Annotated in this window: 83 protein-coding genes, 3 tRNA genes and 1 pseudogene (1 of these 87 running past the window's edge); 33 read left to right on the forward strand and 54 right to left on the reverse strand. The window is 69.9% G+C overall.

Going from position 1 to position 87,561, the window contains the following annotated elements; genetic code table 11:
- The 14 genes from ABEA33_RS11865 to ABEA33_RS11930 form a co-directional block, all read left to right on the forward strand.
- A protein-coding gene (locus ABEA33_RS11865; protein ID WP_345526987.1) for a flagellar hook-basal body complex protein crosses the window boundary here: on the forward strand, nucleotides 1-546 show its 3' portion. It extends 303 nt beyond the left edge of the window; only the last 546 of its 849 coding nucleotides appear in the window; the start codon falls outside the window, past its left edge; it ends in the stop codon at nucleotides 544-546.
- Between the two features lie 162 nt (nucleotides 547-708).
- Entirely contained in the window at nucleotides 709-1,011 is a 303-nt protein-coding gene (locus ABEA33_RS11870; RefSeq protein ID WP_345526988.1) for a flagellar FlbD family protein, read from the forward strand.
- Entirely contained in the window at nucleotides 1,011-1,778 is a 768-nt protein-coding gene (locus ABEA33_RS11875) for a motility protein A (protein WP_345526989.1), read from the forward strand. The genes ABEA33_RS11870 and ABEA33_RS11875 overlap by 1 nt, the downstream gene beginning before the upstream one ends.
- On the forward strand, nucleotides 1,778-2,797 hold the full coding sequence (locus tag ABEA33_RS11880) for a flagellar motor protein MotB (RefSeq protein WP_345526990.1): 1,020 nt from the start codon (nucleotides 1,778-1,780) through the stop codon (nucleotides 2,795-2,797). The genes ABEA33_RS11875 and ABEA33_RS11880 overlap by 1 nt, the downstream gene beginning before the upstream one ends.
- On the forward strand, nucleotides 2,778-3,215 hold the full coding sequence (locus ABEA33_RS11885) for a flagellar basal body-associated FliL family protein (protein ID WP_345526991.1): 438 nt from the start codon (nucleotides 2,778-2,780) through the stop codon (nucleotides 3,213-3,215). The genes ABEA33_RS11880 and ABEA33_RS11885 overlap by 20 nt, the downstream gene beginning before the upstream one ends.
- A gap of 82 nt (nucleotides 3,216-3,297) precedes the next feature.
- Nucleotides 3,298-4,254, forward strand: coding sequence for a flagellar motor switch protein FliM (locus ABEA33_RS11890; RefSeq protein WP_345526992.1), 957 nt, complete (start codon nucleotides 3,298-3,300; stop codon nucleotides 4,252-4,254).
- Between the two features lie 5 nt (nucleotides 4,255-4,259).
- Nucleotides 4,260-5,033 (forward strand): flagellar motor switch protein FliN, encoded by a 774-nt coding sequence (gene fliN, locus ABEA33_RS11895; protein ID WP_345527106.1) that lies wholly within the window; start codon nucleotides 4,260-4,262, stop codon nucleotides 5,031-5,033.
- A gap of 9 nt (nucleotides 5,034-5,042) precedes the next feature.
- Nucleotides 5,043-5,468 carry a flagellar biosynthetic protein FliO gene (locus ABEA33_RS11900; protein WP_345526993.1) on the forward strand — a complete coding sequence of 142 codons (426 nt, stop codon included), beginning with the start codon at nucleotides 5,043-5,045 and terminating at the stop codon, nucleotides 5,466-5,468.
- A complete protein-coding gene (gene fliP / locus ABEA33_RS11905; RefSeq protein WP_345526994.1) occupies nucleotides 5,465-6,274 on the forward strand; it encodes a flagellar type III secretion system pore protein FliP in 810 nt (269 codons plus the stop codon). Before ABEA33_RS11900 ends, fliP begins: the two co-directional genes overlap by 4 nt.
- A 5-nt stretch (nucleotides 6,275-6,279) precedes the next feature.
- A complete protein-coding gene (gene fliQ, locus ABEA33_RS11910) occupies nucleotides 6,280-6,549 on the forward strand; it encodes a flagellar biosynthesis protein FliQ (protein ID WP_345526995.1) in 270 nt (89 codons plus the stop codon).
- 19 nt (nucleotides 6,550-6,568) lie between these two features.
- Nucleotides 6,569-7,330 carry a flagellar biosynthetic protein FliR gene (locus ABEA33_RS11915; RefSeq protein WP_345526996.1) on the forward strand — a complete coding sequence of 254 codons (762 nt, stop codon included), beginning with the start codon at nucleotides 6,569-6,571 and terminating at the stop codon, nucleotides 7,328-7,330.
- An 89-nt stretch (nucleotides 7,331-7,419) separates the two neighbouring features.
- Nucleotides 7,420-8,565: an EscU/YscU/HrcU family type III secretion system export apparatus switch protein gene (locus tag ABEA33_RS11920; RefSeq protein ID WP_345526997.1), complete on the forward strand. Its 1,146-nt coding sequence runs from the start codon at nucleotides 7,420-7,422 to the stop codon at nucleotides 8,563-8,565.
- Between the two features lie 101 nt (nucleotides 8,566-8,666).
- Complete coding sequence (flhA, locus tag ABEA33_RS11925; protein WP_345527107.1) at nucleotides 8,667-10,703, forward strand: flagellar biosynthesis protein FlhA; 2,037 nt, start codon at nucleotides 8,667-8,669, stop codon at nucleotides 10,701-10,703.
- 23 nt (nucleotides 10,704-10,726) lie between these two features.
- Nucleotides 10,727-11,047 carry a hypothetical protein gene (locus ABEA33_RS11930; protein ID WP_345526998.1) on the forward strand — a complete coding sequence of 107 codons (321 nt, stop codon included), beginning with the start codon at nucleotides 10,727-10,729 and terminating at the stop codon, nucleotides 11,045-11,047.
- Between the two features lie 273 nt (nucleotides 11,048-11,320).
- On the opposite strand, the gene ABEA33_RS11935 is transcribed toward ABEA33_RS11930, so the two are convergent.
- The 4 genes from ABEA33_RS11935 to pdxH all read right to left on the reverse strand — a co-directional run bounded on the left by ABEA33_RS11935 (nucleotide 11,321) and on the right by pdxH (nucleotide 16,316).
- Entirely contained in the window at nucleotides 11,321-13,273 is a 1,953-nt protein-coding gene (locus ABEA33_RS11935) for an ABC transporter ATP-binding protein (RefSeq protein ID WP_345526999.1), read from the reverse strand.
- The gene (locus ABEA33_RS11940; RefSeq protein ID WP_345527000.1) at nucleotides 13,270-15,006 is read right to left on the reverse strand and encodes an ABC transporter ATP-binding protein; all 1,737 of its coding nucleotides are present in this window, start codon (nucleotides 15,004-15,006) and stop codon (nucleotides 13,270-13,272) included. The genes ABEA33_RS11935 and ABEA33_RS11940 overlap by 4 nt, the downstream gene beginning before the upstream one ends.
- On the reverse strand, nucleotides 15,006-15,596 hold the full coding sequence (locus tag ABEA33_RS11945; protein ID WP_345527001.1) for a TetR/AcrR family transcriptional regulator: 591 nt from the start codon (nucleotides 15,594-15,596) through the stop codon (nucleotides 15,006-15,008). The genes ABEA33_RS11940 and ABEA33_RS11945 overlap by 1 nt, the downstream gene beginning before the upstream one ends.
- A 78-nt stretch (nucleotides 15,597-15,674) precedes the next feature.
- The gene (gene pdxH, locus ABEA33_RS11950; protein ID WP_345527002.1) at nucleotides 15,675-16,316 is read right to left on the reverse strand and encodes a pyridoxamine 5'-phosphate oxidase; all 642 of its coding nucleotides are present in this window, start codon (nucleotides 16,314-16,316) and stop codon (nucleotides 15,675-15,677) included.
- Between the two features lie 80 nt (nucleotides 16,317-16,396).
- Between pdxH and ABEA33_RS11955 the strand changes: the two genes are divergently transcribed.
- Nucleotides 16,397-17,503, forward strand: coding sequence for a citrate synthase 2 (locus ABEA33_RS11955; protein WP_345527003.1), 1,107 nt, complete (start codon nucleotides 16,397-16,399; stop codon nucleotides 17,501-17,503).
- 103 nt (nucleotides 17,504-17,606) lie between these two features.
- Here the strand turns inward: ABEA33_RS11955 and ABEA33_RS11960 are convergent, their stop codons facing one another.
- Together ABEA33_RS11960 and ABEA33_RS11965 are read right to left on the reverse strand one after the other, a co-directional pair.
- Nucleotides 17,607-18,197: a hypothetical protein gene (locus ABEA33_RS11960; RefSeq protein WP_345527004.1), complete on the reverse strand. Its 591-nt coding sequence runs from the start codon at nucleotides 18,195-18,197 to the stop codon at nucleotides 17,607-17,609.
- Between the two features lie 10 nt (nucleotides 18,198-18,207).
- Nucleotides 18,208-18,687, reverse strand: a complete 480-nt coding sequence (locus ABEA33_RS11965; protein WP_345527005.1) for a GNAT family N-acetyltransferase — start codon at nucleotides 18,685-18,687, stop codon at nucleotides 18,208-18,210.
- 51 nt (nucleotides 18,688-18,738) lie between these two features.
- On the opposite strand from ABEA33_RS11965, the gene serC reads away from it, so the two are divergent.
- Nucleotides 18,739-19,860 (forward strand): phosphoserine transaminase, encoded by a 1,122-nt coding sequence (gene serC / locus ABEA33_RS11970; RefSeq protein WP_345527006.1) that lies wholly within the window; start codon nucleotides 18,739-18,741, stop codon nucleotides 19,858-19,860.
- 166 nt (nucleotides 19,861-20,026) lie between these two features.
- Here the strand turns inward: serC and ABEA33_RS11975 are convergent, their stop codons facing one another.
- On the reverse strand, nucleotides 20,027-20,608 hold the full coding sequence (locus ABEA33_RS11975; protein ID WP_345527007.1) for a dienelactone hydrolase family protein: 582 nt from the start codon (nucleotides 20,606-20,608) through the stop codon (nucleotides 20,027-20,029).
- 46 nt (nucleotides 20,609-20,654) lie between these two features.
- Between ABEA33_RS11975 and ABEA33_RS11980 the strand changes: the two are divergent.
- Nucleotides 20,655-20,780, forward strand: a pseudogene (locus ABEA33_RS11980) (VOC family protein); the annotation flags it as partial.
- Here ABEA33_RS11980 and ABEA33_RS11985 read toward each other — a convergent pair.
- From ABEA33_RS11985 to ABEA33_RS11995, 3 genes are read right to left on the reverse strand one after another with little or no spacing between them, the layout of a single operon-like run.
- Nucleotides 20,777-21,127 carry an aldo/keto reductase gene (locus ABEA33_RS11985; RefSeq protein ID WP_345527008.1) on the reverse strand — a complete coding sequence of 117 codons (351 nt, stop codon included), beginning with the start codon at nucleotides 21,125-21,127 and terminating at the stop codon, nucleotides 20,777-20,779. The pseudogene ABEA33_RS11980 and the gene ABEA33_RS11985 sit on opposite strands and share 4 nt — an antisense overlap.
- Nucleotides 21,064-22,305, reverse strand: coding sequence for an RNA polymerase sigma factor (locus ABEA33_RS11990; protein ID WP_345527009.1), 1,242 nt, complete (start codon nucleotides 22,303-22,305; stop codon nucleotides 21,064-21,066). Before ABEA33_RS11990 ends, ABEA33_RS11985 begins: the two co-directional genes overlap by 64 nt.
- Nucleotides 22,306-22,315: 10 nt before the next feature.
- Complete coding sequence (locus ABEA33_RS11995; protein ID WP_345527010.1) at nucleotides 22,316-22,735, reverse strand: YciI family protein; 420 nt, start codon at nucleotides 22,733-22,735, stop codon at nucleotides 22,316-22,318.
- A gap of 148 nt (nucleotides 22,736-22,883) precedes the next feature.
- On the opposite strand from ABEA33_RS11995, the gene ABEA33_RS12000 reads away from it, so the two are divergent.
- From ABEA33_RS12000 to ABEA33_RS12010, 3 genes are read left to right on the forward strand one after another with little or no spacing between them, the layout of a single operon-like run.
- Nucleotides 22,884-23,363, forward strand: coding sequence for a DUF2975 domain-containing protein (locus ABEA33_RS12000; protein ID WP_345527011.1), 480 nt, complete (start codon nucleotides 22,884-22,886; stop codon nucleotides 23,361-23,363).
- Complete coding sequence (locus ABEA33_RS12005; RefSeq protein WP_345527012.1) at nucleotides 23,363-23,572, forward strand: helix-turn-helix domain-containing protein; 210 nt, start codon at nucleotides 23,363-23,365, stop codon at nucleotides 23,570-23,572. Before ABEA33_RS12000 ends, ABEA33_RS12005 begins: the two co-directional genes overlap by 1 nt.
- A 40-nt stretch (nucleotides 23,573-23,612) precedes the next feature.
- Complete coding sequence (locus tag ABEA33_RS12010) at nucleotides 23,613-24,320, forward strand: VOC family protein (RefSeq protein WP_345527013.1); 708 nt, start codon at nucleotides 23,613-23,615, stop codon at nucleotides 24,318-24,320.
- A 616-nt stretch (nucleotides 24,321-24,936) separates the two neighbouring features.
- Here ABEA33_RS12010 and ABEA33_RS12015 read toward each other — a convergent pair.
- The 7 genes from ABEA33_RS12015 to ABEA33_RS12045 form a co-directional block, all read right to left on the reverse strand.
- Nucleotides 24,937-25,617, reverse strand: a complete 681-nt coding sequence (locus tag ABEA33_RS12015; protein WP_345527014.1) for a sortase domain-containing protein — start codon at nucleotides 25,615-25,617, stop codon at nucleotides 24,937-24,939.
- A gap of 29 nt (nucleotides 25,618-25,646) precedes the next feature.
- On the reverse strand, nucleotides 25,647-26,141 hold the full coding sequence (locus ABEA33_RS12020) for a macro domain-containing protein (protein ID WP_345527015.1): 495 nt from the start codon (nucleotides 26,139-26,141) through the stop codon (nucleotides 25,647-25,649).
- A gap of 2 nt (nucleotides 26,142-26,143) precedes the next feature.
- Nucleotides 26,144-27,148, reverse strand: a complete 1,005-nt coding sequence (locus tag ABEA33_RS12025; RefSeq protein ID WP_345527016.1) for a DNA topoisomerase IB — start codon at nucleotides 27,146-27,148, stop codon at nucleotides 26,144-26,146.
- Nucleotides 27,132-28,100, reverse strand: coding sequence for a hypothetical protein (locus ABEA33_RS12030; protein WP_345527017.1), 969 nt, complete (start codon nucleotides 28,098-28,100; stop codon nucleotides 27,132-27,134). The genes ABEA33_RS12025 and ABEA33_RS12030 overlap by 17 nt, the downstream gene beginning before the upstream one ends.
- Nucleotides 28,100-29,317, reverse strand: coding sequence for a class I SAM-dependent methyltransferase (locus ABEA33_RS12035; RefSeq protein ID WP_345527018.1), 1,218 nt, complete (start codon nucleotides 29,315-29,317; stop codon nucleotides 28,100-28,102). The genes ABEA33_RS12030 and ABEA33_RS12035 overlap by 1 nt, the downstream gene beginning before the upstream one ends.
- Before the next feature lie 225 nt (nucleotides 29,318-29,542).
- Entirely contained in the window at nucleotides 29,543-32,281 is a 2,739-nt protein-coding gene (locus tag ABEA33_RS12040; protein WP_345527019.1) for an FAD-binding and (Fe-S)-binding domain-containing protein, read from the reverse strand.
- Between the two features lies 1 nt (nucleotide 32,282).
- Nucleotides 32,283-33,539: a hydroxyacid-oxoacid transhydrogenase gene (locus tag ABEA33_RS12045; protein ID WP_345527020.1), complete on the reverse strand. Its 1,257-nt coding sequence runs from the start codon at nucleotides 33,537-33,539 to the stop codon at nucleotides 32,283-32,285.
- A gap of 41 nt (nucleotides 33,540-33,580) precedes the next feature.
- Here ABEA33_RS12045 and ABEA33_RS12050 point away from each other — a divergent pair, with 41 nt between their 5' ends.
- From ABEA33_RS12050 to ABEA33_RS12085, 8 genes are all read left to right on the forward strand, one after another.
- Nucleotides 33,581-34,771 (forward strand): cellulase family glycosylhydrolase, encoded by a 1,191-nt coding sequence (locus ABEA33_RS12050; protein ID WP_345527021.1) that lies wholly within the window; start codon nucleotides 33,581-33,583, stop codon nucleotides 34,769-34,771.
- Between the two features lie 173 nt (nucleotides 34,772-34,944).
- Nucleotides 34,945-35,163 carry a hypothetical protein gene (locus tag ABEA33_RS12055; protein WP_345527022.1) on the forward strand — a complete coding sequence of 73 codons (219 nt, stop codon included), beginning with the start codon at nucleotides 34,945-34,947 and terminating at the stop codon, nucleotides 35,161-35,163.
- A complete protein-coding gene (locus ABEA33_RS12060) occupies nucleotides 35,160-37,295 on the forward strand; it encodes a glycosyltransferase (protein ID WP_345527023.1) in 2,136 nt (711 codons plus the stop codon). Before ABEA33_RS12055 ends, ABEA33_RS12060 begins: the two co-directional genes overlap by 4 nt.
- On the forward strand, nucleotides 37,295-39,010 hold the full coding sequence (locus tag ABEA33_RS12065; RefSeq protein WP_345527024.1) for a hypothetical protein: 1,716 nt from the start codon (nucleotides 37,295-37,297) through the stop codon (nucleotides 39,008-39,010). Before ABEA33_RS12060 ends, ABEA33_RS12065 begins: the two co-directional genes overlap by 1 nt.
- Nucleotides 39,010-40,005 carry a hypothetical protein gene (locus ABEA33_RS12070; protein ID WP_345527025.1) on the forward strand — a complete coding sequence of 332 codons (996 nt, stop codon included), beginning with the start codon at nucleotides 39,010-39,012 and terminating at the stop codon, nucleotides 40,003-40,005. Before ABEA33_RS12065 ends, ABEA33_RS12070 begins: the two co-directional genes overlap by 1 nt.
- Entirely contained in the window at nucleotides 40,002-41,156 is a 1,155-nt protein-coding gene (locus ABEA33_RS12075; RefSeq protein ID WP_345527026.1) for a hypothetical protein, read from the forward strand. The genes ABEA33_RS12070 and ABEA33_RS12075 overlap by 4 nt, the downstream gene beginning before the upstream one ends.
- Entirely contained in the window at nucleotides 41,156-42,613 is a 1,458-nt protein-coding gene (locus ABEA33_RS12080; protein ID WP_345527027.1) for a substrate-binding domain-containing protein, read from the forward strand. Before ABEA33_RS12075 ends, ABEA33_RS12080 begins: the two co-directional genes overlap by 1 nt.
- Entirely contained in the window at nucleotides 42,610-43,683 is a 1,074-nt protein-coding gene (locus tag ABEA33_RS12085) for a hypothetical protein (protein ID WP_345527028.1), read from the forward strand. Before ABEA33_RS12080 ends, ABEA33_RS12085 begins: the two co-directional genes overlap by 4 nt.
- On the opposite strand, the gene ABEA33_RS12090 is transcribed toward ABEA33_RS12085, so the two are convergent.
- The 25 genes from ABEA33_RS12090 to ABEA33_RS12210 all read right to left on the reverse strand — a co-directional run bounded on the left by ABEA33_RS12090 (nucleotide 43,680) and on the right by ABEA33_RS12210 (nucleotide 75,656).
- Entirely contained in the window at nucleotides 43,680-44,555 is an 876-nt protein-coding gene (locus ABEA33_RS12090) for an NUDIX domain-containing protein (protein WP_345527029.1), read from the reverse strand. The genes ABEA33_RS12085 and ABEA33_RS12090 overlap by 4 nt on opposite strands.
- Nucleotides 44,552-45,817, reverse strand: coding sequence for a geranylgeranyl reductase family protein (locus ABEA33_RS12095; RefSeq protein WP_345527030.1), 1,266 nt, complete (start codon nucleotides 45,815-45,817; stop codon nucleotides 44,552-44,554). Before ABEA33_RS12095 ends, ABEA33_RS12090 begins: the two co-directional genes overlap by 4 nt.
- Nucleotides 45,818-45,829: 12 nt before the next feature.
- On the reverse strand, nucleotides 45,830-46,516 hold the full coding sequence (locus ABEA33_RS12100; protein ID WP_345527031.1) for a class I SAM-dependent methyltransferase: 687 nt from the start codon (nucleotides 46,514-46,516) through the stop codon (nucleotides 45,830-45,832).
- Nucleotides 46,513-47,304, reverse strand: coding sequence for an ABC transporter ATP-binding protein (locus tag ABEA33_RS12105; RefSeq protein WP_345527032.1), 792 nt, complete (start codon nucleotides 47,302-47,304; stop codon nucleotides 46,513-46,515). The genes ABEA33_RS12100 and ABEA33_RS12105 overlap by 4 nt, the downstream gene beginning before the upstream one ends.
- Nucleotides 47,301-48,293, reverse strand: a complete 993-nt coding sequence (locus ABEA33_RS12110) for an ABC transporter substrate-binding protein (protein ID WP_345527033.1) — start codon at nucleotides 48,291-48,293, stop codon at nucleotides 47,301-47,303. The genes ABEA33_RS12105 and ABEA33_RS12110 overlap by 4 nt, the downstream gene beginning before the upstream one ends.
- Nucleotides 48,294-48,303: 10 nt before the next feature.
- The gene (locus ABEA33_RS12115; RefSeq protein WP_345527034.1) at nucleotides 48,304-49,413 is read right to left on the reverse strand and encodes a FecCD family ABC transporter permease; all 1,110 of its coding nucleotides are present in this window, start codon (nucleotides 49,411-49,413) and stop codon (nucleotides 48,304-48,306) included.
- A 96-nt stretch (nucleotides 49,414-49,509) separates the two neighbouring features.
- Nucleotides 49,510-50,538, reverse strand: coding sequence for a hypothetical protein (locus ABEA33_RS12120; protein ID WP_345527035.1), 1,029 nt, complete (start codon nucleotides 50,536-50,538; stop codon nucleotides 49,510-49,512).
- Between the two features lie 150 nt (nucleotides 50,539-50,688).
- The gene (locus ABEA33_RS12125) at nucleotides 50,689-54,576 is read right to left on the reverse strand and encodes a DNA-directed RNA polymerase subunit beta' (RefSeq protein WP_345527036.1); all 3,888 of its coding nucleotides are present in this window, start codon (nucleotides 54,574-54,576) and stop codon (nucleotides 50,689-50,691) included.
- A gap of 95 nt (nucleotides 54,577-54,671) precedes the next feature.
- Nucleotides 54,672-58,160 carry a DNA-directed RNA polymerase subunit beta gene (gene rpoB, locus ABEA33_RS12130; RefSeq protein ID WP_345527037.1) on the reverse strand — a complete coding sequence of 1,163 codons (3,489 nt, stop codon included), beginning with the start codon at nucleotides 58,158-58,160 and terminating at the stop codon, nucleotides 54,672-54,674.
- Nucleotides 58,161-58,363: 203 nt separating this feature from the next.
- On the reverse strand, nucleotides 58,364-59,131 hold the full coding sequence (locus tag ABEA33_RS12135; RefSeq protein WP_345527038.1) for a J domain-containing protein: 768 nt from the start codon (nucleotides 59,129-59,131) through the stop codon (nucleotides 58,364-58,366).
- Nucleotides 59,128-59,736 (reverse strand): hypothetical protein, encoded by a 609-nt coding sequence (locus ABEA33_RS12140; protein WP_345527039.1) that lies wholly within the window; start codon nucleotides 59,734-59,736, stop codon nucleotides 59,128-59,130. The genes ABEA33_RS12135 and ABEA33_RS12140 overlap by 4 nt, the downstream gene beginning before the upstream one ends.
- Nucleotides 59,733-61,019: an MCE family protein gene (locus ABEA33_RS12145; RefSeq protein ID WP_345527040.1), complete on the reverse strand. Its 1,287-nt coding sequence runs from the start codon at nucleotides 61,017-61,019 to the stop codon at nucleotides 59,733-59,735. The genes ABEA33_RS12140 and ABEA33_RS12145 overlap by 4 nt, the downstream gene beginning before the upstream one ends.
- The gene (locus tag ABEA33_RS12150) at nucleotides 61,016-62,446 is read right to left on the reverse strand and encodes an MCE family protein (protein ID WP_345527041.1); all 1,431 of its coding nucleotides are present in this window, start codon (nucleotides 62,444-62,446) and stop codon (nucleotides 61,016-61,018) included. Before ABEA33_RS12150 ends, ABEA33_RS12145 begins: the two co-directional genes overlap by 4 nt.
- A complete protein-coding gene (locus tag ABEA33_RS12155) occupies nucleotides 62,443-63,582 on the reverse strand; it encodes an MCE family protein (protein ID WP_345527042.1) in 1,140 nt (379 codons plus the stop codon). Before ABEA33_RS12155 ends, ABEA33_RS12150 begins: the two co-directional genes overlap by 4 nt.
- Before the next feature lies 1 nt (nucleotide 63,583).
- Nucleotides 63,584-64,549, reverse strand: coding sequence for an MCE family protein (locus tag ABEA33_RS12160; protein ID WP_345527043.1), 966 nt, complete (start codon nucleotides 64,547-64,549; stop codon nucleotides 63,584-63,586).
- On the reverse strand, nucleotides 64,546-65,580 hold the full coding sequence (locus ABEA33_RS12165; protein ID WP_345527044.1) for an MCE family protein: 1,035 nt from the start codon (nucleotides 65,578-65,580) through the stop codon (nucleotides 64,546-64,548). Before ABEA33_RS12165 ends, ABEA33_RS12160 begins: the two co-directional genes overlap by 4 nt.
- Nucleotides 65,577-66,878 carry an MCE family protein gene (locus ABEA33_RS12170; protein WP_345527045.1) on the reverse strand — a complete coding sequence of 434 codons (1,302 nt, stop codon included), beginning with the start codon at nucleotides 66,876-66,878 and terminating at the stop codon, nucleotides 65,577-65,579. Before ABEA33_RS12170 ends, ABEA33_RS12165 begins: the two co-directional genes overlap by 4 nt.
- Nucleotides 66,879-66,882: 4 nt before the next feature.
- Nucleotides 66,883-67,710 carry an MlaE family ABC transporter permease gene (locus ABEA33_RS12175; protein ID WP_345527046.1) on the reverse strand — a complete coding sequence of 276 codons (828 nt, stop codon included), beginning with the start codon at nucleotides 67,708-67,710 and terminating at the stop codon, nucleotides 66,883-66,885.
- A 5-nt stretch (nucleotides 67,711-67,715) separates the two neighbouring features.
- The gene (locus ABEA33_RS12180) at nucleotides 67,716-68,501 is read right to left on the reverse strand and encodes an MlaE family ABC transporter permease (RefSeq protein ID WP_345527047.1); all 786 of its coding nucleotides are present in this window, start codon (nucleotides 68,499-68,501) and stop codon (nucleotides 67,716-67,718) included.
- Nucleotides 68,502-68,517: 16 nt separating this feature from the next.
- The gene (locus ABEA33_RS12185) at nucleotides 68,518-69,471 is read right to left on the reverse strand and encodes an ABC transporter ATP-binding protein (protein WP_345527048.1); all 954 of its coding nucleotides are present in this window, start codon (nucleotides 69,469-69,471) and stop codon (nucleotides 68,518-68,520) included.
- Nucleotides 69,472-69,926: 455 nt separating this feature from the next.
- A complete protein-coding gene (rplL, locus tag ABEA33_RS12190; RefSeq protein WP_345527049.1) occupies nucleotides 69,927-70,319 on the reverse strand; it encodes a 50S ribosomal protein L7/L12 in 393 nt (130 codons plus the stop codon).
- A gap of 89 nt (nucleotides 70,320-70,408) precedes the next feature.
- Nucleotides 70,409-71,104 carry a 50S ribosomal protein L10 gene (rplJ, locus tag ABEA33_RS12195; RefSeq protein WP_345527050.1) on the reverse strand — a complete coding sequence of 232 codons (696 nt, stop codon included), beginning with the start codon at nucleotides 71,102-71,104 and terminating at the stop codon, nucleotides 70,409-70,411.
- A 219-nt stretch (nucleotides 71,105-71,323) separates the two neighbouring features.
- Complete coding sequence (locus ABEA33_RS12200; protein ID WP_345527051.1) at nucleotides 71,324-72,274, reverse strand: D-2-hydroxyacid dehydrogenase family protein; 951 nt, start codon at nucleotides 72,272-72,274, stop codon at nucleotides 71,324-71,326.
- A 48-nt stretch (nucleotides 72,275-72,322) separates the two neighbouring features.
- Nucleotides 72,323-73,003 carry a hypothetical protein gene (locus ABEA33_RS12205; protein WP_345527052.1) on the reverse strand — a complete coding sequence of 227 codons (681 nt, stop codon included), beginning with the start codon at nucleotides 73,001-73,003 and terminating at the stop codon, nucleotides 72,323-72,325.
- A gap of 94 nt (nucleotides 73,004-73,097) precedes the next feature.
- A complete protein-coding gene (locus ABEA33_RS12210; RefSeq protein WP_345527053.1) occupies nucleotides 73,098-75,656 on the reverse strand; it encodes a LuxR C-terminal-related transcriptional regulator in 2,559 nt (852 codons plus the stop codon).
- 92 nt (nucleotides 75,657-75,748) lie between these two features.
- Here ABEA33_RS12210 and ABEA33_RS12215 point away from each other — a divergent pair, with 92 nt between their 5' ends.
- A complete protein-coding gene (locus ABEA33_RS12215) occupies nucleotides 75,749-77,470 on the forward strand; it encodes a hypothetical protein (RefSeq protein ID WP_345527054.1) in 1,722 nt (573 codons plus the stop codon).
- A 56-nt stretch (nucleotides 77,471-77,526) separates the two neighbouring features.
- Here the strand turns inward: ABEA33_RS12215 and rplA are convergent, their stop codons facing one another.
- The 5 genes from rplA to ABEA33_RS12240 form a co-directional block, all read right to left on the reverse strand.
- Entirely contained in the window at nucleotides 77,527-78,246 is a 720-nt protein-coding gene (gene rplA / locus ABEA33_RS12220; RefSeq protein ID WP_345527055.1) for a 50S ribosomal protein L1, read from the reverse strand.
- Between the two features lie 56 nt (nucleotides 78,247-78,302).
- Nucleotides 78,303-78,731, reverse strand: a complete 429-nt coding sequence (gene rplK, locus ABEA33_RS12225) for a 50S ribosomal protein L11 (protein WP_345527056.1) — start codon at nucleotides 78,729-78,731, stop codon at nucleotides 78,303-78,305.
- 215 nt (nucleotides 78,732-78,946) lie between these two features.
- Entirely contained in the window at nucleotides 78,947-79,816 is an 870-nt protein-coding gene (gene nusG, locus ABEA33_RS12230) for a transcription termination/antitermination protein NusG (protein WP_345527057.1), read from the reverse strand.
- A 36-nt stretch (nucleotides 79,817-79,852) separates the two neighbouring features.
- The gene (gene secE, locus ABEA33_RS12235; RefSeq protein WP_345527058.1) at nucleotides 79,853-80,110 is read right to left on the reverse strand and encodes a preprotein translocase subunit SecE; all 258 of its coding nucleotides are present in this window, start codon (nucleotides 80,108-80,110) and stop codon (nucleotides 79,853-79,855) included.
- A 74-nt stretch (nucleotides 80,111-80,184) separates the two neighbouring features.
- A tRNA-Trp gene (locus ABEA33_RS12240) sits at nucleotides 80,185-80,257 on the reverse strand.
- Nucleotides 80,258-80,430: 173 nt separating this feature from the next.
- On the opposite strand from ABEA33_RS12240, the gene ABEA33_RS12245 reads away from it, so the two are divergent.
- From ABEA33_RS12245 to ABEA33_RS12260, 4 genes are read left to right on the forward strand one after another with little or no spacing between them, the layout of a single operon-like run.
- Nucleotides 80,431-81,711 (forward strand): aspartate aminotransferase type Ic, encoded by a 1,281-nt coding sequence (locus tag ABEA33_RS12245; RefSeq protein ID WP_345527059.1) that lies wholly within the window; start codon nucleotides 80,431-80,433, stop codon nucleotides 81,709-81,711.
- Between the two features lie 27 nt (nucleotides 81,712-81,738).
- Nucleotides 81,739-82,752 carry an adenosine deaminase gene (locus tag ABEA33_RS12250; protein ID WP_345527060.1) on the forward strand — a complete coding sequence of 338 codons (1,014 nt, stop codon included), beginning with the start codon at nucleotides 81,739-81,741 and terminating at the stop codon, nucleotides 82,750-82,752.
- A 41-nt stretch (nucleotides 82,753-82,793) separates the two neighbouring features.
- The gene (locus ABEA33_RS12255; protein ID WP_345527061.1) at nucleotides 82,794-83,306 is read left to right on the forward strand and encodes a DUF4190 domain-containing protein; all 513 of its coding nucleotides are present in this window, start codon (nucleotides 82,794-82,796) and stop codon (nucleotides 83,304-83,306) included.
- A 4-nt stretch (nucleotides 83,307-83,310) separates the two neighbouring features.
- Nucleotides 83,311-83,727 carry a DUF4190 domain-containing protein gene (locus ABEA33_RS12260; protein WP_345527062.1) on the forward strand — a complete coding sequence of 139 codons (417 nt, stop codon included), beginning with the start codon at nucleotides 83,311-83,313 and terminating at the stop codon, nucleotides 83,725-83,727.
- 8 nt (nucleotides 83,728-83,735) lie between these two features.
- Here ABEA33_RS12260 and ABEA33_RS12265 read toward each other — a convergent pair whose 3' ends face one another.
- The 7 genes from ABEA33_RS12265 to ABEA33_RS12295 all read right to left on the reverse strand — a co-directional run bounded on the left by ABEA33_RS12265 (nucleotide 83,736) and on the right by ABEA33_RS12295 (nucleotide 87,498).
- A complete protein-coding gene (locus tag ABEA33_RS12265) occupies nucleotides 83,736-84,758 on the reverse strand; it encodes a UDP-N-acetylmuramate dehydrogenase (protein WP_345527063.1) in 1,023 nt (340 codons plus the stop codon).
- Complete coding sequence (locus ABEA33_RS12270; protein WP_345527064.1) at nucleotides 84,751-85,128, reverse strand: MaoC/PaaZ C-terminal domain-containing protein; 378 nt, start codon at nucleotides 85,126-85,128, stop codon at nucleotides 84,751-84,753. The genes ABEA33_RS12265 and ABEA33_RS12270 overlap by 8 nt, the downstream gene beginning before the upstream one ends.
- Entirely contained in the window at nucleotides 85,125-85,526 is a 402-nt protein-coding gene (locus tag ABEA33_RS12275; RefSeq protein ID WP_345527065.1) for an FAS1-like dehydratase domain-containing protein, read from the reverse strand. Before ABEA33_RS12275 ends, ABEA33_RS12270 begins: the two co-directional genes overlap by 4 nt.
- Nucleotides 85,527-85,602: 76 nt before the next feature.
- Nucleotides 85,603-85,773 carry a 50S ribosomal protein L33 gene (gene rpmG, locus ABEA33_RS12280; RefSeq protein ID WP_345520776.1) on the reverse strand — a complete coding sequence of 57 codons (171 nt, stop codon included), beginning with the start codon at nucleotides 85,771-85,773 and terminating at the stop codon, nucleotides 85,603-85,605.
- Between the two features lie 42 nt (nucleotides 85,774-85,815).
- Nucleotides 85,816-85,892 (reverse strand) — tRNA-Met (locus ABEA33_RS12285).
- Nucleotides 85,893-85,950: 58 nt separating this feature from the next.
- Nucleotides 85,951-86,023, reverse strand: a tRNA-Thr gene (locus ABEA33_RS12290).
- A gap of 59 nt (nucleotides 86,024-86,082) precedes the next feature.
- A complete protein-coding gene (locus ABEA33_RS12295; RefSeq protein WP_345527066.1) occupies nucleotides 86,083-87,498 on the reverse strand; it encodes an amidase in 1,416 nt (471 codons plus the stop codon).
- Nucleotides 87,499-87,561 lie beyond the last annotated feature (63 nt).

Here is an 87,561-nt window from a genome sequence, read left to right on the forward strand (position 1 = left end):
GGCATGTTCATCGTGAAGAAGGGCGCCGAAGAGGTCTACACGCGAGCCGGCGCCTTCTCGTTCGACGAGGACGCCAACCTGGTCGCCCCGGGCGGTGCCCTGGTCCAGGGCTACACGACGTTCGACGGCACCGGCAACCACACCGGAGCCACCGGCCCGATCAAGCTCGACCCCGACGACGGCGCCGGCCACGCCCTGAAGTCGTACGAGATCGGCGCCGACGGCAAGATCACCGCCACCTACGACGATGACAGCCGCAAGGTCGTCGCGCAGGTGGCGATCGCGAACTTCACGAACCCGATGGGCCTCGAGAAGGTCGGCAGCACCAGCTTCCGCGCCACCTCCAACTCCGGTGCCGTCCAGTACGGCGTCGCCGGAGAGGGCAGCCGCGGCGAGATCGTCCCCGGCTCCGTCGAGATGTCGAACGTCGACCTCGCCGCCGAGTTCACCAACCTGATCCTCGCCCAGCGCGGGTTCCAGGCCAGCTCCCGCGTCATCACCACCTCGGACCAGGTGCTCGAGGAGCTCGTCAACATCAAGCGCTGACGCGCACCCGGCACGACCCTGCTCCACCCCGCACGCGGGCGCCGAACCCAGGCGCCCGCGTGTGTTCGTCCGGCGACACCCCTCAGGTCCTTGCCCTGGTCGCCGATGAACACCTCGAGCCGCCACGGACGGCGCTCTCTGCAAGGCCCAAGGACGGTGCACATGATCACGCTCACGCGACTCTCGGGGACGAAGTTCGCTCTCAACTGCGACCTGATCGAGCGCGTCGACGCGACACCCGACACGGTCGTGACGCTGATCGACGGCAAGAAGTACGTCGTGATCGAGTCCCTCGACGAAGTCCTGACATCGGTCCGCCGCCATCGCGGCGAGGTGCTCGCCATGAGCACGGCGATCGACCTCGATGTCTGGGCGCGCACCGAGCCGCGGACCGCCCAGCTCGGCACCGTCTTCGAACACCCGACGGCCCGGCTCGGTCTGGCCCACGACGAAACGGACGGCTGATGGATCCGGCAACCCTGATCGGCGTCATCGGCGCACTCGTCTTCATCGTCGTCGCCAACGTGATGGAGGGCGGCAACCCGATGAGCTTGATGCTCATCCCGCCGATCCTCCTCGTCGTCGGCGGCACCATCATGATCTCGATCGCCGGTGGCACGCTGGCCGACGCCAAGCTCGCCGTACGCGGGCTGAAGCGGGCCTTCACCGGCTCGGCCAAGAACGCGTCGGACCTGGTGCCCGTCCTGGTCTCTCTCTCGGAGAAGGCCCGGCGCGAGGGCCTGCTGGCCCTCGAGGACGCGTTGGCCGACGTCGACGAGCCGTTCCTGTCCCGGGGGCTGACCCTGGCGATCGACGGCACGGACCCCGAAGAGGTGCGCGACATCCTCGAGGCCGAGGTCGTCGCCGTACACGCCGAGGCCAAGCAGTCGGCCAAGTTCTTCAACTCCGCCGGCGCCTACGCTCCGACCATCGGCATCATCGGCACGGTCATGGGCCTGGTGCACGTGCTCGAGAACCTGGCCCAGCCCGAGGAGCTCGGTCACCTCATCGCCGGCGCGTTCGTCGCCACGCTCTGGGGCGTCATGTCCGCCAACGTCTTCTTCCTCCCGGTCGGCGCGCGCATCGGCCGCCTCGGAGAGCTGGAGACCGGTCGGATGGAGCTGATCATCGAGGGCATCGCCGCCCTCCAGGCCGGCTCGAACCCCCGCGTCGTCGCCCAGCGCCTGCAGTCGTTGCTCCCCGCCGACCAACGTGAACCGGAGGCCGCCTGATGAGCGGCTCCCGGGGCCGCGGCCGCAGGCAGAAGCACGTCGAGCCGGAGGAGCACGAGAACCACGAGCGGTGGCTCGTCACGTACGCCGACATGCTCACGCTGCTGATGGTGCTCTTCATCGTGATGTTCGCGATGAGCCAGGTGGACCAGGAGAAGTACAACGCGTTGAAGAACGGCCTCGCCGACGGCTTCGGCGCCGATGCGTCGGTCATGACCGGCTCCGACTCGATCCTGGAGGAGAAGCTGGACGAGATCAGCCCGCAAGCCACGGAGATCCTGGACAAGCTCAGCGACGCCGACAAGGAGGCGGTCGCCAAGGCCCTCGGGGCGACGCAGTCGGGCGAGAGCGCGTCGTACGCCGCGGCTCGGGTCGAGTACGACCGCCTGGACAAGGTGCGGCGCAAGATCGTGTCCGCGCTCTCGAAGAAGGGTCTCACTGACGACGTCAGAACGGCGATCGACGAGCGCGGCCTGGTCGTCAGCCTGGTGTCGAAGCACGTCGTCTTCCAGCCCGATGTCGCCCAGCTGAGCCAACGTGGTCAGCAGGTGGTCGACACGCTCGCGCCAGTGCTGCGGGGGCTCACCGAGCAGCTGCGCATCGACGGGCACACCAACCAGGTCAAGGTCCACCCGCGCTACTTCGCCACGGACTGGGACCTGTCGGCCGCCCGCGCCGTCACGGTGCTGCGCCGGCTCAACGAGCGCAACCACGTGCCGGCCGGCCGGCTCTCGGTGTCGGCCTTCGGGCACGAGCGGCCCCTGGTCGACCCGACCCTGCCCAGGTCGCAGGGCGTCAACAAGCGGGTGGACATCGTCGTCCTCCCGGACGTCGACTCCGACACCCAGCAGCTGCTCGACGACGTGGCGGCAGACACCGCGAGCGGCGGCACGAGCGCGGCCGGCAAGACCGACACCGACACCGAGTCAGGCGAGGCCAGCAACGACGCCGGCCGCGAGGTCGACCACGAGACCGTGACCAGGAAGGACGGAGACGGGGATGACAACGAGCACGGCTGAGAAGACCGAGACCGAGGAAGAGACCAGCGGCGGTGGCGGCAGGCTCAAGAAGATCGCGATCGTGGTGGTCGTCGTACTCCTGGTCGCTGCTGCGGCCTGGTGGTTCGTGCTGCGCCCGAAGCCCGAGAAGGCGCCCGAGCCCGGCGAGATCGTGACGCTGGACTCGACGCAGATCAACCTCACCGGCGGGCACTACCTGAGGCTGGGTCTGGCCCTGCAGCTGACGACTGACGCCCACGAGGTCGACGGCAGCAAGGCACTGGACGCCGCGATCGACCTCTTCAGCGGGCGCACGATGGCGAGCATCTCGCAGCCGGTTCGCCGCGACGAGCTGAAGGCGAAGCTCGTCCACCAGCTCGACGAGAGCTACCACGGGGAGGTGATGGACGTCTACTTCACCGAGTTCGTGACCCAGTGAGGGCGGCGCAGATCCTGCCATGATCCAAGTCACTTCCACACAACTGCTCAGGTAGCTGCGCAGGGGGCCGATTCGTCTCTTCGTGCCGCCCTCAGAAACCCCTGACCAAGACCCCGACGTCCTCGTGGCGGATCGGGGTGGTCGGCGTGCCCCCACCGAGCCGGTCCTCTACGACTTCCGGCGCCCGATCCAGCTGTCGCGCGAACACTCGCGGATGCTCCAGGTCGCCCTGGACGGCTTCTGCCGCCAGGCGACGACGGTCCTCACGTCCTCGCTGCGCACCGTGTGCGCGGTGACCCTGACGGGGATCGAGCAGAGCACCTACGCCGAGTACGTCGACTCGCTGGAGGGCACGACCTACCTCACGATCTTCTCGGCCGAGCCGCTGCTCAGCAAGTGCGTGCTCGAGATCCCACTCACGGCCGTCATGACGGCCGTCGACCACATGCTCGGCGGTCCCGGTCGCGACGACCAGCCCGAGCGTCCGCTCACCGAGATCGAGACCGGGGTGTCCCGCGGCCTCATCGAGCGGCTCCTGCACGAGTTGCGTTACTCCCTCGCCTCGATCGTCACCTTCGAGCCGGTGGTGACCGGCGTCGAGTACAGCCCCCAGTTCGCGCAGGTGGCAGGGGCGTCGGACGTCATGGTCGCGATGCACTTCGAGCTGAAGCTCAACGAGCGCGAGTTCCACATGTCCATGTGCATGCCGTTCTCCGGGCTGCTCCCCCACCTGCTCCGGGCAGCGGCTCCAGCGCCGGTCTCCGACCGCGAGCGCGCCCAGCGCGCCCGCTCGGCCGCCGTGCTCAAGGACCAGTTCCAGCGCGTCCCGGTCGACGTCGCCGTCCGCCTGCGCCCCACCACGCTGAGCCCTGGAGACCTCGCCGCGCTGCAGCGGGGCGACGCCATCCGCCTGAACCACCCCGCCTCCGCGCCACTCGACGTGGTCGTGGACGGCATCAACTTCGCGCACGCCACCGCCGGAACCAGCGGGTTCCGGCTCGCCGCCCTGATCGTAGGCACCCCCAAGGAGACCCCGTGACCACCATGAACACCGCCGCCGAGATCGCCCTCGCCGCTGCCGCTGCCGGGGCGGCGGTGCTCCCGTCCAACGAGCCGTTGACTGTCGGTACGGTCGCCGAGGGCGACCCCCAGGTCGGCGCTTCCTTCGCCGGCGCGGTGATCGCCGACCTCGAGGCCGCGGTCTCCGGCCGGATCGCCGTCCTGGTCGGCCCCGAGCTGGTCGCCGCGCTCGCCGACAGCCCGCTGGGCGGCCTCGACCTGGCCGCGGCCCTCCAGCCGACACTGGACGCCGTCGCCGCCTCGCTGCACGGCCGCATCGGCGCCGCCCGCGAGGTCGGGACCGACCTCGTCGCCCGCGAGGTCGCCTCGCCGTCCACCGTCGTCTTCCTGCACACCACGTCGCTCGCCGCCGCCGTCCTGGTGCCGGACAACGTGCTGGCCGGCGCGATGAACGTCGACGCCGCCGCGGGCGCCAACGGCAGTCCGGCCGTCGAGGCTGCCGTGTCCGGCAACGTCCTGAGCTCGGTCGGCACGCTCGACCCGCAGCGAACCCCCGGTATCGAGCTCCTGCACGGCGTCGACATGGAGGTGACCGTCGAGATCGGTCGCACCCGGATGACGGTCCGTGACCTGCTCGACCTCACTCCCGGCGCCGTGCTGGAGCTGGACCGGGCCGCGGGCAGCCCGGCCGACCTCCTGGTCAACGGTCGGCTGATCGCGCGCGGCGAGGTCGTCGTCATCGACGAGGACTTCGGCCTGCGCATCACCGAGATCGCCGTTGACGCGGCAGCGAGCTGATCGGACGACATGCTCGAGCTCGCCATCCGCCTGGTCTTCTCGCTGGCCGTGGTCCTGGGTCTTCTCGCCCTCCTGACCAAGTTCGGCTCGCGCCGCTTCCGCGGCCGCAATAACGCCATGGTCCAGGTGCTGCACCGCCAGCACCTGTCCCGCGGTACCACCGTCTCCGTCGTCACCGTCGGCTCGCGCGTCCTGGTCCTCGGCACCACCGAGCACCAGGTCCACGTCCTGGCCGAGCTCGAGCCCGACGAGGTGATGGAGCACCTCGCCGGGCCGGCCCTCGACGTCGACACCGACGTCGCCAACGACGCCGCGGTCCTGACCCTCCCGACCTCGTCCGAGTCGGTCCTGGCCGGATCGGTCCTGGCCGGATCGGTCCTCAGCGTCGACACGTGGCGCCAGGCGTTCGCCGCCGCGAGCCGGAAAGCCTCATGACCACCGCACTGCGGCGCGCCGCCACGTTCGCCGGCGCCATCGTCGTCACGGTCCTCATTCCCGCGATCGTCCTGCCGCTCTCGGCGATGGCCGCGCCGGAGAACCCGGCCGGCCCGAACGGTCCCGCCGGGCCTTCCGGCGGCTCGGACGTCACGATCGGCCTGGACGGCCTGACCGACACACCCAGCACGTCGGTGACGGTCCTGATCGGGCTGACCCTGGTCTCCCTGCTCCCGGCCATCCTGCTCAGCTGCACGGCGTTCACCAAGATCTTCGTGGTGCTCGGTCTGACCCGCAACGCACTCGGGCTCCAGCAGACCCCGCCCAACCAGGTGCTCGCCGGCCTGGCGCTCTTCCTGAGCCTCTTCGTGATGGGGCCGGTGCTGAGCGAGATCAACGACGTCGCTCTCCAGCCCTACCTCGCCGGCGACCTGGCGACGGGGGCGGCGCTGGAGACCGGCATGGAGCCCCTTCGTGGCTTCATGCTCGAGAACACCGACGACGACGAGCTGGAGCTGCTGACGAACGTCGCCGACCGCGACCTGCCGGCCAACCGGGACGAGGTCGCGACCACCACGCTGATCCCGGCCTTCGTGCTGACCGAGCTCAAGCAGGCCTTCATCATCGGGTTCATCATCTTCATCCCGTTCCTGGTCATCGACCTGGTGGTCAGCGGCGCACTGATGGCACTCGGCATGATGATGATGCCGCCGGTGATGGTGTCGCTCCCCTTCAAGCTGCTGCTGTTCGTGATGGTCGACGGCTGGGCCCTCGTCATCAAGTCCCTCGTCTCCAGCTACGGATAGGCGCCATGTCCGACACCGCCATCATCGACATCGCCCTCCAGACGATGCTCGTCGCGCTGAAGCTGTCCGCGCCGATCCTGGTGACCGCCCTGGTGATCGGCTTCGCCGTCTCGCTCTTCCAGTCGCTGACCCAGATCCAGGAAGTCACGCTCGCGTTCGTGCCGAAGCTGGTCGGGGTCGGCATCGCCCTCCTGCTGTGCGGCAACTGGATGATGCACACCCTCGTCACGTTCACCAACAACCTCTTCGACGCCATCCCGTCGTTGTTGGGCTGAGGACGCGGATCTCTCCTCCATGACACTCACCGTCTCGGGCGAGCCCCTGGTGGCCTACCTCCTGGCCTCGGTCCGCATCGTCGCCTGGCTGGCCGTCGTGCCGCCGTTCTCCGGGCGCTCGGTGCCGACCATGGCGAAGGTGGTGCTCTCGTTGGGGCTCGCGTTCGCCGTGGTGCCCGACGGCGACAGCGTCCCGCTCGACACCGTAGGGCTGCTGCTCAACGTCCTGACGCAGGTGCTGGTGGGCGTGGCGATGGGCTTCGTGACCTACCTCCTGCTCGCCGCCATCGCGGCCGCCGGCAGCCTCATCGACGTCTTCGGCGGCTTCTCGCTCGCCCAGGGCTTCGACCCGCTGTCGATGAACTCCAACACGGTCTTCGGCAAGTTCCACCAGATGCTGGCGACGGTGCTGCTCTTCGTGACCGGTGGACACCTCATGGTGATCGGCGGCCTGCTGAAGACGTTCACCTTCCTGCCGCTCGGCACGACGCCCGAGTGGGACAGCTTCCCCGACGTCCTGCTCACCGCGTTCGGCCTGTTCTTCACCACGGCCGTGCAGATCGCGCTGCCGATGATCGCCGTGCTCTTCCTCGCCGACCTCGGTCTCGCCCTGCTCACCAAGGTCGCACCGCAGATGCAGGCGATGACGGTGATGTTCCCGGTCAAGATCGGCCTCACCCTGCTGCTGGTCGGCCTCTCCCTGCCGGTCATCCCCCACGCCCTCGACCGCCTGGTCGACCTCTCCACCCAGGCAATGTCCACATTGTCGGGCGCGGGCTGAGGTGATGGCGTGAGCGAGCGTAGCGAGCGAACAAGCCAACACAGCGCGACCTGTGCCTCGTGCGCGCACGGAGCGAAGCGAGTACGCGCATGAGCGAGGAGAAGTCCGAGAAGGCGACTTCCAAGAAGAACAAGGAGAACCGCAAGGAGGGCAAGGTCCCGCGCACCCAGGAGCTGGGCGCCTGGTCTGCCCTGGCGCTGTTCGCGCTGGCGCTCCCCAAGCTGCTCGGACACGAGGTCAAGGAGCTCCAGGGCCTAATGACCGCCAGCCTGAGCATGGGCGAGCACGCCGACATCGGGAAGGCCGTCACGATGCTGGGCGAGGGCCTGTGGCACGTGCTGGTCACGCTGCTGGCGCTCGGCACGGGTGTGCTCATCGTCGGTGTCGCGGGCGCACTCGCCCAGGGCGGGTTCTTCGTCGCCTACGACTCGGTGAAGCCGAAGCTCAGCAAGCTCAACCCGATCCAGGGCGTGAAGCGGATGTTCGGCGCACGCGCGTGGTGGGAGGCGACCAAGATGCTCGTACGCTGCGCCGTCGTGGTCGCTCTGGTCTGGATGACCGTCAAGGCCGCGATGCCGATGATCGGCGGCCTGATGCCGATGGAGGTCGTGCTCGACCAGACCGCGGCGAGCGCCCTGTCCATGATCCGCAACGTCGCGATCGTCGGCATCGTCCTCGGCGCAGCCGACTACATCATGCAGCGCCGAATGGTCGGCAAGCAGGCCCGAATGACCAAGGAAGAGGTCAAGCAGGAGCACAAGCAGTCCGAGGGCGACCCGATGCTCAAGGGCGCCATCCGATCGCGGCAGCTGGCCGCCTCGCGCAACCGGATGATGGCAGACGTGCCGTCCGCGGACTTCGTGCTGGTCAACCCGACCCACGTCGCGGTCGCCCTGCGCTACAACCCCGAGCGCGGCGCCCCGCGCGTGGTCGCTCGCGGTGCCGGAGTGATCGCCACCGCCATCCGGGAGAAGGCCGGCGAGGCACAGGTGCCTCTCGTCCGCGACATCCCGCTCGCGCGTGCGCTCTACACCTCCACCACCGTCGGCCAGGAGATCCCGGCAGAGCTCTTCGCGGCCGTCGCGCAGGTGCTCGCGTTCGTCATCAGCCGCCGTACGCACGGCCAGCGGGGTGGCGAGCACGGCAGCCCGCGCCGCGACCCCGACGTACCCAAGGTGAGCCCGGCCGGACATCGCCGCCGAAAGCCCTCAGGTCCCGCTCTCGCCGACCGATGAGACCTCCCGGACCCCAGGACGGAGTCATGCATCGGTGCCACGGATGGCGCGCCCGCACCTCTCCCGACCCGTTCTGACCTGGAGGCCCCTCCGTGAAGCGGATGAACCAGCTCGGCGTGCCCATCGGCATCGTGGCGATCGTCGTCATGCTGGTGGTCCCGCTGCCGGCCGCGGTCCTCGACCTGCTGATCGCCCTCAACATCACCGCCGCGCTCCTCGTGCTGATGACGGCGATGTTCGTGCACAAGCCGCTCGACTTCGCCGCGTTCCCCGCCGTGCTGCTGGTGATGACGCTCTTCCGGCTCGCGCTCAACGTGAGCGCCACCCGGCTCGTGCTGCTCGACGGCTTCGCGGGCAAGGTGATCGACACGTTCGGCCACTTCGTCGTCGGCGGGTCGCTGATCGTCGGGCTGATCGTGTTCGCGATCCTGCTGGTCATCCAGTTCGTCGTCATCACCAACGGCGCGGGGCGCGTCGCCGAGGTCGGCGCCCGCTTCACCCTCGACGCGATGCCGGGCAAGCAGATGGCCATCGACGCCGACCTCAACTCCGGCCTCATCGACGAGGACGAGGCCCGGCGCCGTCGCGCCGAGGTGCACGCCGAAGCCGACTTCTACGGCTCGATGGACGGCGCCTCGAAGTTCGTGAAGGGCGACGCGATCGCCGCGATCATCATCACCCTGGTCAACCTGATCGGCGGGTTCGCCATCGGCGTCGGCCAGCTGGGCATGCCGTTCGGCGAGGCGGTGACGACGTACAGCCTGCTGTCGGTCGGCGACGGCCTCGTGTCGCAGATCCCGGCGCTGCTCCTCTCGGTCGCGACCGGACTCATCGTGACCCGCTCGGTCAACGACGCCGACATGGGCTCGGACATCATCCGGCAGATGATGGCCAACCAGATGCCGCTGCGAGTGGCTGGGTTCGGCGCGCTCGGACTCTGCCTGATCCCGGGGCTGCCCAAACTCCCGTTCATCGTCGCCGGCGGCCTGATGCTGATCGCCTCGTCGCGCGCCGGGGCGGCCGCGAAGGAGGAGGCCGTGGAGGCGCAGCAGATCCAGCAGGCGCTCACCTCTCCCGACACCCCCGAGCTGCTGGCCGCCGAGATCCAGGTCGACCCCCTGGGCCTCGAGCTCTCCGCCGACATGATCGACCTCGTCGACCCCAGCAGCGGCGGCGACCTGCTCGAGCGGGTCAAGGCGCTGCGCCGCAAGATCGCCACGGACCTGGGCATCGTCGCTCCGCCGGTGCGCACCCGCGACAACCTGCAGCTCCCCAGCCGCACGTACGCGATCCTGCTCTTCGGCATCGAGGTGGCCCGCGGCGAGGCGCCCCCGGGCACGGTCCTCGCGATCGGCGACTTCCTCGGCTCGCTGCCGGGCCAGCAGACCCAGGAGCCGGTCTTCGGGCTCGACGCGAAGTGGATCCCCGCCGAGCTGCGCGGCCAGGCCGAGCTCAGCGGCGCAACCGTGGTCGACCGTGCGTCGGTCATCACCACCCACCTCGCCGAGATCATCACCCAACACGCCGGCCGCCTGCTCGGGCGCGAGGACGTGCGGATGCTCACCGACGTCGTCAAGCGCAGCCACCCCGTCGTGGTCGACGAGCTCACCCCGACCCAGCTCAGCCTCGGCGAGATGCAGCGCGTGCTGCAGGAGCTCCTCGACGAGAGCGTGTCCATCCGCGACCTGGTCCGGATCTTCGAGGCCCTGTCGCTCCGGGCGACCCGCACCAAGGAGCTGGACCCGCTCGTGGAGGCAGCGCGTCAGGCGCTCGGACCGGCCATCGCGGCGCCGTACGCCGTGGACAAGACGCTGCACGTGCTCACTCTCGAGCCGCAGCTGGAGCAGGCGATCCTCGAGTCACTGCGCCCAGGCGATCTCGGCCAGGCCATTGCCCTCGACCCCGAGACCAGCCAGACGCTGCTGCGCAACCTCGCCCAGCTCACGCAGGAGGTCGAGAACCGCAACATCCGGCCGGTGCTGGTCTGCGCGCCGCAGGTGCGCGCGGCGCTGCGCCGGCTCGTGCAGCCGATCGTCCCGCGCCTCGCGGTGCTCTCCTACCAGGAGCTCACCGGGGCCGACCAGATCCGTTCCGAGGGCGTCGTCACTGCCGACACCCGCCTCGCCGTCAACGCCTGACCCGCTCACCGGAAGGTAGTCGCATGAGTCCACTGTCCTGGCCCGTCATGATCGGCACGCTCGCCGTCGGATCACCGGCCCTGTACGCCGCCCAGGTGAGTGGCACGCTCTCCCCCGACGTCGCCCTCGTGCGACTGCTGATCTGCATGGCCGGCGTGTGGCTGGTGTGCGCGGTCGTCGCCAGCATGATCAAGGGCACGGTGGCGGCCAACAAGCTCGCGGCGGTCGCGGAGGCGGCCGGCGACTCGGAATCGGAGCTCGACCCCGATGAGTACGCGAGAGGGCTCTCGATCGGCGAGCTCTCCGACGGGTTCGAGGAGATCGGCGAGACCGAGGCCGCCTGAGCTCGCCGTACGCCTCCGGAAACGCAGCGACCCGCAGGCGTCGGGCCCAGGTGGGCCCGGCTCCGGTGGACGTGATGACCGGATCGCCTGCGGGTCGGGTGACTGCGATGGATTCACCAGCAGCCGTCCTGGCGCGACTCCGCACCAGGTGTTGCTGATGGGCTGCTAGCGGGCAGCCACCTCACGCGTCCCAAAAGAGATCATTCTCCGGACCACCTCCTTTCCCGTGTGCGTCAACGGTAGGTCGCGCACCTCGGAGGATCAACGGGTTAATCAGACGACCTCGGTCACGGCCGCCGTGAACTGCGCGTTGTAGAGCCGGGCGTAGGCGCCGTCGGCCGCGAGCAGCTGCTCGTGGTCGCCCTGCTCGACGATCGCGCCGTCCTCCATGACGAGGATCAGGTCGGCGTCGCGGATGGTGCTCAGCCGGTGGGCGATCACGAAGCTCGTCCGGTCGGTGCGCAGCGCTGCCATCGCCTTCTGCAGCAGCAGCTCGGTGCGGGTGTCGACCGAGCTGGTGGCCTCGTCGAGGATCAGCAGCGCGGGGTCCGTCAGGAACGCCCGGGCGATCGTCACGAGCTGGCGCTCCCCCGCCGAGAGGTTGGAGCCCTCCTCGTCGATGACCGTGTCGTAGCCGTCGGGCAGCGAGTGCACGAACCGGTCCACGAACGTCGCACGCGCCGCCTCGAGGATCTGCTCCTCGGTGGCGTCCGGACGCCCGTACGCAATGTTGTCGCGGATCGTGCCCTCGAAGAGCCAGGTGTCCTGGAGGACCATGCCGATCTGCCCGCGCAGGGCCGAGCGCGGCATGCCCGCGACGTCCACGCCGTCGATCGTGATGCGGCCCGCGTCGACGTCGTAGAAGCGCATCACCAGGTTGACCAGCGTGGTCTTGCCGGCGCCCGTGGGCCCGACGATGGCGACCGTCTCACCTGGCCGGGCGACGAGCGAGAGGTCGGTGATGAGCGGACGCTCCTCGTCGTACCGGAACGACACGCGCTCGAAGGCCACCTCACCCCGTCGTACGGCGGGAGCGGCGAGAGCCGGGGCGTTCTCGACCTCGGCATCGGCATCGAGCAGCTCGAAGACCCGCTCGGCGGACGCGACGCCGGACTGCAGCAGGTTGGTCATCGACGCGACCGTCGTCAGCGGCTGGGTGAACTGCCGCGAGTACTGGATGAACGCCTGGACCTCACCCAGCGACAGGTTGCCGCTGGCGACCCGCAGACCGCCGACGACGGCCACCAGCACGTAGTTGAGGTTCCCGATGAACATCATCGCCGGCATGATCAGGCCGCTGACGAACTGCGCTCCGAAGCTGACCTTGAAGAGCTCGTCGTTCTCCTCAGCGAAGGTCTGCTCGACCTCGCCCTGCCGACCGAAGACCTTGACCAGTGCGTGGCCGGAGTAGGCCTCCTCGATCTGCGCGTTGAGCTTGCCCGTACGCCGCCACTGCGCCACGAACTGGCCCTGCGAGCGCTTCATGATCTGCGAGGTCACGATCAGCGACATCGGCACCGTGACGAGCGCGACCAGCGCGAGCAGCGGCGAGATCCAGAACATCATCCCGAGCACGGCGAGCACGGTCATCACCGAGGTGAGCAGCTGGCTCATCGTCTGCTGGAGGGTCGTGCTGACGTTGTCGATGTCGTTGGTGACGCGCGACAGCAGCTCGCCGCGAGGCGAACGGTCGAAGTAGTTCAGCGGCAGCCGGTTGATCTTCTCCTCGACGTCCTCACGCATCTGCCGGACGGTGTTCTGCACGACCGTGTTGAGGATGTAGCCCTGCAGCCACGCCAGCAGTGACGCGAAGACGTAGATCAGGAGCACGACCATCAGGACGTCGCCGACGGCGCCGAAGTCGACGCCCTCACCGGGCACGACGTCCTGACCCTGCACGGCGTCGGGCAGCGCCGACTCCGGGGTGCCGGCGGGGAACTGCGACCCGATGAAGCCGTTGAAGACCAGGTCGGTCGCGTGGCCGAGGATCCGCGGCGCGATCGACATCAGCGCGACGCTGGCGATGCCGAGGATGACGACGGCGATCGCCTTGCCGCGGTCGGGGCGCATCAGGCTGACGAGCCGCTTGGCGGACGGCCCGAAGTCCATCGCCTTCTGCCCGACCATGCCGCCGCCCATCGGGCCGCGGCCGGGGCCACCCTGGGGTGCCTCGATCCGCTCGGTGGCCTCGAAGCCCTGCTTCTTCTTGGTGTTGGTGTCGCTCATGCCGCTTCCTCTGCCGTGAGCTGGGAGGTGACGATCTCCTGGTACGTCGCGCACTCGGCCAGCAGCTCGTGGTGCGTGCCGCGACCGACGATCCGGCCGTCCTCGAGCACGAGGATCAGGTCGGCGTCGCGGATCGTGGAGACCCGTTGGGCGACGATGACGACGGTCGCGTCCTGGGTCTCGGGCCGTAGCGCCGCCCGCAACCGTGCGTCGGTCGCCAGGTCGAGGGCCGAGAAGGAGTCGTCGAAGAGGTAGATGCCGGGCTTGCGGATCAGCGCCCGCGCGATCGCGAGCCGCTGGCGCTGGCCGCCGGAGAAGTTGGTGCCGCCCTGGACCACAGCCGAGTCGAGCCCGTCGGGCATCGCCTCGACGAAGTCACGACCCTGCGCCACGTCGAGCGCGGCCCACATCTCCTCGTCGGTCGCGTCCGGCTTGCCGTGCTGGAGGTTGCTGCGGACCGTGCCGCTGAAGAGGTAGGCCTTCTGCGGCACCAGGCCGATCTGCTGCCACAGCAGGTCCGGGTCCACCCGCCGTACGTCGGTGCCGCCGACGCGGACGTCGCCGTCGGTGGCGTCGAAGAGCCGCGGCACCAGGTTGACCAGCGTGCTCTTGCCTGCGCCGGTCGAGCCGATCACGGCGACCATCTGGCCGGGGCGGGCCGAGAAGGAGACGTCGCTCAGCACCGGCTCCTCGGCACCGGGGTAGGCGAACGTGACGTGCTCGAGGTCGAGGTGGCCGCGCCGCGCGGGGTCCGGGGCGACAGGGTCGGCCGGGACCGGTACCGAGGTCTCGGTGTCGAGCACCTCGGCGATGCGGTCCGCGCAGACGGCTGCCCGCGGGATCATCATCAGCATGAACGTCGCCATCATCACCGACATCAGGATCTGCATCAGGTAGGAGAGGAAGGCGGTGAGTGCGCCGGGCATCATCTGGCCATTGTCGATCCGGTGACCGCCGAACCAGATCACGGCAACGCTGGAGACGTTCACGACCAGGATCACCAGCGGGAACATGGTCGCCATCCACCGACCGGCGGCGACGGCGACGTCGGTGAGGTCGTCGTTGGCCTTGCCGAACCGCTGCTTCTCGTACGGCTCCCGCACGAACGCGCGGACGACGCGGATGCCGGTGATCTGCTCGCGCAGCACCCGGTTGACCTCGTCGATCCGGCCCTGCATGAGTCGGAAGTTCGGCACCATCCGGCTGACGACGAACCCGACGCACAGGAAGAGCGCAGGCACGACCACCGCCAGGATCCAGCCGAGCCCCATGTCCTCGCGCAGCGCCATGATCACGCCGCCGACCATCATGATCGGGGCCGACACCGCGATCGTGCAGGTCATCAGGACGAGCATCTGCACCTGCTGCACGTCGTTCGTCGTACGGGTGATCAGCGACGGTGCGCCGAACTGCTGCACCTCACGGGTCGAGAACATGCCGACGCGGTGGAAGAGCGCCGCGCGCACGTCCCGGCCGAAGCTCATCGCGGTGCGCGAGCCGAACCGGACGGCGATCACCGAGCAGACGATCTGGCCGAAGGCCACGGCCAGCATCACCCCACCGGTGGTGACGATGTAGTGGGTGTCGCCGGTCGTGACGCCGTTGTCGATGATGTCGGCGTTGAGCGTCGGCAGGTAGAGCATCGCCATCACGCCGAGGAACTGGAACAAAACGACGACGCCCAGCCAGGCCCTGTAGGGCGCGAGTTGGGTGCGTAGAAGTCGGAGCAGCATCAGGTCGGGTCCTCGTCCTTGAGAATTCCGTGGAGGATCACGTCGACGATCTCTTCGGGGCTGAGCGGGCGCTGGTCGGAGATGTGGGGGTGACTGCCGGAGAAGGTCAGCAGCCGCACCAGGTCGACGACGCGCTCGACCGGGAGGGTGAAACGGTGGGCGTCGGGGGCGAGCAGCAGGGCGAGGCCGCCGCTGGCGAGGCGCTTGCGTGCCTCGGGGTCGCTGATCGTCGACGGCGGCTTGCGCATGCCCATCGCGGCCATCAGCGAGAAGATGCTGACGAAGCGGTGCTGGAGCAGCGTGGTGAAGGCGACGAGCCGCTCCCGCAGCTCGGTGTCCGGGTCGATCCGCGCCACCTCCTGGAGGAACACGATGGGATCGAACTCGGCTTCCATCACCGCGTCGAAGAGCTCCTCCTTGGTGGCGAACGCCCGGAACACGGTGCCTTCGGCGATGCCCGCGGCCTCGGCGATCAGCTTGGTCGTCGTCGCCCGTCCGTGCTCGTACAGGAGCGGCCGGGTCGCCGCGATGATCGCCTCCCGCCGCTCGTCCGGCGACATCGGCCGCGCGCGTTCCCGTTTGGTGTCCACGACCTGGAAGCATAAATGAGTGAGCACTCACTCACAAACGGTTTTCGAGGCTCAAGGGCACGAGGGAGGACCCTAGGTCTACGGGGCCAGGCGCTCCGTGACCCACCCGTCCGCCGTACGCCGGTAGACGAGGCGGTCGTGCAGCCGCGACGTCCGGCCCTGCCAGAACTCCACGACCTCGGGGCGTACGACGTACCCGCCCCACTCACCAGGGGTCGGTACGGCGTCCGGGAAGCGGGCCTCCGCGTCGGCGTACGCCGCCGCCAGGGCATCTCGGTTGGCGACGACCTGCGACTGGTGGGAGGCCACCGCCCCGAGCTGCGACCCGCGCGGACGGCTGGCGAAGTAGGCCTCGACATCGGCGCGCGGCAGCCGCGTCGCGACCCCCTCGATGCGGACCTGGCGCTCGAGCAGGTGCCACGGGAACAGCAGCGCGCAGCGCGGGTTGCCGGACAGCTCGGCGCCCTTGCGGGAGTCGGTGTTGGTGAAGAAGACGAAGCCGGCCTCGGAGACGCCCTTGAGCAGCACCATCCGCGAGGACGGGGCTAAGTCGGGACCGACCGTGCTCACCACCATCGCGTTGGCGTCGTGCTGGATGGCCTCGTGGGCCTCGCTCATCCACCGGCCGAACATCGCGATCGGGTCGGAGTCCAGGTCGGTCTCGTCGAGACCGTCGCGGGCGTACTCCTCACGGAGCGCGGAGAGGTCGAGGTCGGACATGCCCTCGACCCTAGTCCGGCACGGGTGCACAATGCGTGGCGGCGCCTGACGCGCGACAACTTCGAGTGCAAGGAGATGCAATGCCCGAGGTGCACCACGGACTGGAGGGCGTCGTCGCCTTCGAGACCCAGATCGCCGAGCCCGACAAGGAGGGGTCGGCGCTGCGCTACCGCGGCGTGGACATCGAGGACATCGTCGGCCGGGTGCCCTTCGAGAACGTCTGGGGGCTGCTGATCGACGGCTCGTACGCCCCCGGCCTCTCCCCCGCCGAGCCCTACAACCTCCCGGTCCACACGGGCGACGTCCGCGTCGACGTGCAGGCCGCGGTCGCCATGCTGGCGCCGGCCTTCGGGTTCGGCCAGACCTACGACATCAGCGACGAGCAGGCGCGCGAGGACCTCGGCCGGGTGGCCGTGATGGTGCTGTCCTACGCCGCACAGTCCGCCCGCGGACTCAACCAGCCCGTGGTGCCGCAGCGGGTCGTCGACGAGGGCCAGACGCTCGCCGAGAAGTTCCTGATCCGCTGGAAGGGCGAGGCCGACCCCAAGCACGTCAAGGCGATCGACGCCTACTGGAGCTCGGCCGCCGAGCACGGCATGAACGCCTCGACCTTCACCGCCCGCGTCATCACCTCCACCGGCGCCGACGTCGCCGCCGCCTTCTCCGGCGCGATCGGCGCGATGAGCGGTCCGCTGCACGGCGGCGCCCCGTCGCGCGTGCTCGGCATGATCGAGGAGGTCGAGAAGCGCGACGGCGACGCGACGGCGTACGTCAAGGAGCTGCTCGACAGCGGCGAGCGACTGATGGGGTTCGGTCACCGCGTCTACCGCGCCGAGGACCCGCGCGCCCGCGTGCTGCGCCGTACGGCGAAGGAGCTCGACGCCCCGCGCTACGCGGTCGCCGAGGCGCTGGAGCAGGCGGCCCTGGCCGAGCTGCGCGAGCGCCGGCCGGACCGGGTGCTCGAGACCAACGTGGAGTTCTGGGCGGCGATCGTGCTCGACTTCGCGGAGGTGCCGGCGCACATGTTCACCTCGATGTTCACGTGTGCGCGCACCGGTGGCTGGTCGGCGCACATCCTCGAGCAGAAGACGACGGGCCGGCTGATCCGGCCGTCCGCGATCTACACCGGCCCGGCCTCGCGCCCGGCCTCGGCGGTCGCGGGGTGGCGGTCCGAGTGGGACGTGTGAAGACCGACATCGACGCGCACTTCGGCGGCGTGACTCTCGCCTTCATGCCACGGGACGTCATACGAATTGTGGCCTCAAGCCCTCGATTCGTACGACGTCCCGGCTAGACCAGTCGTCGTGTCGTCTTCTCGAGGTAGGCCACCCCACGGGGCGAGACCTCGTAGCCGACGTCGAAGCTGCGGGTGAGCCCGAGGTTCTTCAGCTTGCGCACGTCGATCTTGAACGGGTCGCGCTCCCGACCCATCTCCGCCGCGAGGTCCGGTGCTCGCGTGTGCGGCCGGCGCCGGATGACGTCGAGGGTGGCCATCGTCCACGGGCCGTGACTGCTGGCGCGGTCGAGCCGCTCGAGCTTGGCGTCGATGGCGACCACGTCGTCGTCGGTGAGGTCGGCGCTCTCGCGGAGCGCCACTCGCGGGTCCGGTCCCGCCCAGCTCAGGACGACGCGGTAGGTCTCTCCGTCGGTCACCTTGTCGAGCTGACGCCGCAGCCGGTCGGCGTCCGGCCAGCCCGCGGCGACCGCTTCGTCGTCGGTGATCGCGGCCGGGTCGACGACGGCCACCTCGTCGACGCGGACCACGCCGGAGACAGTGCGGAACTCCGAGCCGACCACGACGTCCTGCTTGCGCCAGCGCCGGAATGCGAGGGTCACCGTGCCGTCGGCGACCCCGTGCGCGACCTTGGGAGGGAGCAGCATGCGGGGCAGCCTAGGGTTTGGCCGGCAGCAGCTTGGCGTAGCAGCGCGAGAGCGGCGCGTCCTTGTAGTAGCCGAACGGCGCGACCGGCCCGTAGCCGCTGCTCTCGTAGAGCGACATCGCCTCCGGCTGCCGCAGGCCCGTCTCCAAGACGACCGCCTCCGCGCCGTGCCCACCCGCATCGGACTCGAGCTGGGCGAGCATCAGCCGGGCCAGCCCTCGTCCGCGAGCCCGCGGTGCGACGTACATCCGCTTGATCTCGACGGTCGCTGTCGTGCCGAACGCCGCCACATCCGTGCGCCGCCAGGCGCCGGTCGCCACCGGCTCGCCCTCGGCGTACCCGACGAAGAAGTTGCCCGCCGGCGGCTCGAACATCAAGGGATCGAGCGGGGTCTCGTCCGGGCCGCCGTACCTGACGACGTACTCCGCCTGGACCTCGTCGATCAGCCGCATCGCGTCGGGGTGGCCGTAGCCGACGCGTTGGATGTTCATCATCTGTCATACCCCTGGGACTCGGTGCAGCGGCTGACAGAATAGGTAACCGTGAGCGACGCCCTGCAGATCCCCCGCGACCTCCTCCCCGCCGACGGGCGCTTCGGCGCCGGACCGTCGAAGATCCAGCCCGCGCACCTCGACGCGCTCGCAGCGACGGGTACGTCGTTGATGGGTACGTCGCACCGCCAGGCGCCGGTGCGCAACCTGGTCGGTCGGGTGCGATCGGGATTGGCCGACCTCTTCTCGCTCCCCGACGGCTACGAGGTCGTGCTGGGCAACGGTGGCGCGACGGCGTTCTGGGACGTCGCGACCTTCGGGCTGATCGACCAGAAGAGCCAGCACCTGTCGTTCGGAGAGTTCTCCGCCAAGTTCGCGTCCGCGGCCGCCGCCGCGCCGTGGCTGTCCGCCCCGTCGGTGATCAAGAGCGAGCCCGGCTCGCGCCCCGTCGCGGTCGCCGAGGACGGCATCGACGTCTACGCCTGGGCGCACAACGAGACGTCGACCGCCGTGATGGCGCCCGTCATACGTCCGTCCGGCATCTCCCCCGACGCCCTCGTGGTCATCGACGCGACATCGGGCGCCGGCGGGCTGCCGGTCGACGTGAGCGAGACCGACGTCTACTACTTCGCGCCGCAGAAGAGCTTCGCCTCCGACGGCGGCCTGTGGCTCGCACTGATGTCGCCGGCCGCGCTCGAACGCGCGGCCACGATCGCTGCGACCGACCGGCACATCCCGGCCTTCTTCGACCTGCCGACCGCGATCTCCAACTCGGCGCTCAACCAGACCTACAACACGCCCGGGGTCGCCACGCTCTTCCTGATGGCCGAGCAGCTCGACTGGATGAACGCCTCCGGCGGACTGCCCGCGATGGTCTCGCGCACCACCGCGTCGTCCGACCACCTCTACACGTGGGCCGAGAAGTCGCCGCATGCCTTCCCGTACGTCGCCGACCCGTCGCACCGCTCGCTGGTCATCGGCACCATCGACTTCGAGGAGCCCATCGACGCGGCCCGCATCGCCGCCGTGCTGCGTGCCAACGGCGTCGTCGACACCGAGCCCTACCGCAAGCTCGGGCGCAACCAGCTCCGCGTCGCGATGTACCCCGCCGTCGACCCCGCCGACGTCGAGGCCCTCACCGCCTGCATCGACTGGGTGATCGAGCGCCTCTGAGCTCCGGTGGTCGCCCGGACGTCATGCGGACAGAGCATCCGCTTGCTCCCTCTGTATGACGTCTTCGCGTCTGGAGCGCGCGCGAGCGCGACGCGGTGACCACTTCGACCACGTCGAGCCGCCCGGCCCGGAGGAGGGGCCGCTCGAGGTCGTGCGCAAGCCAGCGTCAGAGCCGGGAGAGCAGCGCGAGCACCCGCTCGGTGAGCAGGTCGGTCGCGGCGGCGTCGTACGACGGCAGCGAGCTGTCCTCGAAGAGGTGTCGGTCGCCCTCGTAGACGAAGAGCTCGCCGTCGCCCGTCGACGCGACGAGCTCGCGGGCAGCGTCGAGGTCGCCCTCGCCGGCGAAGAACTCGTCGGCATCCATGCCGTGCACCTGGACCGGGACGCCGTCGGGCCACGGGCCGATCGCCCACTCGCCGCTGATCGGCAGGCAGGACTCCAGCAGTACGGCGCCGGCCGCGCCCGGTCGCGTCTGGGCGAGCCGCTGCGCCTGCATCACCCCGGACGAGATGCCGGCGTACACGAGGCCGGCGGGCAGCGCGGCCACAGCCTCGTCGGCGAGCGCGGCGAGGTCGGGATGGTCCACGCCGTTGCTGTAGGCCGCACCGTCCTCGATCGACGAGAAGGTGCGGCCGCCGTACAGGTCGGGTGTGTGCACCGTGTGCCCGACGGCGCGCCATCGGGCCGCGAGCGCGTGCACGCCGGGGGTGAGCCCCTGGATGTGGTGGAAGAGGACGACGTCAGCCATACGAGCACGCTAGCCCCGGCCACCGACCGGCCGCGAGGCCCTCGAGCAAGCCAGGGAGAGCGCCCAGGGCCTCGGCGCCGAGCTCCTGTTCGACCGCTCGGACGATCCCGACGAACCGCTCTACGTGTTCGCCGACCCGGGCGGGCATCCGTTCTGCAGCTTCGCGGGCTAGTAGCCGCTCGGCATCCGCACCGTGTCGTGCTGCTCGAGGGCGACCCGCAACGCGTCCGGCAGGTGGTGCTCCTTCGTGGGACCGACGATCGGGGCGTCGACGACGGAGTTGCGGAGCACCCACGCGAGCGCGACCTGCGCCATGGGTACGCCGCGCGCCTCGGCGATCCTGGCGACGGCGTCGACGATCGGGCGGTTCTCCTCACCGACGTACCGCTGGCCCATCGGGTCGTTCTCGGAGCGCAGTGCGTCCGCTTGCTCTGTCCGTATGACGTCCCGCGCGCTCAGGGCTGATCCAACGCCGCGATCTTGCGCTCCAGCACCCGGCGCTCTGCCTCGCTCGCGCACAGGCGTACGGCGGCCTCGAGCTCGTCCCGCGCCTCGTCGACGCGACCGAGCCGGGTGAGCAGCTCACCGCGGACGGTCGGCAGCAGGTGCGTGCCGGTGAGCACTCCAGCGTCCACGAGATCGTCCACGATCGGCAGAGCCGCCGAAGGCCCATCGGCCATCGACACCGCGACCGCCCGGTTGAGGTCGACGATCGGCGAGGGGGCGAGTCGGCCGAGGGCCTCGTAGAGCACGACGATCCGGCTCCAGTCGGTGGCCTCGACAGACGGCGCGACCGCGTGGCACTCGGCGATCGCCGCCTGGACGCCGTACGACCCGAGGCCGCGACCGACAGACCCGGCCGCCTGCAGGGCCGCCCGGCCACGGCGGATCGCCGACCGGTCCCACCGGTGGCGGTCCTGGTCCTCGAGGAGCACCGCCGCACCCTCCTCGTCGACCCGCGCCGGGAAGCGCGCCGCCGTGAGCTCGAGCAGCGCCAGCAGCCCATAGGTCTCCGGCTCGGGCACCAGCTGGGTCAGCATCCGCGCCTGCCGGGTCGCCTCCCGCGCGAGATCGGTGCGGATCGGCGCGCTCCCCGCCGTGGCCGAGGAGCCCTCGGTGAAGATCAGGTAGACGACGCTGAGCACCGAGCCCAGCCGCTCGCGGCGCTCCTCGACCGGCGGCACCTCGAACGGCACCCGGGCAGCGGCCAGCGTCTTCTTCGCCCTCGTGATGCGGGCCTGCACCGTGGCCGTCGGCACCAGGAACCCCCGCGCGATCTCGTCGCTCGTGAGACCTCCGACCACCCGCAGCGTCAGCGCGACCTGCGCCTCCCGTGACAGCGTCGGGTGGCACGAAATGAACATCAGCGCCAGCACGTCGTCCTCGATCCGGTCCGGGTCCCAGTCGGGCTCCTCGGCCTCGTCGGCCTGGTGCGCGATCGCGGCGTACCTCTCGTCGAGGGCCGACCGCCGCCGGAACGCGTCGATCGCGCGCCGGCGGGCGGTCGTCAGCAGCCACCCGGCGGGATTGGCGGGTACGCCGTCCCGCGGCCAGGTCACCAGCGCGGCGGCGAGCGCCTCCTGCGCCATGTCCTCGGCGAGCCCGAAGTCGCCGGTGTAGCGGGCCAGGGTGCCGACGATGTGGGCGGACTCGATCCGCCACACCGCCTCGACGGCCTCGCGGGTGGAGCCGCTCACAGTGGGGTGATCACAGCTGGCCGTTCGACTCCCGCCACGCCCGCTCCTTCTGGATCCACGGGTTGTCCTGCGGGAACTCGTCGATGCTCGGCACGCGCCGGATCTCCGTCTTGATGCCCGGCCGGGTCATCGGCAGCCGCTTCGCCCACTCGACCGCCTCCTCCTTCGAGGCGACGTCGAGGATGTAGTAGCCGCCGAACAGCTCCTTCGTCTCGCCGTACGGCCCGTCGGTGACGACCGGAGGCGTGGACGAGTAGTCCACGACGACACCCTGCTCGGCCGCGTCGAGGCCCTCGGCCGCGACCAGCACTCCGGACGAGATCAGCTCGTCGTTGAAGCGGCCCATCGCCTCGAGCATGTCCTCGAACTTGACGTCCGCAAACGACGCCACGGCCTCGTCGTTGCCCCGCATGATCAGCATGTACTTCATCGGTCCGCCTCCATCGATCTGTGCTCCTCAGGGTCGTCGATCGACCCTCTCACCCAGCAGACGAACGGCACAGGCGCGAGATCGACACCCGTCGCGCACTTTCTAGAAATCTATTGATCTTCGATAGATTACGAGCGATCATCGATCTATGTTGCCGGAGCAACGGGCCGTCGTCCCCCTCAAGATCTTCCTCGTCGTGCTGTTCGGGATCCTGGTCGTCTTCCAGACCCTGTCCCTGCCGGGGCAGTTCCGCTACCAGGCCGAGCAGCACCCGGAGGACGCCGACGTGCGCTGGATCCTGACCGGCATCGCGGTCTTCCTGGTGCTCTGCGTGCAGGTCGTCGTGGTGGCAACCTGGAAGCTGCTCGGCCTGGTGTCGGCCGACCGGATCTTCACCCGGGACTCGTTGGTCTGGGTCGACGTCATCCTCGGGGCGATCGCCGCCGCCTGGCTGGTGGTGCTCGCGATCTTCCTCTGGGTCGGGTTCCACGCCGACGACCCTGGCGCACCGATGCTGCTCCTGCTGATCCTCGTCGCCGGCACCGTGCTCGGCCTGCTGATGGTCGTCATGCGCGCCCTGCTCCGGCAGGCCACCACACTGCGCACCGACATGGATGCGGTCATCTGATGCCGATCGTCGTACGCATCGACGTCGAGCTGGCGAAGCACAAGCTGAGTGTCGGCGAGTTCGCCGAACGGGTCGGCCTCACCCCGGCCAACGTCGCCGTGCTCAAGAACGGACGCGCCAAGGCGGTCCGCTTCAGCACCCTCGAGGCCATGTGCCGGGTGCTCGAGTGCCAGCCCGGCGACCTGCTGGAGTGGGTGGACGACGACTAAAGCGTTGCCTCGCCGTACGCCGGCGGCCTAGCGTCGTCGAATGGCTCTCGGGATCCACGCCCTGTGCTTCGACGCCCTCGATCCAGCCGGCCTGGCGGGATTCTGGTCGGGCGTCCTGGGCTGGGAGCTGGTCGACGACCCACGTGATGGTGTCGTCCTACTGCCGGACGACGACACCGGGTTCCGGCTCCGGTTCGTCCCGACGCAGGCGCCGAAGTCCGGCCCCAACCAGCTGCACTTCGACCTGACGAGCGCGTCCCTGGCGGATCAGCAGCACACCGTGGCGCGAGCGTTGGCGCTCGGCGGCCGGCACCTCGATGTCGGGCAGCTGCCCGAGGAGGAGCACGTGGTGCTCGCGGATCCCGAGGGCAACGAGTTCTGCGTGATCGAGCCGGGCAACAGCTTTCTAGCCGACTGCGGCTTCATCGGAGCGCTGTCGTCCGACGGTCTCCAGGAGGTCGGCTACTTCTGGAGCAAGGCCTTGGACTGGCCGCTGGTGTGGGACCAGGACGGGGAGACCGCCATCCGGGCGCCGTACGGCGGCCCGAAGATCACCTGGGGCGGTCCGCCCGTGGCGCCGAAGGTCGGCAGGAACCGGCTGCGGTTCGAACTCGCTCCGTCACCGGGCACCGACGAGGTGTCGCAGGTGGACCGCCTCGTCGCGCTGGGCGCGACCCGCATCGACCTGGACCTGCTGGCTGATCCCGGCGGCAACGAGTTCCGCGTGCTACGCCGCCCCGGTGGTTGAGGAGGCCGCCAGGCCTGTCGTTCCGGTGGTTGAGGAGGGCCGCCAGGCCCGTCTCGAAACCCCCGCAGCGAAGGCAGGGCGCCATTCGCGCACGTCTCCTGCGGTGGGCGGCGCCCCCGCTGCGCGGCTCACGCCCGGTCGCTGGACTCGCCGTGTCGCCGCCGACGTACGCCGCGATCCAGGCCCGCTGCGGCGCCACGCCTCGCTTTACGCTCCCCGGGCGTCCCCGCTCCGCGGACCCGCCGGTCGTCCCGGTGGTTGAGGAGGGCCGCCAGGCCCGTCGTACCGGTGGTTGAGGAGGGCGGCCAGGCCCGTCTCGAAACCCCCGCAGCGAAGACAGGGCGCCATTCGCGCACGATTCCCGACGCGGGCGGCGCCCCCGCTGCGCGACTCACGCCCGGTCGCTGGACTCGCCGTGTCGCCGCCGACGTACGCCGCGATCCAGGCCCGCTGCGGCGCCACGCCTCGCTTTACGCTCCCCGGGCGCGCCCGCTCCGCGGACCCGCCGATCGCCCCAGTGGTTGAGGTCGGTGGTTGAGGAGGGCCGCCAGGCCCGTTTCGAAACCCCCGCAGCGAAGGCAGGGCGCCATTCGCGCACGTTGTCTCGGTGGGCGGCTCAGTGGCGCTGGTGGACGTGCGGGCTGGGCATCCGTCTGACGAGGACGCCGATCTTGTCGATCCGGTGCTCGGGGTTGCCGAACCGGTCGGTCCAGTAGTTGCCGCGGGCATGGTCCTCCGGCGTCGCGCAGGTCGAGATGGTGATGTAGCCCTTCTTCGGCTTGACGCCCGGTCTGCCCGGCACAGCGGCGCGCTGCTCCCGCAGCGACTTCGCCGACCGGAACGACACCCAGCGAGTCGTGACCACCCGGTAGACGTAGCGCCAGCGACCGACGTCCACGAGCAACCGGTCACCGCGGTGCAGTGACGGCGTACGCCGGAAGACTCCGCCGTGCGAGGTGCGGTGCGCCGTGACCTGGTAGTTGCCGAGCCCACCCGGCCCGGTGCCGCCGCGCGGGCCGTGGGAGCTCGCGGCGATGCCACGGTTCTGGATCCGGGTGCCGGGAGCATCGTCGGTCTTGCCGCGGTAGGCGACGACCTTCAGGCTCCGGATGCCGACGGCCGGGATGGTCAGCCGAGCGTTGCGCGGCTTCCCGCTGCTGAACTCGGCCGGCTTCGCGACGTGCGTCGCGGGCGCCGTGGGGTGGCCGGTCGCCGGACGAGCGCTGGCAGGCTCGGTCGGGGCTCCGGCGAACGCGACCGCCAGTGCGGCAGCGACGGCGGTGAGGGCGAGACGCATAGGGGGCTGGTGCCCACCGACGGGGTTCACTAGCCCAACGCCTTCTGGACCATCGCGTACGTCGGGCCGTCGAACGCCACCAGCCGGGCCTCGGCGACCGACGTCTCCACCGACCCGAACACCTCCAGGGCACACGCGATCGTGTCGTCCTTGGGCCAGCCGTAGACACCCGCGGAGACCAGCGGGAAGGCGACGGTGACGGCGCCGAGCTCGTCTGCGACCGCGAGCGCGCGTGAGTAGCAGGACAGCAACAGCCCGCGGTCGGTCTGGCCGGCGGTGCGATTGGGGCCGACCACGTGGATCACCCACCGCGCGTGCAGGCGTCCGGCCGTGGTCCACCCGGCGTCGCCGGTGGCCAGGCCGTCGGGGAAGCGGCGTACGCAGTCCTCGAGGATCTCCGGGCCCCCTGCCCGGTGGATCGCGCCGTCCACTCCACCGCCACCGCGCATCGCGTTGCTGGCGGCGTTGACGATCGCGTCGACGCGCTGCTCGGCGATGTCACCCTGCACGGCGGTGATCTCCACGCTCAGGCCTCCTTCAACAGCTTCAGCGTCGCACGCTCGAGCGCGGCCTGTCGTGCGTCGGGCGTGTCGTAGGTGCGCCGGGTGGCGCGGTCGATGGTGCGGCCCTCCTCATAGGCGTCGATGACACGCGGGTCGACGTACGACGAACGCGCCAGCGTCGGGGTGTTGCCGAGGAAGGAGGCGACCTCCTTCATCGCACCGGCGACGGCGCGCTTGCGCGACGCCTTCGTCTCGCCGGGCTCCGGCGTCTCGGCGAGGGCAGCCGCGGCGAGCACGGTGGCGTGCCAGGTGCGGAAGTCCTTGGCGGTCGCCTCGAGACCCGTGGACGCCCGGACGTACTCGTTGACCAGGGCCGGCAGCACGGAACGCCAGGACCTGCCCTCCTTGTACGACAGGAGGCGGAGGTCGGCCCCCCGCCGGCGGCGCATGATCTCGACGGCCTCGATCACGACGGCGTCGTCGATCTCGATCTCGTGCTCGACCCCGGACTTCCCGACGAACGCGAAGACCAACCGGTCCTGGTGCCGGCGGACGTGGCGTCGCTCGAGGGTGGTCAGCCCGAACGAGCCGTTCTCGTCGGCGTACACGTCGTTGCCGATCCGGAAGTAGCCGAGGTCGAGCAGCCGTACGGCGACCGCGCAGGCCCGCTCGAGTGGCATGCCTTCGCGTCCGAGGTCGGTGATGACGAGCTCCCGCGCCTTGGTCAGCGCCTTGCCGAACCGCAGCATCCGGTCGAACTTCTCCGCGTCCCGCCGGGTCCGCCAGTCCGGGTGGTAGAGGTACTGACGACGGCCGGCGTCGTCGGTCCCCACCGCCTGCAGGTGCCCGTTGGCGTACGGCGTGACCCACACGTCGGTCCAGGCCGGCGGGATGACCAGGTCGCGCACCCGCTGGGCGTCCTCGTCGGAGAGACGAGCACCGTGCTCGTCGAGGTAGACGAAGCCGCGCCCGGCCCGCCGGCGGGTCCAGCCGGGCTGGTCCGGAGAGGTTCTACGAAGCCTGACCACGACGACGAAGTAGCCATCCCGCGCCTACCGCAAACACGATCCCGCAGCCGAGCCCCCACGGCCAGAGCGGCTCGCCCTCGTCATCGGCCTCGGTGTCGGTGTCGGTGTCGGCCTCAGCCGGCTCGGCGGCCGGCGGCTCGTCCGCCGCGGCCATCGTGTCGGCGACGTCCGACGGGAGCCGGATCCGGAGCACGTCGCTGAACTGGCCCTCGGTGCTCAGGTAGATCCGGTCGTCGGGGCCGACCGCGATCCCCTCGCCCTGGTCCTGCCGCGGCAGCTGGACCGAGTCCAACCGCTCGTGGCCGGGGAACGAGTAGACGGCCGCGCTCGTGTAGCCGCGCACGATGTAGTGCCGCCCGTCGGGGAAGAACGACCCGTCCGTGGCGAAGCTGAAGCCCTCCCCGACGGCCCGCATCTCGTTGGGGTGATCCGCGGAGAGCCGGCGCGGCGCGGCATAGATGGTGCCGCCGAACACGTCTTTGGAGACCACGAACAGCTGGCCGGTCTGGGGGTTCGCCATCAGCGTCTCGGCATCGTGCGCCCGGTCCGGATAGACCAGCTCGTACGCCGCGGGCGTGACCTCCTGGTCGGTTGCGCCGTACGGGACTCGTAGCACCGTGATCGAGTCGCGACCGCGGCGGTTGTCACCGGTGTCGCCGACCCACACCTCACCCGGGCCGGCCGGCGCGAGCGACTCGGTGTCGATCGGGTCGTCGGCCCAGGTGGTCGTGCCGACCGTCCGTCCGGAGCGGTCGACCACGAAGACGCGGCCACCGTCCCCGGAGTCGTTGACGGTCAGGAAGAGGTCGCCGGTGGCGACCAGTCCGCTGGACTCGACGATCGCCGGGTCCTGGAAGGAGAAGACGACCTTGCCCACCGGGGCCGAAGGGGCGGCCGTCGTGCCGACGACCATGGACAGCGCCGCTGCCAGGCCCAGGACGCGGTCGAGCATCAGGCGTCGAGGAGCTCGGCGAGCTTCGGGTGGATCCCCCAGGCGGCCACGAGCTCGTCGTACTCCTTGCGCACCGAGCCACCCTTCACCGGCCCGCCGGTGCGCACCGCGCGCAGCATGGTGTTGCGCGGCGTGTGCTGGCTCTCGACGAACTGCACGACGTCGACCCGGTAGCCCTGGAGCCGCATCAGCGATGCGCGCAGCCCGTCGGTCAGGGTGTCGGCGAGCCGTTCGCGGAGGATGCCGTGCCGGGTGAGCATGGCGTACGGCGACGGGGTCGGTGCCTTGCGGATCTGGGCAGCGATGTCGTGGTGGCAGCACGGCGCGGCGAGCACGAGCTGAGCGCCCCAGCCGACCGCCTGCGCCAGGGCTTCGTCGGTCGCCGTGTCGCATGCGTGCAGGGCGAGCACGACCTCGGGGGCAGGGTCGAGGGAGACCCCGCCGATGGTGCCGACGACGAACTCCGCATCCACGCCGAGCTCGGCGGCCACCGAGCTGTTGTGCTCGCGCGACTGCTCCTTGACGTCGACGCCGGTCAGCCGCACAGGCAGCTTGCGAACGCCGGTCAGGTAACGCTCGGCCGCGAAGGTCAGGTAGGCGTTGCCGCAGCCCAGGTCGACGATCCGCAGCGGTTCCTCGAGGGTCGGCCGACGCAGGTGCCCCTTGTCGATGGCCTCGATGATCGACGAGTCGAGCAGCCGCAGGAACTCCTCGACCTGGCGGTACTTCGACTGCCGGCTCGGCTTGATCCTGCCCTCGTCGTCGGAGATGCCGAGCACGAGGAAGACGGGGTCGTTCTCCGGCAGCAGCCGTTCCTTGGGCTTGTCGTGCCCCCGCGCCACCTCGACGGGAGCCGCCCGGTCGGTCGTGTGCACGATCGCCTCGAGCTTCTTCGTCACCTTGAGGCCGTGGCTCTGGGTCGCGGTGTCGACGTGCCAGTCGCCGAACGGCTCGTCGAGCAGCGCGTCGACGGCGTCGCGCGACGCGTCGCCGACCGCGTGGTTCTCGGTGAAAGCCTGGGTCTGGTCGTACGTCGTGATCTGCAGGTGCGTCCCGGCCTTGAGGTCGACGTACCGCAGCTCCGCGCGCCGCCAGGTAGGCACCTCGCCCTTCTGGCGTCCAGAGGCGACCGCCTTGACGAGCACGTCGGGGTCGAGGATCAGCGACCGGAGGCGGTTGAGCTCACGAAGGAGAGGCTGTGTCGTCGCCTGGGCCATGTCACATCACCGCCGCGATCACGACGATCAGCAGGAGCGCCACCAGTGCGATCGGGATGACGAGTCGACGGTGGCGGGGATTCACCCGTTGAGTCTAGGTGCCTACTGCACAGGGCCATCCGGTGGTCGAGCAGCGAGCGCCGGCGAGCGTCGTCGAGACCCCCGCAGCCCACCCGCCCTGCCGCGCGCGGGGTTTCGAGGCTCGGCGCTGGCGCGCCTCGCACCTCAACCAGCGATCACGCGGGACGCGAAGAGCTCGGCCAGGTGCATCGTCGGAGTTCCACTGAGGTCGTCGAGCTGCACCCGGCAGGACATGCCGTCGGCGAGCACGACGGCGTCGGGGTTGGCGCGTACGGCGGGCAGCAGGTGGGTCTCGGCGACAGCCACCGATACCTCGTAGTGCCCCTTCTCCATGCCGAAGTTGCCGGCCAGCCCGCAGCAGCCCGCGACCTGGGTGACGGTCGCGCCCGCGCGCTCGAGGATCCGCTTGTCCGCGGCCCAGCCCAGGATCGAAGCCTGGTGGCAGTGCGGTTGGGCGACGACCTCGACGCCGTTCAGGTCCGGCAGCGGTACGTCGAGCCGTTCGACCAGCTCGGCGAAGGTGAGCACGTCGAGGTTGGCGCCGGTCAGCTCGGCAGCGTCGCTACGCAGGGTGGCCAGGCAGGACGGTTCGAGTCCTACGACCGGCACCCCCGACTCGACGTACGGCGTGAGCGTGCGGACCGTGCGCTCCATGATCGAGCGCGCCTGGTCGAGCTGGCCGGTCGTGATCCAGGTGAGGCCGCAGCAGGCGTCGTCGGCGATCACCCTCGCGGTGACGCCGACCGACTCCAGCCAGCGGATCGCTGCGTGCCCGTTGCCCGGGAAGAAGTGGTCACTGAAGGAGTCCGCCCAGATCCACACGTCCGGCACCACGTCAGGCACCCCGACCGATCGCCGCAGCGTCTTCGGCGCGAACGCCGGGATCGACCGCCGCTGGTCGATCCCGACGGTCGCCTTGGCCAGCCGTGCGACCGGACCGAGCTTCATCATCCGGTTGGCGACCGGCGCCATCGGGGCTGCCAGCGCCGCCCACTTCGGCAGCCGGCCCAGCAGGTAGTGGCTGCGCGGGCGCCTCTCGCCGAGCACGTCGTGCTTCTGGTGCAGCGCCTCCGCTTTGTACGTCGCCATGTCCACGCCGGTCGGGCAGTCGGACGCGCAACCCTTGCAAGCCAGGCAGAGGTCGAGCGCCTCCCCCACTGCTGGGTCGGCCAAGCCACCTACGAGCGACCCGTCGAGCGCCTCCTGCAGCACCCGGGAACGGCCGCGGGTGGAATCCTTCTCGTCCCTCGTCGCGAGGTACGACGGACACATCACGCCGTTCGTCTTCGGGGCCACGCACTTGCCGACGCCGGTGCAGCGGTGCACCGCGTTGCCGAAGACTCCGTCGTCGTGGACGAGCTTCAGCCCGGCGTTGATCGCGTGGCGCGGCCGGGTCGGGCGCAGGTCGGCGTCGAGCGGCGCCGGGTCGACGATGTTGCCGGGGTTGAGCAGGTTGCGGGGGTCGCAGATCGCCTTGACCGCACCGAACAGCCCGATGGACTCCTCGTCGTACATGATCGACAGCAGCTCGGAGCGCGCGCGGCCGTCGCCGTGCTCACCCGAGAGCGAGCCCCCGTGCTCACGCAGCTTCAGCGCGCACGCGGTGAGGAAGTCCCGGAAGACCGCGCTCCCCTCACTGAAGGGGAAGTCGATGCGCACGTGCACGCAGCCGTCGCCGAAGTGCCCATAGGGCACGCCGTCGAGGTCGTACTCACGCAGCAGCTCGTCGAAGTCGCGCAGCCAGGCGCCCAGTCGCGCGGGCGGGACCGCGGCGTCCTCCCAGCCGGAGTACGCCGGCCGCGACAGGCTCAGCGCGGCCAGGCCGGCGCCGTCCTCGCGGATCCGCCAGAGCGCGGCCGCCTCGGGCCCGTCCTGCACCACGCGGTGCGCGAGGGCGCCGCCCTCGGCGACGACCCGCGGCACCAGGTCGGGATCGGTGACCTCGACGAAGAGCCAGCCGGCGCCTCTCGGCAGCTCCGGCACGGCGTTGCCCTTGGCCCGCACCAGGTCGACGATCCGGGCGTCGAGCCCCTCGCAGGCGATCATCCGGCCGTCGGTGGCGGCGATCAGCGCAGGCACCGCGTCGGCCGCCTCGATCATCGAGGGGTAGCCGAGCACCACGAGCTGCCGGCCGGACTCGTCCTCGACGAGCCGCACGGTCGCCCCGGTCACGACGGCGAGCGTCCCCTCGGAGCCGACCAGGAAGCGGTCGACGTTCCGCCCGTTCTCCGGGAGCAGGTGCTCGAGCGAGTAACCGCTGACCTGCCGCCCGAACTGCCCGAACGTCGTCCGCACGTGCGCCAGGTGCTGGTCGACGAGGGTGCCGAGCCGGGCAGCCACGTCGGTCGCGCCGGGCGCCCACGCCACGTCGAGATCGACCACGTTGTCGACGGTGCGGCCGTAGCCCAGCGCCCGCGAGCCGCAGGCGTTGTTGCCGATCATCCCGCCGATCGTGCAACGGGTATGTGTCGACGGATCGGGGCCGAAGCGCAGGCCGTACGGCGCCGCCGCGCGCTGCAGGTCGGCGTGCACGACGCCGGGCTGCACGACGGCGGTGCGCGCCTCCCGGTCGATGGAGACGACGTTGTTGAGGTGCTTGAGGGTGTCGACCACGATCCCGGTGCCGACCGCGTTGCCGGCGATCGACGTGCCCGCTCCGCGCATGGTCACCGGCGCCCCGGTCTCCTGAGAGACGTCGAGGATCGCGGACAGCTCATCGGGGTGCCGGGGTCGGACCACGACCTGCGGGACGACCCGGTAGAGCGAGGCGTCGGACGAGTAGAGCGCCCGGGTCAGCGTCGAGTCATCAACGTCGCCGACGCCCCGGCTGCGCAGCTGAGCCGCCACATCTGACGGAGCCAGGTCCAGGGGCGTCTGCGTCACGTCACCAGTGTTCCATCGACCGACGGAACACCGCCGCCAGGTCCTCCTCCGTGGGACTCTTCGGAGCGGTCGCCAGCAGCCGCTGCTGCTGGACGGCACCCGCCACGAGATCCGGTACGTCGGCCTCGCCGTACCCGATCTCAGCCAGGCCGCTCGGGAGGCCGATGTCGCGCATCAGCGTCGCGAGGACCGCGGGGAGGGCATCGGGGCCGTCGCCGGCCGCAGGGTCGAGCAGCCGGGCGGCATGCAGGTGCCGCTCGGGAGCCGCATCGAAGGTGAACCGGAACGCTTCGGGAGCGGTCAGCGAGACCGCCATCCCGTGCGGGACCATCGGCTCGTCGGGGTAGCCCTCGGGCCGGTAGTCACGAACCCGGCCCGCGATCGGGTAGGCGTTGGCGTGCGGGATGTGCACCCCGGCGTTGCCGAAGCCGAGCCCGGCGAAGGTGGCAGCCAACGCCATCTGCTCGCGCGCACCGCTGTCCGTGCCGTCGCGCACCGCCGTGCGGAACGCCCCGGCCAGCAGGCTGAGCGCCTTCTCCGACCACATGTCCGCGATCGGGTTGGCCCCGCAGTACGGCACCCGCTGCTCCGGACGCTTGGCGTCGAAGTCGGCGTACCACCGCGCGGTGTAGCTCTCGAGCGCGTGACACAGGATGTCCATCCCGGCGGCGGCGGTCACCAGAGCCGGCTGCGTCATCGCGAGGGTGGGGTCGACGACCGCCAAGGTCGGCCGCAGCGCGGGGTGGCTGATCCCGGTCTTCACGTGCAGCGACAGCACGTCGAGCACGCAGATCGTCGTGCTCTCCGAGCCGGTCCCGGTCGTCGTCGGCACCGCCACCAGCGGCAGCAGCGGCTGGGTGGGCGCCTGCGCCTTCCCGACTGGAGCATTGATGTAGTCCATCAGCTCGCCCGGGTTGGTGGTGAGGAGGTTGACGGCCTTCGCCGTGTCGATCGCGGAGCCGCCACCGACGGCCATGATCGCGTCGAACGGCCCGACGTCGCGGGCGAACTCGATCGCCGCGTCCAGCGACGCATCGGTCGGCTCGACGTGCACCCCGTCGTACGTCGTGACGGCCACGCCGGCAGCGGCGACCTGCTCGGCGATCCGGGCCGGATGCCCGGTGGCCGCGACCCCGGGATCGGTCACCAGCAGCACCCGCCGGGCGCCCATCCGCGCCAGGTCGTGGCCGATCTCCGCTGCCGCTCCGGGGCCGAACTTCAGCGCGGGCGCGGCGTAGGTGAAGACGGTCTCACTCATTCGGCCACCATAGTTGTGGGACCTGCCCGTACCATCCGTGGTTGAAAGAGGGGGGCTTCATGCGGCACGCGCGCTGGATCGTGCCGGTGGCGGCAGTCGTTGTGCTGCTCACCGGCGGTGCGATCTATGCGGAGCGCCGCGATCCCGCGCCGGAGCAGCCGGGCGTCGAGACGGGCGCACCGCAGCCGGTCGTCGCCGGCAACCGGCTCGTCGACCAGCGCAGCGACGCGCAGTTCATCCCGCGCGGCGTCAACTGGAGCAGCTTCGAGTACGCGTGCGCCCAGGGCTGGGGCATGTCCACGCTCGACACCCTCGGTGGGTCCGACGCCGCCGAGGTCGAGGCCGCCGCGATCGCCGCCTGGGGAGCGAACACCGTCCGGCTCCCGCTCAACCAGGACTGTTGGCTCGGCACCCGCGGCGCGCCGGTGAGCGACCAGTTCGAGGAGCGCACGTCCGCCGGCTACCGCTCGAGCGTCCACGAGTTCGTGACGGCTCTCAACCGACAGGGCATGGTCGTCATCCTCGACCTGCACAGCCGCAAGCGCATGGGGCAGCCCGAGTTCGGCAACATCGCGATGCCCGACTCCGAGTCGCTGTCCTTCTGGCGGTCGGTGGCCGGCGAGTACAAGGACAACCCGTCGGTCATGTTCGACGCCTTCAACGAGCCGTACTCGCGCTACGACGCCGCCGACAACCTGGTCTTCGACCTAACCTGGCAGTGCTGGCGCGACGGCGGCTGCACGGCGCCGATCGAGGACGATCAGACCGCGACCGCAGGCCAGGTCACCTACTCCGTGCAGGGGATGGCCGCGGCGGTCGGCGAGATCCGCGACGCGGGTGCCGCGCAGCCCGTGCTGCTCGGCGGGCTCGACTATGCCAACGACCTGTCCCGCTGGCTCGACTTCGCACCCGACGACGACCAGCTCGTCGCCTCGTTCCACAGCTACGACTTCAAGGCCTGTGCCGACGAGAAGTGCTGGGACGCCGTGCTGGCGCCCATCGCGGATCGGGTGCCCGTGCTCACCGGCGAGCTCGGGGCGGAGGACCCACTGGACGGGTACGTCACGCGCTACCTGGACTGGGCCGACCGTCACCAGATCGGCTCGCTCTTCTGGGTCTGGGCCGACCATCCGTCCGACCCGATGGCGCTGGTCCGCGACGGCACCGGGACTCCCACCGAGTACGGCGTCCTGGCCCGTCGCTACCTGCGCTCGGCGGCCGTCGGATCCTGATCTGATCAGGTCGTTCTGTGTTGTTACCCCATTGTGGATCGGATGTTGACCCCCCGACGATCGCGCCCCGATAGCCTCCTTTCGAGCTTGGGGGACCTTTCTCGGATCACGCCGGGAACTACAGGGGGAAATCGATCATGGCCGTGCACGCCGGTTCGGCGCGACCACAGCGCATGTCAGTAGGAGCAGCGATCCTGCGTGTCTTCGTCACGCTGATCCTGTTCTTCGTCGTCTTCATCCCGTTCCTCATCGCGCCGTTGCTGGCCCTGGCCGCCGGGTACCTGGTCTACATCGTCATGCGCTCACGCGGCAGCAAGCCCACCAATGCCCCCAGCGCACCGGGTTCCCCGGCCGCTACGTCCCCCTCCGGATTCGGAGCAGGTGCCTCATGACGACCACCACCACCGCCCCCCAGGTGCGTGCCCGGCTGACCGACGGCGTCACCGGCGACCTCGGACGCCTGCTGCCCGAGGGCATCTGCCGCACCTTCCGGGTGATGCCGTACGCCGTCGCCGATGGCGTCGTACTCGTCGCGGCCGCCGAGGTCGACGACCCGATCACCCGCCAGGTGGTCGAGGAGCGCATCGACCGCCAGGTCCAGCTGGTCCGCCACACCGGCAACGAGATCAGCGAGGCCATCGACGAGGTCTACCCGCCTTCCGAGGGCCAGGTCGAGACCGCGGACGAGCGCCGGTCGCGGGTCCAGCTCGCGCGGATGCTCACCAACAGCGGCCTCGTCACCAACGAGCAGCTCCAGATCGCGATGATCGAGTACTCCCGGACCGGCGACCCTCTGGGCGACATCCTGGTCGCCCACGAGGCGATCACCGAGGACGTCCTGGTCGCGGCGCTCTCCGAGATGTACCAGATGCAGCGCGTCGGCCTCGCCGACTTCACTCCCGACCTGGAGGTCGCCCGGCGACTGCCCGAACGCCTCGCCCTGCGTCTCCAGGCGATCCCGGTGGCCGCGACCGAAGACCTCGTCCTGCTCGCCGCGGCCCGTCCGCTCGACGCCGAGCAGGTGCTGGACGTCGAGGAGGCGCTCGGCTCGCCGTTCCGCCAGCTCCTCGCGAACCGCACCGAGCTCGACCAGCTGATCCAGAAGGTGCACAGCGAGCACTACGCCGAGATCTCGACGGTCTCGCTGATGGAGTCCCAGCCCGAGGCCTCGGCTCACATCGTCTTCACCGGCGGTCAGAAGGCGTCCGCCGTCTGCCTGGGCATCGCGCTGCTGCTGTGCGGCATCGTCTGGCCGATGGGCACGCTCGTCGGCCTGGTCGCACTGGCGTCGCTGATCTACCTGCTGGTGTCCTGCTACAAGCTCCAGCTCACCTTCCGGGCGCTCGGCGCGCACCTCGAGACCGAGGTCACCGACGAGCAGGTCCTCGCGCTCGACGAGCGGACCCTCCCGATGTACACGATCCTGGTGCCGCTCTACAAGGAGGCCGGCATCGTCCGCCGCCTGGTGCGCGGCATCAACGAGCTGGACTGGCCGCGGACCCGCCTCGACGTGAAGCTCCTGTGCGAGGAGGACGACACCGAGACGATCGACATGATCAAGTCGCTCAACCTCCCGCCGCACTTCCACCTCGTCGTCGTGCCGGACAGCCAGCCGAAGACCAAGCCGAAGGCCTGCAACTACGGTCTCCAGCTCGCGACCGGCACCTTCTGCGTCATCTTCGACGCCGAGGACCGGCCCGACCCGGACGAGCTGAAGAAGGCGTACCTCGCCTTCCAGCACGTCGCCCCGAACGTCGCCTGCGTCCAGGCCAAGCTGAACCACTTCAACCAGAACCAGAACCTGCTGACGGCGTGGTTCGCCAACGAGTACTCGATGCACTTCGAGCTGGTGCTGCCGGCGATGGGGTCGGCCGGGGCGCCGATCCCGCTCGGCGGGACCTCGAACCACTTCATCACCTCGGTGCTGCGCGAGCTCGGTGCCTGGGACCCCTTCAACGTGACGGAGGACGCCGACCTGGGCATCCGCCTGCACCGCCAGGGCTATCGGACCGCGATGATCGACTCGACCACGCTCGAGGAGGCCAACTCCAACGTCCCGAACTGGATCCGTCAGCGCAGCCGCTGGATCAAGGGCTACCTGCAGACCTGGCTCGTGCACATGCGCAGCCCCGGCCGACTGCTGCGGGAGACCGGTCCCCGTGGGTTCATCAGCTTCAACCTGACGATGGGCAGCGCGTTCGTGCTCCTGATGAATCCCATCTTCTGGGGCCTGTCCACGCTCTACGTCCTCACCCAGGCCGGGTTCATCCAGCAGATGTTCCCCGGCTTCGTCTTCTACGCCGCGAGCACCTTGCTCTTCGTCGGCAACTTCACGTTCGTCTACCTCAACGTCGCCGGCAGCCTGCAGCGCGGCGAGTTCGGCATCACCCGGACGGCGCTGCTGTCGCCGCTGTACTGGGGACTGATGAGCTGGGCCGCCTGGAAGGGCGCCATCCAGCTCTTCACCAACCCGTTCTACTGGGAGAAGACCGAGCACGGTCTCGACGGCGGGGAGCACGAGTGATGACCACCACCCACGAGCCCGCCGCCCCGACCTCCGTCGTCATCGAGGACGCCGCGGCCAGCCACATCCGCGAGTCGCAGGAGCGCAAGGAGTCGCTCGTCCAGTGGGTCCACGGACGAGCGGGCGACATCACACGCCGTCCGTGGGAGAACCTCGCCGTGTTCGCCGCGTTCACCGGCTTCTACATCTGGTTCGGCTACTGGCTGGTCGTCAAGATGCACGTGGTCGGCTTCGAGACCCTCGACCGGCTCAACCGCGCGCTGATGATCTGGCACAACGACCCGGCGAAGCTCTCCGCGCTCGGGTTCGACTACCCGCCGCTGGCGACGCTTCTCATCTCGCCGCTGGCGATCTTCCCGGCCGTCACGTCCTCGTTAATCGCGGTCCCCATCGCCTCGGCCGCGTTCGCCGGCCTGACGATGATGTCCCTGAACACCATGATGCGTCGTGCCCAGATGGTCGGCCCGCTGCGGTACGCCGTCCTGATCGCCCTCGGCCTCAACCCGCTCTTCCTGCTGTACGCCGCCGGTGGCGCGCGCCAGTTCATCTGGCTCGCGTTCGTCGTGGTCGCCATGGGCGCGCTGGTCGCCTGGTACGTCACCGCCGACGTCCGCTACGTGATGCTCGCCGGCCTGGCCTTCTCAGTCGCCGCTCTCTCGGGCTACGCCAGCCTGCTCTGGTTCGTGCTCACCGCGGTGATGATCGGCGCCATCCTGGCCAAGCTCGGCGCCGACGGCAGCGAGGTCGAGGGCACGACCATCGGCTTCACCGTGCCCACGGCATACGTCATCGCGATCTGGACCGTCTTCAATCTGCTCCTGCTCTCCAAGCCGTTCTACTGGATCACCGCCGCCAGCGAAGCGGGCGGCATCGACCCCGGGGGCTCCACCGGCGTGGAGCTGTTCCAGGACACGGTCGACCTGGTGATCTACGGTGCACCGATCGCGATCGTGGTGCTACCCGTCCTGATCTTCATGGGGATCGCGCGCAGCAACCCGATGGCTCTCTGGCTGGGGGTGCTGCTCGGCGCGGCCATCGTCTCGCCGGCCCTGTCGGTCGCGCTCGGCCTGACCGACGCTCCCATGCAGATGCGCAACGCGCTCCCGATCCTGCTCCTGTCGGTCGTCGGCGCCATCTGGGCCGCCCGGTCGGCGGACACCAACAACATGATCGTCAGCGTCGCGCTGATCGTGCTGCTGGTGGCGAGCATCCCGTGGACCTTCCAGGCCATGAAGACCTACCGCTACCAGAACCTCGAGTCCAACTTCGCCGCCGCCGTGTCGACCCGTGAGTCGCAGGAGGGCGCGCAGACGCTCAGCGGAGCCACCGTGGGCACCAGGGACGAGCAGGCGACGGCCGACTACATCACCGCCAACATCACCGGCCGCAACACGATCCTCACCGACAACTCGAAGACGTACGCCGTGATGCTGCTGACCGGCAAGCCCGACCTGTTCGTCGACCGCGTCGACAAGAGCGACGGCCCCTGGAAGGACATCGCGCGCGACCCGGGCCGGTACGTCAACTACATGCTGATGAGCACCGACGGCGACGACCTGCTCAACCAGATGTACCCCGACGCTGCCGCCGGGTCCGACGGGCGCCTTCTGGTGATCTACCGGACCGACCGCTACGTCCTGCTCGGGGTGCCGGCGAACTTCGACCCCGACGACACCGCGGGACAGGCCGCCAGCGCAGATGGGGCCGGCCAGTGATGGACCAGAAGGCGAACCCGATCCAACCACCGCCGTCGGTCGAAGACCTGCTGGCCCTCGGCGCGGAGGCCCGCCTGGGCCAGGTCGACTTCGCGAACCGGCTCGTTCCCACGAGCGACGACGCGCACCCCACCCCCGCGCCGGCGTCGGCCGACGCCGGCGCCGGCGCCGGCATGGCGACCGTGACCTCGGTGCCTCCGCGCCGGCGGCCCGTCGCCGCGGCGCCGGAGGTGGCGGAGGCTGTCGTCGACCCTGAGGTCGAGGCCCTCGTCGAGCCGGATCCCGCTCCCAAGACCAAGCCCGCTCCCCGGAGCCGGCCCAAACCGGCGGCGAAGGCGGCCAAGCCCGCATCGAAGGCGAAGCCAGCACCCGACACCAAGCGGAAGCCGGCGCGGTCGCCCCAATCCGCCCAGCCGGTCGTCGAGCCGGTCGTGGAAGCGGCCGCCGGGCCGGCCGTCGAGCCCGTCATTCCCGCGATCCTGCCGATCGCCAACCTGTCTGGAGATGCCGTGTCTGCCAGCGCCGCCTACGACGACGAGTTCTCCGGCCACCAGGTCCCGGCCACGCGCGTCGTCGCCGACACCGCGGCCACGCTGCGGATTCCGGTGGAGTCGGTGCCGGCACCGGTCGTCGAGGCCTCGGCGGACTTCGGTGACACCGTGCAGGAGATCGCCGACGCCGCGATCGAGCGGCTCCGCGACGCGGAGAACGCCACCCTGCAGCACCTGGCAGCACTCGAGGCAGAGGCCGCCCGGCGCGCCGAGCTGCTCACCGCCCAGGCAGAGCTCGACGCCGAGCTGATCAGGATCACCGCGCGCCGTGAGGCCCACGCAATCATCAGTGCAGCGCGCTCCGAGGCGGGCCTCGGTGCTCCGAGCAGCCGCGACGCCCGCCAGCTGACCGAGATCAGCGACGCCGTGTCGCGCTTCGCCGAGTCCATCGAGTCGACCCTGACTCCGATGCACTCGCACGCGAGCCAGGGAGACCAGGCATGACCACGCGACGTCGCGGGACCCGTGCCGCCCTCGTCCTCGTCACGATCGGCGCCCTCACGCTGGCCGGTTGCGGCGGCGACGACGACCCCGCGTCCAAGAAGTCCGATCTCGAGGTCGTCGTCAACCCTGACGAGTCCTCGGTCGAGGGCGTAGCCGTGCCGGAGCGCCGGTTCTTCGCGGCCGACTCACCGTGGAACACCCGCATCGACGGCGCCGGTGTCGATGACCGGTCCGCGCAGATGATCGGCCTGGCGCGCGAGCGGGTCGGCGTGGTGCAGCGCAACGGCACCGAGGAGCTCGTGACGCAGCGGCGCATCGTCAACGACGGCGTCTACATCAACACCGAGCGGTGGACGACCGCGGTCGTCGCCGGTGGCCAGCCCACCAAGCTGGTGTGCCGCCAGATCGTCTGTGGCGACGGTGCGGACACCACGACCCTCAGCATCCCGTCCGACGTCGACCCCGACCCCCGCTACGACGGGTGGTTCACGGTGTTCGACGTCAGCAAGCCGATCGCCTACGACCTGTGGCGCGCGCGCCGCGAGGACGACGACACGATCTCCTACAACTTCATGCGGCAGTGGGACCTCGACGGTCCCGGCTTCCAGCCGCCGCAGTCCGTGAGCGCCCGAGGCTCCGGCCTGCCCCTCTTTGCCGGCCTGATCCGGCCGAAGGAGCTCGAGGCCGGGCTGATCAACCACGCGCTCGCGATCAGCGTGCCGGGCCCCGCCCAGAGCGTCTTCGTCGAGCCGGCGTCGTCGACCGACGGCAACGGCCGGGTGAACTCGCTCCCCGAGGGCGCCAGGATCCGGCTCAAGGCCAACGTCAACGTGGCCCGCCCGACTGATCCCAAGACCGGCAAGCCGATCCGGATGACGCCTCAGCAGCAGCGGATGTCCGACGCGATCGTGGCCGCGCTGCGCACCTACGGCGCCATCGTGGTGGACCGCGCCGCCGTCCCGACGCTCTACGCCCAGCGCGACGTCACCTCCGACATGATCGCCGGCAACGAGCTCGCCGGTCTGCACCTCGATGACTTCGAGGTCGTGGAGCTGGGCGGGAAGCACCGGTTCACTCCGGGAAGCAGCGCGCCGCCCAGCGCGTCGTCCAGCCCCTCACCGTCGGCCTCGGCCAGCACGAAGGACAACTGATGGCCATCCACCGCAGGACCGCGCGCCCGGCGCTGGTCGCCTTGGCGCTGTCCGGCGCACTACTGATGTCGGCGTGCTCCCAGAACGAGGACCCCGACGCGAGCGACCTCGTCGCCGACGCCCAGGCCCAGGACTACGCGGCCCAGCAGGCCGCGCAGACCGCGGTCACCAAGGCCAACAAGGCGCTCCCCGTGCGGCCGTCGGGCCAGCTTGCCATCGACGGTACGACGACCTTCACGCTCACCCGCGAAGGGGTCGAGCGCTACACGGCGACCGGCGCCTCGACGACGATCAAGGTGGGCGACAACACCCAGGACCAGGCTTTCCAAGAGCTGTGCTCCGGCAAGATCGACCTGGTCAACTCGGAGCGCTCCATCACGCGCAGCGAGTGGGAGGCCTGCCAGGCCGTCGGGCTCGACGTCGTGCAGTTCCAGATCGCGTCCGACGGCATCGTCATCGCGATCAAGTCCGAGTCCGACGTGGGCGGCGACTGTCTGAGCACCGACCAGGTGAAGGAGGTCTGGCGGGCCGGGTCGCCGATCACCGACTGGAGCCAGCTCGGCCTCGATGACGTCCCCATGGCGGTCGGCGGTCCGTCGGTGGGCAGCTTCCAGGTCGGCTTCGACGAGTTCGGCAAGACCGTGCTGGGATCGCAGGGCCCCAGCCAGACCGACCTCAGGTCCGACTACTTCAGCTACGACCGGTTCGACCAGGCCCGGAAGTTCCTCAACGGCGGCACCCGCAAGGCGAAGGTCGCCCAGACCTACCCCGACCGGGCCCGCCAACTCGGACTGCGCAAGTCGGAGCTGGTGACGGCCCGCCAGGTGCTCGCCGACGCTGCCAACGAGCTGCAGACCGCGAAGGCGGAGCGCGCGAAGGGCATCCGGGACAAGCGCAGCGCGGCCGACCAGGCCAAGGACGAGGCTCGGGTGGTGGCGGCCCGGGTCGCGGTGGACAAGGCGCGCGGCGCCGTCGTCACCGCCCGCGCGAGGTTCGAGCGCGCCAAGCGCCTGGCCGAGACAGCCGCCGACGCCCGCCGCACGATCGAGCGCAGCAACGGGCACGTGATCTACGCGCGCTTCGGCAACTACGAGCTGTTCGAGGAGGAGCTGCGGCCCTTCGAGATCACCCTGCCCGACGGTCACCGCAACTGTGTCTTCCCCAGCCAGACCACGATCGCCAGCGGCATCTACCCGCTGTCGACGCAGGTCCTGCTCACGACCACGACGCGCTCGCTGGAGCGCGACGAGGTCACCGGCTTCCTCAAGGACTACCTCATGTCCGCGCAGGACGCGGCCACCGAGGCGTCCATGATCGGCCTGACCGACGACACGCTGCGCCAAGAGCTCGCGTGGCTCGACGGGACCAGTCAGCCGACGCTGGTGATTCCTCCCGAGGACAAGCCCAAGGCTGACGCCGACCGCGACGCGACCGAACCGGGCGCACCGGCACGATGACCGCACCGTCTCGCCGCCTCGCCGGCATCGGTACCAGCCTGCTGCTCCTCGTGAGCCTGGTGGCCGGGGTCGGCGCCGTGCCGTCGTATGGCGATGGCGCGACGGCTCGCGCGGCTGCCCAGAAGACGGCTCAGACAACGGCTCAGAAGACGGTCCGCAAGGACAAGCGGATCGTGGTCAGCTGGAAGGGCGAGCGGAAGCGCCGCGTCTACCAGAAGACCGCGAACGTGCCAGGCATCGGCACCGTCGGCCTGGTCTGCCGGCCCAACAGCACCGAGGTCCGGATCCGGCCCAACAGCCGCACCCCCGAGACCCAGATGTGGATGGCCAAGTTCGAGGACAAAGGCAGCCGTGACGTCGTCGCGGTCAAGAACGTCCGCGTCTACACCTACGCCACCGCGGCCGACAACGGCCGGGGCGGCACCGGCCCGCGCGCCCACGAGGGTCTGAACCAGAAGCCCCGCATCGAGGACTTCCAGTCCGGCAACGCGTACGGCGTGATCAGCCAGCGCCCGGGCCGCAACCGGGACGGGCAGGGCGCACTGGCGACGCCGGCGACGTCGTTCAAGCTCACTTGGTGGTGGGAGCGGTTCGACCACCCGGGTCACCAGTACTGCAACATGGCGTTGACGCTGCACACCGACTCCGCGCGCCAGTTCGGGCTCAGCTGGCACGGCAGCACAGAAGGCGCGCGGCAGACCTCGAGCACCACGGCGATCCCGGGCATCGGCGACGCGATCGTGACGTGCGAGCCCGGCAGCAACGCGTACGACCAGACGGTGGCGTTCCGGCCGACCGGGGTCAACGCCGCAAGGTCGTTCATCGACTACGAGTACATCCAGGGCGAGGGCGACGTCGACGACCAGGTCGAGCACATCGACGACCTCGAGTACGACCCCGTCACCGGCCTCCTCGGTCCGATCGACCTCCCCCGCAACGGCATGATGCGGCTCTGGGTGTCGGTCAACGGTGTCAAGCAGGCCTACGTGCTGAGCTCCTACTTCGTCGTGAACAACGACCAGAACCCGGCCGTCAACGTGTGTGAGATCGCGGCAGCCCCGCTGCGCTAGGGCCGCCTGAGCGCCTCGCGCACCAGGTCGAGCACCGGCCGCTCGCCGGACTCGATCTCGGCGACGGGCACCCACGCGACGGCGTCGGTGGTGCCGCCGACCTCCGCGAGCGCGGGCTCCACGGCGTCATCGATGCTGACCCCGAAGGCCAGCGCGACCGCGTGGAAGTCCTCGTAGCGGCCCGAGGGCGCCGTACCGCTGAAGTGGTCGTCGTGGACCGCGACCAGCTCGCCGATCGTCCCGTCGACCCCGCACTCCTCCCGCAGCTCACGGAGCACCGCGCTGCGCGGAGACTCGCCGTGGCCGACGCCGCCACCCGGCAGCGTCCAGGAGCCGGTGTGGAAACCGCGCTCGGAGATGCGGGTCAGCAGCACCGCATCGCCTCGACGCACCAACGCATACGCGCCGAGCCGCTGGTGCCGGAACGGCCGGTGGTCGGCCAGCGCCTCGAGCACCATCGGCGCCGCCGGCACGGTGCCGTCGAGCACGGCCTCGACCGGTTGCCAGGCGGCGGCCATCGTCGAGCCGCCCACCTCGAGGACCTGCGGAGCCGGGGCGTCGGGCGAGACCCAGCCTTCGTAGACGATGCGCAGCGCATGGGCGTCGACCCGACGACCGTCGCGCCACACTCCAGGCAGGTGGGCCGAGTAGACCCGCGCGGTCTCACCGACCACGGCGTCGAGCCCGGTCTCCTCGCGGATCTCGCGGATCACCGCGTCCCGGGGGTCCTCGCCGTGGTCGAGGCCACCACCGGGCAGGGTCCACAGCTCGTCGGGCGTGACGGTCGGCGCCAGGCGACTGAGCAGCATGGCGCCGTCGCGGAGGATGACGGCGTACGCCGCGACGCGCTGACGCTTCGGCAACCCGCTCATACGAAGGGCGGTCGGTGGTCGCGGGCGATCGAGCGTCGGCCGGCCCAGCGCCAGACCCTGGCCGCACGGTCGCGGTCCTCGTCGGTGACGAGGTTGCCCATCCAACGCAGGGCCAGCGTCATCAGCCAGTCGGAGCGCATGCCGACCGGTCCCAGGGCCGGCAGCAGCCGCGGCACGGTGACCAGTCCGGCGAGCCGGCGGGCGATCGAGAACGACTCGCCGTAGTGCTCGCGCAGCAGGGCCGGCCAGGCCTGTGTGAGGTCCAGGTCGTCGCCGGGGCGCTCACCCATCATCTCGGCGACCAGCCGTCCGGTCTCGAGGCCGTAGTCGATGCCCTCGCCGTTGAGCGGGTTCACGCAGGCGGCGGCGTCGCCGATCAGCGCCCAGTTGCGACCGGCGACGTTCGAGACGGCACCGCCCATCGGCAGCAGTGCGGAGGTCGGCATCCGCAGCTCGTCGCCGAGCTGGAACTCGTCTCGCAGCTCGCTCGCGTAGTGCGCCATCAACGGCTTGATCGCGAGGTCAGCGGGTCGCTTGGCGGTGGCCAGGGTGCCGACGCCGAGGTTCACCTCGCCGGTGCCCAGCGGGAAGATCCAGCCGTAGCCCGACAGGATGGACCCCTTGGTTCCTGAGCCCGTCGCAGGGCCGCGGAGCTCGAGGTGGGAGCTGATCCACGGGTCGTCGGACATCCCGGAGACGACGTACGACCGGCCGGCGACGCCGTACACGGTCTCGCGGTGCCACTCGCGGCCGAGCACCTTGCCGAGCGGAGACCGTACGCCGTCGGCCACGATCAGCCGGCGGCAGGCGATCTCGACCGGGCCGGCGTCGGTGCGGAAGACGACCGCCGCGACGCGATCGCCCTCAAGCCTGACGTCGACGGCGCGGTGTCCGTCGACGGCCGTCGCGCCGGACTTGATGGCCGTCGTGCGGAGGTGGTCGTCGAGCTCGGTGCGCGCCACGGCCGAGCCCCAGTCGGGCAGGCTCCCGCCGGGCCAGGGCAGCAGCAGGGTCTGGCCGAACCCGTGGGCGCGGAGGCCCTGGTTGACGGTGTGGGCACGCAACCAGTCCTCGAGGCCCAGGCGCTGCAGCTCACCGATCGCGCGCGGGGTGAGCCCGTCGCCACAGGTCTTGTCCCGCGGGAAGACCGCGGCGTCGGCGAGCACGACCTCGGCGCCGGAGCGCGCCGCCCAGGCGGCGGCCGCCGACCCCGCGGGGCCGGCGCCCACGACCAGGACGTCGGTCTGCGCAGGGGTGTTCACCGGCCGATTGTCTCAGACCTGGGGCGCCCGACCCGTCACGAGGTACTGCAGCTGCACGTCGTGTCCGGGCGCGACGCCGTGCTGTCGGTCCAGCTCGAGGATCGACTCCAACGGGGTGACGCGGACGTCGACGAGCCCACCTTGCTCGAGCACCGACGCGGTCTCGTCGATCGACCGGGCATCGGCCAGCGGCAGCGTCGCATCCGGCCGGTCGCCGTACAGGTTGCCCAGGCCGTCGGCGAACCAGGTGCTGTCGACCATGGCGACGACGCCGCCTGGCCGAAGCAGCCGCACCCAGTTGGGCACGGCAGCCGCCGGGTCGCGCAGCGTCCACATGACGTAGCGGCCGACCACGGCGTCGAACGAGCGGTCGGCGAAGTCGGGTGCGACCGCGTCGCCGACGCGGATCGCCGGCGGCTCGGCCAGGAGCACCGCGTGCTCGCGCGCTCGCGCGATCATGCCCTCTGACAAGTCGATCCCGGTGACCCGGTGCCCCAGACCGGCGAGCACGAAGGCCACGTGGCCGCTGCCGGTCCCCACGTCCAAGACGTCGGCCGGCGCCGACGGCAGCGCCGCTGCCCAGATCCGCGCCCACGCGCCGATGTCGTCCGCCCTGCGCTCGGGGCGCTGCTGGTAGTCGTCGTACGCCGGGGCGCGGTCGGTCCAGTACTCGTTGATGCTGTCCTGCAGGTGGCTCATGCGATCTCCTCGCGGGCTGTCTCGAAGGGGCGGAAGAGCAGGTGGAGCTGGCCGGCCATCTCGACGCGTTGCACGCCGATGCCGTAGACGGGCTCGAGGGTCTCCGGCCTGAGCACGTCGTCGACGCGGCCGACGGCGGCGACCTCCCGGCGACCGAGGAGGACCAGATCATCGCAGTAGCGCGCCGCCAGGTTGAGGTCGTGGAGCACCACGACCGCCGTCGTCCCGAGGTCGGCAGCGAGGTCAGCGACCAACCCCAGGACCTCGTGCTGGTAGCGGATGTCGAGGTGGTTGGTCGGCTCGTCGAGCAGCAGGTGGCTCGCTTGCTGGGTGAGCGCGCGGGCGATCAGTACCCGCTGCCGCTCGCCACCGGAGATTCCTGTGTAGGCCCGCGCGGCCAGCTGTTCCGCGCCGACTCGGCGCAGCGCCTGGCTCGCGATCGCGTGGTCCACCGCTCCGGCGCGTTGGAAGGCCGACAGGTGCGGCGCCCTCCCCAGCAGCACCATCTCCGCCACCGTCAGCGAGCTCTCGGCCCCCGTCTCCTGGACCACCACCGCCAACCGGCGTGCCGCGTCGCGAGGCCGGAGGTCCGAGAGCGGCACGCCGTCGATGGTGACCGTGCCGATCGGCCCCGCGAGTGCGCCGTACAGGAGCCGCAGCAGCGTGGTCTTGCCGCTTCCGTTCGGACCGATCAGGCCCAGCACCCGTCCCGGCACGGCGGCCAGCCCCACCGCCTGGAGCACCGGCTCCGTACCGTAGGACCAGGACAGGTCCTCGGCCTCGATCACTCGCCCGATCCGAACCGTTCGACGATCCGCTCGACGCCGTCGATCGACAGCGGGGTCGGCGGCTCGGTGAAGTTGAACAGCTGCGTCATGAGGTCACCGTTGCGGACGGCCGTCAGCTCCTCGGCGCCGGGCAGGTCAGTGACCGCCTTCTCGACCTCGGCCGGGTCACCGTCGCCGTACAGGAGGATCAGGACGTCGGGGTCCCGCCCGAGCAGCTCCTCGAGGGTCACCTCGAAGACCCGGTCGTCGACGTCGCCGAAGGCGTTCTCGAACCCGGCCGTGCGCAGCTGCGGATCGGCCATGCTCTTGGCCCCGTAGGCGTACGTCGTGCCGCCGCCGACCGTCGGGTAGAGCACGGCCGCCGTCCGCCCTGATGCCTGACCCACCCCGGCCTGGACCTCGGCCGTACGATCCTTCAGCTCGGCGACCGCCGCCGACGCCTCTGCCTCTCGGCCGAAGACGCGGCCGTACGCCTCCAGCTGCGTGTAGACGTCGTCGAAGCCGGGATCGTCGATCCCCTCCTCGCACATCGCGGGCTCCTCGAGCAGCGGGATGTCGACCGCGGCCAGGGTCTCGCGCGACAGGTTGTCGACTTGCCCCAGGACCAGGTCGGGCTCCTGGCTGATCACGACCTCCTTGGAGATCTGCAGGTGGCCGCTGGCGCCGGTCTCGTCGGTGAGCAGCTCGATGTCGTCGAGCTCGGCGAGGGTCTCGTCGTCGTAGTACTCCGCTGGGTACTGGCCGGCCCGTGCGGTGACCCGGTCCATCACTCCCAGCTCGTGGAGGTAGGGCACCGCCGCACTCTTGAGCAGCACGATCCGTTCGGGCGCTGACTCGAAGGTGACAACGGTGCCGCAGTTCTCGACGGTGATGGGGAACGACCCGGACGTCGCGGAGGTCGGCTTGTCCTCGTCGGCCTCACTGCCGCAGGCGGAGAGTCCTCCGGCGAGCAGCGCGCAGGCGAGGACCAATCGGGGAGTGACGGGCACAGGGGCTCCTTCAGGCGGTGGTGGCATGCAGCCGACGGATGAGCACGAGCAGGAACGGCGCTCCGACGAGGGAGGTGATGATCCCGATCGGGATCTCCTGGGGTTGGAAGAGCGTCCGCGCCAGGATGTCGGCCCAGACCAGGAGGATCGCTCCCATCAGGGCCGCAACCGGGACGACGCGGGCATGGGTCGCACCGACCGCTCGACGGGCGAGGTGCGGCACCACGAGCCCGACGAAGCCGATGCTGCCCGCTGCCGACACGACCACCCCGACGCAGAGGGCGACGACGACGAGCAGCCGCAGGCGCAGCCGCTCCGGGCAGACACCCAGGGTGTGGGCCGTCTCGTCGCCGATCGCCAGCACGTCCAGGTGGCGACCCCAGCAGGTGAGGACCGCTGCCGAACCGATCACGACGAGTGCCGTGATCGCGAGGGGCAGGTTCCACTGGGCGAGACCGAGCGAGCCGAGAAGCCAGAACAGCACCGACCGTGCGCCCTCGGCCGAACCGGAGGCGAAGATCAGGAAGCTGGTCGTCGCATAGAGCGCGTAGCCGACCGCGACGCCGGCGAGCAGCAAGCGCACCGACGTGACGCGACCGGCGGTGCGGGCAACCAGGAACACGAGCAGGGAGGCGGTGAGCGCGCCCAGGAACGCCGTGGCCTGCAGGGTGTACTCGAAGGCCCCCACGCCGACCCCGAAGAGGATGGCCGCCGCGGCACCCGTCGAGGCTCCGGAGTTGACGCCCAGCAGGTAGGGATCGGCGAGGACGTTGCGCACCATCGCCTGGAGCGCGACGCCGCACACGGCCAGGCCGGCACCGACCAGGATCCCGAGCAGCACCCGCGGCATCCGGACCTGCCAGATGATCGCGTCGACCGGCCCACTCCAGGCGCGCTCGCCCGGCCAGCCGAGCAGGTGATGGCCGATGATCTGGGCGACCGTCCCGGCCGGCACCGCGAACGCGCCGACGCCGAGGCCGACGACGACCGTGCCGAGCAGTGCCAGCACGAGGCCGATCAGCCACCCCGTCGTACGACGGCGCGTCGGCCCGAGGCCGAGCGAGTCACCGGGGTTCTGCTCCAGGTCGCGGCGCATGACCTCGACAGCTGCCTGCGCCACTCGGCCCTCCTGCCAGTTCTAGCTTGTTGCGAACAATGTGCAACAAGGTAGACGAGAGCCTCTCGGCGACCGACGACGGGGTCGGTCGACTGCTCGTCAGCGCAGCACGGAGTCGGTCACCACAGGACGCTCCTTGCCCAGGAAGAAGATCCCGGGGAGGCCCTGGGTCTCGAACCCCTGGCTCGGGTTCCGCTCCAGGGTCGAGCTCCGGACCCGCATCGTGCCGCGGCGGTCGTTGCTCACGAAGAACACCGCTCCCCCGCCCTCCTTCGCGACGTTGCGTCGCAGCAAGGTGCCACCGAGGTCGAGCGTGAACAGATTGCCGTCGAGGTAGATCGCGCCGCCGCTGCCACCGCCCGGCGTGCCGGGGTTCGGTGGGTTGGCGCCGCGACCGGTCGCGCGGTTGCCGACGAAGGTGCTGTTGAGGACCCGCCACGAGACACCGATGCTGCTGAGCGCGCCGCCATTGCTGCACCGGCCGCCACGGAACTCGCTGTCCACGACGTACACCGGGCGGTCCCGGTGCTGGTCGAGCACGCGGACCGCGGCGCCCCCGAGGTCCGCCCCGGTTCGGTAGCACCGGTTGCCCAGGAACCGGGTGTCGACGATCTTGAGGCGTCCGCCGCGAACGAACATCGCACCGCCGCCACCACCCTCGTACCGTTTGCTCCTCGCATTGCCATGGGCGAGCGTGAGGTGCTGGACGACGAGCCTCGGGGATGCCTGGTCGTCGCAGTGAGAGGTGGTCCAGCCCTGCTTCGGGTCGCAGGTGTCCTGGTAGAGGATGCGGCGCACTCCCCCGCCGTCCAGCGTCACCAGGCCGCCGCCGTCGATGACCACCCGCCGCGACTCGTTGACGACCTTCGCGGTCTGCGCCATCCGGATCGTCACCGGGTCCGGCCCGCAGTCGAACGTGATGACGCCGCCCCGCGCGACCGCGCGGACCACCGCGGCCGACGTGCAGCTCGCTGGGCTACCCCGCCCGATCACCCGGTCCGGGTGGGACGTGTCCACCGCCCGACCCTCGCGAGGCACGGGGACCCGCTGCACGCCGTCGGCGGACGAGGGGGGCGCGAGACCCAGCAGGGTGAGCACGAGGGCTAGTGGAAGCAGGACCCGAGTCATGCGGCGACCGTAACGCGGAAATGACCGAGGTCCCACCGCCCAGGGGGCGATGGGGCCTCGGTACGACTCGGTTGCGAGACGCGTCACGCATCCCGCGCTGGCGCGCGGTCTGCGTCGACGCTCCTCAACCTTTGCGTCTGGATCTTGGTGTTAATTCTGGTAGGACCCAAAGTCGAAGTCGTCGAGAGCCACGGCCTGGCCGCCGTTGCCGAACTCGTAGTCGTAGGAGTCGTAACCGGTGACGGAGTACGCCGCGGCGCGGGCCTCCTCGGTGGGCTCCACCCGGATGTTGCGGTACCGCTCGAGGCCGGTACCAGCCGGGATCAGCTTGCCGATGATCACGTTCTCCTTCAGACCGCGCAACGAGTCCGAGCGGCCGTGGATCGCCGCGTCGGTGAGGACGCGGGTCGTCTCCTGGAAGGAGGCCGCCGAGAGCCACGACTCGGTCGCCAGCGAGGCCTTGGTGATGCCCATCAGCACCGGACGACCCGAGGCCGGCTTGCCGCCCTCGGAGACGACGCGACGGTTCTCCTCCTCGAAGCGACCCCGATCGACGAGGTCGGACGGGAGCAGCACGGTCTCACCAGACTCGATCACCGTGACCCGGCGCAGCATCTGCCGGACGATGATCTCGATGTGCTTGTCGTGGATCGACACGCCCTGGCTGCGGTACACGGCCTGGACCTCGTCCACCAGGTGCTCCTGCGCCCGACGGACACCCAGGATCCGCAGGACGTCCTGCGGGTCGGGGGTACCGACGGTGAGCATCTGGCCGACCTCGATGTGCTCGCCGTCCGCGACCAGCAGCCGCGACCGCTTCGAGACCGGGTACTCCTGGACCTCGGAGCCGTCGTCCGGCGTGATGAGGATCTTCCGAGTCTTGTCGGTCTCGTCGATCTCCACCCGGCCAGCGGCCTCGGCGATCGGCGAACGACCCTTGGGCGAACGCGCCTCGAAGAGCTCGACCACGCGGGGCAGACCCTGCGTGATGTCGTCGGCCGAGGCCACACCACCGGTGTGGAAGGTACGCATCGTCAGCTGCGTGCCGGGCTCACCGATCGACTGGGCCGCGATGATCCCGACGGCCTCGCCGATGTCGACGAGCTTGCCGGTGGCCAGCGAACGGCCGTAGCACTTCGCGCAGGTGCCGGTCTTGGCGTCACAGGTCAGCACGGAGCGGACCTTGACCTCCTCGATGCCGGCCGCGATCAGCTCGCCGATCTTGACGTCGCCCAGGTCCTCGCCGGCGCCGGCGAGCACGTCGCCGGTCGTCGGGTGGGTGACCTCGGTGGCAGCCGAGCGGGCGTACGCCGCGGTCTCGGCGTTCTCCGCCTTGACCACGGTGCCGTCCTCGAGGCGCTCACCGATCCGCTTGGGCAGACCGCGCTCGGTGCCGCAGTCGTCCTCACGGATGATGACGTCCTGCGACACGTCCACCAGACGACGGGTCAGGTAGCCCGAGTCGGCGGTCCGCAGAGCGGTGTCCGCCAGACCCTTGCGGGCACCGTGCGTCGCGATGAAGTACTCGAGGACGGTCAGGCCCTCACGGAAGTTGGACTTGATCGGGCGCGGGATGATCTCGCCCTTCGGGTTGGCCACGAGGCCACGCATGGCCGCGACCTGCCGGATCTGGTTCATGTTTCCGGAGGCACCCGACTCGACCATCATGTAGATCGGGTTGGCGCGGTCGAACGTGAGCTCCATCGCCTTGCCGACCTCGTTGGCCGCCTGGGTCCAGATCTCGATGAGCTCCTGACGACGCTCCTCGTCGGTGACCAGACCACGCTCGAACTGCGTCTGGACCTTCGCGGCCTGGGCCTCGAAGCCCGACAGGATCTGGATCTTCTCCGGCGGCGTCGTGACGTCGTCGATCGACACCGTGACACCCGAGAAGGTGGCCCAGCGGAAGCCGGCGTCCTTCAGCGCGTCCAGCGACGCGGCGACCTCGACCTTGGTGTAGCGCTCGGCCAGGTCGTTGACGATCGCGCCGAGGGCCTTCTTGCCGACCTCGTAGTTCACGTACGGGTAGTCCGCGGGCAGGGTCTCGTTGAAGATCGCCCGTCCGAGGGTGGTCTCCAGCGTGATCTGCTCACCGGGGGCCAGCGGCTCGAGACCGAGCTCGAGCGGCGGGACGACGTCGTCGAACCGGATCTTGACGTTGCTCTGGAGCGCGATCTCGCCACGGTCGAAGGCCATGATCGCCTCGGCCTGGGACGCGAACGCGCGACCCTCGCCGGGGGTGTTCTCCCGGTCGGTGGTGAGGAAGAACAGGCCGATGATCATGTCCTGGGTAGGCATGGTCACCGGACGGCCGTCCGACGGCTTCAGGATGTTGTTGGTCGAGAGCATCAGGATCCGGGCCTCGGCCTGGGCCTCGGCCGACAGCGGCAGGTGCACCGCCATCTGGTCACCGTCGAAGTCGGCGTTGAACGCCGAGCAGACGAGCGGGTGGATCTGGATGGCCTTGCCCTCGATCAGCTGGGGCTCGAAGGCCTGGATGCCGAGGCGGTGCAGGGTGGGCGCACGGTTGAGCAGCACCGGGTGCTCGGTGATGACCTCTTCGAGGACGTCCCACACCACGGCGTACCGGGCACCGGACGTCGCCCGCTCGACCATCCGCTTGGCGGACTTGATGTTCTGCGCGTGCGACAGGTCGACGAGGCGCTTCATCACGAACGGCTTGAAGAGCTCGAGCGCCATCTGCTTGGGCAGACCGCACTGGTGCAGCTTCAGCTGCGGACCCGACACGATGACCGAACGGCCCGAGTAGTCCACGCGCTTGCCGAGGAGGTTCTGACGGAAGCGACCCTGCTTGCCCTTGAGCATGTCGGAGAGCGACTTCAGCGGGCGGTTGCCCGGCCCGGTGACCGGGCGACCACGACGGCCGTTGTCGAACAGCGAGTCGACGGCCTCCTGCAGCATCCGCTTCTCGTTGTTGACGATGATCTCGGGCGCGCCGAGGTCGAGCAGTCGCTTGAGGCGGTTGTTGCGGTTGATGACGCGGCGGTACAGGTCGTTCAGGTCGGAGGTCGCGAAGCGGCCACCGTCGAGCTGCACCATCGGACGCAGGTCCGGCGGGATGACCGGAACGGCGTCGAGCACCATGCCCTGAGGCTTGTTGCCCGTCTTGCGGAAGGCGTCGACGACCTTGAGGCGCTTGAGGGCGCGGACCTTGCGCTGACCCTTGCCGGTGGCGATGGTCTCGCGCAGCGACTCGACCTCGGCCTCGGTGTCGAAGTCCTGGAGGCGCTTCTGGATCGCCGTGGCGCCCATGTAGCCCTCGAAGTACTTGCCGAACCAGTTCTTCATCTCCCGGTACAGCATCTCGTCGCCCATCAGGTCCTGGACCTTGAGGCTCTTGAACGTGTCCCAGACCTCGTTGAGGCGGTCGATCTCGCGCTGGGCGCGGTCACGGAGCTGCTTCATCTCGCGCTCGGCGCCGTCCTTGACCTTGCGGCGCTGGTCGGCCTTGGCACCCTCCGCCTCCAGGGCGGCGAGGTCCTCCTCGAGCTTCTTCGCGCGGTCGTCGACGGCTCCGTCGCGACGCTTCTCGAGACGCTCGCGCTCCAGCCCGACCTTGCCCTCGAGCGAGGACAGGTCGCGGTGACGCGCGTCCTCGTCGACGGAGGTGATCATGTAGGCGGCGAAGTAGATGACCTTCTCGAGGTCCTTCGGCGCGAGGTCGAGCAGGTAGCCGAGACGGCTCGGGACACCCTTGAAGTACCAGATGTGGGTGACCGGGGCGGCGAGCTCGATGTGGCCCATCCGCTCACGGCGCACCTTGGAACGGGTGACCTCGACGCCACACCGCTCGCAGATGATGCCCTTGAAGCGCACCCGCTTGTACTTGCCGCAGTAGCACTCCCAGTCCCGGGTGGGACCGAAGATCTTCTCGCAGAAGAGGCCGTCACGCTCAGGCTTGAGCGTGCGGTAGTTGATCGTCTCCGGCTTCTTGACCTCGCCGTGGCTCCACGTGCGGATGTCATCCGCAGTGGCCAGGCCGATCCGAAGCTGGTCGAAGAAGTTCACATCAAGCACGATGGCTGTTGTCCTTCGTTAGTACTGGTGAATCAAGCTGTGTGGACTGAGGTGGGGCGGCGGCCCGCTGGTTCGCAGCGGGCCGCCGTCACTGGTCAGACTTCTTCGACGGAGCTGGGCTCGCGACGGGACAGATCGATGCCGAGCTCTTCGGCGGCGCGGAAGACGTCTTCCTCCGCGTCGCGCATCTCGATGGCCGTGCCGTCCTGCGACAGCACCTCCACGTTGAGACAGAGCGACTGCATCTCCTTGACGAGAACCTTGAACGACTCGGGGATGCCGGAGTCGGGGATGTTCTCGCCCTTCACGATGGCCTCGTAGACCTTGACGCGACCGGGCACGTCGTCGGACTTGATCGTGAGCAGCTCCTGCAGGGCGTAGGCGGCGCCGTACGCCTCCATCGCCCAGACCTCCATCTCGCCGAACCGCTGGCCGCCGAACTGGGCCTTACCGCCCAGGGGCTGCTGCGTGATCATCGAGTAGGGGCCGGTGCTGCGCGCGTGGATCTTGTCGTCGACGAGGTGGTGCAGCTTCAGGATGTACATGTAGCCGACCGAGACGGGCTCCGGGAACGGCTCGCCGGAGCGGCCGTCGAAGAGGTCCGCCTTGCCGGTGGCGTCGATCATCCGCACACCATCCCGGTTGGGGTTGGTGGCACCGAGCAGACCGGTGATCTCGTCCTCGCGGGCGCCGTCGAACACCGGGGTCGCAACCCGGGAGTTCGGCTCGGCCTTGTCCGCGTGGATCTTGATCAGGCGCTTCTTCCAGTCCTCGTCCTTCGGACCGTCGTGCAGGTTGAGGTCCCAACCCTGCTTCGCCAGCCAACCGAGGTGGAGCTCGAGGATCTGACCGATGTTCATCCGTCGCGGGACACCCAGCGGGTTGAGGATCACGTCGACCGGGGTGCCGTCCTCCATGAACGGCATGTCCTCGATCGGCAGGATCTTCGCGATGACGCCCTTGTTGCCGTGACGGCCGGCGAGCTTGTCACCCACGGAGATCTTGCGCTTCTGCGCGACGTAGACGCGGACCAGCTGGTTCACGCCCGGCGGCAGCTCGTCGCCGTCCTCACGGTCGAAGACGCGCACGCCGATGACCGTGCCGGACTCGCCGTGCGGGACCTTCATCGAGGTGTCGCGCACCTCGCGCGCCTTCTCACCGAAGATCGCGCGGAGCAGGCGCTCCTCGGGGGTCAGCTCGGTCTCGCCCTTCGGCGTCACCTTGCCGACCAGGACGTCGCCGGTGTTGACCTCCGCGCCGATGCGGATGATGCCGCGCTCGTCGAGGTCGGCCAGCATCTCCTCGGAGACGTTCGGGATGTCCCGGGTGATCTCCTCGGGGCCGAGCTTGGTGTCGCGGGCGTCGACCTCGTGCTCCTCGATGTGGATCGAGGTGAGGACGTCCTCCTGCACGAGGCGCTGGCTGAGGATGATCGCGTCCTCGTAGTTGTGGCCCTGCCACGGCATGAACGCCACGAGCAGGTTGGTGCCCAGGGCCATCTCGGCGTCGTCGGTGCACGGACCGTCGGCGACGGGGCTGCCGACCTCGACCCGGTCACCCTCGGAGACCAGCGGACGCTGGTTGATGCAGGTGCCTTGGTTGGAGCGCTTGAACTTGGCCAGCTTGTACGTCGTGTAGGTGCCGTCGTCGTTCATCGTCTCGATGACCTCGGCGGACACCTCCTTGACGACACCGGCGTCCGTCGCCACGACCACGTCGCCGGCGTCCACCGCGGCGCGGTACTCGATGCCGGTGCCGACCAGGGGCGAGTCGCTCGTGATGAGCGGCACGGCCTGGCGCTGCATGTTGGCACCCATGAGTGCGCGGTTGGCGTCGTCGTGCTCGAGGAACGGGATCAGGGCGGTCGCGACCGACACCATCTGGCGCGGCGAGACGTCCATGTAGTCGACCTCGTCGGCCAGGACCTCGGAGACCTCACCGTCGCGCTGACGGACCAGGACGCGCTCCTCGAGGAACTTGCCCTTGTCGTCGATGACGGCGTTGGCCTGCGCGATGACGAACTTGTCCTCGTCGTCGGCGGTCAGGTAGTCGATCTTGTCGGTGACCCGACCCTTCTCGACCTTGCGGTACGGCGTCTCGACGAAGCCGAACGGGTTGATCCGTCCGTACGACGCGAGCGAGCCGATCAGGCCGATGTTCGGGCCTTCCGGGGTCTCGATCGGGCACATGCGGCCGTAGTGCGACGGGTGGACGTCACGGACCTCCATGCCGGCGCGGTCACGGGAGAGACCACCCGGGCCGAGCGCCGAGAGACGACGCTTGTGCGTCAGGCCGGCGATCGGGTTGGTCTGGTCCATGAACTGCGAGAGCTGCGAGGTGCCGAAGAACTCCTTCAGCGCCGCGACGACCGGGCGGATGTTGATCAGGGACTGCGGCGTGATGGCCTCGACGTCCTGGGTCGTCATCCGCTCGCGGACCACCCGCTCCATCCGGGCGAGGCCCGTGCGGAGCTGGTTCTGGATCAGCTCGCCCACCGTGCGCATGCGCCGGTTGCCGAAGTGGTCGATGTCGTCTGCGGCGACCTCGAGCGCGCCCTGCGGCGACTCGACCTCGGTCTGGCCGTCGTGGAGCGCGACGATGTAGCGGATCGCGGCCACGATGTCGTCGACGGTCAGCGTCTGGTGGTCGAACGCCTCGACGAGGCCCAGCTTCTTGTTGACCTTGTAGCGGCCGACCTTCGCGAGGTCGTAGCGCTTCGGGTTGAAGTAGTAGTTGTTCAGCAGCGTCTGCGCGGCCTCACGCGTCGGCGGTTCGCCGGGACGCAGCTTGCGGTAGATGTCGAGCAGCGCGTCGTCCTCGCCCTGGGTGTGGTCCTTCTCCAGGGTCAGCTCGATCGACTCGTACGCACGGCCGTCGGTGCTGTTGGGGTCCGCGAACTCGCGACGGATGTCCTCGATGGTCAGGCCGAGGGCCTTGAGGAGCACCGTGACGTTCTGCTTGCGCTTGCGGTCGAGCCGGACGCCGACCAGATCGCGCTTGTCGATCTCGAACTCGAGCCAGGCGCCGCGCGACGGGATCAGCTTCGCCGTGTAGATGTCCTTGTCGGACGTCTTGTCGGCGGTGCGCTCGAAGTAGACGCCCGGGGACCGGACGAGCTGCGAGACGACGACGCGCTCGGTGCCGTTGATGACGAAGGTGCCCTTGGGCGTCATGAGCGGGAAGTCGCCCATGAAGACCGTCTGGCCCTTGATCTCACCGGTGTCGTTGTTGGTGAACTCCGCAGACACGTAGAGCGGAGCGGAGTAGGTGAAGTCCTTCTCCTTGCACTCGTCGACCGTGTACTTCGGGTCGTAGAAGACCGGGTTCTCGAACGAGAGCGACATCGTCTCGGAGAAGTCCTCGATCGGCGAGATCTCCTCGAAGATCTCGGTCAGACCGGACTTCCGAGAGACGTCCTCGCCGGCCTCGAGACGACGCTCGACGACAGCCTGCCAGGCGTCGTTTCCGACCAACCAGTCGAAACTGTCGGTCTGGAGAGAGAGAAGCTGCGGGACTTCGAGTGGCTCGGAGATCTTTGCGAAAGAGATGCGGCGGGGGTTACCAGAGGTGGTGCGCGCGGCCAAGAGGTGTCCTTCGACGGTTACGCTTGAGATCGGCGTCGGCAAACCACTGGACCAGCCACCGGGCAGGCTGGAGAGCATTTGAGAGCGGACGCAAAGAAACAGGCTACCGCACGCAGGCAGCCGCCACAAACCCCGGGGTTCAGATGACCGGAGCGGCGTTGGCGACGATCATGAACTCCCGCGGCGGTCAGGTCAAGCACCGGTCACGTGTCGAGGCCGGAGACCAGCCAGTCTCCGTCGACCTTCTCCATCGTCACCGTGACCCAGTTCTTGTAGACGACCGGCTCTTTCTCCGCCTTGTTGGTGCGCGACTGGTCGACCAGCAGGAACACCTGGACCCGGTCGTCGTCGGCTCGCACGACACCGGAGCTGACGAGGTCCGCCTCGACCACCGTGCCGGTCGACGGCGCGTTGGCGGCGATGACGCCGTCGAAGAGCTTGGCGTACTCCTTGCGGTAGCCACCGGTGAGGTAGCCCTCGGCCGCGGCCTTCGACTCGTCGAGACGGGCGGCGTCGTACGAGAGGATCGGCACGATCGCCCGCTCCGCGGCCGCCCGCGCAGCCCCGGAGGCCTGATCGACGGACTCGTCGGACGGGACCGTGGCCGCGACCACCGCGGCGGCTCCGGCCATCAGCAACGCCACCACCCCGACACCCACGAGCAGCCACCCGGGCACGGCCCAGTGCTCGCGGGCGGGCTCTCGGGCGGGCGCCTCCGTGACGACGGCGGCCTCCGGCGCTCGCTCAGGCTCAGGCTCTGCCTCGGGCGGCGCGAGCTCGGCGTCGTACGCCGCGCGGCGCTCGGGGTCGAGGAGCACCTCGGCGGCCCGGTTGAGGGGACCGAAGCGTCGGTCGGTCGGGTCGAGCTCGGCGATCGCGAGGCGCCACGCGGCCCGGACCTCATCGGCCGACGCGTCCGGGGCGACACCGAGAAGGTCGTACCAGCTCGGGGTGTTCTGAGGGGTGTTCATCGGCCCTCCTCCGCGTTCACCGGGGCGTAGTCGTCGACCAGCCAGGCGCCGTCGGAGCGGACCAGGTCGACCTCCCAGCGCAGGACGTCGGGGTCGGACTCGACCCGCTTCGCGTCGTCCTTCGGATGTTGCGGGTCGGGGTAGCTCCCGGTGAAGCCGGCGGCGACGATCGCCTTCGCGGAGTCGCCGTCCATGGACTCGACCCCGACGCCGTACACCTTCACGGCACGGCTGTAGCCGGCCTGGGCGACGGTCTGCTCGGCGATCGGCAGCCCGGACTTCTCGAAGTCGGCGGCGAACTTCGGCGTGATCACCGCGGCGACCTGCTGCTGGTAGTCCGGCAGGTGGCCCTGGGCGTCGAGCTCGTCGGGTCCGTAGGTGTTGAGGCGGAGCACGAACTGCTCGGTCTGCCGCAGCACCGCGTCGCGCTCGGACTGGACCCCGTCGGCCTCGCCGCGGCGCTCGGCCAGCAGCCAGACCAGGGCACCGGCCGACGCCAGCAGGGCGATGACCAGGACTCCGAGCAGGACCACCCTGGCCCTGTTGTCGACTGGGCCGTCGGCGCGGCTGCTGGGCTCCTCAGGGGCCGAGCCGGGGGCGGTCACCTCTGGTTCTCGGTCAACGGCTGGAGAAATAGCCATTTCCACGTGTCCTCTCCGAAGCTCTTCGGTGCGAGCGTCCCGGGCTGGGCGCGGTCCGCCCCGACGTGGTCGCCCCAGCGGAGCCGACCGTTGTCGGGGTCGTAGGAGCCGACGACCGGCGCCCGGTGCGACGGCGCGGCGCGCTGCAGGTTCTGGATGCCGCGGGCGTTGCTCTGCGAGGCCGGCTCGGTGCAGCCGGCCTTCGTGTTCATGGGTCGGTTGCTGCCGTCCTGCGGCAGGCGGGTGTCGGTGCCCTCGTAGCCGCCGTGGCAGACCGGGTTGGTGGTCAGGATCAGCCCGAAGTGGGCGTCGTACCGGCCCGTGTCGGGCGACTTCGAGACGACCGTGAAGCCGCCCTCGACGACGTAGGGGTAGATCACCAGGATCTGCTCGATACCGGGAAGGTGCTTGACGATCACGTCGCCGGTGGTGACCAGGTTGTTGAGCAGCTCGGCCAGGTCGACGCGGTTCTGCTCGAGGAAGGTGCGCAGCTGGGTCGCGGTCGCCGAGCCCTGGTCGATCACCTCGCGCAGGTCCTTGTCGGATCCGGCGAGCGAGCCGCTGAAGAGGCTGAGCTGCTGGGCGAAGGTCCGGATCGCGCTGTCCTTGTCGGCCTGCGTCTTCAGCACGGTGTTGGCGTCGCGGATCAGGGCCGTGGTGACGTCGAAGTTGGCGTCGGCCTCGTTGATGAACGAGTTGCCGGTGTCGATGATCCGCTGGAGATCCGCGCCGGTGCCGGCGAAGGCCTGCCCGAGCTCGTCGACGGTGGTGGCCAGCGAGTCCTTGTCGACCGACTGGACGGTGTCGGAGATGTCGGCCAGGAACTTCTCGGTCGCGATCGGGGTGCGGGTGTCCGCCATCGCGATCTCCGACTTCTCCCCGAGGTACGGCGCCGCGTCGGTCCGGGGCTGGAGCTCGACGTACTGCTCCCCCACCGCCGACCGGTTGCCCACCACCGCGAGAGTGTCCGCCGGGATGGTGTCGTCACTGTTGTCGATGTCGAGGTAGGCGTCCACACCGTCGTCGGTGAGCACCAGCTTGCCGACCGCGCCGACCCGGACGCCGCGGTAGGAGACCTCACCGCCCTCGTAGATGCCGCCGGAGCGCTCGAGGTGGGCGACGACCGTGTAGTGGTCGTCGAAGAACACCCGGTCGAGCCGCGCGTAGCGCGCTCCGACGTAGCTCACCCCGAGCAGGGTGATCGCCACGAAGACGAGCAGCTGGAGGCGGACGCGGCGGGTGATCATCTCTGGCTCACCATCCCCGGGACGAGCAGGCGGACCAGGGCCGGGTCGAAGGTCCGGCTGAGGTCCCGCATCGTGGGTCCCCGGCCGGAGGACGCCGTCCTGGTGGGCCCGGCCGCCGCCCGGCCGAGGCCGAGCAGTTCGCCCAACACCGGGACGGAGGGCAGGCCCGACGGCAACCCGGGCACGTGCGGCAGGCCCGGCACCTGGGCGAGGGCCTGGCACACGACGGAGTCGCGGTTGCCGGGCTTGAGGCAGGCTTCGCGCAGCTTGGTGAGGCCCTGAACGGTCCCGATGAGCCGCTGGCAGGCCGCGCTGGTGAGAGCTCCGCTGCTCAGACAGCGGGTGAGCAGGTCGACCACCTTGGTGGGGTCGAGCTCGCTCGGCAGCAGCGTCGGCAGGTTGGTCGGGACACCGGTGATGCCACCGGACAGGTCGACGTCCAGCTCGATGGAGAGGTTGGTGTAGTCGCCCATGTGCAGGTTGCGCGCGACCTGCGGGTCGCGGCCGACGACCTCGTCGACGAAGGGGTAGGTGAGGAACACGTTGAAGGACTTCACGAACGCGTCGCCGGAGTTGGCCAGCTCGGTCAGCACCGGGTTGAGCTGCCGCAGGGCCTCGGTGGTGCCCTCCTTGGAGGCGTCGATGACCCGGACGCCGACGTCGCTGAGGTTCCGGAGCGACCGCAGCATCTTCACCAGGTCGCCGCGCTGCTGGTCGAGGGAGGTCAACGCGCTGGGCAGCTCGTCGAGCGCGGCGTCGATCGAGCCCTGCTGCCGGCGCACCGACTTGGCCAGGTTGTTGACCGAGTCGATCGCGGTGACGATGTCGGCCTTGTTGTCGTCGAGCTGGGTCATGAACTGACGGATCTGCTCGAGCACCGAGCGGGTCGCACCCTCGCGTCCGTCGAGGGCGTTGTTGACCTCGGTCGCGATCGTCTTGAGCTGGGCGACGCCGCCGCCGTTGAGGATCAGGCTCAGGGCACCGAGCACCTCCTCGACCTCGGGGTTGCGGCCCGTCTGGTCGAGGGACAGCTCCGCGCCGTCGGCGAGCAGGCCCTCGGGCGACTCGTCGGTCGGCGAGCCGAGGGACACGAACTTCTCGCCGAGCAGGCTGGTCTGGCGGATCTCGGCGATCGCGTTGGCGGGGAGCTCGACGTCCTTGCGGACGTCCATGGTGACCACGGCGTGGCCGCCGTCGAGGTCGATGTCGGTCACCTGGCCGACGCTGACCTCGTTGACCTTGACCGTGGACTTCGGCACGAGGTCGAGGACGTCGCGGAAGTCGGCCTTCACGGTGATCGCGTCGTCGCCCACGTCGGTGCCACCGGGCAACGGCAGCTTGAAGACGTCGAAGTCGCAGCCGGTGAGCAGCAGGACACCGGCGAGGGTGGCCACGACCGCGCGCAGGGCCTGGCGTCGCCGGGTCATCGGTCCTCCCCCGCGGGCCCGGACCCCAGGATGCCGCCGAGTGTCGGGTCGAAGCGTTCGGCGGAGCTCTTCCCGTTGGGCGCGGACCGGCCGAGCGCCTGCTTCACGAGGTTGCACAGCGCGCCCGAGCTGTCGGCCTGTCCGACGATCCCGCACAGCAGCGTCGACGGGTCGCCGGTGATCTGGTTGACCAGCTCACCGATGTTGGCGTTGGTGTCGAGCGTGCCGGCCTCGGGGTTGTAGGTCAGCGCGAGGTTGTTGAGCGCGAGGGGCGCCGAGTCGAGGATCTGGTCGAGCTCACCGCGGCGCTTCACCAGGACCTTGGAGACCCGGTTGAGCCCCGAGATGTTGCGGCCCAGGACGTCGCGGTTCTCCTTGACGAAGCTCGAGACCTCACCGAGCGCCGTCGAGAGGTTGGCCACTGCCTGGGACAGCTCGTCGCGCTCACCCGACAGCATCTCCGACACGTTGGAGAGCGAGTCGTTGAAGCGGCGTACGGTCTTGTCATTGGTGGCCAGCGTGCCGATGAAGCCCTCCAGCTTGCGGGCAGAGCCGAAGAGCTCTTCCTTGTTGTTGTCGAGGGTGTTGCTGAGCTTGCTGAAGTCCTTGATGGTCGTGTTGAACTTCGCGCCCTGACCGCCGAAGTTGGCGGCGGTGCTCTCGAGGAGGTCGGTGAGCGCACCCTCCTTGTTGGCCCCGGTCGGGCCGAGCGCGACCGTCAGGTCGTCGATGCTCGTGTAGATCTGGTCGAGCTCGAGAGGTACGGCGGTGCGGTCCTCGCTGAGCGTCGCGCCGTCGGCCAGTACGGCGCCGCCGTCGTAGACGGGCGTGAGCTGGACGAACCGGTCGCCGACGACCGACGGCGCGACGATCACGGCCTTGGCGTCGTCGGGCACCTGCACGTCGGCGTCGTAGTGCATCGTCACGACCACGTCGGTGCCGGACGGCGTCACCTTGTCGACGGTGCCGACCGGCACGCCGAGCACCCGGACGTCACTGCCCTCGTAGATCGAGATCGTGCGCGGGAAGTGGGCGGTCAGCGTCTTGGACTCATCGCCGCGGAACATCGTGAACGCCGCCGCGACCAGCAGCAGCACGATCACGGCCGGGACGACCACGCGCTTGAGCGTCGCCACGTCAGCCACCCACCTTCGGGACCGGGGGCAGGTTCTGGATGTAGGTGTCGAACCACGGTCCGTTGCCGAGGGTGCTGGCGAAGACCCGATAGAACGGCGCCATCAGGCGCAGGCTGTTGTCGAGGTTGTCCTCGTTCTTGTTCAGCACCGCGAGGACGTTCTCGAGGTGCTCGAGCGCCGGCTTGAGGTCGGCTCGGCTCTGCCGGATCAGGGTGGTGAGCTCCTTCGACAGCCCGCTCGTGGAGACGAGCAGCTTGTGGACCGCCTCCCGACGGGCGACGAGCGCCCGGAACAGCACGTCGGAGTCCTTCATCAGCCCGACGATGTCCTCGTCGCGGTCGTCGAGGACGGTCGAGACGCGGTCGAGGTTCTTGAGCAGGGTGTTGATCTGGCCGTCGCGTGCGGCGATGTTGGCGGACAGCCGGGAGACCCCGTCGAGGGCATCGCGGAACTCCTCGGGAGTGTTGCGGGTCAGGTCGGCCAGGGTGCCGAGCGACTCCGCGAGCTGGTCGGTGTCGATCTTGTCGGACGTCTCGGCCAGGCCGGAGAACGCATCCACGACGTCGTACGGCGAGCTGGTGCGCTCGACCGGGATCTCGGCTCCCTCCGGGAGCTGGCCGGTGCCCGCGGGCTCGAGCGAGAGGTACATCGCGCCGAGCAGCGTCTTCACCTTGATCGCGGCGTTGGTCTCCTTGCCGAAGCCGGAGTCGGACTCGACCCGGAAGGACACCTTCACGTGGTTGCCGTCGAGCTCGACCGAGTCGACCTTGCCGACGCGGACGCCGGCGATCCGGACCTCGTCGTTGGCCTTGAGACCGCCGGCCTCGGTGAAGGCGGCGGAATAGGTGTCACCGCCACCGATGACCGGCAGGTCCTGAGCCCGGAACGCGGCCATCACCAGCAGGGCGACGACGGCGAGGCTCGCGGCCCCGATCACCACGGGGTTGCGCTCGCGGAAGGGCTTCATCCGAGATCACACCTGTCGCTGCCGGTGTTGTAGTCCACGGGCACGGACTGGCCGCCCGGCAGGCGGACCCGGCCCTGGAAGTGACAGAGGTAGAAGTTGAACCAGGAGCCGTACGTCGCCGTACGGCCGACCTTGTTGAGCTTGATCGGCAGCACCTGGAGCGCGCGGTCGAGCTCGGCCTTGCCACTGTCGAGGTTGCCGGCCAGGCGGCGCAGCTGCTTGATGTCCCCGACGAACGGCTCGCGGATCCCGGAGACCAGGTCGGCGGTCTGCACGGAGAGCTCGGAGACGTCGTCCAGGGAGCCGAGGATCGCCTCGCGGTCGTCCTTCAGTCCACCGACGAACGTCCGGAACGTCCTGATCAGCTTGCTGAGCTGGTCGTCCCGGTCGCCGACGTGGTCGAGCACCTCGTTGAGGTTGTCGATCAGCTCGCCGATCACCTGGTCCCGGCTGGCCAGGGTCGAAGTCACCGAGGCCGTGTGGGCGAGCAGTCCCTCGAGGGTGCCGCCCTCGCCCTGGAAGACCTGGATGATCTCGTAGGACAGCTGGTTGATGTCCGTGGGCGACAGCGCCTGGAAGAGCGGCTTGAAGCCGTTGAAGAGGACCGTGAGGTCGAGCGCCGGCGTGGTCTGCGCGACCGGGATCGTGTCGCCGGGCTCGAGCTCGCCGGTGTCGCCGATCTGGTCGGAGAGCGAGATGTAGCGCTGGCCGACGAGGTTGCGGTAGCGGATTGCGGCGTGGGTGGCCTTGCTCAGCGTCTCGGTCTCCTCGACCGTGAAGGTGACCCGGGCGCGGGTGCGGTCGACGACGTCGACGTCCTTGACGCTGCCGACCTTCACGCCCGCGATCCGGATGTCGTCGCCCTTCACCACACCGGTGGCGTCGACGAACACGGCGCGGTACTCGTGCTTGGGCTGGAACGAGATGTTGCCGATCAGCACGACCAGCACGGACGTCGCCATCGTCGTGACGACGATGAACACGAGCAGCTTGACCAGGTCGGAGGTCGTACGGCGGTCGAGGATCTTCATCGCAGCGACACCTCCGCTCCCCGGGCCATCGGGCCGACCAGCAGTACGCCGAGATCGGGGACATCGGCGTCGCTCACGCCGAGGGTCGGGGCCAGCAGCGACCGCAGCAGCGCGGTCTCCTCGGGACTGCCGGGTGTGCCGGTGCGGAAGTTCGCGTTGGGCGCGACCCGGCTGGTGCCCTTGCCGGTCGGCTCGTCCACGCCGTCGTCGAAGTTCGGCTGGTGCCGCACCGGGTTCTTCTGGTTCCAGGGCGGGTTCGGCAGGTGCAGGCAGTTGGGGCCGCGGTCCTCGCCGAAGCGAGGGGTGTCGCCAGCGCCGTACGGCCGCGGCTGGTGCGGCAGCGTCTCCAGCACGATGTGGAGCGTGAAGCCGCGGAACGCCTCGGCCTGGAGCTTGCCGACGTTGACGATGCCGCGGGTCAGGCAGTTGAGCTCCGGGGCGTACTTCGCGAAGACCCGCAGCTGCTTGACCCCGACGTCACTGAGCCGGATCAGGTTGTCACCGTTGTCATCGAGGAAGTCGGTGGCCGTGTCGGAGAAGGCGGACACGTCGTCGAAGAGGGCATGCAGCTTCTCCTCGCGACCCTCGAGGGTGCCGGCCGTGACCACGGTGTCGTCGAGGATCTGCGCGATCTGCGGCATCACGTCGGCGTAGTTGTCGGACACCTCGGAAGTGAGGCGGAGGTCCTCGACCAGCTTCGGGATCTGCGGGTTGATCCGCTTGAGGTAGCTGTCGAGGGTCTCGATGTTGTCGCCGAGCTGGTCGCCTCGGCCGTCGAGCGCGGTCGCCAGGGCGCTGAGCGTCTGGTTGATCTGCGCGGGCTGGACGGTCCGCAGCAGCGGGTAGAGGTCCGACAGCACCTGCTCGACCTCGGTCGCGACGACGGTCCGCTCGATCGTGGCGCCGGCCTCGATGTGGTCAGCGTCGGGATCGTCCGGCACCACCAGCGACACGTACTTCTCGCCGAAGAGCGTCTTCGGCACGATCGAGCCGGTCACGTTGGCGGGGATGGTGTCCAGCTCGCTGGGGTAGATCCCCAGCGTCAGGTCGGCGCCGTCACCCGCTCCGTTGGTCTCGAAGCCCAGCACCTCGCCGACGATGACACCACGGATCTTCACGTCCGCGCGCTCGGGCAGCTGCAGGCCGATCGACGAGGTCTGCAGCTTGACCTCGTCGTACGCCGTGAACTTCTTGGTGAAGATCGAGTAGGTCAGGTAGACGCCGGCCAGGAGCAGGCAGAGGAAGACGATGCCCATGACCTTGGGCTTCGCCGTGCTGACGCGGGAGGTGCGGGCCATCGCGTCAACCACCGATCCGGACGGTGGTGGACGCCCCCCAGATCGCCATCGACAGGAAGAGGTCGATGACGTTGATCGCGACGATGCTCGTGCGCACCGCGCGGCCGACGGCCACGCCCACGCCGGCAGGACCGCCGGAGGCGTTGTAGCCGTGGTAGCAGTGGATCAGGATGACCGTCACCGCGAAGACCAGCACCTTGCCGAAGGACCACAGCACGTCCCCGGGCGGCAGGAACTGGTTGAAGTAGTGGTCGTAGGTGCCCGTGCTCTGGCCGAAGAACTGGGTCACGGTCAAGCGGGTCGCGAAGTACGACGACAGCAGGCCGACGACGTAGAGCGGGACGATCGCGATCAGGCCGCCGATGATCCGGGTGGTCACCAGGAACGGCAACGACGGGATCGCCATCACCTCGAGCGCGTCGATCTCCTCGGAGATCCGCATCGCCCCGAGCTGCGCGGTGAACCCGCACCCGACGGTCGCCGCGAGCGCGATGCCGGCGACCAGAGGCGCGATCTCACGGGTGTTGAAGTACGCCGAGACGAAGCCGGCGAACGCCGAGGTGCCGAGCTGGTTGAGCGCGGCGTACCCCTGCAGCCCGACCTCGGTGCCGGTGAAGAAGCACATCGCGGTGATGACACCGACGGTGCCGCCGATGACGGCGAGCGCCCCGGACCCGAGGGTGACCTCGGCCAGGATGCGCAGGATCTCCTTCTTGTAGCGGCGGATCGTGCGCGGGGTCCACGCGAGCGCGCGGACGAAGAACAGCAGCTCGTTGCCGAGGTTGTCGAGCGCCTTGGCCGGGCGGTCGTAGACGGCCTTGATGTTTGCCATCGCCTCTACCCGGTCTTCGGTGGGACGAGCTGGATGTAGATCGCGCTCATCACGAAGTTGACGATGAAGAGCAGCATGAAGGTGACGACGACCGACTCGTTGACGGCGTCGCCGACACCCTTCGGGCCGCCCTTGGCGTTCATGCCCTTGTAGCAGGCGACGACGGCGGCGATCAGGCCGAACACGAGCGCCTTGGCCATGCCCTGCCACAGGTCCGGGAGCTGGGCGAGCGCGGTGAAGCTGGCTATGTAGGAGCCTGGGGTGCCGTCCTGGAGCACGACGTTGAAGACGTAGCCGCCGGCCACGCCGACGACGCTGACGAGGCCGTTGAGGAAGACCGCGACCAGCATGCAGGCGAGGACGCGCGGGACGACGAGACGCTGGATCGGGTCGATGCCCAGCACCATCATCGCGTCGAGCTCTTCGCGGATCTTGCGCGCGCCGAGGTCGGCGGCGATGGCCGAGCCGGCGGCGCCCGCGATCAGCAGGGACGTCGCGATCGGGCCGGCCTCGCGGACCACGGCCAGGACCGCTGCCGAGCCGGTGAAGGACTGGGCACCGAACTGCTTGATCAGGCCACCGACCTGCAGCGCGATGACCGCGCCGAACGGGATGGCGACCAGGGCGGTGGGGATGATCGTCACCGAGGCGATGAACCAGGCCTGCTGGATGAACTCGCGGGTCTGGAACGGTCTCCGGAAGAGTCCACGGGCGACGTCGAGACCGAAGGCGAACAGCTTGCCGGCGGTGCCGACGGGCGCGAGGACCCGCTGGGCGGTGGATGAGGACATCAGGTCACGACTTTCGTCACCCGCCGATGACCATCGACATGTTCTCCTGGAAGGAGCCAGGAGGCGGAGTCACCCCGTTGTCGCGGCACCATCCGCCGGGCTCACGCTGGCTGCGACGGGGCATGCCGTTGGAGGGCTCGAGCTGGAGCGGGATCGGCGGCAGCGGCGGCATCGCGAAGCCCTCTTCGGCCGCGAGCTCGTCGGCGTCCTTCTCCTCGGACATGCCGATCGGGCCGACCGTCTGCGCGTTCAGGAACTGCCGCACCACGGGCTCCTCGGACGAGAGGAGCATCTCGCGGGGACCGAACATCGCCAGGTGCTTGTGGTAGAGCAGCCCGATGTTGTCGGGGACGGTGCGGGCCGTGTTGATGTCGTGGGTGACGATCAGGAAGGTCGCGTCGATCTGCGCGTTGAGGTCGATGAAGAGCTGGTTGATGAACGACGTGCGCACCGGATCGAGCCCGGAGTCGGGCTCGTCGATGAGCAGGATCTCGGGGTCCAGCACCAGGGCACGGGCGAGGCCGGCGCGCTTGCGCATCCCACCGGAGATCTCGCCGGGCAGCTTGTCCTCGGCGCCGATGAGGCCGACCAGGTCCATCTTCTCCATGACCACGTCACGGACCTCGGACTCGGACTTCTTGGTGTGCTCGCGCAGCGGGAAGGCGACGTTGTCGAAGAGGTTCATCGAGCCGAACATGGCGCCGTCCTGGAACAGCACACCGAAGAGCTTGCGGATCTCGTAGAGGTCCTTCTCGGAGCAGCTCGCGATGTCGGTGCCCTCGATCATGATCGAGCCCTCGTCGGGCTTGAGCAGGCCGACCAGCGCCTTGAGGAAGACGGACTTGCCGGTCCCGGAGGGGCCGAGCATCACGGAGACCTCGCCCGCGGGGATGGCCAACGAGACGTTGCCCCAGATCACCTGCTTGCCGAACGACTTGCTGAGGTTGTCGACCTTGATCTCCACACCCATGAGCGTCCTGTCCCTCCATCGCTGCACGCGCAAGCACGTCCGAACCGATCCCCCATCTCCCTGACCTGTACCAACGCGGACCGGCCGGCGAAGTTACGCGCGGGTTTCCTTCCCCACCTCCACCCGGCTACACCTAGGCGCGCCGCACGTCTGGACCGTTCGTCGTCGTACGACGGCAGAATCTCGTGAGGGGCGGCCGCCCGGTCGGGTGGCCGCCCAGACCCGGGCGATCACCGTGTCGACGGGGACGGTGCGCCCGCCCGAGAGCGCGAGCGACGATCGCCCGCTGCCGCGGCGACCCGAGATCCACCGGCTGTTCCCCGAGGCGCGCCTCGACGGGTCCGAGCACGGCGATCTCCACCCGTCACCCTAGGTAGAAAGTCGAGGGAAAATGCCACAAGGGGCGATCACCGATGTCGGTGACCGCCCCTCGCGGAGGTGCAGTTAGTGCAACGTCACTTGACGGTGACGGTGGCTCCGGCGGCCTCGAGGGCCTCCTTCGCCTTGTCAGCGGCAGCCTTGTCGACCTTCTCGAGGATGGCCTTCGGGGCGGACTCAACGAGGTCCTTGGCCTCCTTCAGACCGAGTGAGGTGAGGCCGCGCACCTCCTTGATGACGTTGATCTTCTTCTCGCCAGCGGACTCGAGAATGACGTCGAACTCGTCCTGGTCGGCAGCAGCGTCAGCGGCACCCGCGCCACCGCCGGCGGCGGGAGCAGCAGCAACGGCGACGGGAGCAGCAGCGGTGACGCCGAAGGTCTCCTCGAACTGCTTCACGAACTCGCTGAGCTCGATGAGGGTCATTTCCTTGAACGCGTCGAGCAGCTCGTCGGTGGTGAGCTTCGCCATGGTGGCGTTTCCTTCCATTCGGTGGTCCGGGGGACGTGGTGGTCGTCCGGACCGGGTTTCAGGTGGTGTGTACCGGGCTGATCCGAAGATCAGGCCTCGGTGGCTTCGCCCTCGTCGGAGGCCTCGGCGGCGGGGGCGTCAGCCTCCACCGCAGGGGTCTCGTCGGCGGGGGCCTCGGTCTCGGCGGCCGCCTCGGGGGCGGTCTCCTCGGCCGGGGCCTCCTCGGCGGCGACCGGCGCAGTGCCGGCACCACCTGCGAGGATCGAGGGGTCCTGCTCGGCCTTCGCCTGCAGCGCACCCGCGAGACGGGCGGCCTGGGCGAGAGGAGCGTTGAGCAGGTAGACGGCCTGGCTGAGCGACGCGAGCATCGCGCCGGCCAGCTTGCCCATCAGCACCTCACGCGACTCGAGGTCCGCCAGCTTGGCGATCTCGGAGGCGTCGAGGGGCTTGCCGTCCAGGACGCCACCCTTGATGACAAGGGTGGGGTTGGCCTTGGCAAAGTCACGCAGACCCTTGGCCGCCTCGACGACGTCGCCATTGATGAAGGCGATCGCGGTCGGGCCGGTCAGCAGGTCGTCGACGCCTTCGATGCCGGCCTCGGAGGCGGCGATCTTGGCGAGCGTGTTCTTGACCACGGCGTAGCTGGCGTTCTCGCCGAGGGAGCGCCGCAGGTCCTGCAGCTGCTTCACGGTGAGACCGCGGTACTCGGTCAGCACAGCACCGGCGGCACCGTTGAACGAGTCAACGATCTCCGCGACGGCTGCCTGCTTGTCTGCCCGCGCCATGGGTCTCCTTCCGGTGGTCGACCACCAGCGTCTCGGCCCCGGAATGACGAACGCCCCGAGCGCAAGGCTCAGGGCGTGGAATTCGCGGATCGCTCCGCGGTTCTGCTCTGTCCCCTGCGCAGGCCGTCCGCTTCGCGAACCCTTCGGTCAGCCTGCAGTGCACAGGATGACAACCGGCGGTCATTGGTTTCGTGGAGAACAGTACGGGCGCGGTCCTGGTCAGGACAAATCGGTGAGGCTGCGCACAGGCGACCCCGCCCGCCAGGCGGTGATGTCCTCGACCGCCTCGGTGAAGAAGGTCCGGTAGTTGGCCTCGGTGACGTAGCCGAGGTGCGGCACTGCGAGCAGGTTGGTCAGCTCCAGCAGCGGGTGGTCCCCGGGCAGCGGCTCGACGTCGTACACGTCCAGCCCGGCGCCCGCGATCCACCCGGACCGCAGCGCATCCAGCAGTGCGTTCGTGTCGACCAGCCCCGCCCGTGCCGTGTTGACGAGGTACGCCGTCGGACGCATCGCGGCCAGCTCGGGAGCGGCGACGATGCCGCGCGTGCTGTCGGCGAGGACGAGGTGGAGCGACACGAAGTCGGACTCCGCGAACAGCTCGGACTTCCCGACGAGTCGCGCGCCCTCGGCGGCAGCGCGCTCCTCGGTGAGGTGCGGGCTCCAGGCGATCACGTCCATCTCGAAGGCCCGCGCGACCCGCGCGACCCGGGCACCGATGCGGCCCAGGCCCACCAGGCCCAGTGTCGCGCCGGCCAGGTCGCTGCCGACGGTCGACTGCCACGGCGACTCCGGCGACGCGAGCAGCTCGGACTCGGCGACCAAGTGCCGGGCCAGGCCGAGGACCAACGCCCAGGTCAGCTCGGCCGGCGCAGCCGCGGACGAACCGGTCCCGCAGACCGTCACCTCGTAGTCCCGGCAGGCATCGAGGTCGATCGACGCGTTGCGCCGACCGGTGGTCACCACGAGGCGCAGGTCGGGCAGCCGGCCGATCAGCGACCGGGTCAGCGGGGTGCGCTCACGCATCACCACGACGACCGCGGCCCCATCGAGGATCTCGGCCAGCACGTCCTCGTCGTCGACGTGGTCCCGCACGGACGCGACCGTCACTCCGTCGAGCACCGACCAGTCGGCGTACGACGTCGCGACGCCCTGGTAGTCGTCGAGGATCACGCAGTGCACCACCCCACCCTCCCAAACTTGGGAGCCGACGGGAGGGGATCAGCAGGTGACAGCGATGAAGAAGGTGTCCTGGATCGAGGTCCCGGTGTCCCACTGGAAGAGGTTCACGGCCAGCACCGCAGGGCCCTGGGTCGACCGGGCCACGCCGATCATCGCCGGGATGACGTACTCATTTGACCCGATGGCGTTGCCGTCGCCGGACGAGACCTGGTAGCCGCACTGCGACACGTCCCTGGGGAAGGTCACCCGGTACTGCCAGAACCCGCCGTTGAGCTGCGCCTCCGACGTCACGCCGGCGCTGCCTCGGCTGACGGTGCCCGCCTGGGAGACGAAGGCCCAGTACGTCGCGGTGCCCTTGAGCGCGTCGACAGTGGCGGCCGACAGGTCGGAGGTGTCGATCGAGCCGTCCAGGATCTTCGCGCCACTCACCGCGTTGCCCGCGATGTCGGCCGCCGACACAGCTCCGTCCAGGATCTTCGCGCCACTCACCGCGTTGCCCGCGATGTCGGCCGCCGACACAGCTCCGTCCTGGATCTTGGCGCCGGTCACGGCACCGTTGGCGACCTTCGCGCCGGTGACATCACCGTTGGCGATCTTGGGCGTCGTGACCGCGCCGTTCTTGATCTGCCCGGTGGTGACCTTGGCTGCGGCGTACGCCGACCCGGCTCCGGTCGCGACGATCAGCGCGAGGACCGAGATGAGGAGCGCAGCCGGGCTCATCGCCCGATCGAACCGAAACATGATGCTCCTGAGGAGAGGTAGTGGTGCTCGGACGCTACGGAGCCGTGCCGCACCGCGCCTGAGTGGCGACTACTCAAACCGCCCCGATGACCCCGACCACGCTCCCGAGCTCGGTGCGCGACTGGATGCCGAGCTTGGCGTAGCAGCGGGCGAGATGGTTCTCGACCGTCCGCACCGACAGATGCAGGGCCGCCGCGATCTCGGCGTTGGATGCGCCCGACGCGGCGCGCTCGGCCACCACCCGCTCGCGAGGACTGAGCGGGTCGGCGGGCACTCCCAGGAGGAGCGGGGTCCGTGGGGCGCCCACCCTGGCTGCCAGCTCCCCCGCCCGGTGCCGCGCCCGAGCCGCCTCCCGCCCGGTCGTCGAGCGGGCCAGCTCGGCGTGGGCCTCGGCGGCGAAGAGCACCGCCCCTGTCTCCTCGAAGGCGAGGGCGGCCTCAGCCAGTGCGGCCGGGTCCCGGAGCTCGATGCCGCGCGCCAGTGCCTCACGCGCCTGGGCCATCGGCGACGCCAGGCCGAGGTCGACCAGGTGCCGCCAGACCCCCGAGCGTGCCCCCAGACGCAGCTGTTCGTGCAGGATCCACGCCTGGGAGACCACGGCCCCGCTCACCTTCGCCGACCGGAGACCGGCCTCCAGGTGACCGAGGGCCAGACCCGGGCGGCCCTGGGCCGCGGCCGTCCAGGCCCGGGCGATCGGCACGTGGTGCCGCAGGAAGCCGACGCCGTCGGGTAGCTCGTCCAGACGCCGCAGCGACGGCCCGTCGGCGACACCCTGCATCCCCTGGGCCGCGATCAGGACCGCGAGGGCCAGCCGCTGGCAGTCGACCATCGCGGCGGGCGCCGAGGCGAGCAGGCTGCGCCGCGCCCAGGTCGCCGCCGTCGCGGTGTCGCCGATCTGCATCCAGGCGGCGCCGGCGTTCAGCGCGGCCCAGGCCCGCTCGAGGACCCGGCCGTCCGCGAGCGCACCCTGGTGCGCCTGCTCCGCGCAGGCCGCCGCCTCCTCCAGCCGGCCGTGCTCCCGCAGGGCGTTGGAGAGGTTGGTCAGGTGCTTGTAGCGGGTGGCCGCGTCCGCGCTGGCTGGATCATCGGCCGCAGCCGCCAGCGCGCCCTTGGCCACCGCGATCGCCTCGGCCGTCCGGCCCAGCTGGGTGTTGGCGTGGGTGAGCGTCCCCAGGTGCAGGTAGCGCAGGTCCGAGGGCAGCACTGCCGGATCGATGTCGCCTACGAGGGCCAGGGCCTCCTCGGCACGGCCGCCGTAGACGAGCCCGTCCGCCTGGGCGACGGCGAACACCTCGACGATGAGCGGGGTGCCCTCGGGGTAGCGCTGCGCTTCCGTCCGCAGCACCTCGGCGGCGCCGGGCAGGTCGAAGCTCCCCCACACGACCAGGTTGTGCAGGGCCACGGCGAGAGCCGCCGCCAGGGCACCGATCGGCTGCTGCGGCAGCACCCGACGGATCAGCGACCCCGCGTCGTCGAGCTGGCCCAGCTCGGCGTACGCCGTGGCGGCGACCAGCGTCGCCTGCCCGGACACCTCGACGTCGACCGCTGCGACCGCACCCAGGGCGAGACGCAGCGCCGTGCCCGGGCTCCCACCCGCCATCGCGAGCCGGGCGGCGACCAGCAGGCCGTCGAGGTCCGGGACGTCCCCCGCCTCCAGGGCGAGGGCGGCGGCCCGGACGACGTCGTGACCGGGGACCGCGCGGACCAGGGTGGCATGGTCACGATGGAGATCCTGGCGCTGCAGGGGGGTCAGGGTGTCCCAGACGACCTCGGCCAGCAGCGGGTGCGCGAAGCGCAGGACGTCACCGGACCAATCGGCGACCTCGGCCTCGACCAGCTCGTCGAAGCACCGGCCGCGGCCGGAGAGCGTCACCTCCGCCAACGGCATCCGCTCGGCGACGGCGAGCAGGTGCGCCGCTGCGACGGCCTCCCCGGACAGCCCGTCGAGGCGGGCGAGCAGGAGCCGCCGCGGTTCAGCCGGCAACCGCAGCCGGCCCGGCGCCAGCCAGCCGGCGTCCGTGCGGACCAGGTCACCGCGGGTCCGAGCCTCCCCGACCAGCTGACTCACCAGCAGCGCGTTGCCACGCGATCGTCGCCACACCTGGTCCACGAGCGCCGGGTCGACGGCGTCGCCGAGGAGCTCCTCGAGCAGCTGCTCGGTCTCGGCGGGGTCGAACGGACGGATCAGGTGCGTGGTCGTCCCGGCGTCGTGCGTGACCGCGGCGACGGCCGCCGGCAGCTCACCGTCCTCGGTCCGCACGGAGGCCAGCAGCATCCGGTCGCGGTCGCGCGCCACCCGTACGGCGACCGCGAGCGAGACCTCGTCGAGCTGGTCCAGGTCGTCGACGACCAGCACCCCACCTGCGGGCACGGCCTCGAGCACGCCGGCGACCATGGTGGTGAGGGACTCCCCCGACGTGACCAGGTGCGCCAGCGCCCCGAGCGGGACCGACGCCAGCCCGCGGGCACCCCAGGCCCGCACCGCGGTGCGCTCCGCAGCGAGGACGTCGAGGAGGTGCGACTTGCCGACGCCGGCGTCACCGACGACGAGGACGACCCGGGCGGAGGCGTCCCTCAGCCGGGCGCGAACCAACGCCAGGTCGCGGCCCCTCCCGACCGTTGCAGCGACCATGACCAGATACTAGGGTGACTACCCGTCCGGGCTGGTCCGTTTGAGTAGTCGACACTCAGGACGCCCGGCCCGCTCATCCCTACGGTCGTGCCGTGCGACACCTCCGGACCCTTCTCGCGACGCTCCTCGCGACCGCCCTGGTGGCCGCGATGACCGCTTCACTGCCAGCCGCGCAGGCCACCCTGGCGCCCGGGTCGATCAGCGGCACGGTCGTCGTACCTCCTGGCTACGACCCCCGAGACGTCCAGGTCGGGATCACCCACGCCGGGGCGCCATTCCAGAGGCTTGCGACCGCATGGGCGGACGTCGACGGGCACTTCCTCCTGCCCGACGTCCCGGTCGGCGACTACCACGTCTTCTTCGGCACCTACGAGCGCGACCTCAACGTCTGGCAGGGACAGCCGGCCTGGTGGACCTCCCCCGGCGTGGTCACGGGGACCTGCTGCGCCGACGCCGGTCTGAGCTCCACCGGCATCGTGACTGTCGAGTCCAGCACCGACCACGACCTCGGGTCGTCTCCGCTCCTCACGCACCTGCCGATCCACTCCGTCTCCGGCACCCTGATCCCCCCGCCTGGCCACCAGTCGACGGGCACCGAGGTCGAGCTCTGGTACTTCAGCGACGGCGCCTACAACCGGTGGGGCGGCTGGAACCGCGTCCCCGGTATCCCGTCGCACGTCGTTGGGCCGGACGGTGCGTACTCGTTCGACGTCCTGCGCGGCTACTGGACGTTCGAGAGCTACGCCCTGCGAGTGGTGGACCCGAGCCACACCTACGCGTTCTCGTTCGCCAACGGAGGCATCGACGCGAGCACCCCCGGTACCTCGGGGGACTTCGGCGCCGGCGCGGCCGGGCTCATCCGGGTCCCCGCCACCAACACCGACGTCGAGCTCGGCTCGCACCAGCTGAAGCTGCCGATAGACGGGACCGGCACCGTCGCCATCGCGGGCACCATGCCCGGAGACCCCACCCGTGCCGAGTGGGGACGCACCCTCACCGCGGTCACCGACGTGACGTGGGACAAGCCTTCGGTGAGCACCGGCTTCCAGTGGTACCGCAACGGCCAGGCCGTCGACGGGGCCACCGCTGCGACGTACGACCTAGACACCATTGAGGACGGCTTCGAGACCCAGTTCTCCGTGCGGGCGGTGCCGACCGGCCACTGGGCCGTCGAGGTCCCGATCGAGTCGGCGTCCGTGACGGTCGAGAACACCACCCCGTTCAACCGGGTCCTCCCGCCGGTGGCCGGGGACGCGGTCGTGGGTCGCGCACTGCTCGCCTCGCCCGGCAGGTGGACGCCGACCCTGACGAAACCGGACGGCACGTCGGCCTACACCCACACCTACCAGTGGTTCCGGGGGGACAGCCCGATCACCGGGGCGACGAACCGGCTGTACGTCGCCACCGCGGCCGACTTCGGTGCCCGGCTGCAGGTCCGGGTCACGGCCGACTACCTCAACGTCGACGGCTCCGAGTTCGCCGCCCCGGCCGCGGTCTTCTCCGCGGCGACCGCCGCGGTCCGCGCGCCGGCGGCGCTCGGCCTGAAGGTGTCCAAGGCGAAGCGGCCTCGCCGGGCTCCCCAGCCGCGGACCACGATCGCGGTCACCGCCCGGGTGCTCGGCTCGCCGAGCGCCGGCCGGGTCCGGATCCTCGACGGCTGGAAGGTGCTCCGGACACTGCAGCTCAAGAAGGGGCGGGCCTCGGTGACGCTCCGGCTGGGGAAGGGCCGACACGTCCTCACCGCGGTCTACGTGCCGACAGCCCTGGTCTTCCACGGCTCGTCGCCGACACGGATCTGGAAGGTGCGCCGATAGCAAACGCCCCGGCCCGCTCGAGAGCGGACCGGGGCGTTCGGACGTCGTACGTCAGCTCAGGCGCCGGCCTCGTCCTCGGCCGCGACGTTCTTGGTGCGGTTGGGGTCGACCTGGACACCGGGGCCCATGGTCGTGGAGACGGTGACCTTCTTGATGTAGCGGCCCTTGGAGCTGGCCGGCTTCAGCCGGAGCACCTCGTCGAGCGCCGAGGCGTAGTTCTCCGCGAGCTGGGTCTCGGAGAAGGACGCCTTGCCGATGATGAAGTGCAGGTTGGCGTGACGGTCCACGCGGAACTCGATCTTGCCGCCCTTGATGTCGGTCACGGCCTTGGCCACGTCCGGCGTCACGGTGCCCGTCTTCGGGTTCGGCATCAGGCCACGCGGGCCGAGCACGCGGCCGAGGCGGCCGACCTTGCCCATCATGTCGGGGGTCGCGACGACGGCGTCGAAGTCGAGGTAGCCACCGGCCACCTTGTCGACGAGCTCGTCGCCACCGACCTCGTCCGCACCGGCGTCCAGGGCGGCCTGCGCCTTGTCGCCGTTCGCGAACACGAGGACTCGGGCGGTCTTGCCCGTGCCGTGCGGCAGGTTGACGGTGCCACGGACCATCTGGTCCGCCTTGCGCGGGTCGACGCCGAGGCGCATGACGACGTCAACGGTCTCGTCGAACTTCTTCTTGCTGGTGGTCTTCGCGATCTTGATCGCGGCCAACGGGGCGTGGAGCTCGTCCTTGTCGAACGTGTCCGCCGCCGCGCGGTAGGTCTTGCTGCGCTGCATGGTGTTCCTCTTCTTTCAGGAGATGTGGTTAGCGAGCCAGCGCGGCTCTCCCACGTTCAGTCGGTGGTGACGCCCATCGAGCGGGCGGTGCCCTCGACGATCTTCATTGCTGCGTCGATGTCGTTCGCGTTCAGGTCGGGCAGCTTGGTCTGGGCGATCTCGCGCACCTGGTCCTTGGTCAGCTTGCCGACCTTCTCCGTGTGCGGGGTGCCCGAGCCCTTCTTGAGACCGGCAGCCTTCTTGATCAGCTCGGCGGCCGGCGGGGTCTTGGTGATGAACGTGAACGAACGGTCTTCGTAGATGGTGATCTCGACCGGGATCACGTTGCCGCGCATGGACTCGGTCTGCGCGTTGTAGGCCTTGCAGAACTCCATGATGTTCACGCCGTGCGGACCGAGCGCGGTACCGACGGGCGGAGCGGGAGTCGCGGCGCCGGCCTGCAGCTGCACCTTAACGAGCGCGGCGATCTTCTTCTTGGGAGGCATCGTGCTTCTCTTTCTGATCTCGTGGTCATGACGAGGTGTACGTCGTACGCCTCTGCCACCTGCTGTCGCCCCTCGTGCTCGGGCAACCTGTCTATTGTGCTGCGGTTCTCGTGATCTGCGAAATCCCGATCCTCTGGATTTCGAGACGCGTCGCGCGCCCCCCGCTCCTCGATCTCAGCGCGGGCTTCTGACCGGTCGGAGCAGGCTCCGTCCGATCAGACGCGCTGAATCTGACTGAAGCTGAGCTCGACCGGAGTCTCCCGGCCGAAGATCTCGACGAGCGCCTTGACGCGCTGCGACTCGGCGTTGATCTCCGTGATCGTCGCGTGCAGTGTGGCGAACGGACCGTCGACCACCATGACCGAGTCAGAGACGTCGAAGTCGGCGACCTCGACGGGCTTCTTGGCGACGGCACCGGACGAGGAGGTCGAGGTGCCGGCGGCAGCCGCCTCGGCCTCGGCGCGGGCGACGACCGCGGGGGCGAGCATGCTCTCGACCTCGGACATCGACAGCGGGACCGGCTGGTGGCTGTGCCCGACGAAGCCGGTCACGGACGGGGTGTGGCGGACTGCGGCCCAGGACTCGTCGGTGAGGTCCATGCGGACCAGGACGTAACCGGGGAGAACGGTGCGCTTGACCATCTTGCGCTGGCCGTTCTTGATCTCCGCGACCTCCTCGGTGGGGACCACGATCTCGTGGATGTAGTCCTCCATGTTGAGGGAGATGATGCGGTTCTCGAGGTTCGACTTCACCCTGTTCTCCATGCCGGAGTAGGTGTGCACGACGAACCAGTCGCCGGGCTTCGCCCACAGCTCGCGGCGGAAGACCTCGAGCGGGTCGTTGTCGTCGCCCTCTTCGTCGTGCTCAGCGCCATCCTCGGGGGCCGGGCCTTCGTCGCCCTCGGCCTCGGAGAGCTCCGCGCTGGAGCCGGCGGCCTCGTGATCGTCGAGGCCCATGGCCTCGTCGCTGTCCTCATCGCTGACCTCGGCGTCGAGACGCGGGTCGTCCTCCACCTCGGGGCCGTCGTTCGGCTCGCCGTACTGGTCCTCGAGGGTGGGCTCCTGCTCAGACACGTCCTGCTCCATCACGTTGGGTGCTGCTGTGGTCGATCCGCCAGCCGATCAAGACGACGAGCCGCCCGAGAAGATCTCGAAGGCGAGCTTGCCGAAGGCCAGGTCGAGCGACGACACGATCGTCATCATCACGATCACGAACACCATCACGACGATGAAGTAGGTGACCAGCTGCTCCTGCGTCGGGTAGACGACCTTGCGAAGCTCGGCCACCACCTGGCGGTAGAACGTCGGGATGCTGGTGCGCTTGTGGGCGCTGCCGCCCCGCTCACCGTGGACCGCCTTGCTGTCCGGCACTCCGGTCACACCCTCTCGTACGTACTGCCTCGTTCGACCTGACTGGCCGGTTGACCTGGTTGAGCTAGATCTGGTTGATCCTGCAGGGCACGAGGGACTTGAACCCCCAACCTTCGGTTTTGGAGACCGATGCTCTGCCAGTTGAGCTAGTGCCCTCCGGTGGACCCCACCCCGCCTCGCCCCAGTTCAGGGCGCGGCCGAGCATCTGGCTGATTCACCAATCCGGGAGTCTACGGTCCCCGTGGTCGCAGCACCAATCAGGTCTGCCGCCAGGTTTCGTGCACGGCCCGGTAGGTCCCAACCTAGTCCACCTCTGACACGATGGGACGGTGAGCGAGACCCAGCCCCTGTCCGAGCTGTCCCCCACGGATCTGGCCGCCTTCCGCGACGCCCAGCAGACGGCGTACGACGCCCTGGTCGCGTCGGGCCTGAAGCTGGACCTGACTCGCGGCAAGCCCTCGGCCGAGCAGCTCGACCTGTCCGATGGGCTGCTCTCGCTCCCGGCGACGACCACGACCCCCGACGGCGTGGACGCCCGCAACTACGGCGGCCTCGCGGGCGTGACGGAGCTCCGGGCGATGTTCGCCGAGCTGCTCGGGCTCGAGCTCGACCAGCTCTCCGCCCAGGGCACCTCGAGCCTCACCCTGATGAAGGACGTCCTCTCCTACCTGTGGCTCAAGGGCGGCGTCGACTCCGAGCGCCCGTGGGGCGCGGAGGAGAAGGTCCGCTTCGTCTGCCCGGTGCCCGGCTACGACCGGCACTTCACGCTGCTCGAGTGGTTCGGCATCGAGATGGTGCCGGTCCCGATGACCGACGACGGCCCGGACGTCGACGCGGTCACCGCGCTCGTCGCCGACGACCCGTCGTTCAAGGGCATGTGGCTGGTCCCGACGTACGCGAACCCGACCGGCCAGGTCACCACCCAGGAGGTCGCCGAGCGGCTCGCGTCGATGCCGACCGCCGCCCCGGACTTCAAGATCTTCTGGGACAACGCCTACGCGTTGCACCACCTGACCGCCGAGGAGACCAAGACCGCCGACATCGTGTCGCTCGCGGCCGTCTCCGGGCACCCGCACCGGCCGGTCCTCTTCGCGTCGACGTCGAAGATCACGTACGCCGGCGCCGGCGTCGCGTTCGTCGGTGGCTCTCGCGAGACCGTCACCTGGTTCCACGCCAACCTGGGCCTGGGCTCGATCGGCCCGGACAAGGTCAACCACCTGCGGCACCTGGAGTTCTTCGGGACGCCGCAGGGCGTGCGTGACCACATGGACAAGCACCGCGAGCTGCTGGCTCCGAAGTTCGCCGAGGTCGAGCGGATCCTCGACGAGCGCCTCGGGGGACTCGGCGTCGCGACCTGGACCCACCCGCGCGGCGGCTACTTCGTCAGCCTCGACGTCCTGCCCGGCACCGCCAGCCGGGTGATCGAGCTGGCGAAGACGGCCGGCGTCGCGCTGACCCCCGCCGGGTCGGCGTACCCCTACCGACGCGACCCCGACGACACCAACATCCGGCTGGCGCCGTCCTTCCCGACCCTCGCCGAGGTGACCGGGTCGATGGAGGCTGTCGCCACCTGCGTCCTGCTGGCGGCCGCGGAGAAGCTGCTCGGGTGACTCCCCGACTTGCTCGGCGTCACCACGATGCGTGACCTCCTGAAGCTGCCCAAGGCGCACCTGCACCTGCACTTCACGGGGTCGATGCGGCACGCGACGCTGCTCGAGCTCGCGGCCCGCGACGGCATCGCTCTCCCCGACCAGCTGGTCGAGCAGTGGCCGCCGACGCTCTCCGCTGCCGACGAGAAGGGCTGGTTCCGCTTCCAACGCCTCTACGACGTGGCCCGGTCGGTGCTGCGCACCGAGGACGACGTGCGCCGACTGGTGCGCGAGGCCGCCGAGGACGACGTCCGCGACGGCGGCCGTTGGCTGGAGATCCAGGTCGACCCGAGCGGGTACGGCGCGCGCTTCGGCGGCATCACCGAGTTCACCGACCTGGTGCTCGACGCGGTCCGCGACGCGTCGGCAGCGACCGGCCTCGGGATGGCCGTGGTCATCGCCGCCAACCGCACCCGGCACCCGCTCGACGCCCGCACCCTCGCCCGCCTCGCCGGTCAGTACGCCGGGCGCGGCGTGGTCGGCTTCGGGCTCTCGAACGACGAGCGTCGCGGCAGCACCGCCGACTTCGCGTCCGCCTTCCGGATCGCCGACCGCGCCGGGCTGCTGCTCGCCCCGCACGGCGGCGAGCTGCGCGGTCCGGAGCACATCCGGGTCTGCCTCGACTCACTCGGCGCGGACCGGCTCGGTCACGGCGTCCGGGCCGCCGAGGACCCGGCGCTCCTCGACCGGATCGTCGAGGCGGGGGTCGCCCTCGAGGTCTGCCCGGTCTCCAACGTCGCGCTCGGCGTCTACTCCGACCTGACGTCGGTGCCGCTGCCGACGCTGCTCGCCGCCGGCGCGACCGTCGCGCTCGGCGCCGACGACCCGCTGCTCTTCGGCTCGCAGCTGGCCGGTCAGTACGCCACGATGCGTGCCGCCCACGAGCTCGACGACGCGCAGCTGGCCGAGCTGGCCCGGATGTCCGTACGCGCCTCCCGCGCCCCCGACGACGTCCGGGCCGCCACCCTCGCGGACATCGACGGGTGGCTCGCCACGACCTGACGGTCCAGCACTGACGGCCCGGCCCTGACAGGATGGTCGCCATGACGACCGGCCCCGAGAACCCGTACGGCGAGCAGGAGCCCGGCACCCCGCCGACGCACCAGCCGTACGGCAGCCCGCCACCGCCCACGCCGCCGTACGGGACACCGCCGCCGTACGGCACTCCCCAGGCGCCGTATGGCGCTCCCCAGCAGGGATACCAGCAGCCGGGCTACGGCCAGCCGGCGTACCCCTATGCCGCGGCTCCGCCCACCGACGGGCTCGCCCTGGGCTCGATGATCACCGGCATCGCGGCCCTCGTGCTCTCGTGCGCGTACGGCGTCGGGCTGCTCGCCTCACCGGTCGCACTCATCCTCGGCAAGGTCTCGCTGAACCGCATCAAGCGGTCCCAGGGGCAGCTCGGCGGCCATGGCTTCGCCCTCACCGGCTTCATCCTGGGGATCGTCGGGACCGTGCTGCTGGTCCTGGCCATCATCGCCGTGGTGATCGTCATCGTGGTCGCGATCAACGACCCGGATGCGTTCAACGACAGCACCAGCAGCCTGTCAGGATGAGGCCATGACGACGGGCCCCGAGAACCCGTACGGCGGGCCGCAGCAGCCGCCGTACCAGCCTCCGCAGCAACCGCCGCCGCCCTACGGGTACGGCCAGCCGTACCAACCGCCGGCGCCCAACCATCCGTCGGCGATGACCGCGCTGGTGCTCGGCATCATCGGACTGGCCGGGATCCTCACCTGCGGCGGTGTCACGCTGGTCCTGTCGCCGTTCGCGTGGGCGATCGGCAGCAAGGCGGTCAAGGAGATCGACGCCGCCCCGCCCGGCACCTACTCGGGCCGCGACCAGGCCAACGCCGGCCGCATCACGGGCATCATCGGGACGGTCCTCCTGGTCCTCGGGATCATCGCGGTGATCGCGGTGATCGGCCTGGTCGTCGCCTTCGACGGCAGCAGCTCGACGACGTACGGCGACTACTAGCCCGTCCCTCAGAGCTCGCAGCCGACGAGCACGGGCTCGTTGACCAGCACGATCCCGAAGCGCTCGGCGACCCCGTCGCGCACCTCGCGGGCGAGCGCGAGCAGCTCGTCGGTCGTTGCGCCGCCGCGGTTGGTGAGCGCCAGCGTGTGCTTGCTCGAGAGCGCGACGCTGCCGGTGCCGTAGCCCTTGCCGAAGCCGGCGTGGTCGATCAGCCAGGCGGCGCTGGTCTTGACCCGCCCGTCCGACTGCGGCCACGCGGGAGCGCCGTCGGGCACCGCCGTCGCGTCGACCACCGGGTTGGTGAAGAACGACCCGGCGCTCCACGTGTCGTGGTCGTCCGGGTCGAGGACCATGCCCTTGCCGCCGCGCAGACCGAGCACCGCCTGTCGTACGGCGGCCAGGGGCGCCCGCTCGCCCTGCTCGATGCCGAGCGCCCGGGCGAGCTCGGCGTACGCCACCGGGGCGCCGAGGTCGCCCTGGCGGAGCTGGAAGGTGACGGACAGGACGACGTGCCGGCCGGGGTCGGCCTTGAAGCGGGAGGTCCGGTAGCCGAAGTGGCAGTCGGCGCTGGCGAAGGTGCGCACACCGCGCAGGGTGCGGTCCCAGACCCGCACCCGCGCGATGGTCTGGCTGACCTCCTGGCCGTAGGCGCCGACGTTCTGGATCGGGGTGGCCCCGACCGATCCGGGGATCCCGGAGAGGGCCTCGACGCCCACCCAGTCGCGCTCGACGGCGAGGGCGACCACCTCGTCCCAGCTCTCGCCGGCGGCGACGGTGACCATCGCTCCCCCGCAGCTGGCCTCGTCGGTGGCGTCGATCTCGGCACCACTCGTCGCGACCTCGATGACGGTCCCCGGATAGCCGCTGTCGGCCACCACCAGGTTGCTGCCGCCGCCGAGCACGAGCACGGGTTCACCGGCGGTGTCGGCGGCGACCAGGGCCTCCGTCAGCTCGGCCTCGGTGGTGGCTCGGATCCACCGCTCGGCCGGGCCGCCGAGCCGGAGCGTGGTGTGGTCTTTCAGGTCAGGCACGCAGGACTGCCTTGGGCATGCCCAGGACCTTCTGCCCGTCGCAGGTGACGGTGAGGGCGATCGTGGTGAGTCCGTCCTCCGTCGACTTGGTCTCGCCGGCGACCTCGATGTCGACACCGCCCTCGGCGGGTACGACGACCGGGTTGGTGAACTTGCAGCCGAAGCTGACGACCTCGGCGCCGGGGTACCAGAGCGACACCGCCCGGGCGGCCAGCGCCATCGTGTACATCCCGTGCGCGATCACCCCCGGCAGCCCGACGCTCGTGGCGACCGCCTCGTCCTGGTGGATCGGGTTGTGGTCGCCGCTGGCCTCGGCGTACCTGACCAGGTCGGCGCGAGTGATGGTGAAGGTGTGCGTCTCCAGCGTCATGCATCTGCTCCCCGGTGGACGAGGGTTGCGCTGGTCGTGCAGACCAGGGCCCCGGTCACGTCGGTGATCTCGCTCCTGGTGCCGAGGATGTCGTTGCCGGCGATTTGACGCAGGGAGGTGACCGTGAGGGTCGCGGTGAGCACGTCGCCGGGGACGACCGGGCGCTCGTAGGCGAACTTCTGCTCGCCGTGCACGATCCGGAAGAGGTCGACCGACTCCGCCTCGAGGAAGGCGTTCATGGCGTCGAAGGCCAGCACGATCGGGTACGTCGCGGGCGCCGCGCCCCCGGCGTACTCACCGGCGGTCGCGGCGGCGAACTCGCGGACTTTGGCCTCGGTGACCTCGTGGGGCTGCGTGGGCGGGAACGCCCGGCCGACGAGGGACTGGTCGACTGGCATGAGCCTCAACATAGACGTCGACCCGTCCGAGAGACTCGGGCGGGTCGACGTCGAAGAAGCGGGAGCGGGAGCTCGGTCAGCGGGTCTCGCGGTGCATCGTGTGCTTGCGGTCCCGGGGGCAGAACTTCATGAGCTCCATGCGGTCGGGATCGTTGCGACGGTTCTTCTTGGTGATGTAGTTGCGCTCCTTGCAGTCCACGCACGCAAGCGTGATCTTGGGGCGAACGTCGGAGCTCTTGCTGGCCACGGGAAATCCTTTGGTCGGTGCTGGGTGTCGCTGGGGTCTGTCTGGTAGCGGGAGCGGGACTCGAACCCGCGACACCACGATTATGAGTCGTGTGCTCTAACCGCCTGAGCTACCCCGCCAAACGGGCCGAGGCAAGCACCTCCAGGGTAACCCGGATGGTGCCAAATCCTCTCCCAGAGCCCCTTTACGGAATCGAACCGTAGACCTTCTCCTTACCATGGAGACGCTCTGCCGACTGAGCTAAAGGGGCAACGACGGAGAACTGTACACAGAGGTACGGGGGAACGAGAAATCGCCCTCGAACCACGCTCAACAGAGCGGTTCTGGACCCCTGATCGAGGCCCACGGAGAGGCCTCCTCGAGCTCGAACGCGAGCTCCAGTAGCGTGGCTTCTCCACCCGATCCGGCCGAGAACATCATCCCCTGCGGCAGGCCCGCGGAGGTGGTCGCGAGGGGCAGGGAGACGGCAGGATCGCCAGTCGCGTTCTGCCACGGCGTGAAGGTCACCCACTCCAGGATCCGCTCCATCACGACGTCGTACGGCGCGGTCGGGTCGAGATGCCCGACGAGCGGCGTCTCGAGCGCGAGGGTGGGCGTCAGCACGACGTCGTACGTCCGGTGGAAGCCCGCGGAGACGGCCTGCAGACGACGCAGCCGACGGATCGCCCCGGGGATGCGGTGGAGGTTGCGGCGCGCGTGCCGGTCCAGCCCGAGGGTCAGGTTGTCGAGGTGGGTGCGGTCCCAGGTCGGGCCGGCCGCACGGCGACCGGTGCGCACGATCATCATCGCGAGCATCGCCCAGTAGAGGAGGAAGTCGTCGGGGACGTACGCCGGGGCCGGGTGCGCGGCCTCCTCGACCTCGTGCCCGAGCTCCTCGAGCAGGTGCGCGGTCTTCACGGTGAGCTCGGTGACCTCCGGCGCGCAGGCCCGGCCGAGCCCGCCGGTGTGGACGGCGATGCGGAGCCGCTTGCGGCCGGGCCGAGTGACGTCGCCGATCGGCGGGAGCCGGAGCTCGCGGTAGACGCTCTCGGCCTCGCGCAGGAACGCGGCTGTGTCGCGGACGGAGCGGGTCACGACTCCGTCGGCGATGATCCGGACCGGCAGCTGTCGGCTCACCTTGTCCTGGGCGATCCGGTCCCGGGTCGGCTTGAGGCCGACCAGCCCGTTGACGGCGGCCGGGATCCGGATCGAGCCGCCGCCGTCGTTGGCATGGGCGATGGGGACGGCGCCTGCGGCCACCAGCGCCGCCGAGCCCGCCGACGACGCCCCTGCGGTCCTGGCGGTGTCCCACGGGGACCGCACCGCGCCGAGCCTCGGATGCTCGGCCGACGGGCTGAACCCGAACTCCGAGAGCTGCGTCTTGCCCAGCGGCACCAGACCCGTGGAGAGGTACATCCGGGCGAAGTCGCCGTCCGCGGCCAGCGGGGTGCCCCGGTAGGCGTCGCAACCCTGCTGCGTCGGCATCAGCGCGACGTCGACGTTGTCCTTGACGAAGGTCGGCACGCCGGCGAAGAACCCGCCGCGCGGGTCGCGAGCCGCGGCACGAGCGCGGTCGTATGCGACGTACGCGACCGCGTTGAGCTCGGGCTGGAGCCGCTCGGTCCGGCTGATCGCCGCCTCGACGACCTCGGGGATGGAGACCTCGCCGTCCTGGATCGCGGCGACCAGGCCCACCGCGTCGAGGTCACCGAGGGCGTCGCCTGCGAAGGCGTGGACACGGCTCACGAGCCGAGGTTAGCGCTGGCCTCTCTGCGGCGGGTTTCCCCGGTCGGCCGGGGAAACCCGCCG

The organism is Nocardioides endophyticus (assembly GCF_039543845.1).
Lineage (GTDB): Bacteria > Actinomycetota > Actinomycetes > Propionibacteriales > Nocardioidaceae > Nocardioides > Nocardioides endophyticus.

Bases quoted from the DNA above. Each gene is read 5' to 3' on its own strand.
- ABEA33_RS11870 (WP_345526988.1), top strand. From the start codon at position 709: ATGATCACGCTCACGCGACTCTCGGGGACGAAGTTCGCTCTCAACTGC.
- ABEA33_RS11875 (WP_345526989.1), top strand. From the start codon at position 1,011: ATGGATCCGGCAACCCTGATCGGCGTCATCGGCGCACTCGTCTTCATC.
- ABEA33_RS11880 (WP_345526990.1), top strand. From the start codon at position 1,778: ATGAGCGGCTCCCGGGGCCGCGGCCGCAGGCAGAAGCACGTCGAGCCG.
- ABEA33_RS11885 (WP_345526991.1), top strand. From the start codon at position 2,778: ATGACAACGAGCACGGCTGAGAAGACCGAGACCGAGGAAGAGACCAGC.
- fliN (WP_345527106.1), top strand. From the start codon at position 4,260: ATGAACACCGCCGCCGAGATCGCCCTCGCCGCTGCCGCTGCCGGGGCG.
- ABEA33_RS11900 (WP_345526993.1), top strand. From the start codon at position 5,043: ATGCTCGAGCTCGCCATCCGCCTGGTCTTCTCGCTGGCCGTGGTCCTG.
- fliP (WP_345526994.1), top strand. From the start codon at position 5,465: ATGACCACCGCACTGCGGCGCGCCGCCACGTTCGCCGGCGCCATCGTC.
- fliQ (WP_345526995.1), top strand. From the start codon at position 6,280: ATGTCCGACACCGCCATCATCGACATCGCCCTCCAGACGATGCTCGTC.
- ABEA33_RS11915 (WP_345526996.1), top strand. From the start codon at position 6,569: ATGACACTCACCGTCTCGGGCGAGCCCCTGGTGGCCTACCTCCTGGCC.
- ABEA33_RS11920 (WP_345526997.1), top strand. From the start codon at position 7,420: ATGAGCGAGGAGAAGTCCGAGAAGGCGACTTCCAAGAAGAACAAGGAG.
- flhA (WP_345527107.1), top strand. From the start codon at position 8,667: ATGAACCAGCTCGGCGTGCCCATCGGCATCGTGGCGATCGTCGTCATG.
- ABEA33_RS11930 (WP_345526998.1), top strand. From the start codon at position 10,727: ATGAGTCCACTGTCCTGGCCCGTCATGATCGGCACGCTCGCCGTCGGA.
- ABEA33_RS11935 (WP_345526999.1), bottom strand. From the start codon at position 13,273: ATGAGCGACACCAACACCAAGAAGAAGCAGGGCTTCGAGGCCACCGAG.
- ABEA33_RS11940 (WP_345527000.1), bottom strand. From the start codon at position 15,006: ATGCTGCTCCGACTTCTACGCACCCAACTCGCGCCCTACAGGGCCTGG.
- pdxH (WP_345527002.1), bottom strand. From the start codon at position 16,316: ATGTCCGACCTCGACCTCTCCGCGCTCCGTGAGGAGTACGCCCGCGAC.
- ABEA33_RS11955 (WP_345527003.1), top strand. From the start codon at position 16,397: ATGCCCGAGGTGCACCACGGACTGGAGGGCGTCGTCGCCTTCGAGACC.
- ABEA33_RS11960 (WP_345527004.1), bottom strand. From the start codon at position 18,197: ATGCTGCTCCCTCCCAAGGTCGCGCACGGGGTCGCCGACGGCACGGTG.
- ABEA33_RS11965 (WP_345527005.1), bottom strand. From the start codon at position 18,687: ATGAACATCCAACGCGTCGGCTACGGCCACCCCGACGCGATGCGGCTG.
- ABEA33_RS11975 (WP_345527007.1), bottom strand. From the start codon at position 20,608: ATGGCTGACGTCGTCCTCTTCCACCACATCCAGGGGCTCACCCCCGGC.
- ABEA33_RS11995 (WP_345527010.1), bottom strand. From the start codon at position 22,735: ATGAAGTACATGCTGATCATGCGGGGCAACGACGAGGCCGTGGCGTCG.
- ABEA33_RS12000 (WP_345527011.1), top strand. From the start codon at position 22,884: ATGTTGCCGGAGCAACGGGCCGTCGTCCCCCTCAAGATCTTCCTCGTC.
- ABEA33_RS12005 (WP_345527012.1), top strand. From the start codon at position 23,363: ATGCCGATCGTCGTACGCATCGACGTCGAGCTGGCGAAGCACAAGCTG.
- ABEA33_RS12010 (WP_345527013.1), top strand. From the start codon at position 23,613: ATGGCTCTCGGGATCCACGCCCTGTGCTTCGACGCCCTCGATCCAGCC.
- ABEA33_RS12015 (WP_345527014.1), bottom strand. From the start codon at position 25,617: ATGCGTCTCGCCCTCACCGCCGTCGCTGCCGCACTGGCGGTCGCGTTC.
- ABEA33_RS12030 (WP_345527017.1), bottom strand. From the start codon at position 28,100: ATGCTCGACCGCGTCCTGGGCCTGGCAGCGGCGCTGTCCATGGTCGTC.
- ABEA33_RS12035 (WP_345527018.1), bottom strand. From the start codon at position 29,317: ATGGCCCAGGCGACGACACAGCCTCTCCTTCGTGAGCTCAACCGCCTC.
- ABEA33_RS12045 (WP_345527020.1), bottom strand. From the start codon at position 33,539: ATGAGTGAGACCGTCTTCACCTACGCCGCGCCCGCGCTGAAGTTCGGC.
- ABEA33_RS12055 (WP_345527022.1), top strand. From the start codon at position 34,945: ATGTCAGTAGGAGCAGCGATCCTGCGTGTCTTCGTCACGCTGATCCTG.
- ABEA33_RS12060 (WP_345527023.1), top strand. From the start codon at position 35,160: ATGACGACCACCACCACCGCCCCCCAGGTGCGTGCCCGGCTGACCGAC.
- ABEA33_RS12065 (WP_345527024.1), top strand. From the start codon at position 37,295: ATGACCACCACCCACGAGCCCGCCGCCCCGACCTCCGTCGTCATCGAG.
- ABEA33_RS12070 (WP_345527025.1), top strand. From the start codon at position 39,010: ATGGACCAGAAGGCGAACCCGATCCAACCACCGCCGTCGGTCGAAGAC.
- ABEA33_RS12075 (WP_345527026.1), top strand. From the start codon at position 40,002: ATGACCACGCGACGTCGCGGGACCCGTGCCGCCCTCGTCCTCGTCACG.
- ABEA33_RS12080 (WP_345527027.1), top strand. From the start codon at position 41,156: ATGGCCATCCACCGCAGGACCGCGCGCCCGGCGCTGGTCGCCTTGGCG.
- ABEA33_RS12085 (WP_345527028.1), top strand. From the start codon at position 42,610: ATGACCGCACCGTCTCGCCGCCTCGCCGGCATCGGTACCAGCCTGCTG.
- ABEA33_RS12090 (WP_345527029.1), bottom strand. From the start codon at position 44,555: ATGAGCGGGTTGCCGAAGCGTCAGCGCGTCGCGGCGTACGCCGTCATC.
- ABEA33_RS12100 (WP_345527031.1), bottom strand. From the start codon at position 46,516: ATGAGCCACCTGCAGGACAGCATCAACGAGTACTGGACCGACCGCGCC.
- ABEA33_RS12120 (WP_345527035.1), bottom strand. From the start codon at position 50,538: ATGACTCGGGTCCTGCTTCCACTAGCCCTCGTGCTCACCCTGCTGGGT.
- ABEA33_RS12135 (WP_345527038.1), bottom strand. From the start codon at position 59,131: ATGAACACCCCTCAGAACACCCCGAGCTGGTACGACCTTCTCGGTGTC.
- ABEA33_RS12145 (WP_345527040.1), bottom strand. From the start codon at position 61,019: ATGATCACCCGCCGCGTCCGCCTCCAGCTGCTCGTCTTCGTGGCGATC.
- ABEA33_RS12150 (WP_345527041.1), bottom strand. From the start codon at position 62,446: ATGACCCGGCGACGCCAGGCCCTGCGCGCGGTCGTGGCCACCCTCGCC.
- ABEA33_RS12160 (WP_345527043.1), bottom strand. From the start codon at position 64,549: ATGAAGCCCTTCCGCGAGCGCAACCCCGTGGTGATCGGGGCCGCGAGC.
- ABEA33_RS12165 (WP_345527044.1), bottom strand. From the start codon at position 65,580: ATGAAGATCCTCGACCGCCGTACGACCTCCGACCTGGTCAAGCTGCTC.
- ABEA33_RS12170 (WP_345527045.1), bottom strand. From the start codon at position 66,878: ATGGCCCGCACCTCCCGCGTCAGCACGGCGAAGCCCAAGGTCATGGGC.
- ABEA33_RS12175 (WP_345527046.1), bottom strand. From the start codon at position 67,710: ATGGCAAACATCAAGGCCGTCTACGACCGCCCGGCCAAGGCGCTCGAC.
- ABEA33_RS12180 (WP_345527047.1), bottom strand. From the start codon at position 68,501: ATGTCCTCATCCACCGCCCAGCGGGTCCTCGCGCCCGTCGGCACCGCC.
- ABEA33_RS12185 (WP_345527048.1), bottom strand. From the start codon at position 69,471: ATGGGTGTGGAGATCAAGGTCGACAACCTCAGCAAGTCGTTCGGCAAG.
- rplL (WP_345527049.1), bottom strand. From the start codon at position 70,319: ATGGCGAAGCTCACCACCGACGAGCTGCTCGACGCGTTCAAGGAAATG.
- rplJ (WP_345527050.1), bottom strand. From the start codon at position 71,104: ATGGCGCGGGCAGACAAGCAGGCAGCCGTCGCGGAGATCGTTGACTCG.
- ABEA33_RS12205 (WP_345527052.1), bottom strand. From the start codon at position 73,003: ATGAGCCCGGCTGCGCTCCTCATCTCGGTCCTCGCGCTGATCGTCGCG.
- ABEA33_RS12210 (WP_345527053.1), bottom strand. From the start codon at position 75,656: ATGGTCGCTGCAACGGTCGGGAGGGGCCGCGACCTGGCGTTGGTTCGC.
- rplA (WP_345527055.1), bottom strand. From the start codon at position 78,246: ATGCAGCGCAGCAAGACCTACCGCGCGGCGGCGGACACGTTCGACAAG.
- rplK (WP_345527056.1), bottom strand. From the start codon at position 78,731: ATGCCTCCCAAGAAGAAGATCGCCGCGCTCGTTAAGGTGCAGCTGCAG.
- nusG (WP_345527057.1), bottom strand. From the start codon at position 79,816: ATGGAGCAGGACGTGTCTGAGCAGGAGCCCACCCTCGAGGACCAGTAC.
- ABEA33_RS12250 (WP_345527060.1), top strand. From the start codon at position 81,739: ATGCGTGACCTCCTGAAGCTGCCCAAGGCGCACCTGCACCTGCACTTC.
- ABEA33_RS12255 (WP_345527061.1), top strand. From the start codon at position 82,794: ATGACGACCGGCCCCGAGAACCCGTACGGCGAGCAGGAGCCCGGCACC.
- ABEA33_RS12260 (WP_345527062.1), top strand. From the start codon at position 83,311: ATGACGACGGGCCCCGAGAACCCGTACGGCGGGCCGCAGCAGCCGCCG.
- ABEA33_RS12270 (WP_345527064.1), bottom strand. From the start codon at position 85,128: ATGACGCTGGAGACGCACACCTTCACCATCACTCGCGCCGACCTGGTC.
- ABEA33_RS12275 (WP_345527065.1), bottom strand. From the start codon at position 85,526: ATGCCAGTCGACCAGTCCCTCGTCGGCCGGGCGTTCCCGCCCACGCAG.